We start from the raw sequence: 115,343 nt of genomic DNA, 5'->3' as shown, positions 1-115,343 counted from the left end.
CCCATGTGCAGCAGGTCCTCGATCCGGGCCTCACCGAAGGCGGTTCCGGCGAGTTCCGGGACGTGCGCGGACGTCCGGGCCGAGCGGTCCAGGAGCCCGTCGTGCGCCGGCACCGCCGCCAGGAGGCCGACGTAGGACTTGGCCGCCGAGGCGTTGAAGTGCGGGGTGTGGGGTTCGGTGCCGTGCGGATACGCCTCGTGGACGACGGTGCCGCGGTGCAGCACGAGGAACGCGTCCGTGTGGGCCGCCGGAAACAGCCCCGGCAGGGTGAGCATGGTGCCGCCGAGGTCGAGGGCGCCCAGGTCGGCGGGCTGTCCGGACAGGGACCGGGAGGGGCCGGGCCCGCGCCACACGCGGCGGCTCGGGGCCGGTTCGCGGCCGGCGGAGACGAAGCGGCGGATCCAGTCGGGATCGGTGCAGCCGCGGGTCCACGGGAGGTCGCTCAGCCGGGCTTCCGTGTCGGTCATCTCGACTCCGCCAGGAAGAGCTCGTGAACGGTGACGACGTCAACGTACGACCTGTTCGTCATCCGGAGCAGAGGGCGCCCCGCCTTCTCCCGTCCGCGCTGCGGACGCGCCCGCCCCGCGTCCTCTCCCCCTCTCCCCGAGCCGCAGGAGCACCCATGGCCGAACCGTCCCCGTCCGCGCCGCCCCGGGAGACCTCCGCGGCGTCACCACGCCCCGAGGGGCCCGGCGGGCGGCACGCGTGACTGATCGCCGCGATGACCGTGACGTCCGCTCGACCGGCGTCCCGCAGGGGGCGGCGGCGCCGGCCATGACCGCACCGCCGTTCGTCGAGGCGCGGAGCGCCCACCTGGTGCTGCTCGCCGTGGCCTTCGGCGGCCACGCCATCGCCTTCCCCCTGCACCGCATGACCGCGTCGGCCGTCCTCCCGCCGCTCCGGCGGGGCGCGGTGTTCGGCATCGTCGCGGCGGCGGGCGCCGGGTACAGCCGGGCCTACCTGCTGTCCGGTGGCGTGATGCTGGTGTACGGGCTGATCGCGTCGCCGGCGATCCGGCCGGGAAGGGACGCGCGGCGGCTGGGACCGGACACGGGGCGGCCGCACCGGGGCCCGCGGGAGCCGGGTCCCGGCCCTCAGGCCGACGGTTCGAAACCGCTCGCCCAGTAACGTCCCCGCATCGCCAGGTCCAGCAGCATGCGCACGACCTCCTCCGCCGGCAGGGACGGGGCGTCCTGCTCCACCCACCACCGCAGCACGGCGACCTGCTCCCCCACCCACACCCGGGCCAGCAGCTCGGGGTCGATGCGCGGCTGGACGGCGTTGCGCTCCGCGCGGGCCCGGAACTCCTCGGCCGTGGCCCGCGCACAGGCGTCCACGAACATCTGCAGCGGCTTGCCGTCACCCTCCCCCCGCAGCACGATCCGGTACAGGTCGCGCTCCTCGCGCGCGTGCCGCAGCATCTCCAGCACCGGCTTGCCGGTGAAACCGACCGCGCTGTCGGCGACGGCCGGCGCCAGCCGTTCGCCGAGCGCTGCCAGCAGGTCGTCGGTCACCCGGGCGAACAGATGCTCCTTGTCCCGGAAGTGGGCGTAGAAGGTCGCCCGGGCGACGTCCGCCCGCTCGGTGATGTCCTCCACGGTCAGGGCGGTGAAGCCGCGCTCCAGGACCAGTTCGACCAGGGCCGCCCCCAGGGCGCGCCGCGACCGTCTCGTCCGTCTGTCCTCGGCCATCGGCCCCTCCTCGATCGACCCGCCCGTGCGCGCCCCAGTGTAGGAGAGACCTTGACACCTTCCCAGTTACTGAACAGCATGTACGAAATCGATCTACCTGTCTGGCCTCCTTCGGCCCACCCCTGCCCTGTCGTCAGCCCCCGAGATGAGGTCTTCGATGAACCTCGGTGTCTACCTGTCCCGCAGCGCCCGCCACTGGCCCGACGCCCCGGCGCTCGTGTGCGGGGACCGCTCCTGGACCTTCGCCGAACTGGACCGCGCGACCGACCGCCTGGCCTCCGCCCTGACCGCCCGCGGCCTGCGCCCCGGTGACGCCGTGGCCTCGCTCGCCTGGAACCGCGGCGAGCTGGTGGAGGTGGAGTTCGCCCTGTACAAGGCAGGGCTGACACGGGCCCCGATCAACGCGCGGCTCGGACGCGGCGAGATCGAGCACATCCTGCGCTACGCCCCCGTCCGCGCCCTGGTGTTCGACGCGGCCCACCGCGAGGACGCCCTCGCCGCGATCGCCTCCGCCGGCACCGACTGCCTGCCCGTCCCGCTGGACGCGCGACAGGAGGACGGCGTCGCGTACGACACCCTGCTGGCCGAGGGCGCGGAGGCCCCGTTCCGCGTCGAGGTCGACGAGTCGCAGCCCTGCGTCCTGAACTTCACCTCCGGCTCCACCGGCGCGCTGAAGGCGGCCGTGCAGACGGTCGGCAACCGCCTCGCCAACATGCGCAAGCTCCTGATGGCCGACGAGTCCCGCCCCCGCCCCGGCACCCGCTACCTCGCCGTCGGCCCCATCACCCACGCCACCGGGATGGGCCTGCTGGCCGGGGTGTTCGGCGGCTCCACGACGTACGTCCTGCCGGCCTGGAGCCCCGAGGGTTTCCTGGAGACGGTCGAGAAGGAGCGCATCACGGCCACCTTCCTGGTGCCCGCCATGGTGAACATGCTCCTCGCCCACCCCGGCGCCGAGCGCCACGACCTCTCGTCCCTGACGAGCGTCCGCGTCGGCGGCGCGCCCATCTCACCGCAACGGCTGCGCGACGCCGTGGAGTTCTTCGGCCCGGTCGTCGCCCAGGGCTACGGCCTCGGCGAGACCACCAGCGTGGTCGCGGCCCTGAGCAGCGAGGAGATCGCCCGCGCGGTGAAGGAGGACCCCGAGCTGCTCCAGTCGTGCGGACGGGCCGCGTACGACACGGAGATACGCGTCGTCGACGAGGCGGGCCGGGAGCTGGGGCCCCGCGAGGTCGGTGAGGTCGTCGTGCGCGGCCCCGACTGCGTGCGCGAGTACTGGAAGGAGCCCGGTCTGTCCGCGGAGACGTTCCGCGACGGCTGGGTGCACACCGGGGACCTCGCCTGGATGCGGGAGGACGGCTACCTGTTCCTCGTCGACCGCAAGAAGGACATGATCATCTCGGGCGGCTTCAACATCTACTGCACCGAGGTCGAGGCCGCTCTCTACGAGCACCCCGCCGTCCAGGAGGCGTGCGTCGTCGGCGTGCCCGACGAGCAGTGGGGCGAGGCGGTGAAGGCGGTCGTCGTACGGCACCCGGACGCGACCGTCACCGCCGAGGACCTGATCGCCTTCTGCGCCGACCGCCTCGACCGCTTCAAGAAGCCCCGCTCCGTCGACTTCGTGACCGGGCTGCCCCACAACCGCAACGGCAAGCTCGACCGCAAGGCCGTGCGCGAGCCGTTCTGGGCGCACACCGCCCGCCGCGTCAACTGACCTCTCGCCCCACGGAGTCACCGGTGACCTTCTCCCTGCGCCCCACCTACGCCGATCCGCGCACCGCCGAACTCGTCGACCGCCTGCGCGCCTACCTCGACGGCGAACTCGCCGACCACGAACGCGAACACGGCATCACCCCCGCCACCCGCCTCACCCGCGCCGACCTCGAACCGGTCTGGCGCCGCAGTCGCGAACTCGGCTTCTACGGCGTCCACCTGCCCGAGGAGTACGGCGGCCAGAACCTCACGTACTCCCAACTGGCCGCCCTGAAGGAGGAGGTCGGCGCGAGCGGCCGCGTCCTCGCGCACAGCGTGCTCGGCGACATGGGCGGCCCGCTGCGCGCCGGTGACATCCTCGGGCACGCCACCGAGCACCAGTTGGACACGTACCTCTTGCCGCTGGTCCGCGGCGAGCGGGCCTGCTGCTTCTCCCTCACCGAGACCGACGCGGGCTCCGACGTGCGCTCCATGCGCACGGTCGCCGTGCGTGACGGCGACGGCTACCGGCTGACCGGGCACAAGGTCTTCTCCTCCGCCGGACCCTTCGCCGACTTCGCGATCGTCGTGGCGCGCATGGCCGGCACCGGCGAACAGGAGGGCGACAAACCGCGGTTCTCCGCCTTCCTGGTGGACCTGGACAGCCCCGGTTGCCGAGTCGAGGACGGCGCGACGCCGATGTCCGGCGAGCACATCGAGAGCGACATCGTCCTGGACGACTGCCACGTCCCCGCCGCCAACCTCCTGGGCCAGGAGGGCGAGGGCATGCGCATCGCGCTCGGCCGGGTCACCACCAACCGCCTGCTGCACTGCCCGACCGTGCTGGGCGCCACCCGCCGCGCCGTCCAGCTGACCCTGGACCGCACCCGCGCCCGCCAGGTCGCCGGCCGGCCCCTGCTCATGCTCCAGGCCATCCAGCACAAGGTCGCCGACATGGCCACCGAACTCTACGCCGCACGCTCCATGACGTACGCCGCCCTGGCAGCCCTGGACGAGGGGCGCGAGGTCCACGCCGAGGCGTTCATGTGCAAGCTCTTCGTCGCCGAGTCCGCCTTCCGCATCCTCGACGAGGCCGTACAGATCCACGGGAAGGAGGGGCTGACCCAGGGCAACGAGATCGAGTACCTGTTCCGCAAGATCCGTATGTTCCGCATCCTCACCGGCACGTCCGAGATCCAGCGCAACGGCATCGCCAAGCTTCTGGCCTTCCACCACTGACGCCGACCGCCCGGAGCAGGCCACGCCCACCGGGCCCGCCGCGCTCCGCTCGGACCGTCGTGCCGGGGCGGAGGCGGTCGCGTACGCCGCAGTCGGTGACGAGGAGCGCTACGGCCTCCGTGCCCGTCCGGGCCGGGAGCCGGCCGAGTCGGCAGAGTGCGGTGGGCGTCGGTCGCCCCACTCCCGGGACGCCCTCTCCGCACCGAGCGGACTCGCCGCCCCGCCTCGCGGAGGCATACGCATCGATCCGCCGAGCGAACGGATCCCGGAGGAACGGGATCAGTCCGCCCGGCGGAACGCGTGGAGCCGGCGCCGCTTTCGGAACCTCGTCCCGTCCCCCACCGCACGACGTCGAGCGTCAGGAAACGGGGAACCAGGTCGAGAGGCGCTTGGCGATGACCGGTACGTCGACGTCGTCCTGTGCGACGTCCTCGACGAACGGGCCGGCGACGGAGACGGGCGGCGGGACGGTACCGGCGCTCACGCCGTTGAACCGCAGGAAGACGCGCATGGCGAGCCAGGCGGTGCGCTTATTGCCGTCGATCAGCGCGTGGTTGCGGGCGACGGAGTGCAGTAGTGCCGCAGCCTTCTCGTGCAGCGTGGGATACAACTCGGCCCCGAACACGTTGGTCCGGGGTCGCTCGATCGCCGACACGAGGAGGCCCATGTCGCGCACGCTGTGTTCGGTGCCGTTGACTGTGCGGGCGATGGCCAGGATCTCGTCGATCTGGAGGTAGCGCACGCCGGTCACTTCAGGTAGTCCAGGATCTCCGCATCGCTGTCCATCAGCTCGGCCAGGACGTCATCGACCTTCAGCTCGGCCCGGTCCTGTGCGTCACGGATGGCCTCGATGGCAAGTTCCTGCTTGCTTCGCCCCTCCCGACGAGCCCGCTCGGTGAGCTTCGCGTCAAGGTCGTCGGGGAGCCGGAGTGTCATCGCCATGCAGGCATGATACCGGGCTGGTATCAAAACGGCGGAGCAAGAGCAGCCACTCGGCCTTGCACCGCCGCCGGGGAGGCGAAGCGGGACTCACGTACCGGAAGTCCCTGCCCGTGTCGATGAAACCGGTCCGCCCGGCCCGGGCCGGAGAGGCCCGGCAGGTCGGGATTCCCGCTCCGAGCGTCGTGCGAGCGTCGGGAATCCCCGGACGAGGCCTTGCCGGCGCCCTCCGATGCAGCGCCCCCGTGAATGCTCAGGGCAGAAGGGTCGTGGGGGACGCCGTCCGCTCGGATCGCCGTACGGAGAGGAAAGGCCGAGCGCTTCCCCCTGACCACACAACCGCAGGTCAGGAACCCTTCGCGGCCGGTTCGAGAATCGCCACGCACTCCACGTGGTGCGTCATCGGGAACAGGTCGAACACCCGCAGCGTCCGCACCCGGTACCCCCCGTCCCGGAAGTACCCCAGGTCCCGGGCCAGGGCGGCCGGGTCGCAGGCCACGTACGCGATCCTCCGGGCGCCCAGCGACGACAGGTGCTCCACCGTCCTGCGTCCCGCGCCCGCGCGCGGCGGGTCCAGGACGATCAGGTCGACCTCGGTGATCCCGGTGCGCGGCAGGACCGCCTCGACCTTGCCCTGCTCGATCCGCACGCGGTCGAAGCCGGCGAGGTTGTGCCGGGCGTCCTCGACGGCGCGCTTGCCGGACTCGATGCCGAGGACCGCGCCCTCGTCGCCGAGGCGGTCGGCGAGGGCGCCCGCGAAGAGGCCGACGCCGCAGTACAGGTCGAGGGCCGTCTCGCCCTTGCGGGGCAGCAGGCCCTGCATGACCGCCGTGACCAGCGTGTCGGCGGCCTTCGTGTGGACCTGCCAGAAGCCGCCGCTGCCGACCCGGTAGGTCCGGCCGTCGGCGCGCTCGCGGACGAAGGGGCGGCCGTGGACGCGGTGGACGCCGCCGTCCTTCTCGCCGACCCGCATGACGGAGACCGGGCGGTCCAGTTCGACGATGGGCAGCCGTGCGCCCGGCTTCGGGGTCAGGATGACCTGCCGGTCCTGGGAGCCGCTGGCCGCGATCGCCTCGACGGTCTCCATGCCCGTCCAGTCGCGCCGCTCGATGCCCAGCTCGCTGACGCCCTCGGCGGCGATCAGGCAGTGGTCGATCGGCTGCACCTCGTGCGAGCGGTGCTTGCGCAGGCCCGCGCGGCCCTCGTCGTCCACGGCGTACTGCACGCGCGTGCGCCAGGACGGGACCTGCCCGGCGGGCACCTTGTCGCCCTCGGCCGGCATCACCGTGCCGTCCCAGCCGGCCTCCTCCGGGGTGAGGCCCGCCAGGCGCCTCAGCTGCTCGGCGACGACCTCGCCCTTCAGCCGGCGCTGGGCGCCCGGCTTGGCGTGCTGCCAGTCGCAGCCGCCGCAGCGGCCCGGGCCGGCGAAGGGGCAGGGCGCCTCGATGCGGTCCTTGGAGGCGTCCAGGATCTCGACGGCGTCGGCGCGCAGGAAACGCGCGCCCTCCTCGCCCTCCGTCACCCGGGCCACGACCCGCTCACCGGGCAGCGCGTGCCGGACGAACAGCACCTGGCCCTCGGACGTACGGGCGATGCAGTGGCCGCCGTGGGCGACGGGGCCGATCTCGACCTCGTACTCCTCTCCCACCAGGGACACCGCGGCCGGTTCCGCCTGCGACTTGTTCGGTTCTGCCTGCATGGCGGGGTGACTCCAGAGAACGGGACGAGGGACGGACGCCGCGAGAAGAACGGCGAAGGACAACAGCCGACCAGTCTACGTGGACGGCGAGGAGTCCTTCGACCGGTCGTGGTGCGCCGGACCGCGCCGGACCGCGCCGGGCGCGTTCCAGTCCTGCCGCCTGCGGGCCCGCCGCTTGGCCGCCTCGGAGGACTCCAGCTGGTACGGGACGGAGGTGACCATGACCCCGGGGGTGAACAGGAGCCGGCCCTTGAGGCGCAGCGCGCTCTGGTTGTGCAGCAGGTGCTCGTACCAGTGGCCGACCACGTACTCGGGGATGATCACGGAGACCGCGTCGCGCGGCGACTCCTTGCGCAGGCCCTTGACGTACTCGATGACCGGCCGGGTGATCTCGCGGTACGGCGAGTCCAGCACCTTCAGCGGTACGTCGATGCCGCGCCGCTCCCACTCCTCGCGCAGCGCCTTGGTCTCCGCCGGGTCGACGTTGACGCTCAGCGCCTCCAGGGAGTCCGAGCGCAGCAGCTTGGCGTAGGCGAGGGCGCGCAGGGTGGGGCGGTGGATCTTGGAGATCAGGACGACGGAGTGGACGCGGGAGGGCCGGACCAGGTCGTCGCTCGGGGGCTCCTCGGTCTCCGGGGCGGCGATCTCCTCGGCGACGCGGTCGTAGTGCTTGCGGATCGCCGTCATCGTCGCGAAGAAGATGCACATGCCGAGCAGGGCGACCCACGCGCCGTGCGTGAACTTCGTGGCGAGGACGACGACCAGCACCAGTCCGGTGAAGAAGGCGCCGAAGGTGTTGATCGCGCGCGAGCGGATCATGTGGCGCCGCTTGGCCTGTTCCCGTTCCGTGGCCAGGTGGCGGTTCCAGTGGCGGACCATGCCGATCTGGCTGAGCGTGAAGGACACGAACACGCCGACGATGTAGAGCTGGATCAGCCGGGTGGAGTCGGCGCCGTAGATGACGACGAGGAGCATGGCCGCGCCGGCCAGGAGCACGATGCCGTTGGAGAAGGCCAGCCGGTCGCCGCGGGTGTGGAGCTGGCGCGGCAGGTAGCGGTCCTGGGCGAGGATCGAGCCGAGCAGCGGGAAGCCGTTGTAGGCGGTGTTCGCGGCGAGGAAGAGGACCAGCGCGGTGGCGGCGGCCAGCACGACGAACAGGAAGCTGCCCTCGCCGAACACGGCCTCGGCGACCTGGGAGATCACCGGGTGCTGGACGTAGTCCGCGCCGACGGCGACGCCGTTGTGGAACAGGTCGGAGGCCGGGTTCTCCGCCATCCGGACGTGGGTCGTGGCGGCCAGCGCGATGATGCCGCAGAACATGGTGACGGCGAGCAGGCCCATCATCGAGAGCGTGGTGGCCGCGTTCTTCGACTTGGGCTTGCGGAAGGCCGGGACGCCGTTGGAGATGGCCTCGACGCCGGTGAGCGCGGCACAGCCGGAGGAGAAGGCCCGCAGGAGCAGGAAGACCAGCGCGAAGCCGGCCAGGCCCTGGTGCTCCGGTTTGATCTCGTAGTCCGCCGTGGGCGCCCGCATGCTGTCCCCGAGCACCAGCCCCCGGAACGCACCCCACGCGATCATGATGAAGACGCCGCCGACGAAGACGTACGTCGGGATCGCGAACAGCTTGCCCGACTCCTTGACCCCGCGCAGGTTCATCAGCGTCAGCAGCACGATCACGGCGACCGCGCAGAACACCTTGTGCTCGACGACGAACGGGATCGCGGAGCCGAGGTTCTCGATCCCGGAGGAGATCGACACGGCGACGGTCAGGACGTAGTCGACCAGCAGCGCGCTCGCCACCGTCAGGCCGGCCTTCGGCCCGAGGTTGGTGGTCGCCACCTCGTAGTCGCCGCCGCCGCTCGGGTAGGCGTGCACGTTCTGCCGGTAGGAGGCGACCACGGTGAACATCAGCACGACGACCGCGACGGCGATCCAGGGGCTGAAGTGGTACGCCGACACGCCCGCGATGGACAGGACCAGCAGCACCTCGCCGGGGGCGTAGGCCACGGAGGACAGCGGGTCGGAGGCGAAGACGGGAAGGGCGATGCGCTTCGGCAGGAGTGTTTCCCCCAGCCGGTCACTGCGCAGTGCGCGCCCGATGAGAATCCGCTTGGGCACGTCGGTCAGTTTGGACACAACAGAGGATCGTAAGCGCTCGAACGGGTGCCCGCCCACCCGCCACCCCCGGTCCGTCCGCCGTCTGCTCTACGGGTGAATTCGAGGGGTGCCGCGGCTGCGGATTCCGCAGGTTGCGGGACCGGCGTGCCTATATGACAAACACCGCGCGATTCCCGGCCGTTGTCCTCCCTGGAGGTTCCATGCATCTGACCGCAGAGCTCGTCGGCGCCGCCGTCGCGCTCGTCGGCCTCGGAATCCTGACCCTCGCCAGCATCCGCAGCATCGGCCGCCGGGGGTCGTCCGCCGGGGGATGACGCGGCTCGTGCGCCCTTCGCGGGCTTGCCGATACGTTGGGCGGGGGCGGGGGCCACGGCTCCGCGGGCCCCTAGGGGCGTCACCGTCGGCGGCCACCGGCATGATGTTCCCCTGCGGCCCGCACACTGGCCGCGACATGTCGCCAGGCGAGCCGAAAGAGAGACATGAGCACGACATCCACTAAGGTGGCAGTGCCCGCAGGAAGCGCGGTGTGACGCCATGCATATTGTCATCATGGGCTGCGGGCGCGTGGGTTCCGCTCTCGCCCAGACCCTGGAGCAGCAGGGGCACACGGTCGCCGTGATCGACCAGGACCCCACCGCCTTCCGCCGTCTGGGCTCCTCGTTCGGCGGCCGCAGGGTCACCGGCGTCGGCTTCGACCAGGACACCCTGCGCGAGGCGGGCATCGAGGAGGCCGGCGCCTTCGCCGCCGTCTCCAGCGGTGACAACTCGAACATCATCGCCGCCCGCGTGGCCCGCGAGATGTTCGGCGTGGAGAACGTCGCCGCCCGCATCTACGACCCCCGCCGCGCCGAGGTCTACCAGCGCCTCGGCATCCCCACCGTCGCCACCGTCCGCTGGACGGCCGACCAGATGCTGCGCCGGCTGCTCCCCTCGGGCGCCGAGCCGCTGTGGCGCGACCCCACCGGGGGCGTCCAGCTCGCCGAGGTGCACACCTCCGCGTCCTGGGTCGGTCACAAGATCAGCCGGCTCCAGGAGGAGACCGGTGTGCGGGTGGCGTTCGTCACCCGGCTCGGGGAGGCGATCCTGCCCTCCTCGCAGACCGTGCTGCAGGAGGGCGACCTGGTGCACGTGATGATGCGCACCGACGAGGTCGACAAGGTCGAAGCGGCGTTCGCCGGAGGTCCCGAAGAGGAGGGCGGTCACTGATGAGGGTCGCCATTGCCGGAGCCGGCGCGGTCGGCCGTTCGATCGCGGGCGAGCTGCTGGAGAACGGTCACGAGATCCTGCTCATCGACAAGGCGCCGACCGCGATCTCGGTCGAGCGCGTGCCGATGGCGGAGTGGCTGCTCGCCGACGCGTGCGAGATCACGTCCCTGGACGAGGCGGCGCTCCAGCGCTGCAACGTCGTCATCGCCGCGACCGGCGACGACAAGGTCAACCTGGTCGTCTCCCTGCTGGCCAAGACGGAGTACGGCGTGCCGCGCGTCGTGGCCCGGGTGAACAACCCGAAGAACGAGTGGCTCTTCAACGAGTCCTGGGGCGTGGACGTCGCCGTCTCCACCCCGCGTCTGATGTCGGCCCTGGTCGAGGAGGCGGTGAGCGTCGGCGACCTGGTCCGGCTGCTGCGCTTCAGCCACGGCGACGCCAACCTCGTGGAGCTGACGCTGCCGGAGGAGTCCGCCCTGGCCGGCACCCAGGTCGGGGACGTCCAGTGGCCCGAGGACACCTCGCTGGTCACGATCATCCGCGGCACCCGGGTGCTGACGCCGTCCCAGGAGGACTCGCTGGAAGCGGGTGACGAACTGTTGTTCGTGGCGGCGCAGGCCCGCGAGGAGCAGCTGGAGGACCTGCTGTCGGCGCGGCGGAGCGACGCCCGGAGCTGACGGCTGTGACGCGGTACGACGGTGGGGGCGCCCGGAGAGATCCGGGCGCCCCCACCGTCGTACGCCGTCACGCCTTGCGGTGCCTGCCGCCGCGCGGGTCCGCGGTGCCGCTCTCGCCGTCCGCGGAGTGCGGCAGGGAACCGGAGTCGGCGGCCTCGCCGGCGAGCCCGGCCGCGGGCCCGCGCTCCCCCTGGCCCGGCGCCTCGTGCCCGGCCCTCTCCTTCTCGGCCCGCTCCGCCGCCTCCATCTCCGCGAACACGTCGATGGGGGCCGGCGCCTTCGCCAGGAAGACCCAGGTCAGCCAGACGGCGAGCAGGAAGGGCGGGATCTTCAGGATGACCAGGACCCAGCCGAGCTGCTCGGTGTCCGCCCACCAGTACAGCGGGAAGAGGATCGCGCACTTGGCGAGCAGGATCAGGCCCCAGGCGTAGCTCGCCTTCGCGTACGCCTTCTTGCGGCCCGGGTTGCGGGTGCGCCAGGAGAGGTTCTCCTTGAAGACCGGGCCGAGGATCAGACCGATCAGGGGCACTCCGGCCAGCGTCGTGATGATGTACGCCAGGGCCAGGCCCAGCGTGTAGAGCATGCCGGGCAGATAGAAGTTCTTGGCGTTGTCGGTCATCATCGCGAAGACCACGCCGAAGGCGACCCCGAAGACGCCGCTGAAGGCGTGCTTGACGGTGTCCTTCATCACCAGCCGGACCACGACCAGGACCAGCGACACGGCCAGCGCCGCGATCGCCGACAGGTGGAGGTCGTTGTTGATCGTGAAGATGGTGACGAACAGGAGCCCCGGCAGCACCGTCTCGACCATGCCCCGCACACCGCCGAACGCCTCGAACAGCGCGGCCTCCGTCACCGCTCGGGCGTCGTGCGCCTCCGTGTCTTCGGTCGGCTTGTCGAGCGACGTCACCGGCTACTCCCGTCCGAGGGGTCTCAGTTCGTATTTCGGGTTGAAGAGCACCCGGCGGCCCCGGCTCATGGAGATCCGGCCCGATGCGATGAGCTTGCGCCCCGGCTCTATGCCCACGATGGAGCGTCTGCCCAGCCACACGACGTCCAGGGCGGCGGAGCCGTCGAAGAGCTCGGCCTCCAGGGCCGGAACGCCCGCACGCGGACGCAGGGTGACCGTGCGCAAGGTACCAGTAACCGTGACGATCTGCCGGTCCTGACAGTCCCCGATGCGCGTGCAGCCGGCGGTGTCGGCGTCCTCCCGGAGCTCCTCCGACTCCAGGTCCTCCTGCGAGGAGGAGAGCCGGTCGAACATGCGCCGGAAGCGGCCCACCGGCTTGTCGGAACGAGGAGCAGCACTCATACCTGAAGCGTACCGGGGCACGACGACAGCCATGCACCCCCTCGGGACCCGCCCTGGAACAAGCTCCTCCGGTTCACTTCTCGAAGCGGCGCCCCCGCCTCCGGTCCGCCGCGCGGCCGCGCGGTGCGGTCCGCCGCCCGGGACGGGCTCGGCCGGCGGACGGCGTCCGTCCTCGCAGCGGCGGCGCCGTCGTACGCGGCGTCACCGCTCGACGATCTCCCCGTCCCGCAGCTCCAGCACCCGGTCGGCGAGGTCGAGCAGCGTGGCGTCGTGGGTGGCGACCAGGGCGGTGACCCGTTCGCTGTGGACGACGGCCCGCAGCAGCTCCATCACGGCGTGTCCGGTCTCGGCGTCCAGCTGGCCGGTGGGCTCGTCGGCGATCAGCAGCGCGGGGTCGTTGGCCAGGGCGCGGGCGATGGCGACCCGCTGCTGCTGGCCGCCGGACATCTCGCCGGGCCGCTGGGCGGCGTGGTCGGCGAGGCCGACCAGGGAGAGCAGCAGCCCGACGCGCTCGTCGCGCTCGCGCGGCGCGGTCCGGCGCAGCCGCATCGGCACGCCCACGTTCTCGGCCGCGGTGAGGATCGGGATGAGCCCGAAGGACTGGAAGACGAAGCCGACGCGGTCGCGGCGCAGTGCCAGCAGCCCGTCCTCGTCCAGCTCCGCGAGGTCGCGGCCGTCGACCGTGACGCGCCCGGCGTCCGGTGTGTCGAGGCCGCCGACGATGTTGAGCAGCGTGGTCTTGCCGGAGCCGGACCGTCCCTCGAGGGCGACCAGCTCGCCGCGCGGCACCTCGAAGGAGACGCCGCGCAGGGCGTGGACGGCGGCGGTGCCGTGGCCGTACGACTTGTGCACGTCCTCGACGCGCACCATGGTCTCGGTGACCACCTGGTTCATGTGTCCTCCCCCGCCGGAACCGGGCGCCAGTATCGCCAGCGGACGCCCGGCGTTCAAGCGGTCCGGCCACGCGGCCCCGGACACGGCGAAGGGCCGCGTCCCGTGCGGGGCGCGGCCCTCGTCGTGCGTGTACGGAAAACCGTGTCGTGCGTGTACGGAAAAACGTACGGGGTCTTTACCGGACCTCGGTGATCTCCGGTCCGCGCTGGAGCTGGCCCATGCCGCCGGAGAAGCGGGAGCCCTCCTCCTGCTGGACGCCCTCGGGGACCATCTGCGCGTCGTTCGGCAGCTTGAGGACGATCGGGTCGCGGGGGGCCATCGGACCGTCGCCGCGGACCACGACCGTGTCCCGGAAGATCTGCTCCAGCAGACCGGCGGCCTGCGGCTGCACCGCGCCCTGGCCGGAGATCACTCCGCGCAGGAACCAGCGGGGGCCGTCCACACCGACGAACCGCACGACCTGGAAGCCGCTCGTGCCGTCGGGCAGCTGCACCGGCACCTGGGCCCGCAGCTCCCAGCCCAGCGGGCCCTCGACCTCGTCGACGATGCCACCCTGCTGGGTGATGCCCGAGCCGATCTCCTCGCGCACCTCGCCCCAGATGCCCTCGCGCTTGGGCGCGGCGAAGGCCTGGAGCTGGATGGCGCTGTCGCGCAGCACGACCGTGGCGGCGACGATCGCGTCCCCCGCGACCTCGACGCGCAGTTCCATGCCGTCGACGCCGGGCACGAACAGGCCGCCCAGGTCCACCCGGCCCTCGCCCGGGTCGCTGACCTCGGTGCTGTCCCAGGGCCCGTCGGGCCGCGGTTCGGGTTCGAGCCGCACGCGCTCGCGCCCTTCGTCCGCCTCGGTGTCGACGCTGTCGACGACCTGCTCGGCCTCGCCGGCCGCGTCCTCGGCGGCATCCCTCTTCTTGCGACGTCCGAACACGTCACTGTCCTTCCCGGTCGGATACGACCGAAGCGTATCGATTCCCACCCGTCGGGCCACCCTCGGCGACCTGACCGCTTGTGCCGCTCGCACGGTCCGTCCCGGCGTGACCGCCGGTGGACCCGAAGCCCCCTTCGGCCCGCGCCGATCCCGGAAGTTCCGCGACCGGACGGAAGCGGACCCTCTCGACCTGCTGGACGACCAGTTGGGCGATCCGGTCGAAGCGCTCGAACCGTACGCTCTCGCGCGGGTCGAGGTTCACCACGATCACCTTGATCTCCCCACGGTACCCGGCATCGATCGTCCCCGGGGCATTCACGAGGGCGACACCGAAGCGGGCGGCCAGACCGGAACGCGGGTGCACGAAGGCCGCGTACCCCTCGGGGAGCGCCACAGACACGCCGGTGGGCAGAACGGCCCGTTCCCCGGGGGCCAGTTCGCAGTCCACGGTGGTGCGCAGGTCGGCTCCGGCGTCGCCGGGCTGCGCGTAGGCGGGGAGCGGCACGTCCGGGTCGACGCGGCGGACGAGGACGTCCAGGGGCTCGCGGCTCACGGGTTCACCTCGAAGGCGCGGGCGCGGCGGAGCTGGTCCGGGTCGTCCATGGCGGCGCGGATCTCCTCCTCGCGGCCGTTGTTCACGAAGTGGTCGATCTTGACTTCGATGAACACCGCGTCGGCGCGGACGGCGACGGGGCCGTCCGGGCCGCCGATCCGGCCGGTGGCGGTGGAGTAGATCTTCCGGCCGGCCGTCGCGGTCGCCTCGGCCTCCAGGTACAGCGTCGTTCCCACGGGCACCGGCCGCAGGAAGTCGGTCTCCAGCCGGCCGGTCACCGCGATGGTCCGCAGCAGCCAGTTCAGGGAGCCGAGGGTCTCGTCCAGGGCCGTGGCCAGCACGCCGCCGTGCGCCAGGCCGGGGGCGCCCTGGTGGGCGGGCTGGACGGTGAACTCGGCGGTGATCGCCACGCCTTCGCCGGCCCGCGCCTGCAGGTGCAGTCCGTGCGGCTGGTCGCCGCCGCAGCCGAAGCACTGGCCGTAGTGCGCGCCGAGCAGTTCGCCGGGGGCGGGCGCGTCGGGGTGCCGTACGGGTCTCACGGCGTCGGCGGGGGGCTGAAGAGCCGGGGAAGTACCACTCACAGGCGCAGACCTTACCCGCGCGTCGGCCGATCACCGATACCGTGCCAAGCTTGCTTCATGCAGCTCTCCGCCACCCCGTACGAAGAACGTCTCACCGCGCCCCGCTCCTGGTGGCTGATCTCCTTCCTGGTGGGCCTCTCGTTCGCCCTGATCCTGCTGCCCCTGGGCACGCTGCCGATGCTGGGCGGCCTGGCGGGCGGCACGGCCGCGGCGGCGGTGGTGACGAGTTCGTACGGCGCGGTCCGCATCCGGGTCGTGGGTGACTCGCTGGTCGCGGGCGAGGCGAAGGTGCCGCTGACGGCCCTGGGCGAGGCGGAGGTCCTCGACGCGGAGGAGGCGCGTGCCTGGCGCACCCACAAGGCCGACACCCGCGCCTTCATGCTGCTGCGCGCCTACGTTCCGACGGCCGTGCGCGTCGAGGTCACGGACCCCGAGGACCCGACCCCCTACCTGTACCTGTCGACCCGCGAGCCGGAGCGGCTGGTCGAGGCGCTGCGGGCGGCGAAGGCGGCCGCGTAGCGCACGCGCGGGGTCAGTGCCCGCGCCCGAGGTCCCTTCCGAGGGCGTCCATGTCGAGGGCGTCCTCGGGGCTCTCCAGAGCGGGAAGCTCCTCGAGGGCGTCCCAGGGCACCTGTCGTCTGCGCAGGTCCGCGCGGATGCGGTCGGCCAGCTTCCGGGTGTCGCGCCGGTTCATGAGAGCGCCCACGGCCGCGCCCACCATGAACGGCATCAGGTTCGGCAGGTTGCGCACCGTGCGCTTCATGACCTGCTGGCGCAGCTGGCGCTTCATCTGGCTGTTCATCGCCGTGCCGAAGGACGCCGGCTTGGTCACCTCGACGCCGCGCTCGTCCGACCAGGAGTTCAGGTACGCGGTGCTGCGCTGCATCAGGGTGCCGGGCGGGCGCACGCCGTAGACCTCGTGGAGTTCGGCGATCAGCTTGAGCTCGATCGCCGCCACGCCGGTGACCTCGGCGGCCAGCTCGGTGGGCATCGCGGGCGGTACGGGGAGCATCGCCGCCGCGCCGATCCCGGCGCCGACGGTCGCGGTGCTCCGGGTGGCGCCGGCCACGAGACGGTCGGCGAGTTCCTCGGGGCCGAGCCCGGGGAACTGCCCGCGCAGCGTCGCCAGGTCCCGTACGGGGACGCGCGGGGCCAGATCGACGACGCGGTCGGCGAGGTGTGCCAGGGCGGCCCTGGCACGGTCGCCGCCCTTGCGGACGCCCTGCCCCGTCCTGTCCCGGAACGCCGCTGCCCGGCGCCGGGCAGCGGGCGCCGGTGTCCGGACGGTCGCCGGGAGGTCGTCCCGGCCGTTCCCCGCTTCGAGCGAGGCCGTCCCCGAATCGGTCGGGCCCCGCTCGTCGTCACGCGCGCGCTGTGGGCCGTCGGACGGCCCTTGGTCCGCTCCTCGCGCGGAGAAGCGGCGCTTCCAGGGAGGGGTCGAGCCGGTCACGGCCGACCCCGCCTCAGTCGCAGTCGCGGCAGATCGGCTGGCCGTTCTTCTCCCGGGCCAGCTGGCTGCGGTGGTGCACCAGGAAGCAGCTCATGCAGGTGAACTCGTCCTGCTGCTTCGGCAGCACACGGACGGCCAGTTCCTCGTTGGAAAGGTCGGCGCCGGGAAGTTCGAGGCCCTCTGCGGCCTCGAACTCGTCGACGTCGACGGCCGAGGCGGACTTGTCGTTCCGCCGGGCCTTCAGCTCTTCAAGGCTGTCCGAGTCGACGTCGTCGTCGGTCTTGCGTGGAGTGTCGTAATCGGTGGCCATGGTCGCTCTCCCCCTCTGGGTGTCTGCGGGTGTCTCCAGCGCACGTAACGCGTGAGAGGCCGGACTTGTGCCCGACCCGAGGCGGAGATTTTGCCTCACATCAAGGTCTGTTACTCAATCGACACCCAACCGGACTCCTCAAGAGTGATCGGCGTGGATGGCGATGGGGACCGTACACGGTCCGAATGCCGCACTTCAAAGGCGTCTCACCGTGTACTTCCCGTGATCAGGACCCCTGAAAACCAGGATTTTCCCGGCCTTCGGACAGGGTGCATGATCACGGAGAGTGGGGAGCGGGAAAGCCGCCGCTGTGATCGATCACACACGCGAACCTCTGGACGGCGACCTGGAAATTCCGCTCAAAGCGAACATCCCCGGGCCCCGGCGAGATGTCGGGGTCATGATCTCAGACCGGGAGCGTGACACGCATCACGAGCCCCCCGCCCTCGCGCGGCTGCGCGTAGATGTGCCCGCCGTGCGCCCGGGCCACCGACCGCACGATGGACAGGCCGAGGCCGACCCCCTTGTCGCTGCCCGTGCGCTCGGTGCGCAGCCGCCGGAACGGCTCGAAGAGGTTGTCGATCTCGTACGCCGGCACGACCGGGCCCGTGTTGGTGACGACCAGGACCGCCTGGCCGTTCTCGACCGCCGTGGTGACCTCCACCCAGCCCTGTTCGGCCACGTTGTAGCGCACGGCGTTCTGCACCAGGTTCAGCGCGATCCGCTCCAGCAGCACGCCGTTGCCCCGGACCACCGCGGGCTCGCGGTCGCCCGTGATGCGCACGCCCTTGGCCTCCGCCTCGGCGTGCACCTGGTCGATGGCCTGGCCGGCGACCTCGGCGAGGTCCACGGGCCCCCGCTCGACGATCTGGTTGTCGCTGCGGGCCAGCAGCAGCAGGCCCTCGACGAGCTGCTCGCTGCGCTCGTTGGTGGCCAGGAGCGTCTTGCCGAGCTGCTGGAGCTCCACCGGGGCGTCCGGATCGGACAGGTGCACTTCCAGGAGGGTGCGGTTGATCGCGAGCGGTGTGCGCAGCTCGTGCGAGGCGTTGCCGACGAAACGCTGCTGGGCCGTGAAGGCCCGCTGCAATCGCTCCAGCATGTCGTCGAAGGTGTCGGCCAGCTCCTTGAGCTCGTCGTCCGGGCCGTCCAGCTCGATGCGCCGGGACAGGTCCGAACCGGCCACGGCGCGCGCGGTGCGGGTGATCCGGCCCAGCGGCGACAGGACGCGGCCGGCCATCGCGTAGCCGAAGGCGAAGGCGATCACGGCGAGGCCGAGCAGGGCCAGCAGCGAGCGGCTGAGCAGGTTGTCCAGGGCGACCTGGCGCTGGTGGTCGACGCACTCGCTGATCGCCGCGTTGAACGTGGACAGCGAGAGGTTGCTCGCGTTGTTCACGACCGGGCACTTGTCGCTGGCGACCCTGATGTCGGTGCCGCCGACGATCTTGAAAAGCGGTTCGTTGCCCGTGTTCAGCGCCTGCGCCGCCAGCAGGTAGATGATCGACAGCAGCAGGATGCCCGCGATCAGGAACATGCCGCCGTACAGCAGCGTGAGCCTTATCCGGATGGTGGGGCGCAGCCACGGCAGGGGGGCCGCCGGACGGGGGTCCCAGGTGGGCTTCGGGGGTGCCCCGGGGGGTGCGGGTGTCGTCGTCACGGCCGATCAGATCCGGTAGCCGGAGCCGGGCACGGTGACGATGACGGGCGGCTCGCCCAGCTTGCGGCGCAGGGTCATCACGGTCACGCGCACGACGTTGGTGAACGGGTCGGTGTTCTCGTCCCACGCCTTCTCCAGCAACTGCTCCGCGGAGACGACCGCGCCCTCGCTGCGCATGAGCACCTCCAGCACGGCGAACTCCTTGGGGGCGAGCTGGACCTCCTTGCCGTCGCGGAAGACCTCGCGGCGGTTGGGGTCGAGCTTGATCCCGGCGCGCTCCAGGACGGGCGGCAGGGGCACGCTGGTGCGCCGGCCCAGCGCGCGCACGCGCGCGATGAGCTCGCTGAAGGCGAAGGGCTTGGGCAGGTAGTCGTCGGCGCCGATCTCCAGGCCCTCGACCCGGTCGCTGACGTCGCCGGAGGCCGTGAGCATCAGCACGCGGGTGGGCATGCCGAGTTCGACGATCTTGCGGCAGACGTCGTCGCCGTGCACGAGGGGGAGGTCGCGGTCGAGGACGACCACGTCGTAGTCGTTGACGCCGATGCGCTCCAGGGCGGCCGCACCGTCGTACACGACGTCGACGGCCATGGCCTCCCGGCGCAGTCCGGTGGCCACCGCATCGGCGAGCAGCTGCTCGTCCTCGACGACGAGTACGCGCACGTCGCTTGTCCTTCCTGTGTCCACCCGCGTGACGCCGCTCGGACGCACGGGGGCAGGGGGTCTCGTGGGTGTGTTGGCCTCCATCCTGCCCTTTTCGGTCATAAGTCGGCTGTAAGACGGGGGCCGGCGAGGGGCGGACGGAAGCGGCCGGCGGAACACGGCCGGGCGGAGGACGGACGTCCGGAAAAGACCGTCCACCGGGATCGCCTACCCGGGAATGCGAGATTTTCTCGTGCCGTTGAGGTTTCCGCGGGAGGGAGCAGGGGGAGGACGGCTTTACACCCCGCGATCACGCTCTGTCTGTACCGCGCGCCACGCGGTGCTCCGTGGTCCGCTTCCGCAGAGCGGGCGTGGGTGTCCGGCACCGTCGCCGCCCGGCAGGGCAGCGCTGGGCACTCCACCGGAGACGTGATCGTCCCTTCCGAACCGGCACACCCCCGTGCCACCGACCCACGACCCAGGACGAGGGGGCGCAGCATGGACGCTTTCACCGCAGGACTTCTGCAGCGCATAAAGACGACCGAGTCCGACCTGTCCCGGGCCCGCGACGAGGGCGACGAGTTCCTCGTCGAGGTCGAGCTGGGCGAACTCGACGACCTGCGCCGTCTCGCCGCCGAGCACGGTGTGGAGGTCGAAGCGACCGGCGTCTGACCGGCCCGTGAGCGACGGGGCCCCGGCGGGATCCAGCGCCGGGGCCCCGTCGTGTCGTGCCGTGGGGACGTGGGAGCGGTGTCAGGCGCCGAAGTCCACCAGGAGCCGCTGGAGGGGCTGGAAGACCTCGGGGGTGGCCGCGATCGTCAGGTCGCGTGACGGGCGCTCCCCGGGGCGTCCACCGGTCACCGCGCCCGCCTCCCGGGCGATCAGGTCGCCCGCGGCGAGGTCCCAGGGGTGCAGTCCGCGTTCGTAGTAGCCGTCGAGGCGGCCCGCGGCCACGTCGCACAGGTCGATCGCGGCCGAACCGCCGCGCCGGACGTCCCGCACGAGCGGGATCAGCCGCCGCGCGACCTCGGCCTGCTCGGCGCGGACCTCGGCGACGTAGTTGAAGCCGGTGGAGACGAGCGCCCGGTCCAGGGGCGCCGCCGGCCGGCAGGCGAGCCGCCGTTCGCCGCCCCATGCTCCCGTCGCCCAGGCCCCGCCGCCCCGGACGGCCCAGTACGTCTCGCCCCGCATCGGGGCCACGACCACCCCGGCGACCCGCTCGCCGTCCTGCTCGGCGGCGATGGAGACCGCCCAGGTGGGCAGGCCGTAGAGGTAGTTGACCGTGCCGTCGAGCGGGTCGATCACCCAGCGGACGCCGCTGGTGCCCTCGACGGCGGCGCCCTCCTCGCCGAGGAAGCCGTCGTCCGGCCGGCGGTCGGAGATCAGGCCGGTGATCAGCTTCTCGGCGGCGATGTCCATCTCGGTCACCACGTCGATCGGGCTCGACTTGGTGGCCGCGACCCCGAGGTCGGCCGGGCGGCCGTCGCGCAGCAGTTCGCCCGCCCGGTGGGCCGCCTCCTGGGCGATCGTCAGCAACTCCGTGTGCAGGGGGTCGGTCGTCACGTCGGTCACGGGGCTCCTCAGGCGTAGGGGCTGTCGGCGCCGGCGGCGGCGGGACGGGGGGTGCGGGCGGGGCAGCAGCCGACGGGGCACAGGTTGTGGCTCGCGCCGAGCGCGCCCAGGGCGCACGGCGCGACCTCCTGGCCGCGCTCGACGGCGGCCCGCTCCAGGACGAGGTCGCGGACCGCGGCGGCGAACCGCGGGTCGGCGCCGACGGTGGCCGAACGGCGCACCGGCAGCCCCAGCTCCCCGGCCTTCGCCGTGGCCTCCGTGTCGAGGTCGTAGAGGACCTCCATGTGGTCGGAGACGAAGCCGATGGGTGCCATCACCACGGCGGGGACGCCGGCCGCGTGGCGCTCCTCCAGGTGGTCGCAGATGTCGGGCTCCAGCCACGGGATGTGCGGGGCGCCGGAGCGCGACTGGTACACGAGCTGCCAGGGGTGGTCGACGCCGGTGCGCTCCCGGACGGCGTCGGCGATCAGCCGCGCCACGTCCAGGTGCTGGCGGACGTAGGCACCGCCGTCGCCGTGCTCCTCGACGGGGCCGGAGGCGTCGGACGCGGCGGTGGGGATCGAGTGGGTCGAGAAGGCGATGTGCGCGCCGTCCCGGACCTCCTCGGGGAGGTCGGCGAGGGACCGGACGACACCGTCGACCATGGGCTCGACGAAGCCGGGGTGGTTGAAGTAGTGCCGCAGCTTGTCGATCCTCGGCAGTTCGAGGCCCTCGGCCTCCAGGGCGGCGAGCGCGTCCGCGAGGTTCTCCCGGTACTGGCGGCAGCCCGAGTACGAGGCGTAGGCGCTGGTGGCGAGGACGAGGATGCGGCGGCGGCCGTCGCGGACCATCTCGCGCAGGGTGTCCGTCAGGTACGGCGCCCAGTTGCGGTTGCCCCAGTAGACCGGCAGGTCCAGGCCGTGCTCGGCGAAGTCCTCGCGCAGGGCGTCCAGCAGGGCGCGGTTCTGGTCGTTGATGGGACTGACCCCGCCGAAGAGGAAGTAGTGCTGACCGACTTCCTTGAGGCGTTCCTTGGGGATACCGCGCCCGCGCGTCACGTTCTCCAGGAACGGGACCACGTCGTCCGGGCCCTCCGGGCCGCCGAACGAGAGCAGGAGCAGGGCGTCGTAGGGGCTGGCATCGAGCACGTCAGGCATGTCCCGATCCTGCCACCCGGCACTGACACAGGGCGTCGGCGGGTGGCCGCGGCGCGTCCGCGGGGTACTTTCCAAGCGCCCCGGCGCGTAAGCTGTATCGACTGCGATCGCACCTTACTGAGCCGTTATCGGAGACCTCGTTGCCCAGCCCCTACCGCGCCCTGTTCGCCGCCCCCGGCAGCAAGGGCTTCTCCTTCGCGGGCTTCCTCGGCCGGATGCCGTTGTCGATGATGGGCATCGGCGTGGTGACGATGGTCTCGCAGCTCACCGGCCGGTACGGACTGGCCGGCGCGCTGTCGGCCACCATCGCGCTCGCCGCCGCCGTGGCCGGACCCCAGGTCTCGCGGCTGGTGGACCGGTACGGCCAGCGGCGCGTGCTGCGTCCGGCCACGCTGGTGTCGCTCACCGCGGCGGCCGTGCTGCTGCCGGCCGCCCACTACGGGTGGCCGGACTGGGTGCTGTTCGCGGCCTGCGTGGGCATCGGCTGCGTGCCGAGCCTCGGCGCGATGGTCCGGGCCCGCTGGGCGGCCGTCTACCGAGGCACTCCGCAGCTGCACACCGCGTACTCCTTCGAGTCCGTGGTGGACGAGGTCTGCTTCATCTTCGGGCCGATCATCTCCATCGGCCTGTCCACGGCGTGGTTCCCGGAGGCCGGCCCGCTGCTGGCCGCCTGCTTCCTGGCGGCCGGTGTCTTCTGGCTGACCGCCCAGCGCGCCACCGAGCCCGTGCCGCACCCGCGCGACCACAAGGGCGGCGGCACCGCGCTGAGCTCCCGGGGGCTGCAGGTCCTGGTCGCCACGTTCGCGGCCACGGGGACGATCTTCGGGGCCGTCGACGTGGTCACCGTGGCCTTCGCCGAGGAGGAGGGGCACAAGGCCGCCGCCAGCCTCGTGCTGGCCCTGTACGCGGCGGGCTCCTGCACGGCGGCCATGGTCTTCGGTCTGCTGCGCTTCGCCGGGCCGCCCGAGCGGCGCTGGCTGCTGGGCGTCTGTGCGATGGCCGTGAGTATGATCCCCCTCCTACTGGTCGGAAACCTGCCGTTTCTGGCCGCGGCACTGTTCGTTGCGGGTCTGTCCATCGCTCCGACGATGATCACGACGATGTCCCTCATCGAAGAGCACGTACCACGCGCACAGCTCACCGAGGGCATGACCTGGGTGAGCACCGGGCTCGCGGTCGGGGTGGCGCTCGGTTCGTCCGTGGGCGGCTGGGTGATCGACGCGGCCGGGGCGCGTGCGGGGTACGGGGTTCCGGCGGTCGCCGGGGCCGTCGCGGTCGCGGTCGGTTTCCTCGGGTACCGCCGGCTCAAGCGGCCGGCTCCGCGTCGGGGAGGGACCGTTGAGCAGCACACGCACGGCGAGCGGGAAGACGAGCGGGAAGAACCGCACGTGGCGTAACTGGGGCGGCAACGTCTCGGCGCGTCCGGCGCGGGAGGTCGCCCCCGCGTCCGTCGACGAACTGGCCCAGGTCCTGCGCAGGGCCGCCGAGGACGGGCTGCGGGTCAAGGCCGTCGGCACCGGGCATTCCTTCACGTCCATAGCCGCGACGGACGGGGTGCTGATCCGTCCTCACCTGCTGACCGGCATCCGCCGCATCGACCGTGACGCCATGACGGTCACGGTGGAGGCCGGCACCCCGCTCAAGAGGCTCAACGTGGCCCTCGCGCGCGAGGGACTGTCGCTCACGAACATGGGCGACATCATGGAGCAGACGGTCTCCGGGGCCACCAGCACCGGCACCCACGGCACGGGCCGCGACTCGGCCTCGATCGCCGCCCAGATCAAGGGCCTGGAACTGGTCACGGCCGACGGCTCGGTGCTCACGTGCTCCGAGAAGGAGAACCCCGAGGTCTTCGCCGCCGCCCGGATCGGCCTCGGCGCCCTCGGCGTCGTCACCGCGATCACCTTCGCCGTGGAACCGGTCTTCCTGCTCACGGCCCGCGAGGAACCGATGCCGTTCGAGCGCGTCCTCGCCGACTTCGACGAACTGTGGGCCGAGAACGAACACTTCGAGTTCTACTGGTTCCCGCACACCGACAGCACCAACACCAAGCGCAACAACCGCAGCGCGGGCCCGGCGCGACCGGTGGGGCGCCTGAAGGGCTGGCTGGACGACGAGTTCCTCTCCAACGGCGTCTTCCAGGCGGCCAACTGGGCCGGCCGCGCGGCGCCCGCCACCGTCCCGGCGATCGCGCGGATCTCCAGCAGGGCGCTGTCCGCGCGGACGTACACCGACATCCCCTACCGGGTCTTCACCTCCCCGCGCCGGGTGCGGTTCGTGGAGATGGAGTACGCCGTTCCGCGCGAGGCCGTGGTCGAGACGCTGCGCGAGCTGAAGGCGATGGTGGACCGGTCGGGGCTGAGGATCAGTTTCCCGGTCGAGGTGCGGACGGCCCCGGCCGACGACATCACGCTGTCCACCGCCTCGGGCCGCGACAGCGCGTACATCGCCGTCCACATGTTCCGGGGCACGCCCTACCGGTCCTACTTCACCGCCGCCGAGCGCATCTTCACCGCGCACGAGGGGCGCCCGCACTGGGGCAAGGTGCACACGCGGGACGCCGAGTACTTCGCCGGGGTGTACCCGCGCTTCGGCGAGTTCACGGCGCTGCGGGACCGTCTTGACCCTGATCGCCGGTTCCAGAACGACTACCTGCGCCGGGTTCTGGGGTCGTAGCCGAGGCGTCGGGGGCCGGGCTCGCGCCCTCGCCGGGCTCGTCGCTCCCGGTGGCGCTCGGCGTGGGCGCCGGGCCGGTCCCGGTGCCGCCGTCCTCCGGGGAGGTGCCGTCCGGCGAGGTACCGCCCCCGGAGCCGCTCGGGGTTCCGGACGGAGTCGCCGCCGGCGCCTCGCCGCCGGTGCCGGGGTCCTCCGGATCCTCCGGATCCGCCGGGTCCGCCGAGCCCGTCGGGGCCGGGGAGTCCTCGGAACCGCCGGTACCGCCCGGCTTCCCCGGATCCGGCGCGGAGTCGCCGTGCCCGGAGAGGGCGCTGCCGACGGTCGTGCTGTGCCCGCCGCTCAGGTTGCGGCCGGAGACGGCTTCGTAGACGGTGATCCCGCCCATGGTGACGCCGAAGACGAGGGCCGCCGCGAGCAGGGGCCGCTTCCAGCTCCTGACCCGTGCGCGGTAGACGGTGCCCTCGGTGAACTCGCCGGGAGCGGGCGCCGTCCGCCCGCCGGAGCGTCCGGCACCCGCCGCGGCACCGGCCACGGCGGCGCGCCTGGTCCTCAACTGTTCCGCGGTGTGCTTGAAGAAGTGCTGGAACACCGGGCCGCCGCAGGTGGCGACGACGCTGATCAGGCCGGCGCCGAGGATCGTGCCGTAGACGCCGAAGGAGGAGGCGAGCTTGGCGGCGACCACCGCCGCCAGGGCGCTGCCCGCGACCTGGGGCACGCTCAAGTCGATCCGCTTGGATTCCACCTCCGTACGCATGTCCGCCTCACCGACGACATCGGGCTTTTCACGCATCCCCGGACCTTGCCTGTCTTTCCCGTACGTGATCGATCAACTGCACGAGAAGGGGACGTACGGCCGAAACCATTGGTTCCGTTTCTGGCGATTCCGTGAAGTACGCCACGCGCCGGGTCGCGGAAACCGCGACGGGGGCGGCCGAGTACCACCTCGCGCTCGAAGTCGGGCGGCGCGCCGATCCACGCAGGTGGTCCGAATGGAGTACTGTTGCGAGCCCTGGGTCCGGACTCCCGACAGGGGGTCCGGGGCCTCGAAGGACCGCCGGGAGGGGGCTAGTTGCACTGGGTGACGCGGTTGGTCACTTAGCGTTGCGAAAAGGTAACCGTGCCATAACGGCGATCCAGGGCCCGCGCCCGACACGCCGGGCAACTCGGCAAGGTTGTGGCAGGCTGCACCCGGGCAGGCCACACTCGACAGAGCGGAAGCAGCGACGCACGTGACGTCGGCAGGCACCACCCGGGAGGTCCCCATGCCCGAACTGCGTGTCGTGGCCGTCTCGAATGACGGCACACGGCTGGTGCTGAAGGCTGCGGACAGCACGGAGTACACGCTTCCGATCGACGAGCGGCTCCGGGCCGCCGTACGCGGTGACCGTCCCCGCCTCGGCCAGATCGAGATCGAGGTGGAGAGCCATCTCCGCCCCCGCGACATCCAGGCACGTATACGAGCCGGTGCGACCGCCGAAGAAGTCGCCCAGATGGCCGGCATCCCCGTCGACCGCGTACGCCGCTTCGAGGGCCCCGTCCTCGCCGAGCGCGCCTTCATGGCGGAGCGGGCCCGCAAGACCCCCGTCCGCCGCCCCGGCGAGAACTCCGGGCCGCCCCTCGGCGAGGCCGTCCAGGAACGGCTGCTGCTGCGCGGCGCCGAGAAGGACACCGTGCAGTGGGACTCCTGGCGCCGCGACGACGGCACCTGGGAGGTCCTGCTGGTCTACCTGGTCGCGGGCGAGCCGCACTCGGCGAGCTGGACGTACGACCCGCCCCGGCGGCTCGTCCAGGCCGTCGACGACGAGGCGCGCGCGCTGATCGGCGAGACCGACGACCTCGCGGCGAACGAGCCCAGCTTCCCCTTCGTCCCGCGCATCGCGCGGCTACCGCGCGACCGGCCGCTGGACCGCACGCTCGACCGGGAGCACCGGGAGCGGCCGAGCCTGCCCGCGCAGCCGTCCGAACCGGCCGAGGAGACCGCGGCCACCGCCTCGGGCGAACGCGAGCGGGACTCGCTGACCAGTCTGCTGGAGGCGGTGCCGAGCTTCCGGGGCGATCTGGTGGTCCCCGAGCGCGCGCCGGAACCGGTGGAGGAGCCCGCCGAGGAACCCGGGGTGGAGGAGCCCCCCGCCCCGGCCGCGTCGGCCGGAGCCGCCTACGCCGACGTGCTCATGCCGCGCTCCGTGGGCAGCCACCGCGACCGCCTCACCGGCTCCACCGACCGCCAAGCCGAGGCCGACGGCGTCCGTCCGGGGCGCCGCGCGGCGGTGCCGAGCTGGGACGAGATCGTGTTCGGGACACGGCGCAAGAAGCAGGAGTAGGCGGGCTCTCCCCCGCACGTGTCCGGGCCGCACCCCGCAGGGTGCGGCCCGAACGCGTTTGCCGGGCCGCCGGGGTCCGTGGGCTGCCGGGGTCCGTGGGCTGCCGGGGGCGTGTGGCCTACCGGGGTCCCGTGGTCCGCCGGGGCCTCACGACCCACCGGGGTCCCGTGGCCCACCGAGGTGCCGTGGCCCATCGGCGCCCGTGGCCTACTGGGGATCCGGTCCCACGGCCACCGGCCGCTCCGGGTCCGACGACCACTCCGACCACGACCCCACGTACAGCGCCGCCGGGATGCCGGCCACCGCCAGCGCCAGCACCTCGTGGGCCGCGGAGACGCCCGAGCCGCAGTAGACGCCCACCTCGCCGCCGTCGGCCGCACCCAGGGTCTTGAAGCGGGCGCGGAGTTCCCCGGCCGGCCGGAACCGGCCGTCCTCCAGCACGTTGTCCGTCGTCGGCGCCGACACCGCGCCCGGGATGTGACCGCCGACCGGGTCGATCGGCTCGACCTCGCCCCGGTACCGCTCCCCCGCCCGGGCGTCGAGCAGCACCCCGGACCGGGCCAGCGCGGCGGCCCCGTCCGCTTCCAGCAGTCCCACCGCGCCCGGCGCCGGCGTGAAGTCGCCCTCGTCGGGCGCCGGGACGTCCACGGACAACGGCCCCCGCCAGGCGCGCAGTCCGCCGTCGAGGACCCGCACGTCCGGGTGGCCCGCCCAGCGCAGCAGCCACCAGGCGCGGGCCGCCGCCCATCCCTGGCCGCCGTCGTACACGACGACCGGCCGCCTGGACGACACGCCCGCCCGGCGCATCGCGGCGCCGAACTCCGCCACGTCCGGCAGCGGATGTCGGCCGTGCTCGCCGGGCGCGGAGGCGAGTTCGCGGTCCAGGTCGACGAAGACGGCGCCGGGGATGTGCCCGGCCGCGTACTCGGCCCGGCCGTCGAAGGGCGGCGCACCGGCCGCCTTCGCGGTGCTCAGCTGCCAGCGGACGTCGAGCAGGACGGGCGGGTGCGCGCCCGCCAGCTCGTCCGTGAGTTCGGATGCGGAGATGATGGCGTTCATGGCCCCATCCTGGCGTACCGAGTGGCCGCCGCGACGATGTCGGGCTACTCTGCCCGCCGGACGGCACCGGTCACCAGGCGTACGGAATCGGGCACAGACTGTACTGTCCGGGTCGCCGGGCGGCCTCCGGGGCACATCCGGGGCACGCGGCACCGGGCCCGGGGCGGCATCGGCACGAGGGCCGCGCGAGGGCCGACAGAGCGCAAGCGGACGCACGGCCCGCGCAGGGCCGGGGAGAGAGTGACGATGACCGATGCACGGGGACCGGCCGGCCGCGGCGGCGAGGCGCACGCCCGGCACACGCCCGGCACACCCTGCTGGGTGAGCCTGATGGTGCACGGCCCGGACGCGACCCAGGAGTTCTACGGAGCGCTGTTCGGCTGGGAGTTCCGGCCCGGACCGCAGCAGCTCGGCCCCTATGCGCGGGCCCTGCTCGACGGGCGGGAGGTGGCGGGCATCGGCCGGCTGCCCCCGGACCGCCAACTGCCCATCGCCTGGACGCCGTACCTCGCCTCCGACGACGTGAACCGGACGGCCGAAACGGTACGCCTGTGCGGCGGCACGGTCGGCGTGGGCCCGCTGGACGCGGCGGAGGCCGGGCGCATGGCCATCGGCTCCGACCCGGCGGGTGCCGTCTTCGGCGTCTGGCAGGCCGCGGCGCACCTCGGCACGGCCGTCACCGGCGTGCCCGGCGCGCCCGCGTGGAACGAGCTCACGACCTACGACGCGGCGGGCGTCGCCAAGTTCTACGAGACGGTGTTCGGCTTCGAACCGGAGCCGGCGGCCGGCGCGGACCGCGACCGCGTGACCCTCCGCCTCGACGGCCGTCCCGTCGCCGGCATCCACGGCATCGGCGACGCCCTGCCCCGCGAACGGGGGCCGCACTGGACGACGTACTTCGAGGTGGCCGACATCGAACGGTCCCTGGAACGGCTGACCGGTCTGGGCGGGCACGTCCTGGAGCCGGCCCGGGACACGCCACGCGGCCGCGTGGCGCTGGTGGCGGATCCGGAGGGGGCGCGGTTCGCGCTGGTGCGGAGCGGGGGTGACGGGCGGGTTCCCGGGCGGCCGGGCACCGGCCTCGGCGGCCCTACGCGGTGACGCGCACCGTCTCCACCCACGCCGGGGGCTGCGGCGCGCCGGCGCCGATCAGGGCCGCGATCAGGCGGCAGGACGGGGTCTCGGCGGGCCAGGGGGTGTAGCCGTCGGTGAGGACGACGACGACGGACGGGCGGTCGCGGGACGCGAGCGCGGCGTCGATGCCGACGCGCATGTCGGTGCCGCCACCGCCGCCGAGGGCGACCTGCTCGGCGGAGGTCACCCGGGAGACGGCGTGCACGTCGGCGTCGCAGGCGAGGACGGTGACGCGGTTGCCGCGCACGCCGACCTCGCGCAGCACACCCGTGATCTCCCCCAGGGCCGCCGCGAGTTCCGCGTCGCCCATCGAACCCGAGGTGTCGACGACGACGGCCACGCGGGGCAGCGGACGGCGCAGGCTCGGCAGGACGACGCCGCGCAGCGCCGGGGTGCGGCGCGAGGGGCGGCGGTAGGTGTAGTCGACGGCCCCGCCGGCCCACGCGGCGGCCTCCCGGACGGCGCCGGTCAGGGCCTGCCGCCAGTCCACCGTGGGTTCCAGGACCTCCTCGGCCCACCGCTGCCAGCCCGCGGGCAGGGTGCCGCGGGCGCGCTGGTGGGCGCGCATCGCCTCGGCGGTGTGCCGGCGCAGCGCCCGGGCCTCGGCCTCCCCGAGCGGGGCGGGGCCGGTGGTTCCCGGGAGCTCCCAGGGCGCCGGGCTGCCGTGGGCTCCCGAGCCGCAGTCGTGCTCCCGTACGTGCGGGGGGAGTTGATCCAGGTACGCCTCGAACAGACGCCCGTCGGGCAGGCCGTACAGGTGCGGCTCGACGCGTCCTGCGGGCAGGCGCAGGCCGTCGGCGAGGAGGTCGTCGTTGATCTCGCAGTCCTGGGCGACGTTGACGCGGTACCGGTCGCGCTGCTCTGCGGCGGGGAGGCGGCCGGCGCGGCCGTGGTGGTCGCGCAGCAGGTGCGCCGCCTCGTGCACCCAGACGCCCGCGAGTTCCTCCACGGGGGTCGCGGCGACGAAGGCGGGCGACACGTAGCAGCGCCAGTGCCGGTCCACCCCCATCGTCGGCACGTCGGGGCAGGGCACGACGGTCAGGGCGTACAGGGCCGACGCCAGATAGGGGCGGTCGTGCGCCGCCCGGTAGCGGGCGGCGAGGAGTTTGGTCGTGTCCAGCTTCCCCGGGGGCGCCGTCATGGCCACGGACCTCACCGGCCGCCGGGCAGGGCCCCGGACATCTGCAACAGCTCCAGGAACGCGTCGATGCCGGGCGGCACGGGCCAGTCCGGTCGGCGCATCGCGGCCAGGTCGGTGGCGGCCCGGGCGGCCACGTCGGGCACGCCCGCGTCCACGGCCTTGGCCAGGACCGTCCAGCCGGCCTCCCAGCGGGGCCGGGTGGGCTCGCTCTGGACGGCGGCCACCACCGCGATCAGGAAGGCCAGTTGCCGGTCACCGCGCTTCGGCAGGGCGAACGCGTCGGGGTCGGCGAGGACCCGCTCGGGGTCCGGCAGGTCGAGGTGCTCCAGGTACGACAGCAGTTCGATGCCCGCGCCGTCCCCGACGGCACCGGTGAGTGCGGCGGCCAGCGCCTCGCGGCCGGCGCCGGTCGCGTAGCCCGTCGCGAGCAGCCGCAGGGCCATCTCCCAGGTGCGCGGCGACGGCCACGACCGGCCCCGGCTCTCGGCGTCGGCGGGTATGTGGTGGACCAGGCCCGGGCGGGCGGTGAGGAAACCGGAGACGGCGCCGCGGGCCCGCGCGACGGCGCCGGGCACCTTCGCCGGGTCGACCAGCGGGACGGCCACCTCCGGCCAGGTGCCGGCCATGCCGCGGGCGACCGTGGCGGGGTCGTGGGTCCAGTGGAGGTGGACGAAGCGGTTGGCGAGCGGCGGGCTGAGGTGCCAGCCGTCGGCGGCGCTGGAGGGCGGGTTGGCGGCGGCGACGATGCGTACGGCGTCGGGCAGGACGAGGCTGCCGACCCGGCGTTCGAGGACGACCCGCAGCAGCGCCGCCTGCACGGCCGGCGGTGCGGAGGACAGTTCGTCGAAGAAGAGCAGGCCCTGGCCGGCGTGCCGGAGCCGGACCGCCCAGTCGGGCGGGGCCATCGGCACCCCGGTCGTCGCCGGGTCGTCGCCGACGATCGGCAGTCCGGCGAAGTCCGACGGTTCGTGCACGCTGGCGATGACCGTCTCCAGCGGGAGGCCGAGTCCGGCGGCGAGCTGCTCCAGGGCTGCGGACTTGCCGATGCCCGGTTCGCCCCACAGGAGGACGGGCTGGTTGGCCGTCACGGCCAGGGCCAGCGCCTCCAGTTGGTGGTTGGCGGCGGGTTCGGTGCGCCGGGTGCGCAGCCGGGCGACGAGGTCGTCCGCGGCGGCCAGCGGGGCCGGCGCGGTGCGGGAGGCGGAGGCGGGGCGGGAGCCGGGTGCGGTGCTCAACTGTCCTCGTCCTCGTCGTCGTGTTCCTCGTTGGCGTCCGTCATCTCGTCCCACCAGTCGGCGCCGATGCCCGGATGCTCCTCCCGCACCCGCTGCCGCAGGAAGGCCAGGTCGGCACGCCCGTACCGGCGGATGATCTGGGCCAGCGAGTAATCGATGTCGTCGACCACGTCGATGCGCGCGCCGGCGGCGAGGAACGCCTCGACCAGGGCCCGGGAACCGCCGTCGTTGACCGCCACGAACAGCGGCGTGCGGCCCCGGCTGTCGCGGGCCTCGAGGTCGAGTCCCGCCTCGAGCAGCCGGGGCAGGAGAAGCCGGTGGTCGACCAGGTGGAGCACGTGCAGCAGGGACCGCCGGGCGGTGTCGCGCACCCGGGGGTCCACGCCCGCGTCGAGGAGTTCGAGCACGCCGTGGGTGTCGCCGTGCTGGGCGCGCAGGAACAGGTCGCGCATCTGGGCGCGCAGGGCCTTCGGCAGCCGGCCGTCCCCCGACGCCCACGTCTGCTGGACGGCGAAGCACCCGGCGACGGCGCCGCCGAACGCGCGCAGGGCCCGCTCGCGCTGCTGCTCCTCGTCGCTGTGCGGCATGCGGAGCAGCCCGTTGCCCGGGCGGAAGCCCACCTCGTGCCACTCGCCGCGGCAGCGGACCCGGACGGGCGCGGGGGCACCGGGACCCGGGGGGCCGACGGTCCCCTCGGGGACCCGGAGGGCGGGGAACAGCGCCTTTCGGACCAGTGGATGCAGGTGCTCCGGCTCGACTCCGCCGACGCGCATCAGGTCGAGGTCGGGGAGCCGGCGCCAGAGCGCCTGGGCGAGGAAGGGCACGCCCTCGGCGTCCTTGCGGTCGACGACGCGGAGCCGTAGCCCCGCGCCGGAGCCGGCCGGTTCCAGCAGGACGTTCACCCGCCAGTCACCGGCGATGAGGAAGCGGTCCCCGACGCCCTCGCCCGTCAGCCGGCGGACCTCCGGTTCCAGACGGGTGTGGTCGAGCGCGAGCTTGCCGAGGAAGGTCTCCGGGTCGGCCTGGTATCGCGCACGGACCCCTGACGGCGTCAGGTCGGCCTCGGTGCCGGCCGCTGCGAAGGCCTCCCGGACCGCGCCCCGCTGATGCAGCAGGGTGGCCCACTCCGCCCGTGCCGCCGCGTCACCGGGACCGGGATCCGCCGTGGGCAGTTCCTCCGTTCCGCGCGGCCTGGCGTCGGGGTGGAAGAACGGCGGCCGGTCGGTGCCGCCGTACCGCTCACGCAGTTCCGCGGTGCGCCGTGCGTCCCACAGGTGCCGGGCGTACCGCCAGTCGTCGGTCCGCGGGCCGAAGACGCCGGCGGCCTTCTCGTCCCGGACCGTGCCGAAGCGCAGGGTGACGCGCTGCGGGCCCTCCCGCATCGGCGGCGTGGTGACGTGGAGGTACGGCGTGGCCCGGGGGCCTTCGGCCGCCCGCACCGGCCGGTAGCGGGCGAGGACCACGGTGCGGCCGGTGTCGAGGGTGGTCCATCCGCCCAGTATCCGGGGCAGGTGCCAGCGCAGCAGGTCGGGGACCAGGTGGCGCAGGTCGTCCTCCAGCGCCTCGGCCACCTCGCGACCACAGTGCTCGGCGACCTCCGGCAGGTCGACGGCGACGTCCACACCGGCCGCCGCGCAGGCTCCGCGCCAGTCGCCGGCGGAGCGGCGTTCGGCCGCGCGCTCGATCATCGTCCGGGGCACCGCGTAGCGGCGGATCCGCCGCCAGCTCGACGCCTCCTCCGGTGGGAAGCACGGGAGGGGAGGGCGTGCGCTCACCGGTAGACACTTCCTATCGCGCTCAGATCGGGGTGGGCCCCGCAGGCGGGTCGCAGGCGCTGGTTCAGGGACCGCTTCACCTTGCGGGGCAGTCCCGGGCCCAGACCGACGTACTCCAGCGGCGAGCCGTCCGGCACGGCGGCCAGCAGGGACTTCGCGCCCCGCCCGGTGAGCCCGGTGTGGCGCAGTTCCAGCCGGCGCAGCGGGCTGCCGCGCAGGGCGGCGGCCAGGGCGCGGGCGCCGTCGTCGCCGGTGGCGTTGGCGGGGGCGCCGAGGCTGCGCTCCGACGGCGGCCGGCCCAGGTCGAGCGCCTCGATGCCGTCCAGGGCCCCGGCGAGGGCGCGCGCTCCGGCGGGGCCGATCCCGTTGCCGCCCAGCCCGAGGCGCACCGGCCGTCCGGAGCCGGCGGCGGCTGCCGCGAGGACGGCGGCGCCCTCGTCCCCGAGGTGGTTGGCGGGCAGGTACAGCTCGCGCACGCCCGCGTCCCGGATCAGCGCCGCCAGCAGCCCGGCGGCGTCGGCGGTGAGGCCGTTCCCGCCGAGGAAGAGGCGTTCCACCGGGCGCGGGCGGCCGGTGAGGGCGTCGAGCAGCGCACGCAGTCCCGTGGTGGTGAGGCCGGTGTTGACCAGGTCGAGGGTGCGGACCGTGGTGTTGCGGCGGAGCATCGCGGCGAGGGCGAGGGCGCCGTCGTCTCCCGCCGGGTTGCGCTTGAGCCACAGGGCGCGCACGGTCGCGTCCGCCGACAGCGCGTCGGCGAGCGCGGCGACGCCCTCGGGGCCGATGCGGTTGCAGCCGAGGTAGAGCGTGCGCAGGCCGTGGCCGTCGCCGAGCGCCCGGGCGACGGTCGACGCCCCTTCGTCGCCGATGGCGTTGGTGCCGAGCAGGATGTGCCGGGCGTGCGGCGAGGCGGCGGCGACGGGCATCAGGCGGGCGGCGCCGGCCGCTCCGAGTCCCTGCTTGCACAGGTCGACGCGGCCGTCGACGCGCAGGGTGCCGAGCGGGAAGGTCTCGTCGCCCTCCACCGCTCGCGCCGACCCCAGCCGGGCCAGGAGCGGTTCCAGGCCGGCGGGGTCACCGATCGGGATGTCCGGGTGCTCGATCGCCGGGCAGCGCACGGGTGTCGGCTGCGTCATCACCACTCCACCGGTCCGTCGCCGGTGCCCGGTGCGCCGAGGGCGGCATCGCCCCCCGCCCGCCCGGGACGGACCGACGCCAATCGACTTCCTCCACGACAAGGGTGGCAAGGCCGGCCGGATTCGAACCGACGTCCTCCAGCTTGATGCGTGGGCGCGACGACCTCTGCGCTACGGCCTTGCCGGGGAGATCATATCCTCGTCCGCTCCGCCGGTGATCGTTTGTTCGACGGGTGGTTCAGCGGCCGCGCCGGTGCAGCGTCAGGTCGGCGACCACGGGGCGGTGGTCCGACGCGTCGGCCGCCACCGTCCCGGCGCCGGTCACGGTGATGCCGGGCGAGACGGTGATCAGGTCGATGCGCTTGACCGGGGCGGTCGCCGGGTACGTCCCGCCCCCGTCGGGAGCGGCGTCCCGCACCTCCTGCCACAGCGGGGCCAGTTCCGGAGCCGTCGGCTCGGCGTTGAAGTCGCCGACGAGGATCTTCGGTCCGCGGTCGGCGGCCAGCACCTCCAGCATGTCGTCCACCTGGGCCGCGCGGACCGAGGGGTCGGCCCGGTGGTCGAGGTGCGTGACGTAGACGTGCGCGTGCGCCCCCTTCACGTTGACCGTCACCTCGGCGAAGCCGGGCGCGGGGGCCGGCACCGGTTCGGAGGTCTGGGTGGAGAGGCGGGTGATCTCGTGGTTCTCCGCGGCGAGGATCGGGTGCCGGCTCAGCACGGCGACGCCGTAGCGGCGACGCTCCGCACCCGGGGTGGCCGGGTCCAGGTCGTAGATCGGCGCGAAGTACGCCCGCATGCCCAGCTTCCCGGCCAGCGCGCGGGCCTCGTCGACGAAGTCGCTGCGCGCGCCCCAGTGCACGTCGACCTCCTGGAGGCCGATCACGTCGGCCCGCAGGTCGCGCAGGGCCTCGGCGGTGCGGTCGAGGTCGAAGACCTGGTCGGCGCCGGCTCCGGCGTGGATGTTGTAGGTGGCCACCCGCAGGGGCACCCCCGGGGCCCGGGTCCCGGGAGCGCCCCCGTCCAGGGCGGACGCCGGCGCCGCCGCGGCGAGGAGGGCGGCGGTGAGCAGGACGGCGGCGGCGCGGTGGGCGCGGGCGGGACGTCGGGAACGGGGCTTCATGCCTTCTCCGATCACGTGGAAGCGGGACGGGAACAGTCACGCGCACCATCTGACGGGTCGTCAACCCCACTGCGGACGTGCCCCTTCGGACCGGGGCGGCGGGCCGCACGTCCAACGCCACCGCCGCCGCGCGGGCCGACGCCGCCGTCGTACGGCGGCGGTGGCGGTGGCGTCGGCGGTGGCGGTGGCGGTGGCGTCGGCGGTGTGTCGGCACGGCACGTCCACGCCGGACGCGCCGGACGCCCCGGGCAGGCTCAGGCGTCGGGCGGCGGCAGGGCCCGGAGCAGGGCTTCGAGCGCTGCCCGGTAGGCGTGTTCCGCCGGCGTGGCGTATCCGACGACCAGACCGTCGCCGGCCGGCACGGCGGCCCGCGGATGGCGGAACCCGGCGAGGCCGTCCAGCGCGACGCCTTGCCAGGAGGCGGCCTTGACCGCGGACGCCTCCGTGCCGGGCGGCAGCCGGAGGACCGCGTGCAGGCCCGCCGCGATGCCGGTGACCGTGATGTGCGGGGCCCGTTCGGCGAGGGCGGTGACGAGCAGGTCGCGGCGACGCCGGTAACGCTGCCGCATGCGGCGGATGTGACGGTCGTACTGTCCGGAGTCGATGAGGTCGGCGAGCGTCAGCTGGTCGAGGACGCTCGCCCACGCCTCCCGCTCGCCCTTGGCGGCGAGCACGCCGTCGACGAGGTGCTCGGGCAGGACCATCCAGCCGATCCGCACGGCGGGTGACAGGCTCTTGCTGACCGAGCCGAGGTGGACGACCCGTTCGGGATCCAGGCCCTGCAGGGCGCCGACGGGCTCGCGGTCGTAGCGGAACTCCCCGTCGTAGTCGTCCTCGAGGACCAGGCCGCCGCTGGTGCGGGCCCAGTCGACGACCGCGGCGCGCCGGGCCGGGTGCAGCGGACCGCCCGTCGGGAACTGGTGCGCGGGCGTGAGCAGCACGCCGCGCACCCGTGGTCCCGCGGCCAGCTCGTCGACCCGGGCCCCTCCGGCGTCCAGGCCCAGCGGCACCGTGCGCACGCCCGAGCCCTCCAGGATCTCGCGGTGGAAACCGAGCCCGTACGACTCCACGGCGAAGGGGCCGCGCAGCACCCCGCCGCCCGCGCCGCGCGAGCCCGCGAACAGCAGCCGCAGCGCGTGGGCGAAGCCGGAGCACACCACGATCCGCTCCGGGTCGGCGCGCACCCCGCGGGCCCGTGCCAGATAGCCGGCGAGCGCGCGGCGCAGCTCGACGCGGCCGCGCGGATCGCCGGGCCCGAAGGCCTCGTCGGGTGCGGCGCCCAGCGCCCGTCGGGCAGCGGCGAGCCAGGCCGTGCGGGGGAAGGAGGCGGCCTCCGGGGTGCCCTGGCGCAGGTTGTGCGCGGGGGCGGCGGGCCGTTCGGGGGCGGGCTTCGGTCTCCGGGGGCGCGCGGGCGGCGCCGCGCGTTCCGCCACCCGGGTCCTGGAGCCCTGGCGTGCGGTCAGCCAGCCCTCGGCGACCAGTTCGGCGTAGGCGTCGGCGACGGTGTTGCGGGCCAGGCCCAGGTCGGCGGCGAGCGAGCGGTAGGGCGGCAGCCGGGTGCCCGGCGCGAGCCGTCCCTCGCGCACGGCGTCCCGCAGGGCGCGGATGAGCACCGCGCGGCGGCTGCCCGGACCGGACAGGTCCAGGTGCAGGTCGCTGCCGATGCGCTCCGCCGAATTGACCCATGATTCCGACATGGGAATGCACCTTAATGGAGGTCTTTCCCGACCGTAGATTCATGGTCATGACGAACAGCACGCACGCCCCGACCGCCGCCCCCGTGACCGCCGACGGCCCCGTCCCGCGCATCGACTTCGCCAAGGCCGCCCCCCGGGCGTTCAAGGCCCTCATCGGCTTCGACGCCGCCGCCCGCGAGGGCATCGACCCGGCCCTGGTCGAGCTGATCCAGATCCGCGCCTCGCTCCTCAACGGCTGTGCCTACTGCCTCCACATGCACACCTCCGACGCCCGCAGGGCCGGCGAGGACGAGGCCCGGCTGCACATGATCGGCGTGTGGCGCGAGGCCCGGAGCTTCTTCACGGAGAAGGAGCAGGCCGCCCTCGCCCTGACCGAGGCCGTCACGCTCGTCTCCCGCGGGGGCGTTCCCGACGACGTCTACGCGCAGGCGGCCCGTCACTTCGACGAGACGGAACTGGCCCGCGTACTCGCCCTGATCTTCACCATCAACACCTGGAACCGCATCGCCCTGAGCACCGGCAAGGTCGCGGGCGAGGACGAGCGGACGGCCCGCTGATGGCCACCGCGGGCGTCGCCGGCCGGGAGCGGGGCATCGCCTCCGGCATGGCGTCCACGGCCCAGCAGGTCGGCGGCGCGGTGGGGCTGGCGGTCCTGGTCGGCCTCGCCGGCCTCGGTGAGCACACCTCGGCGGCCGCCGCGGTGGACGGCATGCGCACCGCCCTCTTCACGGCGGCGGCGGGCATCGCCCTGACGGCGTCGGTGGCCCTCGGCTTCCCCCGCAGGACCACCCGCTGACCCGTGGCCGCCCGCCCGCCGCACCGCCTCACCGCCCGGCCCGGGTCGTCGTGCTCACCGCCCGACCCGGGCCGGGCGGTGAGGTGGTGGGGGGGACCGTACGGCGCTCCCCCCGCCGGGGTGCCGGACCGTTCAGGCCGAGCCGACCGGCAGCACGTCCGGCGACAGGGCCGCCGCGCGGGCCGTCGCCGCCGTCATGCGGCGCCGGTGGTGGCGCCGGCACAGGACCTCGTAACCGACCTCGTCCAGGGACTGGGTGACGTCGCCGACGACCACCTGGGCGCCCTCGACGACCATGACGCCGCCTATGGTCCGGGCGTTGTGCGTGGCGCGGGCGCCGCACCAGCACAGGGCCTCGACCTGGAGCACCTCGACGCGGTCGGCGAGTTCCACCAGCCGCTGCGAGCCGGGGAACAGCTTGGAGCGGAAGTCGGTGGTGATGCCGAAGGCGTACACGTCGAGTTCGAGGTCGTCCACCACGCGCGCGAGCTGGTCGATCTGCTCCGGCGCCAGGAACTGCGCCTCGTCCGCGATCACGTAGTCCGCGCGGCCGCCCTGGGAGAGGTGGTCGACGACGTGCGCGTACAGGTCGTGTCCGTCCTCGACCTCCACCGCGTCCGTGACCAGGCCGAGCCGGGAGGAGAGCTTGCCCTCGCCCGCGCGGTCGTCGCGCGTGAAGATGATGCCCGCCAGACCGCGGGCCGAGCGGTTGTGCTCGATCTGGAGAGCCAGTGTCGACTTCCCGCAGTCCATCGTTCCGGAGAAGAACACCAGCTCGGGCATGAGGGGTTGAGCACCTTTCGGCGAGGGGCGGCGGTGGGGTCAGGAACGTGCTTCGAGCAGGGGGACGAGCTGCTCGGCGGGGGTCATCGAGCCGTGGTTGCCGACCATCGACGACTCCCTCGGCTCCCGCTCGGAGGCGATGAGCAGGACGTCGTCGCGCGCGGCGGCGACCACGTCGCCGATGCGGCCGTACACCCGGTCGTCGACGCGGGGGCCGAACCAGCCGGCCTCGACCGCCTCGTCGCGCGAGGCGACCCAGAACTGCTCGCCGAGCACCTCGCGCCAGCAGGTCAGCACGTCGTCGTGGGCGCCGGGGACGGCGTACACGTGCCGGGCCCGGCCCTCCCCGCCGAGGAGGGCGACGCCCGCCTTCAGCTCCCAGTCCTCGTCGACGTCGATGCGGTGGTCCTCGTCGAAGGGCACGTCGATCATGCCGTGGTCGGCGGTGACGTAGAGGGCGCTGCGCGGCGGCAGCTGCTCGGCCAGGCGCTGGGCCAGCCGGTCGACGTGCATCAGCTGGCCGCGCCAGGTGTCGGAGTCCACGCCGTAGCGGTGTCCGGCGCCGTCGACCTCGGCGTAGTACGTGTAGACGAGGGCGCGGTCGGCGGCGGCCAGTTGCTCGGCCGCGAGGTCCATGCGGTCCTCCCCGGACAGCCGGCCGTGGAAGGTGCCGCCGCTGAGGGCGATCTTGGTCAGCGGGGTGTTCGCGAAGGTCGGCGAGGAGACCTGGGCGGCGTGCACGCCGGCCTGCTGGGCGAGGCCGAAGACGGTGGGGTACGGCTGCCAGGCGTCCGGTGGGGTCCACGGCTGCCAGCGCAGCTGGTTCATCAGCTCGCCGGTGTCCGGATTGCGCACGGTGTAGCCGGGCAGACCGTGGGCGCCCGGCGGCAGGCCGGTGCCGACGGAGGCGAGGGAGGTGGCGGTGGTCGCCGGGTAGCCGGCGGTGATCGGACGTCCGGTGCCGCCGCGCGAGCTGCCGAGCAGGGAGTTCAGGAAGGGGGCTTCGTCCGGGTGGGCCCGCAGCTGCTCCCAGCCGAGGCCGTCGATCAGGAACACGCAGTTCCGGTCGGCGGGGGTCAGTTCCGTGATGGCCGCGGTCATGCCGGGGACGCCGAGGCCGGCGGCCAGCGTGGGCAGCAGGTCGGCGAGGGAGCCCGTGCCGTACTCGGGCACGGGGGCGGAGTCGACGGGGAGCGGTTCCGGGTGGGTGTCCCAGGTGGTGTGCTGCGCCATCAGCGGGGGGAGTCCGCGGTCGCCTCGGAGAGGGCCTGCGCGAAGGCGAGCGCCTGGCGCACCGTCTCCGGGCCGTCCCCGGCCTCGCTGACGCGCAGGCTCAGGTCGTCGGCCGTCGAGCTGCCGGTGTAACCGTGGTCGGCCTCGCAGTTCGGGTCGCCGCAGGCGGCCGGCTCCAGGTCGAGGCGGGAGACGGCGCCCCAGCCGATGGTGAGCACGATCTCGCGGGGCAGGGTGCCCGGCTTGTACTTCTCCGGGTTGGCGACCACGCGGCTGACGACGATGGACGAGATCCGGCCGAGCTTGACGGACTCCGTGGACGTCGTGGCGTAGGGCGTCGGGGAGGTGTCGTCGGCGGCCTGTTCGTCGGTGTGGCTGACGATGAAGCGGTTGCCGGTGAGCACCAGCACGGTCACGTGCCGGCGCACCTCGTTCTGGTCGAACGTGGTCTCCTGGTGGACCAGGTACGACCGGATGGGCTCGCCGCCCACGGCGGCCTCCACCGCCTCGGCCACGAGGGCCGGGTAGTAGCCGCTGCGTTCGATCGCCGCTCGCAGCCCCTGGGTCGTCGTACTGGTCTTGGCCATGCCGTCCATCCTACGGGGGCCCGCTGACTGCGCGGGACGCCCGTGCGGTCCCCGTGCGCTGCCCGCGGGGCCCCCGGTCGGTCCCGGTGCGGCCGCGCGCGGCCGGTGCGCCGGAAGCCTCCGCGGACCCGGGGCCGTCCCCGTGCGGCCGCGCGCGGTCAGTACGCCGGGAGCATCCGCGGGCCGAGGTCGTCCCGGGCGGGCGGGGGCGCGAGGCGGACGGAGGCGCCGAGGACGCTCAGCCCGCGCGGGGCGACGACGACCGGCTCCAGGGTGACCGCGACGACCTCCGGGTGGTCGTCGACCAGCCGGGAGACGCGCAGCAGCAGTTCCTCCAGGGCGGCCGCGTCGACCGGGGCCGAGCCGCGCCAGCCGAAGAGGAGGGGCGCGGTGCGGATCGAGCGGATCAGGGAGCCGGCCTCCCGGTCGGTGACCGGGATCAGCCGGTGCGCCGTGTCGCCGAGGAGCTGGGTGGCCGCCCCGGCGAGCCCGAAGGAGAGGACCGCGCCGGCCGCCGGGTCGATGACCGCCCGGACGACCGTGTCGACGCCGCGCGGCGCCATGCCCTGCACGACCGGCCGCAGTTCCTCGGGCTTCCCGAAGAGCTCGGTCAGCTCGGCGTAGGCCCGGCGCAGTTGTTCCTCGTCCGCGAGGTCGAGGCGTACGCCGCCCAGGTCGGCGCGGTGGCGCAGGTGCGGGGCGGTGGCCTTGAGGGCGACGGGGTAACCGAGCGTGCCGGCGGCGGCGACGGCGTCGTCGGGGGTGGGGGCGGGCAGGGCGCGGTGGACGTGGATGCCGTACCTGCCGAGCAGCTCGCAGGTGTCGTGGGCGCCGAGCGCGAGGCCCTGTCCGCGCGCGAGGTGGCCGGCGATCAGCTCGGCGGCGCCCTTCTCGTCGATGTCGTCGTACTCCGGGACCTTGCCGGGGTCGGCCGCGTCGCGTCGCCACTGCGCGTAGGCGACGGCCTGGGCGAGAGCGCGGACGGCGCGCTCGGCGGCGGGATAGGCGGGTATGAGGCGGGCCCCTTCCGGAGCCTCGACGGCCTCGGCGGTCTCGGCGGTCCCGACGGGTGGCTCCGGCGCGGGGGCGCCGTCCGGGGCGCCCGGTGTCCCCGGGGGCGGGGGTCCCGGGGCGGCCTGCGGAGCGGTGCTCGCCGCGGCGGACAGGGCCTGGGCGAGACCGCCCAGCTCCACGTGCACCACCAGGACGGGCTTGTCGGGCACCGCGGCCGCCGCCGAGCGCAGCGCCTCGGCCAGCGCCGCGTCCCCGGCCGCCCCCTCCCCCACCGTCGGGATGGCGGTCACCACCACCGCGTCGCAGGTGTCGTCGGCCAGCGCCCGGGACAGGGCCGCGTGGAAGTCCTGCGCGGAGGCCGCCGTCGTCAGGTCCAGCGGAGGGTGCGGCCGCAGGCCCTCCGACAGGCACGCGTCATAGGTGAGCAGCCCCAGGGACTCCGAGTTCCCGAGGATCGCCACCCGTGGGCCGGCGGGCAGCGGCTGGCGCGCGAGCAGCAGCCCGGCGTCGACCAGGTCGGTGATCGTGTCGACGCGGATCACCCCGGCCTGCCGCAGCAGCGCGGAGACCGTCGCGTGCGGCAGCCGCGTCGCCCGTACGGCGTGGCCCTGCGGCGCGACGCCGCCGTGCCGGGCGCCCTGCACCACGACCAGCGGCTTGGACGCCGCCGTGCGCCGGGCCAGGCGGGTGAACTTGCGGGGGTTGCCGATGGACTCCAGGTACATCAGCGCGACGTCGGTCTCGGGGTCGTCGTACCAGTACTGGAGGACGTCGTTGCCGGAGACGTCGGCCCGGTTGCCGGAGGAGACGAAGGTGGACACGCCGGTCACGCCGGTGACCCCGCCGCCGCGCCGGTGCAGCCGGGAGAGCAGGGCGATGCCGATGGCGCCGGACTGGGCGAACAGGCCGATCCGGCCGGGGCGCGGCATCTCGGGGGCGAGGGAGGCGTTGAGGCGGATCGCCGGGGAGGTGTTGATGATCCCGAAGGCGTTGGGGCCGATGATCCGCATGCCGTACGTGCGCGCCTGGCGCACGAGGGTCCGCTGGCGTTCGCGCCCCTCGGGGCCGCTGTCGGCGTACCCGGCGGAGATCACGACGAGGCCCTGCACGCCGTGTTCGCCGCACTCGGCGACGACCTCGGGCACGTGCTCGGCGGGCACGGTGACGACGGCGAGGTCGACGGGGCCGTCGATGTCGCGCACCGAGCGGCGGGCGGGCACCCCGTCGATGTCCTTCAGGTCCTCGGGGAAGGCCTTGTTCACGGCGTGGAGGCGGCCGGTGTAGCCCGCGTCCCGGATGTTGCCGAGGATGCTGCGGCCGACGCCGCCGGGGGCGCGGCCGGTGCCGATGACGGCGACGGAGCCGGGCTGGAGCAGGCGCTGCACCGAGCGGGCTTCCGCGCGCTGTTCGCGCGCGTACTGCACGGCGAGCGAGCGGTCGGTGGGTTCCAGGTCGAACTCCAGGCGGACCACGCCGTCCTCGAAGCTCCGCTTCTGGGTGTACCCGGCGTCCATGAACACCTTGATCATCTTGGTGTTCGCGGGCAGCACCTCGGCGGCGAAGCGGCGGATGCCGCGCTCCCGGGCGACGGCGGCGATGTGCTCCAGGAGCGCGGAGGCGACGCCCCGGCCCTGGTGGGCGTCCTGGACGAGGAAGGCGACCTCGGCCTCGTCGGCCGGGGCGGAGGCGGGTGTTCCGCCGGCGCCGATCCGGTCGTAGCGTACGGTGGCGATGAACTCGCCGCCGACGGTGGCCGCGAGTCCCACCCGGTCCACGAAGTCGTGGTGCGTGAAGCGGTGGACGTCCTTGGCGGACAGGCGAGGGTACGGCGCGAAGAAGCGGTAGTACTTCGACTCGTCGGAGACCTGCTCGTAGAAGCTGACCAGGCGCTCGGCGTCATCAACGGTGATGGGGCGGACGCGCGCGGTGCCGCCGTCGCGCAGCACCACGTCGGCCTCCCAGTGGGCGGGGTACTCGTGCCGGTCCGGCGAGGTCTGCATGGGCCCCAGAGTACGGCTCGCGCACGACAACGGCGCGGGGCAGTCTGTGGAGGACGGAAGGTCGGGCCGAGGCCGCGGTCCGACGGCCGACCGGGCGGCGCGCAGCCGTCCGGCCATGCTTCATGATGTGGGAAACTGGTCTAGACAACCTGAACACCTGAAGGGCAGCAACACATGGCTGAGCGCCGCGTCAACGTCGGCTGGGCCGAGGGCCTCCACGCCCGCCCCGCCTCCATCTTCGTCCGAGCCGCCACGGCCACAGGCGTCCCGGTGACGATCGCCAAGGCCGACGGCGACCCCGTCAACGCGGCCTCCATGCTGGCCGTCCTGGGCCTGGGCGCCCAGGGCGGTGAGGAGATCGTCCTCGCCTCCGACGCCGAGGGCGCGGACGCGGCCCTGGACCGGCTGGCGAAGCTGGTCGCCGAGGGGCTCGAGGAGCTTCCCGAGACCGTCTGATGTGACGGCATGCCGAAAAGGCCCGCCCGGATCACCGGGCGGGCCTTTTCCCTGCCCCTTTTCCGGGCAGGGAGAAACGGCCCCCTGAATTGCCTCTCTTTTTGTGTACGGCACCCGTGTTAATTCCGCAGGCTCGTCATGTTCACGGGACGTTGCGCGTTCCTCACGCCGCCCGGGCGGTCGCCGGAGGCGAAACGCAGCCGGTGCGCCGCGGCCGACCGCTCGGCGTGCAGCGCCATGAGCGTCCGCGCGCGGTCGCCGTCGCCCCGCGCCACCGCGTCGACGACCGCGCCGTACCCGGCCCAGCGCTCCACCGCACCGGGCGGCGTGTCCACGACGTACATCCACGCGATCTTGCGGCGCAGCTGGGTCAGCATCGCCGTGAGGGAGGGGCTGCCGGCGGCCTGCGCGAGGGTGTCGTGGAACCAGCCGTCCAGCGCGCGCAGGTCCTCGACGTGGCCCTGCCGGGAGCGTTCCCGGCCCAGCCCGACCAGGCCGCGCAGCACCTTGAGGTGGGCCTCGGTGCGGCGCCGGGCCGCGCGGGAGGCGCCGAGGGGCTCCAGGAGCGTGCGGGTCTCCAGCAGGTCGGCGGCCTCCTGTGCGGTGGGCTCCGCGACGCACGCGCCCGCGTGCCGCCGGGTCACCACGAAGCCCTCGGCCTCCAGGGTGCGCAGCGCCTCGCGGACGGGGACGCGGGAGACGCCGTGGCGGCGGGCGAGCAGTTCCTCGGTGAGCCGGCTGCCGCGTCCGTGGACACCGGCGACGATGTCGTCCCGGATCGCCGTGCACACCGAGTGCGCCGGAATACGCATGCCCGACCTCCGCATTGATCCCCGTGAAACGCCGGCGATGGACGCCTTTTCCGTGACTCTAGGCCAATGCGCCGCGCTTTCGGACGGGCCGCGGAAATTCAGGGATGTCTTTCGGACATCCACGGGCCGGAAACGGAGCCGGAAAAATACCGGAGGCAGGGCGGGAAGACCGGAAGGCCCCGGCTCGGGAGCCGGGGCCTTCGGGATGTCGTACCGTCCGTCGTCAGACGTTCACGCCGTGGGAGCGGAGGTAGGCCACGGGGTCCATGTCCGAGCCGTACTCCGGGCTCGTGCGGGCCTCGAAGTGCAGGTGCGGGCCGGTGACGTTGCCGGTGGCGCCGGAGAGGCCGATCTGCTGGCCGGCGTCGACCGACTGGCCGACCGAGACGCCGATGGAGGACAGGTGGCCGTACTGGGTGTACGTGCCGTCGTGCATCCTGATCACGACCTGGTTGCCGTACGCGCCGCCCCAGCCGGCCTCGACGACGGTGCCGACGCCGACCGCGTGCACCGAGGTGCCGGTGGAGGCGTGGAAGTCGATGCCGGTGTGACTGCCGGAGGACCACAGGGAGCTGCCGGCCCGGTAGGCCGTGGACACGTAGGAGCCGGTGATCGGCGCGACGAAGGTGTTGAGGCGCTCGCGCTCCGCCTCGCGCGCGGCGCGCTCCTTGGCCTCGCGTGCCTCCTCGGCCGCCTCGGCGGCCCGCTCGCGCGCGGCCTCCATCGCCGCCTCGCGGGCGGCGGCGTCCAGGGCTGCCTGCTTCTGCGCGGCGGCCTGGGCGTCGATCTCCTCGGCGATGGAGTCGCCGATGGTGACGACCGGGGTCAGCCCGGTCTGCTCGGGCTCGGGCTCCGCGGCGAGGGCCGGGGCCGCGAGGGAGCCGACGACGCCGGTGGTGGCGAGGGCCGCGACGCCCGCCGCGCGAACGGTGGTGCGGTGCATGCGGCCGGGGCGGCGGTGCTTCCCGGTGGCGCGCGTGAACGCCATGTAGAGGCTGGTCCTTTCCTTCCCTCTCGCCTACCGGGTTAGCTGACGGGTTCGGAGCAGGAAGGTCTCCTACGGACCCCCTCGCCGAAGCGCGGGCGTCCGATTCACCCCAGGGACTGCGATGGGTCCCCGGCTCCCCTGGCTCGCGCCGTACGGGGACTCGGCGATGACTGTCCGGTGCCGCGGGTGCGGCGCACTGCCTGACGAACAGCCCGGACGACGCTAAACGCGGTTGTCTTCAATCCTCAAACGCAACAGGGATTTTGTAGCGCACGCCACAGGGCAGACGGGCAGCCTCTCCCCCAATTCGGACAAAAGACGGCCCCGGTGACGCTCGGGTCGCCGGGGCCGTCGCGCGCGCGTGCCGCTACTCGGCGGCCACCACGGTGACTTCGCCGATGCCGAGGGCCTCGACGGGCTCCTTGATCTGCGCCGCATCGCCGACGAGGACCGTCACCAGGCGGTCCACCGGGAAGGCGCTGACGACCGCGGCGGTGGCCTCCACGGTGCCCGTGGCGGCGAGTTGACGGTACAGCGTGGCCTGGTAGTCGTCGGGCAGGTACTGCTCGACCTGGTCGGCCAGCGTGCTCGCGACGGCCGCCGCCGTCTCGTACTTCAGCGGCGCCACGCCCACCAGGTTCTGCACGGCGACGTCGCGTTCGGCGTCGGTGAGCCCGCCCTCGGCGAGGGTGCGCAGCACCGTCCACAGGTCCTGCAGCGCCGGACCGGTGTTGGGCGTGTCGACGGAGCCGCTGATGGCGAGCATCGAGGCGCCCGTGCCGTCGGGCGCGGAACGCAGGACCTGCCCGAAGGCCCGGACGCCGTAGGTGTAGCCCTTCTCCTCGCGCAGGACGCGGTCCAGGCGCGAGGTGAGGGTGCCGCCCAGGCAGTAAGTGCCGAGGACCTGCGCGGGCCACACGCGGTCGTGCCGGTCGGGCCCGGTGCGGCCGATCAGCAGCTGCGTCTGGACGGCGCCGGGGCGGTCCACGATGACGACCCGTCCGGTGTCGTCGGCGGTCACCGGCGGCACGGGACGCGGCTCGGCGGCGGAACCGGTCCACGCGCCGAGGGTGTCGCCGAGCAGCGCGTCGAGGTCGACGTCGGTGAGGTCGCCGACGATCACCGCGGTGGCCGTGGCGGGGCGGACGTGCTTCTCGTAGAAGGCGCGGACGGCCGCCGCGTCGATGTTCGCGACCGTCTCCTCGGTGCCCTGACGCGGGCGCGACATGCGCGAGTCGGCCGGGAACAGCTCCTTGGACAGCTCCTTGGCGGCGCGCCGGGAGGGGTTGGCGAGTTCGTGCGGGATCTCGTCGAGCCGGTTGCGCACCAGCCGCTCGACCTCGCTGTCGGCGAACGCGGGCGCCCTGAGCGCGTCGGCGACCAGGCCCAGGGCCTTGGCGAGGCGCGAGACGGGCACCTCCAGGCTCAGCCGGACGCCGGGGTGGTCCGCGTGCGCGTCGAGGGTGGCGCCGCAGCGCTCCAGCTCGGCGGCGAACTCCTCGGCGGAGTGCTTGTCGGTGCCCTCGGAGAACGCGCGCGCCATGATCGTGGCGACACCGTCCAGGCCGGCGGGCTCCGCGTCCAGCGGGGCGTTCAGCGACACCTCGACGGCGACGACCTGCTGGCCGGGACGGTGGCAGCGCAGCACGGTGAGGCCGTTGTCGAGGCTGCCGCGCTCGGGGGCCGGGAACGCCCACGGCCTGGACTCGCCGGCCTCGGGCCGGGGGTGGAATTCCATGGTGGCGAGCTCGGTCACTTGGCCGCCTCCTCGTTCTCGTCGGTGGCGTCGTTCTCGTCGGCGGGGGCGGTCGGCTCGTAGACGAGCACCGCGCGGTTGTCGGGGCGCAGGCGGGCCTTGGCGACCTCCTGGACCTCCTCGGCCGTCACCTCGAGCACCCGCTGCACGGCGGTGAGGGCGAGCTGCGGGTCGCCGAACAGGACGGCGTAGCGGCACAGTTCGTCGGCGCGGCCGGCGACCGTGCCGAGCCGGTCGAGCCACTCGCGCTCCAGCTGGGCCTGGGCGCGCTCCATCTCCTCGGCCGTGGGGCCCTCCTCGGCGAACCGGGCGAGCTCCTCGTCGATGGCCGTCTCGATGACGGGCACCTCCACGTCACCGGACGTCTTCACGTCCAGCCAGCCCAGGGAGGGCGCCCCGGCGAGCCGCAGCAGACCGAAGCCGGCGGCCACGGCCGTGCGGTCGCGCCGCACGAGCCGGTTGTACAGGCGGGACGACTCGCCGCCGCCCAGGACGGTCAGGGCCAGGTCGGCCGCGTCGCACGCGCGCGTGCCGTCCTCCGGCAGACGGTAGGCCGCCATCAGGGCGCGCGCCGGGACCTCCTCCTCGACGACCTCGCGCAGCTGCTCGCCCATGACGTCGGGCAGCGAGCCGTCGCGGGGGGCGGGCTTGCCGTCGTGCGACGGGATGGAGCCGAAGTACTTCTCGATCCAGGCGAGCGTCTGCTCGGGGTCGATGTCGCCGACGACGGACAGCACCGCGTTGTTCGGCGCGTAGTAGGTGCGGAAGAACGCGCGCGCGTCCTCCAGCGTCGCCGCGTCCAGGTCCGCCATCGAGCCGATCGGCGTGTGGTGGTACGGGTGGCCCTCCGGGTACGCGAGAGCGGTGAGCTTCTCGAACGCCGTGCCGTAGGGCACGTTGTCGTAGCGCTGGCGGCGCTCGTTCTTGACGACGTCCCGCTGGTTCTCCATGGACTCCTCGTCCAGGGCGGCGAGCAGGGAGCCCATGCGGTCGGCCTCCAGCCAGAGGGCGAGCTCCAGCTGGTGGGCCGGCATGGTCTCGAAGTAGTTGGTGCGCTCGAAGCTGGTGGTGCCGTTGAGCGAGCCGCCGGCGCCCTGCACCAGCTCGAAGTGGCCGTTGCCCTTGACCTGGGCGGAGCCCTGGAACATCAGGTGCTCGAAGAGGTGAGCCAGACCGGTACGCCCCTTGACCTCGTGGCGCGAGCCGACGTCGTACCAGAGGCACACCGCCGCGACCGGGGTCAGGTGGTCCTCGGAGAGCACCACGCGCAGGCCGTTGGCCAGGCGGTGCTCGGTCGCTGTCAGGCCGCCGGAGCCTGCCTGGGCTGTGGCCGTGTGACCCATGGGCATGTACGTCCCTTCGATCGCGGAAATCCGGATGGAAACATCGGGCGGAACCGCGGAATTCCGCCGGTCCTGCCACTGTATGCAAGCGCGCGGGCCGCCGGTGGAGTTCCCGGACCTCGTACGCCGAGAGCGAGATCGCGCCGACGGCCGCCGGGGACGGGGGCACGGGGCGAGGGCGTACCCTGCGGGCAGCGCCGGGCCGGGCAGCCCGTGACGGGTCCTGGTCGGTCGCTGTCAGTGCCGCGGTCCACAATGGACCCCGTCAGATCACCGTTCACGCTTCAGCAAGGAGCCGGCAGCGATGGCCCGCCGTAGTACGAAGACCCCGCCGCCCGACGACTCGTACGAGGAGAAGATCCTCGACATCGACGTCGTCGACGAGATGCAGGGCTCCTTCCTCGAGTACGCGTACTCGGTCATCTACTCCCGTGCGCTCCCCGACGCCCGCGACGGCCTCAAGCCGGTGCACCGCCGCATCGTGTACCAGATGGCCGAGATGGGCCTGCGGCCCGAGCGCGGCTACGTGAAGTGCGCCCGTGTCGTCGGCGAGGTCATGGGCAAGCTGCACCCGCACGGCGACGCGTCGATCTACGACGCCCTGGTGCGGATGGCCCAGCCCTTCTCCATGCGCGTGCCCCTGGTGGACGGCCACGGCAACTTCGGCTCGCTGGGCAACGACGACCCGCCGGCCGCCATGCGGTACACCGAGTGCCGGATGGCCGAGGCCGCCGGCCTGATGACGGAGTCGATCGACGAGGACACCGTCGACTTCGCCCCCAACTACGACGGCCAGGAGCAGGAGCCGGTGGCCCTGCCCGCCGCCTTCCCGAACCTGCTGGTCAACGGCGCCTCCGGCATCGCGGTCGGCATGGCCACGAACATGCCGCCGCACAACCTGCGCGAGGTGATCGCGGCCGCCCGGCACCTGATCCGGTACCCGAACGCCGACCTCGACGCCCTGATGAAGCACGTGCCGGGCCCCGACCTGCCCACCGGCGGCCGGATCGTCGGCCTGCCCGGCATCCGGGACGCCTACGAGACGGGCCGCGGCACGTTCAAGATCCGTGCGACGGTGTCCGTGGAGACCGTGACGGCCCGCCGCAAGGGCCTCGTCGTCACCGAGCTGCCCTTCGCGGTCGGCCCCGAGAAGGTCATCGCGAAGATCAAGGACCTGGTCGGCTCGAAGAAGCTCCAGGGCATCGCGGACGTCAAGGACCTCACCGACCGCGAGCACGGGCTGCGCCTGGTCATCGAGATCAAGAACGGCTTCGTGCCCGAGGCCGTCCTGGAGCAGCTGTACAAGCTGACGCCGATGGAGGAGTCCTTCGGCATCAACAACGTCGCCCTGGTCGACGGCCAGCCCCTCACCCTGGGCCTCAAGGAGCTGCTGGAGGTCTACCTCGACCACCGCTTCGACGTCGTACGGCGGCGCAGCGAGTTCCGGCGCACCAAGCGCCGCGACCGCCTCCACCTGGTCGAGGGCCTGCTCACCGCGCTGATCGACATCGACGAGGTCATCCGCCTCATCCGCTCCAGCGAGAACTCGGCGCAGGCCAAGCAGCGCCTGATGGACCGCTTCTCGCTGAGCGACGTCCAGACCCAGTACATCCTGGACACGCCGCTGCGCCGGCTGACCAAGTACGACCGCGTCGAGCTCGAGGCGGAGAGGGACCGGCTCGACGCGGAGATCGAGGAGCTGACGCGGATCCTCGAGTCCGACGCCGAGCTGCGCAAGCTGGTCTCCGCCGAACTGGCGGCCGTGGCCAAGAAGTTCGGCACCGACCGGCGCACGCTCCTGCTGGAGTCGGCCGGCACCCCGGTGGCCGCCGTCCCGCTCCAGGTGGCGGACGACCCGTGCCGGGTGCTGCTGTCCTCGACGGGCCTGCTGGCCCGCACCGCGAACGACGAGCCCCTCGTCACGGACGCCCGCGCCAAGCGCGTCAAGCACGACCTGATCGTGTCCTCGGTGCCCGCCACGGCCCGCGGCGAGATCGGCGTGGTGACGTCCGGCGGGCGGCTGCTGCGGGTGAACGTGGTCGACCTGCCCCAGCTCCCGGAACCGCAGCCCGCGCCGAACCTGTCGGGCGGCGCGCCGCTGGCGGAGTTCGTGTCCCTGGAGGACGACGAGACGGTCGTCTGCCTGACCACGCTGGACGAGTCCTCGCCGGGTCTGGCCCTCGGCACGGAGCAGGGCGTCGTCAAGCGCGTGGTGCCCGACTACCCGTCCAACAAGGACGAGCTGGAGGTCATCACGCTCAAGGAGGGGGACCGGATCGTCGGCGCGGCCGAGCTGCGCACCGGCGAGGAGGACCTGGTCTTCATCACGGACGACGCACAGCTGCTGCGCTACCAGGCCTCACAGGTCCGTCCCCAGGGCCGTCCGGCGGGCGGTGTGGCGGGCATCAAGCTCGCCGAGGGCGCCAAGGTCATCTCCTTCACGGCGGTGGACCCGGCGGCGGACGCGGTCGTCTTCACGGTCGCGGGTTCGCGCGGCACGCTGGACGACTCCGTCCAGACCACGGCCAAGCTGACCCCGTTCGACCAGTACCCGCGCAAGGGCCGCGCCACGGGCGGCGTGCGCTGCCAGCGGTTCCTGAAGGGCGAGGACTGCCTGGCCCTGGCCTGGGCGGGCCCGGCCCCGGCACGGGCCTCGCAGAAGAACGGCACCCCAGCCCAGCTTCCGGACATCGACCCGCGCCGCGACGGCTCGGGCGTGTCGCTGCCGAAGACGGTGGCGGTGGTGGCGGGTCCCGCCTAGGACCTGCCGCCCGGGCCGGACCGGCGGCGACGGAGCATCCGGCACACCGCCGCGGAACCGTGTGCCGGGTCCGCGACCGGCTCCGTCGCGGCAGCCGAGGCGGTCGTCCGCAGGCCTTCGGCAGACGGACCGGCAAGCGGCGCGACGCGTCGAGCGGCGCGTCAGCCGCCTCGGACAGCGGCGGGGCGCCGTTCCCCGCCACGGCAGGGCCGCCGGGTCCCGCCGACCGCCGTCACGTCCTCGTGCCGCTCCTGATGCGGCCGTGACCGTCCGACCACGGCTCCTGGCCGGCGGGTGACGCCTTCGGCCCCGGCGTCCCCCCGAAGGGGAGCGCCGGGGCCGAAGGGCTGTGCGGGGAGGCGGGCGTCAGCCGTCGTACGACAGTCCGTGCCCGGCGCGGAAGAGGACCTTGGCCGGGTCGTCGGCCCGCTGGACGGGAACGGGCAGCTTGCCGCGCGGCTCGACCCGGCCGGCGATCACCCGGGCGGCGGCGCGCAGTTCGACCTCGGTCCAGCAGTAGGAGACCAGTGAGGCCGGGACGTCGCCGAGGTGGGCGATGTCGTAGGGGTTGCGCACCGCGAGGTGGACGACGGGGACGCCCGTCGCGAGCAGCCGGGACACCAGGGTGCGCTGGGCGCTGGTGGCGCCGACGTTGTCGGTGGTGACCACCACCGCGTCCCGCCCCCGCGTGGCGGCCACGGCCTCGTCGATCTTCGCCGCGTCGGGCGTCCGGCCGGTGGCGAGGTGGGTGGTGCTGTAGCCCAGTTCCCCGAAGGCCTTGGCCAGCTCGGGCACCGTGGTGCGGGTGTCGTCGGTCGGGAAGGCCGGGCTGGCGCCGACCACGAGCAGCTTCTTCTGCCTGCGGCGCAGCGGGAGCGTCTCGTGCTCGTTGACGAGCAGGGTGGTGGTGCGTTCGGCGATCCGGTCGGCGGCGATCCGGTGCCCGCGGGCGCCGACGACCCGGTCGACCTCCTTCGGGGAGACGTAGGGGCTGCCGCTGAGCAGGCCGACCTTGTCCTTGACCCGCAGGATGCGCAGGACCGACTCGTCGAGCCGCTTCTCGGTGATCTCTCCGCTGCGGACGGCGGCCAGGACGCCGTTGTAGGCGACGTCGATGTCCGGCGGGAACAGCAGCTGGTCGACGCCGGCCTTGAGAGCGAGGACGGGCACGCGGTCGTCGCCGTACTTGGTGCGCACGCCGCGCATGTTGAGGGCGTCGGTGACGATCACGCCGTCGAAGCCGAGTTCGTCGCGCAGCACGCCCTGGAGGATCCTGGGAGACAGAGTGGCCGGTTCGTTGCTGGGGTCGAGCGCGGGGACCTGGAGGTGCGCGGTCATGATCGAGTCGACGCCGGCGGCGATGGCGGCCCTGAAGGGCGGGGCGTCGATGCGCTCCCACTCCTCGCGGGTGTGGGTGATCACGGGCAGTCCGGTGTGGCTGTCCTCCCCGGTGTCCCCGTGGCCCGGGAAGTGCTTGGCGCAGGCCACGACGCCGGCCTGCTGGTAGCCCGTCACCTGGGCCGCCACCATGCGGCCGACCTCACGGGGGTCGGCGCCGAAGGAGCGGACGTTGATGATGGGGTTGGCCGGGTTGACGTTGACGTCGGCGACCGGGGCGAAGTTCTGGTGGATGCCCAGGGCGGCGAGTTCGGTGCCCGATATCCGTCCGGCGGTGCGGGCGTCGGAGAGCGAGCGCCCCGCGCCGAGTGCCATCGCGCCCGGCAGCTGGGTGGCGCCGCTGCCGATGCGGACGTTGGCCCCGTGCTCCTGGTCGATGGAGATCAGGGAGGGGACGGGGGTGGGCAGGGCGAGCGAGGCCCGCTGCACACCGTTCGTCAGGTCCGCCACCTGACGGGGGTCCTGGATGTTGTTCGCCCAGCCCGAGAAGTAGATGACACCGCCGATGTGGTACTTGGCGATGAGCTCGGCCACGGTGCGGACGCCGAGTTCCCTCAGGTTGCGGTCCTGGTCGAACTGGCTGGGAGAGGTCGCCGACGTGCCGTAGAAGTACGGCACGAACAGCTGGCCGATCTTCGCCTCGACGCTCATCCTGGAGATGATCTTCTTGAGGCGGCTGTCACGCCTGTGCGCGACCGCGGGGGTGGCCGTCACGCCCACGACGCCCGTCGCGCTCGCGGCGACCGCGGTCACGGAGGCGAGAACGGTTCGTCTGGACAGGCTCCGGTCCTGCATGCGGGCATGCTCCTTCCAGCCTTGTACGCCAAGGGAGTTGAAGGAAGTGGAAGTGCTCCGGACAGCGGGAAACGTAGCCCGCAGGTCACGGGCGGAGCAAGAGGTCTAGACAAAATAGGTCTAGACTAATGAGGGGGTTCCCCTGTCATATGCGCGGACATTCCGAACTCCTTCCCGGGGTCGAGAAGGACCCGCTCCAGGGCCACCGGAGCCCGTCGGCGGCCGGTCCCGACGCAGAACCCACGGCTCCGGCCCGCCGCGGCGCCGTCCCTTCGTCTCCCCCGAGGACCACCGCCGTCCCCCGTGCGCGACCCGGCCCGCGCCATCGACGCGTTCCGGATCGGACGTCCCGCGGTTCCGCCCCGGAAGCACCGGCCGGTGCGCGTTCGCCTGTGCGCGGCAGACCCTGGGGCTCTCGTCGGCAAGTCGGCCCCTCCCGAACGGCGCGGGCCGCACCGGACCGGCTTCGGTCACCGAAGCCTCGCCCGGTCACGGGCCGGACACGTCCCGGAAGGCAGGCGGCGGTTCCTCGCCGTCCGGCTCCGCCGGGTCGTCGGCCTCCGGGTCCGGCACGTAGCGCAGGACGCCCCACATGCCGTGCTCGTCGGCGTGCGGGGTGTCGCTGCGGCACGCGTCGAGTTCCTTGCCGAGCACGGCCGCGTCGATGCCGGTGCCGATCAGGACGAGCTGGGTGAGGCGGGTGTCGGCGGGTCCCCAGGGCTGCGGGTGGAAGCGCAGGAAACGCCCGACGGCGTGGACGGCGTACCGGTTGCGCGTGTCGTGCGGCCCGAAGTCCACGTAGCCCTTGATCCGGTACAGCCCCTCGGGCCGGCTGTCCAGGAACCGCATCAGCCGGCGCGGGTCGAGGGGCACGTCGGAGACGAAGGACACGCTGTCGTAGGCGGCGTGCAGGTGGCCGGGGTGCGCGTCGCCCGGTGAGTGGTCGTGCAGGTCGTCGAAGGACAGCTGCCCGATGCGTTCCTCGCCGGGCCGGCAGTCGAAGAGGAACTCCGGGTCGATGCGCCCGTGGACCGCGGGGAGCACGGCCGCGCGGTCGGTGAGGGAGCGGACGAGGGTGAGGACGCGCTCGGCGTCCGGGGCCCGGTCGGTCTTGTTGACCACCACGAGGTCGGCCAGCGCCAGGTGCCGGTCGATCTCGGGGTGCCTGGCCCGCGTGGCGTCGAACTCGGCGGCGTCGACGACCTCGACGAGGCCGCCGTACACGGTCTCCCGCTGTTCGCTGGCGAGCAGCATGCGCACGAGCTCCTGCGGCTCGGCGAGACCGCTGGCCTCGATGACGATGACGTCGATCCCGGCGTCGGGCCGGGCCAGCCGCTCCAGGTACTCGTCGAGTTCACCGGCGTCGACGGCGCAGCACAGGCACCCGTTGCCGAGCGAGACGGTGGAGTCGCCGAGGGCGCCGGCCACGGCCATCGCGTCGATCTCGATGGAGCCGAAGTCGTTGACGACGGCGCCGATCCGGCTGCCTCCGCTGCGGTGCAGGAGGTGATTGAGCAGGGTGGTCTTTCCGGAGCCGAGGAATCCGGCGAGTACGACGACCGGGATCTGCCGGGAAGCCGAGTGCTGCCCCACCATGCGTCCTCTCTCTCACCTGCGCGTACGCCGGCCCGCGGCAGGGCGCGTCCGCGGGAACGGAACTGCCCGCCCAGGATACGAGCAGGTGAGGCCGCCCAGAAACGGACGATCGTCTTCCCCTGGCCCGCCCTTCTCAGGCCACCGCGGGCACCCCGGCCGGCGCCGGAGGCCCCACGTACCGCGCCGCCGGCCGGATGATCTTCGAGTCCTCCGCCTGCTCCAGGATGTTCGCGCTCCAGCCCACCACCCGCGCCGCCGCGAACGTCGGCGTGAACATCTCGCGCGGCAGCCCGCACAGCTCCATGACCACGCCCGCGTAGAACTCGACGTTCGTGTGCAGTTCCCGCCCGGGCTTCAGTTCCGCGAGGATCGCCTCCACCTGCCGCTCCACCTCGACCGCGAACTCCACGCGCGGGCCCCCGAACCCCCGCGCCACCTCGCGGAGCAGCCGGGAGCGGGGATCCTCCGTGCGGTAGACCGCGTGGCCGAAGCCCATGATGCGGTCACCGGCGAGCACCCGCTCACGGATCCAGGGGTCGATGCGATCGGGCGTGCCGATCGCGTCCAGGGTGTCCAGCGCCCGGCTCGGCGCCCCGCCGTGCAACGGTCCGGACAGTGCCGCCACCGCGCCGGCGAGGCAGGCCGCCACGTCCGCGCCCGTCGAGGCGATGACCCGCGCGGTGAAAGTCGACGCGTTGAAGCCGTGGTCGACGGTGGAGATCAAGTACTGCTCGACCGCCCGCGTGCGCCGCTCGTCCGGCTCCGTGCCGGTCACCATGTACAGGTAGTTCGCCGCGTACGGAAGGTCCTCGCGCGGCTCCACGGGGTCGAGCCCCCGCCCGAGCCGGTACAACGCGGTGAGCAGCGTCGGTACGGCCGCGGCGGCCACGAGGGTGTCCTGTCGGCGCCGGTCGGCGTCCAGGTCGTACACCGGCCCGAACCCCTCGGCCGCGCCCAGCAGCGACAGTGCCGTGCGCATCCCGGCCAGTGGTCCGGAGCGTTTGCCGGCCGCGGCGATGGCGGGCAGCGCGCTCCTGACCTCGTCGGGCAGCCGCCGCAGCGCCGCGGTCTCGGCGGCGAAGGCGGCGCCGCGCCGGGCGTCCGGCAGTTCGCCGTGGACCAGGAGGTGCCAGACGTCCTCGAAGCCGCGGGTCCGCGCCAGTTCGACGGCCGAGTACTGACGGTAGTGGTAGAAGCCCTCGCGCCCCCTGACGTCGCCGACCTCGGTATCGGTGACCACGACACCCGCGAGTCCTCGCGGAACACTGACAGACATGATTGCCTCCCTGAGATCAATGTAACTGTCTATAGTTGACTAACAATCTGTCAATATTGATTGAATCAATGTATTGGCAGGAGCCGACCGGAGGATCGATACGGTGACCCCCATGCGCGATCAGGAACCCGGCCGTCCCACCGGCGCCGAGCGGCGTCTGACCACCCGGGAGGCCGCCGAGCTGCTGGGCGTGAAGCCCGAGACCGTGTACGCGTACGTCAGCCGCGGCCAGCTCGGCAGCCGGCGCACGCCCGGCGGCCGGGGCAGCACCTTCGACGCCGAGGAGGTGCAGGCGCTCGCCCGCCGCGGCCGGCGCGAGAGCGGCCCGCCCCAGCCGTCCGGTCAGGAACTGGCCGTCCGGACCCGCATCACGCTCATCGAGGAGGACCGGTACTACTACCGGGGCGTCGACGCGGTGGACCTCGCCCTGCGCCACAGCTACGAGGAGGTCGCCGAGTGGCTGTGGACGGGGCGGCTGCGTCCCGGCACCTCCTTCACCGCCCCGGAGGAGTCGGTGGCGGTCGCCCGCCGGGCCGTCGACGCCCTGCCGGAACACGCCGGCCCCGCCGACCGGCTGCGCGTCGCGGCCATCGCCGCCGCGGCGGCGGACCCGCTGCGCTTCGACCTGTCCGAGGACGCCGTGCTGGGCACCGCCCGCGTCCTCATCCCCACCCTGGTCGCCGCGCTGCCGCCCGTGCTGCACGAGCACGCCGGCCGGGGCCCGCTCGCCCACCGCCTGTGGACGCGGCTCAGCGGGCGTGCCGCCGACGAGGCGTCGCTGCGCGTCCTCGACACCGCGCTCTCCCTGCTCGTCGACCACGACCTGGCCGCCTCCACGCTCGCGGTGCGGGTCGCCGCGTCGGCGCGGGCGCACGCGTACGCGGCCGTGTCCGCCGGGCTCGGCGTGATCGAGGGCCCGTTGCACGGAGCGGCCGGCGGGCTCGCCCACCGGATGCTGCTGGAGGTGCTCGACCAGGGCAGCGCGGCTCCGGTGGTCGCGGAGGAGTTGCGGGCCGGCCGCCGGATCCCGGGGCTGGGCCACCGCCTCTACCCCGGCGAGGACCCTCGCGCGCGTGCCCTGTTCACCCTCCTGGAGGAGATTCCCGGGGCCGCGCCCGTCCTCGCGGCGGCCCGCGACGTCGTGGCCGTCACCGCCCGCCACACCCCCCTGCACGCCAACGTCGACCTGGCGCTCGCCGTGTTCACCGTCTCGTCCGGCATGCCCGTCACCGCCAGCGAGACGATCTTCGCGGTGGCCCGTACGGCGGGCTGGATCGCGCACGCGCTGGAGGAGTACGGGGAGCGTCCGCTGCGCATGCGGCCGAGCGGGCTGTACACGGGTCCGAGGCCGCCGCAGCCCCTGCCGGAGTAGCTCTCGAGCGCGGCTGGAAGCCACCGCGCCGCAACTCAGGTTAGGCTCACCTCTGTGAGTACGTGCTCAACCGTCTCCCGCGACCTCGACGAGCCCGTTTCGGGGACGGCACCCGTCGCGAGGACCTGGCTGCTGCTCGAACAGCCCGGCCCCTGGGGCGCCAAGGCGCTCACTTCGAGCCACCTGGATCCCGCGCTGGGCCGCGCCCTGGAAGCGGCCGCCAAGGGGACGGGCGTACGCGTCGCGCTCATCCGCCGCCCCGGCCGCCACGCGGACCGCCACACCCCCGAGGCCCGGCGGGTGTACGCCGCGCACACCACGCCGGGGAACGCGTGGCTGCACGGCGCCACGCTCACGGACCCCCGCCGGCTGCTCGACCTCGACTTCGCCGCGCTCGGCAGGGGCGAGAGCGGCTCCCTCGGCGCGGTGCTCTCCGGCGCTCCCCACACCGGCGATCCGCTCGTCCTCGTCTGCACCAACGGTAAGCGCGACCGCTGCTGCGCGCTCCTCGGCCGTCCCCTGGCGGCCGAGCTCGCCGCCTCCGGGGCCGAGGGCGTCTGGGAGGTCACCCATCTCGGGGGGCACCGTTTCTCCCCGACGATGCTCGTCCTGCCGTACGGATACGCGTACGGCAGGGTCCGGGCCGACGACGTCAGGGACATCCTGCACGGCGTCCGGGACGGTCGGATCGTGGTGGACAACTGCCGCGGGAACTCCGCGTGGGAGCGGCCCGGCCAGGCGGCCGAGCTGGCCGTGCGCTCGGCGCTGGGCGAGGACGCCGCGCAGGTGCTGAGCGTCGTCCGCACCGACGGCCGCGCCCCGCGCTGGGAGGTGACCGTGGCCCACGCCGACGGGCGGCACTGGCGGGTCGGCGTCGCCCAGGGCACGTCGCTGCCGGTCCGCCCGGAGAGCTGCGGGACGTCGGTCCTCGGCTCGCCGGCCCGGATGGAGGTCACGGCGGTCCGTGAGCTGACGGTGACGGCACTGGCGAGCTGAGACCGGCCGGGCACCGGAACCGTCCGGCCGTGCGCTCGCCCACGAGCCCCGTGGGGCGCCGCGCGCGAGATCCGCACCACACCCCGCCACGGCATGTCGTGGCCCCCACGTACCGTCATGGGTATGAGCTCCACTCCCCCCGTTCGCCGCCTGCGCCTCGGCCTGCCGCGGCGGGTGTTCTCCCAGGTGCTGCTGATGCAGGTGGCGATCGCCGCGGGAGTCGCGGTACTCGCGACCGGGCTGTTCCTGGCACCGCTCGGCGACCAGCTGGACGACCAGGCGATGCGCCGGGCCCTCGCGATCGCGCAGACCACCGCGCAGCAGCCGCAGATCGTCCGGGACCTGCGCGGCACCCCTCCGACGCCGGACGGCCCGGTGCAGCGGGAGGCGGAGCGGATCCGCGAGGCGACCAGCGCGGAGTACGTCGTCGTGATGGACCGGCAGGGAGTGCGCTGGTCGCACACCGACCCGGCGCGGATCGGCTCGGTCGTGTCCACCGATCCCGGGCAGGCCCTGGCCGGCCGTGAGGTCATGGAGATCGACGACGGCACCCTGGGCCGTTCCGCGCGCGGCAAGGTCCCCCTGCGCGACGGCGAGGGCCACGTCGTCGGGGCGGTCTCGGTGGGCATCGCGTACGACAGTGTCCGGGCCCGGCTGCTCCACGCCATTCCCGGGCTGCTCGCCTACGCCGGAGGCGCCCTGGCCGTCGGCGCGCTGGCGGCCTGGCTCATCGCACGCCGGGTCCAGCGGCAGACCCGGGACCTGGCCTTCTCGGACATCGCGGGGCTGCTCGCGGAGCGCGAGGCCATGCTGCACGGCATCCGGGAGGGCGTCGTCGCCCTGGACCGCGGCGGCCGGGTCCGGCTCCTCAACGACGAGGCGCAGCGCCTGCTGGGCATCGGCCCGGAGGCCGTCGGCCGCTCCCCCGACGAGGCGCTCGGCGCGGGCCGTACCGCCGACGTCCTGGCCGGGCGGGTGACCGGCACCGACCTGCTGACCGTGCGCGGCCAGCGGGTGCTGGTCGCCAACCGGATGCCCACCGACGACGGCGGCGCCGTCGCCACCCTGCGCGACCGCACCGAGCTGGAGCAGCTCGGCCGGGAGCTGGACTCGACGCGAGGCCTGATCGACGCCCTGCGCGCACAGGACCACGAGCACGCCAACCGCATGCACACGCTGCTGGGACTGCTCGAGCTGGAGATGTACGACGACGCCGTGGAGTTCGTCGGCGAGGTGGTCGGCGACCACCGGGCCACCGCGGAGCAGATCACCGAGCGGATCCGGGACCCGCTGCTCGCCGCCCTGCTGGTCGGCAAGGCGACCGTCGCGGCCGAGCGGCAGGTCGCCCTGCGGGTGTCGGACCGGACGTGCCTGCCGGACCGCCTGGTCGACCCGAGGGGACTCGTCACGGTCGTCGGCAACCTGGTCGACAACGCGCTGGACGCCGTCGCGGGCGCACCGCACGCGCGCGTGGAGGTCGAACTGCGCGCGGAGGGCCGCGCCGTGACGCTCACGGTGCGCGACACGGGGCCGGGAGTCCCCCCGGAACACCGCGAGCTGGTGTTCACGGAGGGGTGGTCCACCAAGGAACCGCCGGCGCACCGCCGGCGCGGCATCGGGCTGTCCCTGGTGCGCAGGCTCGCGCAGCGGCAGGGAGGCGACGCCGTCGTCCGCACGGCGCACGGCGGCGGCGCGGAGTTCGTCGTCGTCCTGCCCGAGGCACTGACCGAGGCGGACCCGCATCCCGCGCCCGCCGCCCCTGCGCGTCCCGGGCCCGGCAGCACCGTCCCCGTGAACACCGCCACCGAGGAAGAGTCCCGATGATCGAGGTCCTGGTCGTGGACGACGACACGCGGGTCGCGCGGGTCAACGCCGCCTACGTCGAGAAGGTGCCGGGCTTCCACGTGGCCGGCGAGGCGCACAGCGCGACGGAGGCGCTGCGCCGCGTGGAGACCCTGCCCCGCCTGGACCTGATCCTGCTGGACCACTACCTGCCCGACCGGACCGGTCTGGAGGTCGTCCGGGAGATGCGGCGACGCGGCCACCAGACCGACGTGATCATGGTGACGGCGGCGCGGGACGTGTCGACCGTCCAGGCGGCGATGCGCCAGGGCGCCCTGCAGTACCTCGTCAAGCCGTTCGCCTTCGCGGGCCTGCGCGCCAAGCTGGAGGCCTACGCGGAGCTGCGCCGCACCCTCGACGGCGGAGGCGAGGCGGAGCAGGCGGAGGTGGACCGCATCTTCGGCGCCCTGTCCGCGCCGTCGGAGCCGGGACTGCCCAAGGGACACTCCCCCACCACCGCCGAGCTGGTGCGCCGGTGCCTGATGGACGCCGACGGGCCGCTGTCCGCCCAGGAGATCGCCGAGCGGACCGGGGTGAGCCGCCAGACCGCCCAGCGCTATCTGAAGCTCCTGGAGCGCACGGGGCGGGCCAGGCTGACCCTCAAGTACGGCGACGCCGGCCGTCCGGAACACCGTTACCAGTGGGCCACCCGCGCCTGAGGGCGCCGGGCGCCGCCCGGGTGGGGCGAAGGTGGCCGTCTCCGGCTCACACGGCGCCCGCCCCCGTCAGCGACCGGACTTCCGTCTCGGCGTACCTGGCCTCGTCGGGGGCCTCCGTCGAGGTGACCGTGCCGAGCCAGCCCGCGACGAAGCCCAGCGGGATCGAGACGAGGCCGGGGTTCTGCAGGGGGAAGTACTGGAAGTCGGCGTCCGGGAACAGCGACTGCGCGCCGCCCGACACCACGGGCGAGAGCAGCACGAGCACCACGGCCGGGATCAGCCCGCCGTAGACCGCCCACACGGCGCCGCGTGTGGTGAAGCGGTGCCAGAACAGTGAGTAGAGCAGCACCGGCAGATTGGCGGACGCGGCGACGGCGAAGGCCAGTCCCACCAGGAAGGCGACGTTGAGGTCGCGGGCGAGCAGACCGAGGGCGATCGCGACGGCGCCGATGCCGACGGCGGCGACGCGCGCCACCGCGACCTCGCTGCGCGGCCCGGCGTCACGGCGCCGCAAGGACGCGTAGAGGTCGTGCGCCACGGATGCCGAGGAGGCCAGGGTGATGCCGGCGACCACCGCGAGGATGGTGGCGAAGGCGACGGCGGCGACGACCGCGAACAGGACCGTGCCACCGGTGGAGTCCGCCCCGCCGCCGAGGTCGAGCGCCAGCAGCGGTACCGCGGTGTTGCCCGCCGCGTTCGACGCTCGTACGGCGTCCGGCCCGACGACGGCGGCGGCACCGAAACCGAGCACGATCGTCATCAGGTAGAAGCCGCCGATGAGACCGATCGACCAGACCACCGACCGCCGCGCCGCGCGGGCGGTGGGCACGGTGTAGAAGCGGGACAGGATGTGCGGCAGTCCGGCCGTGCCCAGGACCAGGGCGAGTCCGAGACTGATGAAGTCGAGGCTGGAGGTCCAGTCACCGCCGTACGCCAGTCCGGGTGCCAGGAACGCCTCGCCGTGACCGCTGCGCTCGGCCGCCGTGCGCAGCAGCCGGTCGGCGTCACCGTGGAAACGCACCAGGACGAGTGCGGTCAGTGCCATGGTGCCGCCGAGCAGCAGAACGGCCTTCACGATCTGGATCCAGGTGGTGGCCCGCATCCCGCCCAACGACACGTAGATCACCATCAGCGCGCCGACGCCGATGACGGTCCAGGTCCGCGCCGCGTCACCCGTGCCCCCGAGCAGCAGTGCGACCAGGCTGCCCGCGCCCACCATCTGCGCCACCAGGTAGAGGACGGACACGGTGACCGATGAGGTGCCCGCCGCGATCCGCACCGGCCGTTCCCTCATGCGCGCGGCCACGACGTCCGCGAGGGTGAACCTGCCGCAGTTGCGGACGAGTTCGGCGACCAGGAACAGCACGACGAGCCAGGCGACCAGGAAGCCCACCGAGTAGAGCATGCCGTCGTAGCCGTAGAGCGCGATGAGGCCGGAGATGCCCAGGAAGGAGGCGGCGGACATGTAGTCGCCCGCGATGGCGAAGCCGTTCTCCATCGGGGAGAAGAGGCGGCCCCCCGCGTAGAACTCCTCCGCCGATCCGTGCCGGTGGCGGCTCACCCACGTCGTGATCCCCAGGGTGACGGCGACGAAGGTGCTGAACAGCAGCAGGGCCAGCGTCTGGTGGTCACCCGTCATGAGGCACCGCCTCGGACGCCGCGGGTCAGTTCCTGGGTGTCCCAGCGCAGTTCGAGCGCGGCACGGTCCCTGCGCAGCCGGGCGTGCCGGGCGTACGCCCAGGTGAGCAGGAAGGTCGTGAGGAACTGTCCGAGCCCCGCCAGCATCGCCACGTTCACGGCCCCGGCCACCGGACGGGCCATCAGTCCGGGCGCCGCCGTGGCGGTCACCACGTAGGCGACGTACCACGCGAAGAAGGCGGCGACCGCCGGCACCACGAACCTCCGGTACCGGCTGCGGACCTCCTGGAAGGCCTCGCTGCGCTGCACCTCCAGGTACACGTCGGCCGTGTCCCGAGGGGCCTTCCCCGCCGCACCCGGGCGCATCGGGGGCACCGCCGCCACGGGAGCTCCCGCGCCCGCCGGCTCGCCCCAGCCGGAGGCGAGGGCGTCGTACCAGGGGTCGTCGTACCTCGGGCTCGCGGATACCTCGGCACCGGCCCGGTCCCGGCCCTCGCGGTGGTCGACCGCGACGTCGGGGCCGTCCCCGGCGTCGCGGGGGCGATCATTGCTTGACTGCATGCCCAAGGATGGACAGAACGGGAAGATCCCCGACTCTTCTTCCTCATCCACTTCACCCCATCAGGTGACCCGCACCGCTGGTGGTCACACGGGCCCGGGCCCGGGGGACGGCTAGGCGTCGATGCGCGACCGGTCCAGCGTCGCCGCCGAGTTGGAGATGAACTCCTTGCGGGGGGCGACGTCGTTGCCCATCAGCAGATCGAAGACCTGCTCGGCGGATTCCAGATCGGTCAGGTTGATCCGGCGCAGGGTACGGCGGCGCGGGTCCATGGTGGTCTCGGCCAGCTGGTCGGCGTCCATCTCGCCGAGGCCCTTGTACCGCTGGATGGAGTCCTTGTACCGGATGCCCTTGGTCTGGAACTCCATGAGCTTGTCGCGCAGCTCGCGGTCCGAGTACGTGTAGACGTACTTGTCCTGGCCCTTCTTCGGCTGGCTGAGCTCGATGCGGTGCAGGGGCGGCACCGCGGCGAAGACCCGGCCGGCCTCGACCATGGGCCGCATGTAGCGGTGGAACAGGGTCAGGAGCAGCGTCCGGATGTGGGAGCCGTCCACATCCGCGTCGGTCATCATGATGATCTTGCCGTAGCGGGCCGTGTCGAGGTCGAAGGTGCGGCCCGACCCGGCTCCTATGACCTGGATGATCGCGCCGCACTCGGCGTTCTTCAGCATGTCCGTCACGGACGACTTCTGGACGTTGAGGATCTTGCCGCGGATCGGCAGCAGGGCCTGGAACTCGGAGTTCCGGGCGAGCTTCGCCGTGCCCAGCGCGGAGTCGCCCTCGACGATGAACAGCTCGCTGCGGTCGACGTCGTCGCTGCGGCAGTCGGCGAGCTTCGCGGGCAGCGAGGAGGACTCCAGGGCCGTCTTGCGGCGCTGTGCGTCCTTGTGCTGGCGGGCGGCGATGCGCGTACGCGCGGCGGCGACGGCCTTCTCCATGACCACGCGGGCCTGCTGGGCCGCGTCTCGCTTGGTCGAGGTCAGGAACGCCTTGAGTTCCTTGCTGATCACGTTGTTCACGATGCGGCGGGCCGCCGAGGTGCCGAGGACCTCCTTGGTCTGCCCCTCGAACTGCGGCTCGGCGAGGCGGACCGTCACGACCGCAGTGAGGCCCTCCAGGGCGTCGTCCTTGACGATGTCGTCCTCGGCGACGCGCAGCAGTTTCTTGGCCCGCAGCACCTCGTTCATCGTCTTGGCGACCGCCTGCTCGAAGCCGGCGACGTGGGTGCCGCCCTTGGGCGTGGCGATGATGTTGACGAACGACTTGACCGTGGTGTCGTACCCGGTGCCCCAGCGCATCGCGACGTCGACCCCGAGCTCGCGGGTGACCTCGGTGGGCGTCATCTGCCCGTACTCGTCGAGGACCGGAACGGTCTCCTTGAAGGTGCCCTGTCCACTGAAGCGGAGGACGTCGCAGACGGGCCTGTCGCCGGCCAGGAACTCGCAGAACTCGCTGATGCCGCCGTCGAAGCGGAAGGATTCCTCGCCCTTGCTGCCGCCGTCGCCGAGACCGAACTCGTCACGGACGACGATGGTCAGTCCGGGCACCAGGAACGCGGTCTGACGGGCGCGCTGGTGCAGCGTCTCCAGGGAGAGCTTGGCGTCCTTCAGGAAGATCTGCCGGTCGGCCCAGTACCGCACGCGCGTGCCGGTGCGGCTCTTGGGGATCTTCTTGGCCTTGCGCAGTCCGCTCCCGGCCTCGAACCCGGCGTCCGGGCCCGCGCCCGCGAACGCGCCCGGGACCCCGCGCCGGAAGCTGATGGCGTGGGTGTTCCCGCCGCGGTCCACCTCGATGTCGAGCCGGGCGGACAGGGCGTTCACCACGGACGCGCCGACGCCGTGCAGGCCGCCCGAGGCGGCGTACGAGCCGCCTCCGAACTTGCCGCCGGCGTGCAGCTTGGTCATGACGACCTCGACACCGGACAGACCGGTCTTGGGCTCGACGTCGACCGGGATGCCCCGGCCGTTGTCCCGGACCTCCACCGACGCGTCGTCGTGGAGGATCACCTCGATGTGGTCGCAGTAACCTCCGAGAGCCTCGTCGACGGAGTTGTCGATGATCTCCCACAGGCAGTGCATCAGGCCACGGCTGTCGGTCGATCCGATGTACATGCCCGGACGCTTGCGCACGGCCTCGAGCCCCTCGAGGACGAGCAGGTGCCGCGCGGTGTAGTTGGATCCGTCCCGGTCTGCTCCTGCCAGCAGCGCAGTGGACGGCACGGACGTCTCGGCGGTCACGCGGTTCGCTCCTCGCTGAATTTCAGATGGGGCCCCGCTGGGTAAGGGCGCGGCTCGGTTCACCGGTCAGAGGGTACCGATGCCTGGTGGAGCCGGTGTAACGCCACCCTCGCGGAAGACTCACCCTAGTCCACGGTCGTATACTTGTTCGATACCTCGATGGAGTGAAGTACACATCACGTTCCCTTCGAGGCATGAACCATTTAGGCTCCGGGCACGTCCTCTTGAACAAACCGGCAACCCAGCCGGCGGGACCGATCCACTGACCGACTGTGCGAACCCGTACGACACAGAGACACGCAATACGGCACATTCGCCGCCAACCGGCAACAGCCGGCCACTCGGAAGAAATTTTTTCGAGGAAAAGCCACGAGCGGGAACGTTTTGGGGCTGGTTGGATGTTGACCCTGGTACGACAGCTCGTCGAGCTAGAGAAGAGGCGACGTGACTACTGTTCTGACTTCCGCGAGCCCGCTGACGGCCGCCGATCGCTGCGACCGCTGCGGCGCCCAGGCATACCTGCGCGTCGTTCTGCTGAGCGGCGGAGAGCTGCTCTTCTGCGCCCACCACGGTCGCAAGTTCGAGCCGGAACTCAAGAAGATCGCCGCTGAGATACAGGACGAGACGGAGCGGCTGACGGCCGTTCCCGAGTCTTCCCCCGAGGAAGACCGCTGACGCTGCGCGCCCAACGACGAGCGACTCGGCACAGGCCGAACGGACGGGCGGCCGCCTCCGGCACGGAGGCGGCCGCCCGTGTTCGTGTCCGGTGAGCCCTTCGGAGCGCGTCAGGCGCCCTGGCCCCGGTGGGGGGTCCTGTCCCAGCCCAGCACCCGCAGAGCGGCGGAGATGCGCGTGTACACCCCGGGGTTGCCGGGACGCCCGCACCCTTTCCCCCAGGACACGAGTCCGATGAGTCTCCCCCGGGCGACCAGCGGTCCCCCGCTGTCCCCCTGGCACGCGTCGCGACCGCCGGCTTCCACTCCGGCGCACAGCATGCTGCTGGGCAGGTACCTTCCGTCACCACCCCCCGGGTACGCCCGTGCGCAGAGGGTGTCGGACAGTACGCGCACGCGTGACGCCCGCAGGCTGTTGGCGTAGTCCCCCGCGCCCGAGGTGTCCCCCCACCCGTAGACCAGCGCTCCGGTCTCCGGTCCGTAAGCGGGGTCCCCGTCGGCCGCCATGCCTATGACCGAGCCGGCGGGAAGGGCCCGGGAGAGGGTGAGGACGGCGAAGTCGCCGGCGTTGCTGATCTCGTCGTGCGCCGGGTTCACCCAGACGTCGCGCACGGGGATCTCGTCCCCCTCGTCCGAGAGCAGGTCCGTGCGCCCCGCGATGACCTTCAGGTCACGCACTCGTTCGGGCGGGGATCCCAGGACCTCCTCACCCAGGCAGTGGGCCGCCGTGAGCACGGTGGCCGGGCCGACGGCGACTCCTCCGCAGAACTGACCCGCCCGTGTACCCCCGAACCGGTCACGACTGGACAGGGCCACGGTCCACGGACTGTCGGACACGTCGACCGGAAAGCCTCCGACGACGATGCTGTCGGTGGAGGCGGAAGCAGGGGCGGAGGCGGATGCGGGGGCGGCGGACGCCAGCGGTATCGCGGTCGCCACGGCCGCCAGGACGAGCGGCCGGGTCATTGCCCGGACGAAGGGGCGACGCATGCGGACTCCTCACTGAGGGTGTTCAGGGAACACCCAGAGTGATCCACTCCGTCGCGCCTCGCACCCGCTGGTCAGCACGAAGGCCCGGTCCCCACCGGGGGACCGGGCCTTGCCGGACGTACGCCCGCCTCGGCGGGACGTGCGGCCGCTGCCTAGTCGAGGTAGTCGCGCAGCACCTGGGAGCGCGACGGGTGACGCAGCTTCGACATGGTCTTCGACTCGATCTGGCGGATGCGCTCGCGCGTGACGCCGTACACCTTGCCGATCTCGTCGAGGGTCTTCGGCTGACCGTCGGTGAGACCGAACCGCATGGAGACGACACCCGCCTCACGCTCGGACAGGGTGTCCAGGACGGAGTGCAGCTGCTCCTGGAGGAGCGTGAAGCTGACGGCGTCGGCCGGGACGACGGCCTCGGAGTCCTCGATGAGGTCACCGAACTCGCTGTCGCCGTCCTCGCCCAGCGGGGTGTGCAGGGAGATGGGCTCGCGGCCGTACTTCTGGACCTCGATGACCTTCTCCGGGGTCATGTCGAGTTCCTTGGCCAGTTCCTCCGGGGTGGGCTCGCGGCCCAGGTCCTGGAGCATCTGGCGCTGCACACGCGCGAGCTTGTTGATGACCTCGACCATGTGCACCGGGATACGGATGGTGCGGGCCTGGTCGGCCATCGCGCGGGTGATCGCCTGCCGGATCCACCAGGTGGCGTACGTGGAGAACTTGTAGCCCTTGGTGTAGTCGAACTTCTCGACCGCGCGGATCAGACCGAGGTTGCCCTCCTGGATCAGGTCCAGGAAGAGCATGCCGCGGCCGGTGTAGCGCTTGGCCAGGGAGACCACCAGGCGGAGGTTGGCCTCCAGGAGGTGGTTCTTGGCGCGGCGGCCGTCCTCGGCGATGATCTCCAGCTCACGCTTGAGCTTGGGCGCGAGCTTGTCGGAGTTCGCCAGCTTGTCCTCGGCGAAGAGACCCGCCTCGATGCGCTTGGCGAGTTCGACCTCCTGCTCGGCGTTGAGCAGGGGGACCTTGCCGATCTGCTTGAGGTAGTCCTTGACCGGGTCGGCCGTGGCGCCGGCCGCGGCGACCTGCTGGGCCGGAGCGTCGTCCTCGTCCTCGTCGGACAGCACGAAGCCCGCGTTCTCGGTGCCCTCGGGCTCGTCGGTCGCGCCCTTCGGCTCCTCGATCACCTCGTCCTCGAGGAGATCGCCGTCGTCCTTCTTGGCGGTCGTCTTCTTGGCCGCCGTCTTCTTGGTGGTCGCCTTCTTCGTCGCCGCCTTCTTGGCGGTCGCCTTCTTGGCCGCCGCCTTCTTGGCCGGCGTCTCCTCCTCGACCGCGGCGTCGGCGGCGGGCGCCGCCGAAGTGGCGGGGGCGGCGACCTTCCGGCTGGTCACCGTCTTCGCCGCGACCGTCTTGGTGGCGGTGCGCTTGGCGGGGCTCTTCGCTGCGACGCTCTTTCGGGTGCGCTTGGGCTCTGCGGCACTGACCATCAGCGTCACACCCTCTTCCTCGAGGATCTGATTGAGGCTGCGCAGTACGTTCTTCCACTGAGTGGCCGGAATCTGGTCAGCTTCGAAGGCCCGACGCACGTCATCGCCGGCGATCTGCCCCTCAGCCTTTCCCCGCTCGATGAGCGCCATGACAGAGACGGACTCGGCGATCTCCGGCGGGAGCGTACGGGATGTGCTGGCCGACACGAACAACCTCTCGGAACGTTGGAAAACGGCTTCCGGCCCTGTCCACGGCGGACAGGAGCCGACCGCCGGCTTGGGGATGGGCCGACGGCGCGGGCGGGGGCCGGGGAGATGCACAGCGCCGTGAACGGCGTCCGTATTCCCTCCGCGGCTGTCACCTCTTAGGTCATCGCGTTGTCCCCACGAGCGTTACGCCCAATCCGCGTGGCCCGAGTCACACCCCGTAAGCATTCAAAACCTGTCAATCAGATACAAAGGAGGTCACCAAACGCTCCCGTCCGACCGCGCATGGGGTCGACCACGCATGGGACCCGAGCGTTTCGTCACATCGTCGGAACGGAACACCGTCGGACCTCGCGGGGACCCGAAGATCCCGCGAGGTCCGCGGCGGCGGCGAACCGGCCGGCCGCACCGGAGGAGGGGGCCGGTGCGGCCGGCACGCGCCGTGCCGGCGGAGCGCGGTCAGTGCTCGCGCGGGGCGGGCACCACGCGGTCCACCTCGGGGTGGACGGTCAGGAGCTGGCGCATGGCCGACTCGGCCGCCGCGCCGTCCCCGGCCGCCAGGGCCTCGACGATGCGGCCGTGCTGCGCCAGCGAGGCGTCGTTCGGCCGGTCGCAGCCCGTGACCGGCCCGCCGGAGACGTGGAGGGCGGCGGACACGATCCCCGAGAGGTGGCCCAGCATGCGATTGCCGGCGACCTGGATGAGCAGCGTGTGGAACTCGGCATCGGCACGCGAGAAGGTGAGCGCGTCGCCCTGCCCCATGGCGTGTCCCATGATCCCGACCATGTCGCCCAGCCGCTGCTGGACGTCCTCGCGTCCGTGCCCGGCGGCCAGGCGTGCGGCGAGCGGCTCGATGGTCCAGCGCAGTTCGCTGAGCTCGCGGCGCTGGTCGTCGCGCTGCGGCCCGAAGGCACGCCATTCGATGATGTCGGGGTCGAGGAGGTTCCAGTCGCTGACGGGGCGTACCCGCGTGCCGACGTTGGGACGGGCACTGACCAGGCCCTTGGCCTCCAGGACACGGAGCGATTCACGGACGACGGTACGGGAAACCTCGAAACGCTGGCCGATCTCCTCGGGCACCAGGGGGCGGTCGGCCCCCAGATCGCCCGAAACGATCATCTGGCCGAGCTGCTGGACGAGTTGCCCGTGCAGTCCGCGTCCGCGGCTGCCCGCGGCGCGCCGGCCCACACGTCCCAGCTCGGGCTCCACGCCTTCCCAGGCGGGGACCCCCACACGGTCGGCGGCGGGCGTCTCGGCGAAGGGATAGCGGTCGAGTTCGCCCGGGTTCGTGAGGCCGGAGTCGGCGGAGCGGGCGGCGGTCATCATGGTGTGCGCAAGGGTAGTCACGCATCTTTTGTCGGCCGCGTCCCCAACTCCCTTGAGGGCTTTGGTGAAAAGCACACGAAAGGGTGATCGCTCACACCGTCGCAATTGACGCCTTATCGGAAAGAAATGGGCTTTCCCCGGGGAGTTGCGCACACGGTCGAACCGGAAGGGAACGGACGGCTGTCATCGGGTCCTGCCGCGCAGGGTCAGGAACAGATACGCGCAGAGCAGAGCCGTGAGCGACAACGTCATTGCGCTGCCCACGGGTTGGGCGAGCACCCGCAGGGCTTCGCCGAGGTAGCGCTGCCCGCCGAAGGGCCACTGCGTCAGGAGCACCTCGCGCAGCCTCATCGGGAAGCCGACGGCGGTCCGCACGGACGGGCCCTGCCAGACCTTTTGTACGAGGGGTACGACGAGGACGGGAACGGCGACCACCGCGGCGAGCCCGGCCGTCGTGGACCGGAAGATCCCCGCGGCCAGCACACCGGCCCAGGCGCATCCGACGCAGAGCCCGAGCCAACCGGCGCACAGTACGGGCCAGCCGGCGGGAGCCCGTGAGAGCTCCGGTCCGTAGAACAGGTGGAGCACCTCGGCGTCGCAGCCCACCGTGAGGGCGGCCAGCACGATCGCCGTGGCCGCGGAGACGACGAGTTTGGCGGCCAGCAGCCCCAGCCGGCGGGGCACGGTGCCGCGGTCCGCCGCCAGGGCGGGGTGACGGAACTCGTCGCCGAAGGCCAGCGCACCGAGCAGTCCCGCGCCGAGCGCGGTGGGCGGCAGCGGCAGCTCCCGCGGCCACGCGGCCAGCAGGCGTGGCTGCGGGGTGTGCCCGACGCGGGCGAGGACCACGGCGATGACGGCGGACACGAGCAGGACGACCGTCCCGGTGAAGAAGCCGGTGCCGATGCCGGTCGCACGGCGCAGCTCGTACCTGAGCGGGCGGAGGGGGCTCGGGGCGGAGCGGACGGAGATGGGGGGCGGGAGGGGGGACGGGGGCCGGCCGGAAGCCGCTGCGACGGGGGCGAGCGCGGCACGCGTTCGCGGTGCCGGTGCCCCCAGGGGGGCGGGAGCCGTGTGCACGGGTGCGGGGCGGGAGGCGTCCGGCGCCGGGGTGGTCTCCCCGGCCTCCGGTTCGGCTTCGTTCCCGGCCCGGGGAGCGTCGTCCGGCACGGACACCTCGGGAGCCGAAGGGCCCGCTTGGACGCCGGGGGACGGCGCCTCGTCGCGTGCGGGCCCGGGCTCGCCGGCGCGACGGGACGGTTCGGTGGCGGCGGATCTGGGTGCGGCGGCCCGCGGAGCGCCGGCGGGGCTGGGAATCCGGTACGGGCCGGCCGTCCCTGGCGCGTCGGCGGGCACATGCCGTGGGTCGGCGGGTGAGGGGCAGGCGTCCAGGGTGGTGGGGTGGATGCCCGGGGTGGAGGGGACGGCGTCGGCGGCCGAGGGGTTCGTCCCGGTGGCCGACGGATCGGCGCGGGTGACGCCGGGGCCCGTGCCGGTGGCCGACCGACCGGCGTCGGTGGTCCCGAGGCCCGTGCCCGTGCCGGTGCCGGTGCCGGTGGCCGGAGAACCGGTGCCCGCGGCCGAAGGGTCCGATCCGGTCGTCCGGCGGGAGCCCGGGGACGGGCTGCCCTCGACGGCCCGATGCCACCGGACCGGATGCACCCGTCCCGCGGGCGACGCGTCCGCTCCCGGCCCCATGTCACCTACCTCGTCGGCCAGTTGGTGCACGAGGATGCCGTGCCGGAAGGCGGTCTCGCCGATGTCGGCGCACGTACTGCCGTACACGGCGAGACGATTGCCGCTCTCCTGCACGACCTCGACGGAACGACGGCCCGTGCGGGCCTCCTTGACCAGGAGGGCGGCGAGACGGGCCGCGTGCGGGCTGCGCACGGCGACGCGGGGGCGCAGGCGGGTCCGGGAGAAGTCCGCGGCCTCCTGGTCGGCGACGACCCTGCCCTTTTCCAGCGTGACGACGCGGTCGGCGGTGCGCGCCGCCTCCTTGGGGTCGGAGGTGCTGAACAGGACGGTGCCGCCCTGCGCCGTGTGGGCGCGCAGGGCGCCGTGCAGCCAGCGGGCCTCGCCTGGGGAGAGCGCGCCGGCCGGATCGTCGAGCACCAGGGTGTGCGGATCGGCCAGCAGCGCGCAGGCCAGGCCGAGGCGCCGGTCCGCACCGCGCGCCAGGGTGCCGAGGCGTTCGTCGCGCAGACTCACGAGGCCCACCGACTCCAGGACTTCGTCACCGCGCCGGACGGGGACACCGGCAGCCGCGCACAGCATCCGCAGATGACCGCGGACGGTGCGGGACGGGTGGCCCGGCACATCGCCCAGCAGCACGCCGACTTCGCGCGAGGGGTGGGCGATGCGGTGCAGGGGGCGGCCCCTGAAGTAGGTGGTGCCACGGCCGCGTTGGAGTTCGAGCATGAGTCTGAGCACCGTCGTCTTGCCCGCGCCCGGGGCTCCGAGCAGTGCGGTGACGCGGCCCGCGCACGCCTCGAAGGAGACGTCGTCGACAGCGGGGGGATGCTCCTTGCGGGGGGTGCTGGTCAATCCGAAGGCCTGGATCACCCGCAGCAAGATAGCGCGCCATGCTCTTCTTTTCGGGCACCGCGCGCATTTTCGTACATAAGTGGTCGATCATGCCGGTCCGTCGTTCGCCCTTTGCTCCGGGGCCCGTCCCGAGCTCCGGCGTCACGCCTCGGGGCGCAGCATCGGGGGGTTGAGGAGCGTCGCGCCGCCGGCTCGGAAGAGCTGGGCCGGACGGCCGCCCTGGCGGGTGGTCGTACCGCCGGTGGGCACGAGGAAGCCCGGGGTGCCCGTCACCTTGCGGTGGAAGTTGCGCGGGTCGAGGGCCACGCTCCACACCGCCTCGTAGACGCGGCGCAGCTCGCCGACGGTGAACTCGGGCGGGCAGAACGCGGTGGCCAGCGACGAGTACTCGATCTTGGAGCGGGCCCGTTCCACCCCGTCCGCCAGGATCTGGGCGTGGTCGAAGGCGAGGGGCGCCACGGGCTCGCCGTCTTGACCGTGGCCGCCCTGCTCCAGCAGTTCCTCGACCGGTGCCCAGCGCGCGTCGCCGGCGTCGCCGCCCGCCCGGGGTGCGGGCAGGTCGGGGGCGAGCGCGAGATGCGCGACGCTGACCACGCGCATCCGGGGATCGCGCTTCGGATCGCCGTACGTCGCCAGCTGCTCCAGATGGGCTCCGTTGTCCTGGACGGGCGCGGCGGGGTCGTGGACGCGCAGCCCCGTCTCCTCGGCCAGTTCCCGTGCCGCCGCCTGCGCCAGGTCCTCGTCGGCCCGCACGAAACCGCCGGGCAGGGCCCAGCAACCCCGGAACGGCGGCTCGCCCCGGCGCACCGCCAGCGCGCACAGGGAGTGGCGGCGCACGGTCAGCACGACCAGGTCCACGGTGACGGCGAAGGGCGGAAAGGCTGACGGGTCGTAGGGCATGCCGCGATCATAGTCGTCTGCCTGACGATAAACACTCCCTTCGATGGCCGTCCACTCCGGTGCGGCGCCCCTCCCCCGTCTGCGGCCCGATTCCGCACGGGTCGCGTCGTACCAGGTCAAGCCGTTGACCGCGGTCCGTCGGCCACCTCTTCGCGCATGACCGGGACAGCCGCCCCCTCCAGGGTGCGGGGCCCGGCACCGGGACGGATGCCCGGCGCACCGGGCCGTCGGCCGCCCGCGGCCCTGCGGCGACGGACGCCGTTCGGTCTCGCCGTCTACTCACCCCCGGTTCCGGGCCCACCCGCACCCGTGTCCGCCGGGCAGGTCCCCCGCCCGTCCGTGGTCTCCCTGTCCGAGGCCCGGGGGCGCGTACGGCTCGGCCGCGTCCCGCCGGGGCGGGCGTCGCCCACCGGATTCCCGGGGCGCACCACGGCCGCCCCCGGCTCACGGCCCTGAGCCCTCACCCGGCGGCGGACGGTGCCGCCGGCCGCGGCATCCGAACGCGTCCGGCGGCGACGGGCGGGGCGCGTCCCCGGTGCCGTCGGGGCCTCGGCCGTCGCACGACGCGCCGGCCCGTCGGCTCGCTCCTCCCGCTCCCCGTCGTCCGGCCCGCCGCCGGCGCGCTCGGCACGCAGGCAGCGCCGGACCGACTCGGGGTCGAGGCCCTCGTTGCAGGCCTGGTGCAGGAGCCGGGCGAAGAGGTAGTCCGGGTCCGCGCCGAGCGCCATGGCCAGGGCTTCTCGGGCCTCCAGTTCGTCGCCGGTGGACCAGGCGACCCATCCGGCGAGGGTGAGGGGCGCGGCGGCGTGTTCGCCGTACGGCCCGACGCAGCGGCGGGCCAGTGCTCGCCACAGGCGCAGCGCGGGGCCCGCCTCGTCGCCCTCCATCCACGCGGCCGCGCGGTCGCGGGTCGTACGGTCCTGGAGGCCGAGGATCAACGCCGCGGCCTCGTCGTGGCCGAGCAGGCGGTCGTCCCGCAGGTCCTCCGCGGACACGCCGGAGACCGGCGGGGCGGCGGCCAGGCGGCGCATGACCCGTTCGGCCAGGGCGAGCGTCTCTTCGGCCACGTCCGCGCACCGGGCGTCGTCGAGAAGCCGGGAGACGACCGTCATGCCGGCGGAATCCAGGGCGGCCTCCTGTTCGCGTGCCGCGGAGTTCTCCCACGGGAGCAGCCTGGCCCGCAGCTCGCGCAACGAGCCGCGTACCTGGATCCCGGCATAGGTGGCCGCCGCGGCCAGCACGGACGTGCCCGCCAGTCCCATGGGGACGCCCTCGGACGAGCAGCAGGTCTCGTCGTCGCAGCAGTACGACCAGAAGCGCCCGTCCGAGATGCACAGTGCCTCGACCACCGGTACGTCGAGGGCACCGCACTCGACGCGCAGTTTCTGGGCCAGTGGCCGCAGGCGCTCCATCACCTGCCGGCCGGATTCGCCCCGGGACGGTTCCTGGCAGAGGTAGGCGACCATCTGCTCGGGCCGGGCGCCACGGCGCTCGCTGCCGGTCACCAGGCCGTGGACCAGCTGCCCGGCCGCGCTCGTCCAGTCCTCCTCGTTCGCGGGGATGCCGAGGCGGGCCCGGCCGCCGAACCGGCCCCGCCCGTCCCTGTCGCGCAGGGCCACCAGGACGATGCTGTCCTCGGGGCGGTACCCGAGCAGGTAGGGCAGTGCGTCCGCCAGTTCGGCCGGGGTGCGCAGGGTCACCTGGGGCTCGTCGACGGGGCTGTCGTACGAGGTCCGTGCCGTCCGGTCCAGCCGGTTGGGTCCGGTGATGCCGCCGTTCTCCGCGGATCCGGTCGTTTCGCTGTGGTTCGTCATGGCCCGACGATCTCGCGGATCGTGATGTTCCGCTTCGGTCTGTGGATAACCTCGATCAGGGACACGTCACTCCAGTCCGCCGTCCTCCCCGTCCCTCCCGCCCGTCGCACCGGCTGTCAGTCCCGTCCTGTTGTATGGAACGCATGGAGCACACGAACAACGCGGACCTCCGGACAGCGGCCGACACCGTCCTCGCCCGCCTCGTCGGGGACCCCTCCGGCACCGCCCGCCTGCGGGAGGACCAGTGGCTGGCGATCGAGGCGCTGGTCGCGGACCGGCGCCGGGCCCTGGTCGTCCAGCGCACGGGATGGGGCAAGTCCGCGGTCTACTTCGTGGCCACCGCGCTGCTGCGGGACCGGGGCAGCGGTCCCACCGTGATCGTCTCCCCGCTGCTCGCCCTGATGCGCAACCAGGTCGAGGCCGCGGCCCGGGCCGGTATCCGCGCCCGAACCATCAACTCCTCCAACACCGAGGAGTGGGGCGCCGTCCAGGACGAGATCGCCGCGGGTGAGGTGGACGTCCTGCTGGTGAGCCCCGAGCGGCTCAACAATCCCGACTTCCGCGACCAGGTGCTGCCCGAACTCGCCGCCGCCACCGGACTGCTCGTGGTGGACGAGGCGCACTGCATCTCCGACTGGGGCCACGACTTCCGCCCGGACTACCGGCGGCTGCGCACGATGCTCACCGACCTCCCACCGGGTGTGCCGGTCCTCGCGACGACCGCCACCGCCAACGCGCGCGTGACCGCCGACGTCGCGGAGCAGCTGGGCACCGGGGGCACGTCGGACGCGCTGGTGCTGCGCGGACCGCTGGACCGGGAGAGCCTCAGCCTGAACGTGCTGCGGCTGTCCGACGCCGCGCACCGGATGGCCTGGCTCGCCGACCACCTCCACGAGCTGCCCGGCTCCGGGATCGTCTACACCCTCACGGTGGCCGCCGCCGAAGAGGTCACCGCCTTCCTCCGGCAGCGCGGCCACGCCGTCGCCTCCTACACGGGGAAGACGGAGAACGCCGACCGGCAGCAGGCCGAGGACGACCTGCTCGCCAACCGGGTCAAGGCCCTGGTCGCCACCTCGGCGCTGGGCATGGGGTTCGACAAGCCGGACCTCGGTTTCGTGGTGCACCTCGGCTCGCCCTCCTCCCCCATCGCGTACTACCAGCAGGTGGGTCGCGCCGGACGTGGTGTCGATCACGCCGAGGTGCTCCTCCTGCCGGGCAAGGAGGACGAGGCGATCTGGGAGTACTTCGCCTCGCTGGCCTTCCCGTCCGAGGAGCTGGTGCGCCGCACCCTCGACGTCCTCGCGCGCGCCGAGCGGCCCCTGTCGCTGCCGGCCCTGGAACCCCTGGTGGAGCTGCGCCGCTCCCGTCTGGAGACCATGCTCAAGGTCCTCGACGTCGACGGCGCGGTGAAGCGGGTCAAGGGCGGCTGGATCGCGACCGGCCGGCCGTGGACGTACGACGCCGAGCGCTACGACTGGGTCGCACGGCAGCGCAGGGCCGAGCAGCAGGCGATGCGCGACTACGCGTCGACGACGGAGTGCCGGATGGAGTTCCTGCAGCGCCAGTTGGACGACGAGGGCGCCAAGCCCTGCGGCCACTGCGACAACTGCGCGGGCCCGCGCTTCACGGCGGACACCTCCCCCGCCGCCCTGGACGCCGCGCGGGCCGATCTGGGCCGGGCCGGCGTCGAGGTGGAGCCGCGCCGCATGTGGCCGACCGGTCTCCCGGCGATCGGCGTCGAACTGAAGGGGCGCATCCCCGCCGGCGAGCAGGCGGCGACGGGGCGGGCGCTGGGGCGTCTCTCCGACATCGGCTGGGGCAACCGGCTGCGCCCGATGCTGGCGGCGCACGCTCCCGACGGCCCGGTGCCGGACGATGTCGCGAGGGCCGTCGTGACGGTGCTGGCCGACTGGGCGAAAGGGCCGGGCGGCTGGGCCTCCGGCGCGGCCGACGCCCCGCCGCGTCCCGTCGGCGTGGTGACGGTCGCCTCGCGCTCGCACCCGCGGCTGATCCACTCGCTCGGCGCGCGCATCGCCGAGGTGGGCCGGTTGCCGCTGCTCGGATCGGTCGAGCACACGGGGGAAGCGCAGCCGGTGTCCCGCAGCAACAGCGCGCAGCGCCTCAAGGCGCTCGACGGGACGCTCACGGTGCCGCCCGCCCTGGCCGGCGCGCTCAGCGGTCAGGAGGGTCCGGTCCTCCTCGTGGACGACTACACGGAGACCGGCTGGACCCTCGCGGTCGCCGCCCGGCTGCTCCGTCGCGCGGGCGCCCCGGGGGTGTTGCCACTGGTCCTGGCCGTGCAGGGCTGACCGCCCGCCGGTGCGCGCACGGCCGGGCCGGACCGCCCGCCGTCACTCGGGGCGGTGCGCCCCATGCGTCGCCGGGCGTCTCTGCGGGTAGGGATATAGGACGCGCATCATCCGATAACGGTCGACGGCTCCAATTGCTCGTTGCCGCATCCCAGTTCGACAGGAAGAATTGAAGTCCGCTCCCCGCACGGCTCGTCCGTGTCCCGGCAGGGCTTCACTGCGGTGCGCGCTCCCCCGAATCCGACCCCGCCCGCAGTGTGGGCGCGTAGCCGAAGGGAGGAACGTGACCTTCGGATTCGCCTCGTCCTCGGCGGCGTCTTTGTCGCCGCCCACCGCCTCCGCCACCCGCCTGCTCGAACCCGCGGAGTGGGCCTCGGCCGGAATCCCACTGCTGCGCGATCCGCGGGAGGTCGTCAGCGGACTGCACTCACGGCACCGTCCCGAGCCGGCGACCGCGATCGTGGCCGTGCTCGATCCGGACGAACGGCTGTGCGCGAGCGCGTCGTTCACCGCCCGCCGCGCACCGGCGGACGGATGGATGTTCCGCAACGCGCTGCTCGCCCAGCTCCGCCGGGTCATTCCGCACGATCTGCGGCGCCGCACTCCGGTGCGCACCGCCGTACTGCTCTACTGCCGTGAGGGCGACGCGCGCTGGACGGAGGAGGACGGCGCGTGGATGTGGGGGCTGCGCGACGCCTGCACGCTGCACGGACTGCGCTGCGGGGCGTACATCACGCTGACCCGTGACGGATGGCAGGTCCTCGGCGAGGGCCGCGGCGGCCGCCGGCCCAGCGCGGTGTCGGCGCCGGAGCCGTTCGCCACGTCGGAGGCACCGCTGCCGCCGCCGCGTACCGGCGGCGTCGCCTCGGACGTACTGCGCCGCGCGGCGGCCCGCTGAACGACGGACGACCCGGTGCGCCGCTTCCGCGCACCCCGGGAGCCAGGTCCGACGAGCCATCCGGCACCGCCCGTACCCCCCTCGCCGTCCCGGACGGTGACCGGCCGGCCGCACCACGGCGGGGACCGGCCCGCGCCACGCGCGAGCGGCGGTGCGCCCCGGCTGACGTCGGCCGCCGGAAGACGCCGACGCCGTCACCGGGAGCGTGCCGACGAGGCGGTCGCCGGAGCCGTGCCAGGCCTCCGTGGTCCGGAGCCCCGGGCCCGGCACCCGTGACGCGAACGGCTCAGGCGCTCGCGCCCAGCACCGAGTTGATCCGCTGCGGGTCACCGCAGACGATCAGCAGGGCGCCCGCCCGCGAGTGCGCCGCCGAAAGGGCGGTGACGGCAGCGGCTTCGGGACCGCCGTTGAGCGCGACGACGACCACGGGACGCGCCGCGGCACGCTCGGCGACGGCGGCGTCCGCGTAGAAGACGTCGTCGCCCGCGTCGTGCTGCGCCCAGTAGGCCGCGTCGCCGAAGGACAGTTCGTGGGCGGCCCACGGGTGCGGTTCGCCGGTGGTGACCACCAGCACGTCACCAGGGGTTCGGCCCGAGTCCAGCAGCAGGTCCACGGCTTCCTCGGCCGCGTCGAGCGCGCCCTCGGGAGAAGCGGGGATCAGCTGGATCTGCGGGCCGGCCGGGGCGGCGGGAGTCGCCGGACCCGACGGTCCGGGCTTGGCCGGGGCCGCGTCGCGCGAGGTGCGCTGCGCCGGCGGCGTCGGCCGCAGAGGGCCGGGGCGACCGGGGCGCGGCGGAGCCGCGGGACGGGGGCCGGGTACGGGGCGGGGGGTCGGCGCGGTGCGGCCGCTGGCCGGAGTGGCGCGGGGACCCTGGGCCTTCTCGTGAATCTGAGGCTCCTCGGGAATGAGAGGCATGAGCTGATTTTTATCAAACATTGGTGCGGCTCGCGTCGGCGGGTGGCGCATGCCTGCGAGCGGAACCGTCAGAAATCGAAGCCGAGCTGACCCTCGATCTCCGGAACGTTTCCATCCACCCAGCCGCGGACCTTCTTGAGATGCCGCCACTGGGGCAACGCATCAAGATACGCCCACGACAACCTGTGGTACGGGGTGGGGCCCCGCTCCGCCAGTGCGGCCTTGTGCACGGGCGACGGATACCCGGCGTTGTCCGCGAAACCGAAGTCTGCATGGTCGATGCCCAGTTCGGCCATCATTTTGTCGCGCTGGACCTTGGCGAGCACCGAAGCCGCCGCGACCGCCACGCACGACCGGTCACCCTTGATGACCGTACGGACCCGCCAGGGCGCCCCGAGGTAGTCGTGCTTGCCGTCGAGGATGACGGCGTCGGGACGGACCGGCAGGGCTTCCAGGGCGCGTACCGCGGCCAGTCGCAGCGCCGCGGTCATCCCCCGTGCGTCGATCTCCTCCGGAGAGGCGTGCCCCAGGGCGTAGGAGGTCACCCAGTCCCGCAGTTCCGCGGCGAGTTCGGCCCGCCGTTTGACGGTGAGCAGCTTGGAGTCGGTGAGGCCCACCGGGGGCCGCCGCAGTCCGGTGACCGCCGCGCAGACGGTGACCGGGCCGGCCCATGCACCGCGCCCCACCTCGTCGACACCGGCAACGATCTTGGCTCCGGTCGTGGCGCGAAGAGAGCGCTCGACGGTGTGAGTGGGTGGTTCGTACGGCATGACGCCCATAGCCTACGCCGCCCCGGACCGCCCTCGACACCCCACCTCCCCGAGCGGCGCCGGACCCCTCGAAGCCAGGGTTCAGGCGCCTTCGGGCCGCAGCAGCGGGACCATCAGTCGGTCGATCATCTCCTCGACCTCCTGATCCGTCCATTGACTACCGCAAATCTTTGCTCGATACATCATCATCGCCGGAACGGCGTCGAAGACGTAGTCGTCGGCCGCCCCTTCACGAACCTCCCCGCGCTCAATTCCCCGGGTGATGACCTCACGAAGCATCTTGATGGTCGGTTCGACGACCCCTTCGAAGATCACCGCATGGAACCGCTCCGCCTGCGCGGCGTCGCACTCGTGAATGACCGCCCGCAAGGCGAAGCCGGGACGCGAGAACATCGCGTCGCGAGCCCGCCGGCACAGCGCCAGGAGGTCGTCGCGCACGCTCCCGAGGTCGGGCACGGTGTCGAAGCTCGGCAGCCCGGACCGCAGGGCGTCCGCGACGAGCTCCTCCTTGGACGGCCAGCGACGGTAGACCGCCGCCTTGCCCGTCTGGGCACCGGCGGCCACGCCCTCCATGGTCAGGCCGTTCCAGCCGACGGTGCCGAGCTGCTCCAGCGCGGCGTCGAGGATCGCACGCTCGAGGACCGCACCGCGCCGGCGGGAGGGCGTCCGGGCGGAGGCGGCCCAGGGCGAAGAAACCATTCGGGGATCTCCAGGAAGCGATGAGCGGTTTTCGGGGACGGAGACGCGACGCGCGCCCACAACGGGGGACGGAGCACGCGACGACGGTGCGAGTGAACGCTTGCGTTCACTGTCGGGGAGTCACTACCGTTGACGCAACAGTGAACGCGAGCGTTCACTAAGTCATTCGTGGGGGACACATCGTGACGACCTCTTCCTTGATCAAAGACCAGAAGCCGGGAACCGCCCGCCGGGGCGGACACCCCGGCATCGCACTGGCGGTCATCGCGGCCTGCCAACTCATGGTGGTACTCGACGCGACGATTGTGAACATCGCGCTCCCGCACATTCAAGAGGCACTCGCGTTCAGCACCACCGACCTCACGTGGGTCGTCAGTGCCTACACGCTCACCTTCGGCGGTCTGCTGCTGCTCGGTGGCCGGGCCGGTGACATCCTCGGCCGGCGCCGCGTCTTCGTGACCGGCATCCTGCTGTTCACCTTCGCCTCGCTGCTCGGCGGCTTCGCCCAGGAACCCTGGCAGCTGCTGGCGGCACGCGTCCTGCAGGGAGCGGGAGGCGCGATCGCGTCGCCCACGTCGCTGGCGCTCATCACGACCACCTTTCCGGAAGGACCGGAGCGGAACCGGGCCTTCGGCGTCTTCGCGGCCGTCTCCGCGGGCGGCGGCGCCATCGGCCTGCTCGCGGGCGGCATGCTCACCGAGTGGCTCGACTGGCGCTGGGTGCTCTTCGTCAACGTGCCGATCGGCGTCCTGATCGCCGTGCTGACGCCGCTCTACATCAGCGAGTCCGAGCGGCACTCCGGACGCTTCGACATCGCCGGTGCGGTGACCTCGACAGCGGGCATGGCGTCCCTCGTCTACGGCTTCATACGGGCCGCGGACGAGGGCTGGCGGGACACCCTCACCATCGGTTCCTTCGCGGCGGCGGCGGTGCTGCTGCTGGCCTTCACGCTCATCGAGTCGCGGGCCAAGGAGCCGATCACCCCGCTGAGGATGTTCGCCGACCGCAACCGCTCCGGCAGCTACGTGATCATGCTGTGCCTGGCCGCGGCGATGTTCGGCATGTTCTTCTACATCGTGCTGTTCGTCCAGAACGTGCTGGGCTACACCCCGATCCAGGCCGGCCTCGCCTTCCTGCCGGTCACGGTCGTGATCGCGATCGGTGCGGGTCTGTCGCAGCGCTTCCTGCCCGTGTTCGGCCCGAAGCCGTTCATGCTCGTGGGCTCGGCGCTCGCGGCGCTCGGACTGGGCTGGCAGGCCCTCATCAGCTCGGACAGCTCCTACGTGGGCGGCGTGCTCGGCCCGATGCTGGTCTTCGGCTTCGGCATGGGCCTGAACTTCGTGACGCTGACGCTCACCGCGGTCTCGGGAGTCGCCCAGCACGAAGCCGGCGCGGCGTCCGGGCTGCTCAACGCGATGCAGCAGGTGGGCGGATCGATCGGTCTGGCCATCCTGACGACCGTGTTCGGCACGGCGAGCAAGGACGAGGCGGCCAAGGTGCTGCCGGACTTCCTCGCCAACGGCTCGGCCGAGCAGAAGGCGGAGTTCGCCAGGACCCACCAGCTGCCCGCTCCCTGGGGGCACGAGGTGCTGGCCGAGGGGATCTCGGCGGCCTTCGTCCCCGCCGCCGCCATGGCCGTCCTCGCCCTGGCCACGGCGTGGCTGGTGATCCGGGTCCGCAAGAGCGACCTGGAGGCCCTCTCCGGCACGGCCGGGCCCGGGATGGGCTGAGGGCGCTCCCGGACCGGCCCGGGCGGACGGGCGCCGAGTGCAATCCGGCGGCCACCGCCTCCCCGGCCCGGGAGGCGGTGGCCGGCGAGTCACCCGGCCGGCGAGTCACCCGGCCGGCGCGTCCGCGCCGGCCGTCCAGCTCGGCAGCGCCTCGGTGCGGGCCACCCACTCGGCCGGCGGCGCGCCCGCCCGACCGGCGGCGACCACCCCGCCCACGATCGCGCAGGTCGTGTCCACGTCCCCGCCGACCTGGGCGGTCGTCCAGAAGGCGTGCTCGTAGTCGCCGAGGGCCCGCGCGGCGGACCAGAGCGCGAAGGGGACCGTGTCGTGGGCGGTCGTACGCCTGCCGCAGCCCAGTACGGCGGCGACGGTGGTCGCGTCGCCGTAGTCGAGCATGTCCCGGGCGCGGCGCAGCCCGGCGGCGACGGCGCTCTTCGGTACCAGCGCGATCACCCCGTCGAGGAGCGCGTGCGCCTCGGGCGGGCCGCCGGCCGACGCGGCCAGCGCGGCGGCGGCGGCGACGGCCATGGCGCCGACCACCGCCTCGCGGTGCTGGTGCGTGGGGTAGGCCGAGATCTCGGCCTGGTGCGTCGCCTGCTCCGGGTCGTCCGCGTACCAGGCGCCCAGGGGGGCGATGCGCATCGCGGCACCGTTGCCCCAGGACCCCTGGCCGTTGAAGAGCGCGGCGGCGAGCTCGCGCCAGTCACCGCCCTCCCGGACCAGCCGCAGCAGCCGGTTGACCGCCGGTCCGTAGCCGCGGTCGAAGTCGTGGTGCTCGGCGAAGGAGCGTGCCAGGGCGTCCTGGTCGATGCGGTGGTGGGCGGCCAGGACGGCGACCACGGAGGCGGCCATCTCGGTGTCGTCGGTCCACTGCCAGGTCCCCGGCGGCAGCTCGCGGCGCCCCAGCAGCGGATAGTGCGCGGGCACGAAGAACTGTGAGCCCAGCGCGTCCCCCACCGACAGTCCGCGCAGGCTGGCCAGCGCCCGGTCCAGGCGCTCGTCGGAAGAGGAATGAGCGGTCATCGCCCTGTCACCCTATCCCGTGATCCCGTACGGTTCCGGCTCCCGCCACCGCTCGAAGGGCCGGTCGAGCGTGTACTTGCCGTCCTCGCCCAGCACGAGCATCCGGACCTCCCCGTTCCCGGGGTTCGACAGCGACTCGAACTCCGCGACCGTCCAGTGGAACCACCGCATGCAGAACAGGCGCATCGCCAGTCCGTGGGTGACGATGAGGACGTTCGGCGGGTGGTCGGGGTCCTCGAAACTGCGGAACAGGCTCTCCAGGAAGCCGCCGACCCGGTCGTAGACGTCGGCGCCGGACTCGCCCTGCGCGAAGCGGTAGAAGAAGTGCCCGTAGGCGTCGCGGTAGGCCTTCTGCAGGCGCACGTCCTCGCGGTCCTGCCAGTTCCCCCAGTCCTGCTCGCGCAGCCGGGGCTCCTCCCGTATCCGTATGAGCCGGGGGTCGAGGTGGAAGGCGCGCAGCGTCTCGTGCGTGCGACGGTACGGGGAGACGTACACGCTGACGCGCTCGCGGCCGAACACCTCGCGCAGCCTCTTGCCCGTCTCCTCGGCCTCCGCCCAGCCCCGCTCGGTCAGGGCGAGCGCGTGGTCGGGTTCCCGCTCGTAGACGGAGTCGTCGTGGTTGCCGACCGACTCGCCGTGCCGGACGAGAACGATGCGCCGTGGTCGTGCCATGCCAGAACCCTAGATCGTGGAACGGGGAACCGAGGACTCCCGCCTGCCCCGTACGGCACAGGTCACACGGTCCAGGAGGGTTCCAGCTGCACGATGTCCCCCGTGAGGGCCGCGATGTCGGCCTCGGTCTGGGCGCGCAGGGCGAGCCGCTCCACCCTCTCGGTGCGGTACTTGCCGTGCTCGGCGGCCGACCTCCACATCGACAGCACCAGGTACTCGTTGCCGGGCGCCTCGCCGAACAGCCCGCGGATCATGCCGGGCGAGCCGGCCATCGCGGGGTTCCAGACCTTCTCCTGCATCAGCACGTAGTGCTCGGCCCGGTCCTCGTGGACGCGGCAGAGCGCCACCCGCAGCAGGTCGGCGTCCGTGAAACGGGGTTCGAACCCGGTCTTCACGTCGAACCGGTGGTCGAAGAGCCTGACCTGGGCGTCCTTGAAGGTGCCCGCCTGGGCCGAGGCGAGCCGGTCGTGCGAGCGCGCCATGAAGGAGTCGTAGAAGGCCCTGCTCTCCCAGAAGGCGAAGACGTGCGCCACGTCCGGCCGCCCCCTGCTCCAGCCACCCCCCTGCCCCCGAAAACCCGGCTCCCCCGGAAGCCCCGCCCACTTCCGCTGCCCCCGCTCGAAACCGCGGCGGTCGACCACGGTGCAGCGAATCCACTTGACCAGCACCGCGCCATGGTAAGGCCAGGGGGCGTGGTGCCGGTCGCTCTCCGGCGGACCGCTCTCCCGCTGCCGTGTCCGGGCGCATGGCAGGATGGACAACCGGCCGACACCGCTCGGCAGTTGGGGCGGCGGCACAAGGCAGTACCGGGGAAGGGGAAGTCTGTGAACGGCCTCAGCAAGGGGATCCGCAAGGTCGAGGTCGCGCTGCGTTGGGACCCGAGTCCGGCGGGACAGCCACCCGCCGACCTGGACGTCGTCGCCGGAACCTATCCGGCGGACGATCCGTACGGCACTCCCTCCTACGTGGTGCACTTCGACAGCCGCTCTCCCGACGGCACGATCTATCTGAACCGGGACAGCGAGGACGGCAAGGGCTTCGGCTACGACGAGGTCATGACGCTGGAGCTGGAACGGCTCGACGCCCGGTACGCGCGCGTGGTCGTCGGAGTCGTGATCCAGCAGCGCTCCGGGCAGCGGACCTTCGGCGGCGTGGCCAACCCGGGCCTGCGCATCCGGGAGGGCTACACCGTGCTGGCCGAGGACGGCTTCGACGGTGTTCCGGCGGCGACGGCGGCGACGGTCGCGGAGTTCGTCCGGGACGGGACGGGGGCGTGGGAGTTCCGCGCCGGTGTCCACGGCTTCGAGGGCGACCCGGCGACGTTCACCGACGTCATGGGCGCGGCCCGCAGGCCCTGACCCGGTGGAACGGGTGAGGGGCGCCGGCCTTGGCCGGCGCCCCTCACTCATGGGGTCCTACCGATCAGCTGCAGCCGCTGGTCGAGCCGCAGCCCTCGCAGATGTAGCAGGAACCGGCCCGCTGCATCTTCGTGCCGCAGGAGAAGCACAGCGGGGCGTCGGCCTGGATGCCCAGCTGCATCTCCACCAGCTCGGCGCTGGTGTGCGCCTCCTTCGGAGCGGGCTTGGCCACCTCCGCCTCGGCCTTCGGCGTGGCGACCGCCTTCAGCTCCTGGGCGCGCGGCGCCGACTGGGCCAGGCCCTCGACGTCGACCTCGTCGTCGGACGGCTCGTACGAGCCGGTCTCCAGGTGCCGCTGGCGCTCCTCGGCCGAGTGGATGCCGAGGGCGGAGCGGGTCTCGAAGGGCAGGAAGTCCAGCGCCAGGCGGCGGAAGATGTAGTCGACGATCGACTGCGCCATCCGCACGTCAGGGTCGTCCGTCATGCCGGCCGGCTCGAAGCGCATGTTGGTGAACTTCGAGACGTACGTCTCCAGCGGCACGCCGTACTGGAGGCCGACGGAGACCGCGATGGAGAAGGCGTCCATCATGCCCGCGAGGGTGGAGCCCTGCTTGGACATCTTCAGGAAGACCTCGCCGAGACCGTCGTCCGGGTAGGAGTTGGCGGTCATGTAGCCCTCGGCGCCACCGACCGTGAACGAGGTGGTGATGCCGGGACGTCCCTTCGGGAGGCGCTTGCGGACCGGGCGGTACTCGACCACCTTCTCGACCGCGGCGCGGATCGTCTCCTCGGCCTTCTCGGTGACCTCGGCCTTCTCCGTGTCCGTGGCCGACTTGGTCTTCGCGGAGAGCGGCTGGCCGACCTTGCAGTTGTCCCGGTAGATCGCGAGCGCCTTGACGCCGAGCTTCCAGGCCTCGTAGTAGATCTCCTCGACCTCCTCGACGGTCGCCGTCTCCGGCATGTTGACCGTCTTGGAGATGGCGCCGGAGATCCAGGGCTGGATCGCGGCCATCATGCGGACGTGGCCCATCGGGGAGATGGCGCGCTCGCCCATGGCGCAGTCGAACACCTCGTAGTGCTCGGGCTTGAGGCCGGGGGCGTCGATCACGTTGCCGTGCTCGGCGATGTGGGCGACGATCGCCTCGATCTGCTCCTCCTGGTAGCCCAGGCGGCGCAGGGCCTGCGGGACGGTGCCGTTGACGATCTGCATCGAGCCGCCGCCGACGAGCTTCTTGAACTTGACCAGGGCGAGGTCGGGCTCGACACCGGTGGTGTCGCAGGACATGGCCAGACCGATGGTGCCGGTCGGGGCGAGCACGGACGCCTGCGAGTTACGGAAACCGTTCTTCTCGCCGAGGCGCAGCACGTCCTGCCAGGCCTCGGTGGCGGCGGCCCACACCGGGGTGTCCAGGTCGTCCATGCGCACGGCGGTGCCGTTGGCGTCGGAGTGCTGCTTCATGACGCGCTGGTGGGCGTCCGCGTTGCGGGCGTAGCCGTCGTACGGGCCGACGACCGCGGCGAGCTCGGCGGAGCGGCGGTAGGCCGTGCCCGTCATCAGGGAGGTGATGGCGCCGGCGAGGGCGCGGCCGCCGTCGGAGTCGTAGGCGTGGCCGGTGGCCATCAGCAGGGCGCCGAGGTTGGCGTAGCCGATGCCGAGCTGGCGGAAGGCGCGGGTGTTCTCGCCGATCTTCTGGGTCGGGAAGTCCGCGAAGCAGATCGAGATGTCCATCGCGGTGATGACCAGCTCGACGACCTTCTGGAAGCGCTCGGTCTCGAAGGACTGGTTGCCCTTGCCGTCGTCCTTCAGGAACTTCATCAGGTTCAGCGAGGCCAGGTTGCAGGACGTGTTGTCCAGGTGCATGTACTCGCTGCAGGGGTTCGAGCCGTTGATCCGGCCGGACTCCGGGCAGGTGTGCCAGTGGTTGATCGTGTCGTCGTACTGGATGCCCGGGTCGGCGCAGGCCCAGGCGGCCTCGGCCATCTTGCGGAAGAGGGACTTGGCCTCGATCTCCTCGATGACCTCGCCGGTCATGCGGGCCCGCAGACCGAACTTGCCGCCCTGCTCGACGGCCTTCATGAACTCGTCGTTCACGCGGACCGAGTTGTTGGCGTTCTGGTACTGGACGGACGTGATGTCGTCGCCGCCCAGGTCCATGTCGAAGCCCGCGTCGCGCAGGGCGCGGATTTTCTCCTCCTCCTTGACCTTGGTCTCGATGAAGTCCTCCACGTCGGGGTGGTCGACGTCGAGGATGACCATCTTGGCGGCGCGGCGGGTGGCACCGCCGGACTTGATGGTGCCGGCGGAGGCGTCGGCGCCGCGCATGAAGGAGACCGGGCCGGAGGCGTTGCCGCCGGAGGAGAGCAGCTCCTTGGAGGAGCGGATCCGGGAGAGGTTCAGGCCGGCGCCGGAACCGCCCTTGAAGATCATGCCCTCTTCCTTGTACCAGTCGAGGATCGACTCCATGGAGTCGTCGACGGACAGGATGAAGCAGGCGGAGACCTGCTGCGGCTGGGGCGTGCCCACGTTGAACCACACGGGGCTGTTGAAGCTGAAGATCTGGTGCAGGAGGGCGTAGGCCAGCTCGTGCTCGAAGATCTCGGCGTCGGCGGGCGAGGCGAAGTACTTGTGGTCCTCACCGGCCTTCCGGTACGTCTTCACGATGCGGTCGATGAGCTGCTTCAGGCTCACCTCGCGCTGCGGGGTGCCGACGGCACCGCGGAAGTACTTGCTGGTGACGATGTTGACCGCGTTCACCGACCAGAAGTCGGGGAACTCGACGCCGCGCTGCTCGAAGTTGACCGAGCCGTCGCGCCAGTTGGTCATGACGACGTCACGACGCTCCCAGGCCACCTCGTCGTAGGGGTGGACCCCGGGAGTGGTGTGGACGCGTTCGACGTGAAGCCCCTTGCCCGCCTTGGTGCCCTTGGCGCGGGAGCTCCGTGCCGGACCGCTCGCCGTCTCTGTCATGCCGCCTCCCATGTACGGGCGAAAACGCCCTGAAGTGCCCCGATTGTTCCCGTGGCACGGTGTTCTGTCTGGTGTCGCGGGCCCCTCTGACTCCGCCCGCGACAGGTCTTTCTCACTCGCCGCCGCCCGCCGGACCCGGTTGCTGCGCCCGGGTCCGGCCGCCGGTCAGTCGGCGGCGCCTGCGGGTTCGGGGACCTGTGCCGCCCCCGTGGGCCCGCGGTCGTCTTCCTGGCCCCCCGCGCCGGCCTCGTCGCCGCCCTCGCCGGGGTGCCCCGTCGCCTCCCTCAGCTCCGCGATCGCGGCCTCGAAGTCATCGAGCGAGTCGAACGCCCGGTAGACCGAGGCGAACCGCAGATAGGCGACGAGGTCGAGTTCCTGCAACGGGCCGAGTATGGCCAGCCCCACGTCGTGGGTGGTCAGCTCGGCACTCCCGGTGGCCCGCACCGCCTCCTCGACCCGCTGGCCGAGCAGGGCGAGCGCGTCTTCGGTGACGGGCCGGCCCTGGCAGGCCTTGCGCACACCGTTGATGATCTTGATGCGGCTGAACGGCTCGGTGACCCCGGACCGCTTCACCACCATCAGCGAGCACGTCTCCACGGTCGTGAAACGACGGGAGCAGTCGGGGCACTGGCGGCGCCTGCGGATCGACGTGCCGTCGTCGGTCGTACGGCTGTCGACCACGCGGCTGTCGGGGTGCCTGCAGAAGGGGCAGTGCATGAATTCCCAACCCTCCTCACAGCAGACCAAATAACCCCAGGAGGCCCTTCAGGCCCCTCGAAGCAGCCCCAAGCATAGGCGATCACAACGGGCCCGAAGACCAGGGGCACCACAACTTGTGGGCTGCTCTCGTAATCCAACCACTACATGTGGTGCTTGACGCATACATTCACGCCTCGCACGCGTGTCGCCCCCGTGCACACGGGGGCCGCGGGCCCTTCCGCGGCACGGGGAGGCGCGCCGGGCGCGTCCGCACCGCCCCGGCGCATGCGGAGATACGGTGGGCGCCGCGGGGAGGGGCCGTGGGACTACCGCGCAGATGGGCGTCGGCCCCCCGCCGGACGGGATGCCCGATGACAGACTGGGGCGACGCTCGAGGAGGTCGCCACCCGGCGGCGAGGGTACAGCAACGGGCCCTTCCGCCCGCCGGGCGCCGTGATGGCTATACACCCAGACCTCTTTTCCGGACGGGCGATTCGCGTTTTTTCACTCGAACGTGTGTTTGGCGCAACCTTTCGAAAGCCACTACCGTTGTGCAGCAGGGAGACCATCGAGAGGGGCCGACGTGACCACCACCGCCGACAGTGCCACCATCACTGCCCAGGACCGCCCCCAGGGCCGACCTGAGCCGGTACACGCGATGAGCGACGCCATGAATCCCGAGGGGCCCAAGCGCTCCCTGCCCGGCCGGCCTCCCGGCATCCGGGCGGACAGCTCGGGACTCACCGACCGCCAACGCCGTGTGATCGAGGTCATCAGGGACTCCGTGCAGCGGCGGGGCTACCCGCCGTCGATGCGGGAGATCGGCCAGGCCGTCGGCCTCTCCAGCACCTCCTCCGTCGCGCACCAGCTGATGGCACTGGAGCGCAAGGGCTTCCTGCGCCGCGACCCGCACCGCCCGCGCGCCTACGAGGTGCGCGGCTCCGACCAGGCCGCCAGCGTGCAGCCCACGGACACCGCCGGCAAGCCCGCCGCTTCGTACGTCCCGCTCGTCGGGCGCATCGCCGCCGGTGGTCCGATCCTCGCCGAGGAGTCCGTGGAGGACGTCTTCCCCCTGCCCCGGCAGCTGGTCGGTGACGGCGAGCTCTTCGTCCTCAAGGTCGTCGGCGACTCGATGATCGAGGCCGCCATCTGCGACGGCGACTGGGTCACGGTCCGCCGCCAGCCGGTCGCCGAGAACGGCGACATCGTGGCCGCGATGCTCGACGGCGAGGCCACCGTCAAGCGCTTCAAGCGCGAGGACGGGCACGTCTGGCTCCTCCCGCACAACTCGGCGTACGAGCCCATCCCCGGAGACGACGCGACCATCCTCGGCAAGGTGGTGGCCGTACTGCGCCGCGTCTGAGTGCCACACCGGACGGATCCCGCACGACAGCGACCCGCCGGTCCCGACCGGGCCCCGGAACCTCTGCGCCGGTTCCGGGGCCCCGCGCTGTCCGGGCCTCCTCAGTCGTCCTCGCCGTCTCCTCGGCCGTCTTCCGTCTGCCGCGCCGCCGCGTCGATCGCAGCCAGCGACTTGCGCACCTGGTTACGGTCCGTGGTGAACCAGAAGTCGGGCAGTGACGCCTTCAGATAGCTCCCGTACCGGGCCGTGGCCAGCCGCTGGTCCAGGACCGCGACCACGCCGCGATCGCCCGACGCGCGGACGAGGCGTCCGGCGCCCTGCGCCATGAGCAGCGCGGCGTGCGTGGCCGCGACCGCCATGAAGCCGTTGCCTCCGGCCTCCTCGACCGCCTTCTGGCGGGCGCTCATCAGAGGGTCGTCGGGGCGCGGGAACGGGATCTTGTCCATGACGACCAGCTGGCAACTGGGGCCGGGGACGTCGACGCCCTGCCACAGGGACAGCGTGCCGAACAGACAGGTCTTCGGATCGGCGGCGAAGTTCTTGATCAGCTCACCGAGCGTCTCCTCGCCCTGGAGGAGGATCGGGTACTCGGGGATACGGGAACGCAGCTCTTCGGCGGCCAGCTGGGCCGCCCGCATCGAGGAGAACAGGCCCAGCGTGCGGCCGCCGGCCGCCTGGATCAGCTCCGTGAACTCGTCGAGCATGTCGCCGCGGTCGCCGTCCCGCGCGGGCCGTGCCAGGTGCTTGGCGACGTACAGGATGCCCTGCTTGCGGTAGTCGAAGGGCGAGCCGACGTCGACGCCCTTCCACTGGGGGACGTCGTCGCCCTCCGTGCCCTCGGGGGCCAGACCGAGCGAGGCGCCGACACCGTTGAAGTCGCCGCCCAGCTTCAGCGTCGCCGAGGTCAGCACGACGGAGCGGTCGGTGAAGAGCTTCTCGCGCAGCAGGCCCGAGACGGACATGGGTGCGACGCGCAGGGACGCGCCGAAGCGGTCATGGCGCTCGTACCAGACGACGTCCCACTCGGAGCCGTTCGTGATCCGCTCCGCCACGTCGTGGACGGACTCCACCGAGGCCAGTGCCTGCTTGCGGACCGCGTCCTCGTCCTGCACGGACTTGTCCCGCGTGGCGCCGATCGCGGAGATGACCGTGCGGCAGGCGTCGCGCAGCGCCATCAGGGCGTAGCCGAGGTCCTCCGGGATCTCCTCCAGCCGGCCCGGCAGGGCCAGCTCCATCAGCCGCTCGAAGCCCTCGGCGGCCGTCTGGAGCTGGTCGGCGGCCTTCTCGTCGACGAGCTTCGCGGCCCGCCGCACCGCCCGGTTGACCTGGCCGGGGGTGAGCTCGCCGGTGGCCACGCCGGTGACCCGGGACACCAGCTCGTGCGCCTCGTCGACGATCAGCACCTCGTGCTGCGGCAGTACCGGCGCGCCCTCGATGGCGTCGATCGCGAGCAGTGCGTGGTTGGTGACGACGACCTGCGCGAGCTTGGCCTGCTCCCGGGCCATCTCCGCGAAGCACTCCGCGCCGTAGGCGCACTTCGAGGCGCCCAGGCACTCCCGCGAGGACACCGACACCTGCGACCAGGCGCGGTCGGAGACGCCGGGCGTGAGGTCGTCGCGGTCGCCGGTCTCCGTCTCGTCCGCCCAGTCCCGCATCCGCAGCAGGTCCTGGCCCAGCTTGCTGGTGGGCGCGGCGGCCTCGAACTGGTCGAACAGGCCCTCCTCCTCGTCCTGCGGAACGCCCTCGTGGAGGCGGTGCAGGCACAGGTAGTTCGACCGGCCCTTGAGCATCGCGAACTCCGGCCGGCGGCGCAGCTGGGGGTGCAGGGCGTCGACCGTGCGCGGCAGGTCCCGCTCCACGAGCTGGCGCTGCAGGGCCAGCGTCGCGGTGGCCACGACGACGCGCTCCCCGTGCGCCAGCGCGGGCACCAGGTAGCCGAGCGACTTGCCGGTGCCGGTGCCGGCCTGGACCAGCAGATGGGAGCCGTCGTCGATCGCTTCCGCGACGGCTTCGGCCATGGCCACCTGGCCGGGACGCTCCGTGCCGCCGACGGCGGCGACGGCGGCGTGCAGGAGTTCGGGGAGTGAGGGCTTCGTCATAGCGCGACCACCCTACGGCCCGGGACCGACAAACGGGTGACGGCGGCGCGCGGCGGGGACGGAAGTGACCGGGGTGACGCCCGAGCGCGCTCCGGTGTTCTGCGTGGACGAGGAGTCGCAGATCCAGGCTCGGGACCGTTCCCAGTCGGTGGTCCCCGGCGTCCCGCAGCGGATCACTCACGACGGGGCGCCTTCTGGATCAGGCCGACTCCAGGCAACGGTGCCTTGCAGACCGGCCCGAGCGGGGTCCGGTGCGTGCGGATGCAATGCGGAGGAGGACGCCGGGGCGGAGCCGGTCCGGCTGCGGAGCGTTCCTCTCGTGCGTCCTTCATTCACTGGGCGACGTAGGCGTGCCTGCTCGTCTGTCGAGGAGGGCGCGGATGCCGGGAAGGGGGACGTCCCCGTCCCCTCGGTGCGGTCGAGTGCAACGAGGGAACGGGGACGTGTCGTCCATCCGAGTGATACTCAGACGATCCAGTGGTCACCGGAACCGCATTCGGCGATTTCCAGCCGGGCGTCGTTGCCCGCGGCCGCGCCGCCGGTCGGGCGCAGGCACAGGTCGTTGCTGACGGCGTTCCGGATCCAGTTCGTCCCGTCCCCGCGGGGGTCGAGCCACCAGAGCTGGTTGTCACCGGTCGCGGCGCAGTGGAATTCGCCGACCTTCGTACCCGCCGACCTCGCCTTGTAGTAACCCAGGTCCAGGCAGAGTCCGTCCTTGCTGTTGCGGATCAGGAAGAGCGGGGCGTTCTGGGGCCCGCCGTTGCTGCTCACGATGTCCAGGCTCCACAGCTGGTTGTCAGCGGCCGTGTTGTTGCACGGGAACTGGTTGACGGGCTCGTTGATCTTGCCCGCGCCGTAACCCCCGATGTCCACGCACTGGCCGGTCGCCGCGTTCTTGATCACGGTGTTCTGCACTCCGGAACGGCTGTTGGCCCAGCGGCGGAGCTTCTCGGCTGGGGTCAACTCCACGGCCGCGGCCTTCTTCTTGGTCGCGGAGGCGCTCGGTGACGGCGCGGGCGTCTCCTTGCGGACCACGGGAACGGGCGGCGGCTGCTCCTTCTCCTTCTCCTCCTTCTCCTCCTTCTCCTCCTCCTTTTCCTCCTTCTTCTCCTCCTTCTTGCTCGGCTTGACGGAGGGCGTCGGTGACTTGCTCGTGTAGGTCTCCGGAGCAGTGGAGCGTTCGGTGTCCAGGACCGTCCCGGCGGCGTTCTCCGTCCGGGACCGCTCGGGCTTGCGCTCGTCCTGCCCCGCCACGAGGAACGGGACCGCGATGAGTATCGCGCCGACGATCGCCGCCGCCGCCAGCATCGGCTTCTTGGGGCGGCTGCCGGGCGGTTCGTCGCCCGGGTGGCCACTCGCCCCCGCGCCACCGCTGCCGGCCACTGACGCGGCCGTCACGGCGTCCGGGGACGCGCCCGTGGTGCTGACGGTCGCCGACCCTGCGGCCGGGGCGGAAGAACCGGCGGACGGTGTCGACGCGGAGGCCACCGAAGCGACCGCGCCCGTCGCGGAGCCCGAAGACGACCGGGTGGCGCCGGAGTCGTGCGTGGATACGCCTGGTTCAGACGTTTCCCCGGCGGACGGCCCCGGGGCGCCGATGCCTCTCGCGGTGGCGGTGGCCGCGGTGGCACCCGTCCGCTCCGTCGTCCTCTTCCGGGCTCCGTCGTTCTCCGGTTCGCCGGTGCCGGGGTCCTGGTTCGCCGGGTCGTCGTCCGCCCGGTTCCCCGCGCGGGCAGTCGCGTCCGGTCCGGCCGCGGTGGACGGCGTGCTCGTGCGGCCCGGCCGTCCGCCGCCCGGAGCGAGAGCGCCACCGGGGTCGCCGGTCACCCCGCGCATCGTCACCGCCCGGCGGACCGACACTGGTGTGCTCCCGGCTCTCCCGGGGTCTCCCGCGCCGGCGGACGTCCCCGACGGCGGCGGTACACGATGGGAAGGATCATGCTCACGCGCCATGCAATTTCCTTACTCATGTCTGGGTTCGGTGTCGTGTCACGGCCCGGCACCCACGGCACCCGCGCAGCGCTCCGGCCAATGGCCGGTACCCGCAGGTGTCGCCGAGCGCCCGCGCACGGCGTCATCCAGCCGGGCGAGTACGGCTCGGTCCCCATCGGGATCGGGCCTGGTCGCCGCAGCGGGACCGGTCAGTTCACGCAGATAGAGCTGTACGCCCTGGCCGTCGCGACGGACGTCCAGTACCCGGAAAAGGGTCCCCGGGGCGAAGACCACCTCGTCCGGCCCCCGGCCGTGGTCGGACAGCTGCCGTACACGACGGCCCGCCACCGACCAGATGACGTAACTCCCGCCCGGCATGGCCGCCGTGCTGGTGGGGTCGAACGGGGTGGTACTCAGGAGGGCCGCGTCGCGCAGCAGTGTGCCGGGGCGGGGAAGAGCGGAGACACCTCGGCCCTCGGCGTAAGGATCACTGCCCGTGCCGCGCAGCACCGCGCCCCGGTAGGACGGGAGCCGGTTCAGAGCCGAGGCCACACAGGCACCGTACGGCAGCATGCCCGGTTCGTACTCGCGCAGAGCCCGCGTCAACGCGCCGTGACTCAGGGGGCCTTTGGAAACATGCAGGTACATCCGCAGCGCGATCAGATCGGCGCGCGCCGCCTCCTGCTCCTTGCCGCGCAACGCGGGCATGCGGGCCAGGGAGCGGGCGACGGCCGCACCGTGCCGGTCCCACATCCCCTCCGCGAGCGTACGGAAGGCGGTGCGTTCCGCTTCGGAGCTGCGGTGGCCGGGGTCGAACGGCACGGGCGGAAGCGGGGTCGGCTGGAGGTGAACCTCATCGGCCTCGGCTTCCGCTTCCTCCGCGGCGCCCGGGGTCCCGGGGACGCCCGGAGTGCCGGGTATGTCCGTCACCTGCGGAGGAACAGGAGTGGTCACGGCACCGGAATCCCCCGCTCGGCCGGATTCGTCCGGTCCGCGGGCAGCGCCCATCGCCGTTCCCGTTCCGCCCTGTTCCGCCGGGGCGTCCGGCTTCTCGGGCGCCACGTCCCTGGAGACCGTGGCCCCCGGCGAGGTGGGGGGCGTGGCGGGCGCCGGGTCGGCCGGTGTCCCGGATTGCGCGCGCATCGGTGTCGGCGGGGGCACGACGTCGGTCCGGTCAGAGGCATCCGGTTCGTCCCGGAGCGAGTCCCCTGCGGGTTCCGCGGCCGGTCCCCCCTCGGCCGCCCGTGCTCCCTCGACCGGGGGCGCACCCTCGGCGGCCGGGCCTGCGCCGTCCTCCGAGACGGGGGTGTCCTCGGACGGGGTCCCTCGTGACAGGGCATCTTCCGCCGGGCTGCCCTCGGCCGACGTTCCTTCCGCCGGGCCGCGGTCGGCTCGAGTACCTTCCGCCGGGCTGATCACGGCCGGGCCGTCACTCCCACCGAGGCCACCGGCCGGGGAGTCGCCGCCCCGGGAACCGCCGGCCGGAAAGCCGTCGGCCGGGGAGTCGCCGGGCGCGTCGGACCCGTCGTTCCGCACCGGGCCGTCAGGCTGCGCCGGAACACCGGTCACCGCCGGACCGTCGTCCGTCCCGGCGGCCTCGCCCCGCACAGGCCCGTCCGTCGCGGCGGGACCGGCGGCCGCGACGGGCGCACCCCGCCGCCCGGATGCACCGGATCGGCCCGGCGCACCACCGGATCGGCCCGGCTCCGCGGCGGGGGACCGGAGCGCCCGAGGGGCGCCGGATCCCTCAGCCGTGACCGTGCCGGGGGCACGGCCGGGCGCCCCTGCGTTCGGCGGCTCGTTCACGCCCGCGATCGCGCCGGCCATCGCTTCCCGGAGCTGGCGGGCGCGTTCGGCCCGTGCGGCCCGTCCAGCGCCTTCCGCCGGCAGGCCGGGTCCGATTCCGGCAGTATGTCCCTGCTGTGACGGCGGCAACGGCCGTGACGGCAGGCTCGGACGCACCGACGGCACGGGCTGCTCGGCCTGTTGCGGTCGCAGCGGTCCCCCCTGCGGTTGCGCGGGCCCGCTCCGGGTGCCCCGGCCCGGCTCCGGTCGGCCTGCCGGCGCGGCGGCACCGGCCGGGCCGGTCCCCGTCACAGCGGGCCGCATCGGCGCGGGCGGGACCGATGCCGCCGTCCGGGTGGGCAGCGCCTGGCCCCGGGCCGTGGGCCTCGACCGAGTCGGGGCGGGAGCGGCGTAGCGCAGGGTGCGCAGCCCGTGCTGTGCCGCCAGCCGGCGCAAGCCGCGCCCGCCGTCATGGGGCACGCCGTGCACATGGAGCGTCGCGCGCTCGCGCAGGGCCGGTGCCAGGGCTCCCAGCAGGCGCGACAGCGCAGGCGACAGCGATGCGTCCATGGACTCGCCCGGCATGCCCAGCTCGATCACGGGGCCGCCGGCGTCCACCTGACGCGCCGTGGGGGACATGGAAGGTCCGCCACTGCGGCCGACCCAGAGGCCCGCCCTGGTGACAGTGACCTGCCAAGCGTCCGTCAGGCCGGTCACGCCCGCCTCCGGACGCGCGGGCCCCGGCAGCGGGGGGCTCCAGCGCAGCAACAGGGGGGGCCGGGCACGGCCTTCCCCGTCCGGTGGCCGGCACAGGACGGCGTCCACGAACGGCAACCACGTCGGCGTACCGTCCGGCGCGGCGAGGACCGACCGTACGGAGTACGAACCCAGCGGACGGGCCGCCGCGACGAGCGGCAGCCCGGTCATCACCTCCACGTCGGTCTCCAGCCGGTCGCACACCGACTGCGCCAGCCCCAGCACGTCACGCCGCCCGCCGGGCGCGAGCCGCACGCCGGACCTGGCCTCCTCGGGCAGAGCCGCCAGCACCTCGGCGACCTCCTCGGCCGATACGTCCTCGCCGTAGGGCACACCGACCACCACGGCCGGGCGCCGGGGGTCGACCGGGACGGCGTGGTACAGGTCGCCGGGCTGGGTCGCCGGGGCCCCGACGGGGCGTACCAGCAGTCCGGCGGGGATGTGCTCCACCACGCTGCCGCCCGCCGTACCCGAGGGCACGCCGCGCAGCGCGGACTGCCAGGAGGGCTCCGGGCTGCGCGGGCCCAGTGGTTCGGGCTCGGCGCCCGGGGCGAACCGCCACCAGCCGCCCTCCGCCGGTCTTCCGCCTGCGGAGGGGACGGGCGGGACGAAGAGCGAGCCGCCGGGTACGACGAGCGGCACCCCGTCCGGGGCCTTGACCTCGACCCCCCAGGCGTCGGCGATCCGGCGCGCGGTGCCGGGCCGGTCCTTGGCGTCCTGCCCGGCACCGGCCATGACGAGCCGTACGGTGTCGGCGCCGGACTCGCTCAGCGAGTCCAGCAGCTCGCTCAGTCTCGGCCAGAAGGCGGCGGAGTCCATGCCTTCGGCACCCGCGATGACGGTCACGGTCCCGTCGTCCGTGCGCGCGGCGCGTGCCAGGTCGGCGACGTCGGCGGGGGTGAGCGTGTCGTCCGACGGCGTCCGGAGCAGCAGCAGGCCGTCGTGGTCCTCGACCAGAAGTCCTTCCGCTGCCGTGCCGTCCGGCCCGTCGTCGGCGGGCCGGACGGTGGCAGGCCGGCGCCCGGCCGGGGCCGAGGACCGGCCGCCACGGCGCCGCGCGAAGGGACCACCCCGGCGTATCACTCGCGGGGCCCCCTTCCGGCTGCGGCCTCCGCCGCTTCGGGGGCGTCGGGCGCGCCGGCCCGGCCGGAGCCGTCTTCCGCGCCGGCCGGGGCGGTGTCCGCACCCGTACCCGTGGCCGCTCCGGAAGCGGCGGCCGCCGCGTCGGCCGGTTCTCCCACGCGTACGGCGTGGATGCGCGCGGTGCTCACCGCCCCCGGCGCGTCCTCGCTCACCGGGCGGCTCTCGCCGCGCTCCTGGGCCGCGATCTCCTCGGCCAGCGCCTCGGTCTCCATGACCAACCCGGCCGGTCCGGTCGGGTTCACGTAGAGGGAGTGCCCCTGGGGCAGTCCCGCCACCACGTCCGCCACCGGGACCAGCCGCGCGGCGAACGCGTCGACGACGCGGTGGTACGCGGGGCTGGTGAAGACGGGGACGACCGGTTCGTCCTGGGCCGACCGCAGGGCGGCCGGCTCGCCGTCGGGCCCGACGAGCACCGCGACCCGAGCGGCGGCCAGCGTGCGAAGAACCTCTCCGGCGGGACCGTAGCCGGTGACGGCACGCTGGATCGCGGATTCGACGGGATCGGTGGCCCTGGGCCAGCCGAGCGCCTCCGGGGAGGGGCGGTACCGCTCGTTGTCCTCCCAGGCCACGATCGTGCCCGTGGCATCCGTACGCCACCGGCCGGGGACCGCCCAGTCCGGTGGCGTGCCCGCGCCCTTCCACGCCGGGTCGGGAACGCTCAGCCAGCGGTCCGGCAGGCCGCGGGCCGCCTCCACCACTTCGGGAGGCGGTTCGGGCAGCGTCCCGGCCCTGTCGTCGTCCGTGGCCGGCCGCCCGACGGTGGCGGCTTCGGCACCTACGGTCCCGATCCGCCCGTGCGCCGGTATCGCCCCGGGGTCCTCGGCTTCGGGGGAAACCCCGGGCCGGGGCGTGGGAGGCGTCTGTGGGACGGACCTGTCGTCGTGCTCACTCACCGGCGGGCACTCCAGAAACAGAAGACACGCTCCATCCTTTCGAACTCTCCCTCATCAGTTGACAGTCCGGTGGTGCGGACCTCTGAGACGGGGTTCCCTTCCATGCGGTGCCGGGTGCGGAACATGACGCCGTGCGACACGGCGGCCGTGGTCCGGCCCGGGGACCGCTTCGCCCCCGGGAACCACCGCCCCCGCGAGACCGTCACCCGCCGCGGCCGGGGGCCGCGTGGGACGACGGCTCGAAGATACGTTCAAGCGTCAACGGTACAGGTAAGAAGGCGGGTTGGTCGGCCATGCGGAGTCCTCGGTTCCCACACGTCCGCCGGACGCCTGCCGTACGCCGGCCGTGCCTCCGCCCGATTCCTGCCGTACGCCCTCAGTGGCGTCCGTGGCCCGGTGCGGGCCACCCGAACAACCCGCGCGTCAGTCCCCGTCCTCAGCCCCGCGTCCGGGCCGGTCCCGCCCCTGCGCGGTGTCCGCGTCGGTACCGGAAACCTCCTCCGGTCCGTCCACCTGCGGCAGTCGGCCCGCGGTCATGAAGTCGGGCCGGACGTCCCCGGGTCCGGTGTCCCGCTGATCCACGCCCGCCCCGGGAGCGCCGTCGGCCGGTGTGGGCCCGGGCGGCCACGCGTCGGAGTCGTCCAGAGCCGCGAACCTCTCCAGTTCGGCCATGGCCGCGCGCAGCGCGCCCGGCGTCACGAGCTGCCCCACCGGGGCGGAGGAGCTGAGGAAGAGCACCTCCTTGCCTTCCGGCAGCCGGTCCAGCAGATCGGGAACGAACATCACCTCGTGCGGGGGCAGTTTGTCCTGCTCCAGCTCCGGTGACGTCGAGAAGACGGGTACGGCCTCCGTACCGTCCTCCGCGTCGGTCACCGCCAGGCCGCCCTGACCGTCGACGCAGACCGCCACCTCGGCGTCGGCGAGCATCAGGGCGAACAGGTCCTCCGAGGCGTACCCGGTGGCGACCAGCTGCACGGCGGCGTCCACAGGGCCGACCGGCGGGGCCCAGCCGTGGGCGTCGGGTGAGGGCCGGTACTCGTCGTTCGGCTCCCACTCGACGATCTCCCCGTTCCCGTCGCTGCGCCAGCGTCCGAGACTCGCCCAGGAGGGCGGGGGCTCGCCCTCGTCACCGCTCCAGTGCCGGTCGATGACGGACAGCCAGTGGTTGGGGGCCACCTTGGCTGCCCTGACGTACTCCTCGGGCGGTTCACGGTACCCGGGTCGGCCCTTCAGCACAGCGGACGGGCCGCCCTGTGCGGCGGAAGGACCGGGGGCCTCGCCGGCGGGCCTGTCCGCGGCGACCGCCTCGGCGGGGTTCTCGGGCTCGGGTTCCGGAGTACCGGAAGGGCTCGTCATACGGGGCAACTCCATCGATGGGCGGTCGTGCGACGTGCGGTGTCGGGTGTGCGGTGTCGGGTGGTGCGACGTGCAATCACGCGCCGGGGCCGGCGACCGGCTCCGGACCGGCCTCGCCCCCGGCCCGGGCCGGGGTGACCGGGTGCTTCGGCAGGTCCGCGCCTCCGGCCGTCGAGGAGCGCGCGGAGGCCGACTGCTCTGCGGACTCCTCCGCCTCGCCGGTCCGAGCCGTGTCCCGGGCCGCCTCTTCGAGCGCCTGACGCAGGGCATCGGTCTCCACGGCCATGCCGACCGGCCCCGACGGGTTGAGGTAGAGCACATGGCCTTCCGGTATCCGGTCCACCAGCTCGCGCACCGGCGCCAGTTCGTAGCCGAAGCGCCCGGCCGCATGCAGGTACGTGGGCGAGGTGAAGACGGGCACGACCGCCGCTCCGTCGGGCGAGGTGGCCGACACGGGGACACCACCGGGGCCGAGCAGGACGGCGACCTCCGCCACGGCCAGTGTCCGCGGGACCGCCTCGCCCGGGCCGTAACCGGTGGCGGCGAGCTGGACCGCCTCGTCCACCGCGTCGGTCGGCGCGGACCAGCCGAGCGCCTGGGGCGAGGGGCGGTACTCCTCGTTGGGGCGCCACTCCTCGATGTCACCGTCCTGACCGGACCTCCACCGGCCCACCACCGCCCAGTCGGGCGGTTCGCCCTCCCCCGCCCAAGCGGGGTCGACCATGCCCAGCCAGTGGTCGGGAGCGAGCCGGGCGGCCTCCTCGATCTCCTCGGGGACCGGCGGCGCGGTGTCGTCGGCGGCTGCGGCCCCGGCGGTGTCGTCGTTCATGGGCTCCTCACTGGGATGTCATGCGCGGTCGTCGTTCAGTATGCGGTGGAGCCTGTCGGCCAGGGAGCCGGCCGGGGTCAGGTTCCGGGCCCGGAACCAGGCGTCGACCAGGCGCTCCAGCCGGTCGGCGGTCAGGACACCCCCGTCCGGGCCGGGAAGGGCGTGGGGAGCCAGGGCCGACAGGACGGCCAGGACGTCGTCCAGGACGTCCTGGCGGTCCGCCGACCACTCGGCCACCGCCGGATCCGCCGGATCCGCCGGCCCCTCGTCGGCCGGCAGGCCCGCCGCGTCCAGCGCGTGCTCGTCGGGGAACCTGCCGCCGACGGCCACGTGTTCACGCAGCTCCGCCTCGGTCAAGGGGGCGAGACGGCGGTAACGGCCCCAGTTGTCCACGTAGTCGAGGTCGGCCGGCTCCGCTGCGCCGCTCTCCCTCAGGCGGTCGAGGACCAGTTGGGTGCCCCGCATGATCTCGTCCAGGGTGTGGTGCCTCCCCTGCAGCATCTCGGCCAGCAGCGCGATCCGCACCAGGCCCAGGTCGACGTCCAGGCCCCATGCGTCGCGCATCTTCACCGCCTGCGCCATCAGCCGGTGGGCCGAGCCGGAGGTGCCGGCCCGGACCAGGGCCCCCCTCGGCTCCGCCTCGGACTGGGGAGCACTGCTCATGGCGATGTCGTAGCGGTTCATCCCCGGCACCCACGGGATGTCCCCGTCCGGCATCAGGGCCCGCTCGCCCCCGCTCAGCGGGGGCGACAGGTCCTCCGGGCGCAACGGTATGCGCAGCGCACGCTCGGCGCGGGCCAGCCGCTCCTGCTCCTCGGGCGTTCGGTCCGGCCGTCCGCTCAGCTCCCGGTAGGCGGTCATCGTCTCAGCCGGCGGCCGGGAGGACCGGTACTCCTCGGTGATCACCTCGGGGTTCGGGTCGGGGCTGCCGAGCAGGTCGGAGATCAGACCGCCGTGCCCGTCCGGTGACTGGGAGCCGATCCACAGCATGGCCATGCGTTCGCGCAGGTTGCCCGAGTCCGCCACGGCCTGGAGCCGGTCCCGGGAGGTGCCCACCGCGCCGTCGACGGTGGCATCGTCCGAGCCGAGTTCCGTCCAGCGGCCCGCTGCCACGGCCCGGGTCCAGAGTTCCGCGGTCATCACGCCGAGCTGGTTGTTCGCCGCTTCGTTACCGCCGAGGTACCGGCCCAGCCGCTCCTCGAAGCGTGCCGCCTCCGCCATGTAACGGATGCGGGCCAGGACCCACTCGGGTGCCTGCCGGGCCGCCGCCGGGCGCAGCACGGACACCGGCGCCGAGGACAGGGCGTCCACGACCCGGTTCAGCCGTGCCCCGCTTTCGACGGAGGTGTCGCCCGGCCCGTCGGCGAGTCCGGCAAGATGGCGGACCCCGTCATGGACCAGCAGGGCGGGGGGTGCGGCGCCGGTGCGGTCGCCGTGGAGGGTGACCTCGCCGTCGGGACCGGCCACGGCCACGATCACCCCGAGCCCGCGTGCCGCCGCGGCCGCGAGCGGCCCCACCGGCAGGGCCGCGCCTTCGGCGCCGTAGGAGGAGTCGGTGAGCAGTACCCGAAGACGCCGGGCGGGGCTCAGTTCGACCCGTGAGGCCGGCAGTTTGTCGCCCAGGAGCATGCCCTCCGTGCGCCGGGAGACGTCGAGGGGTGCCCCGACCTCGTCCAGGAGGCTCAACGGAAGATTCCGGCTCTCGTCGAGCGGGGGCACCTCCGCCTCGGACACGTCGTCGTCGGTGAGGACGCCGTCCAGCCAGGCGCGGAGGTCGTCGGCCGTGTCGACGCCCGCCCGCTGGAGCGCGTCGGCCGCGGCGTAGCGGAGGGCGAACAGCAGGGTGGCCAGGGTCCGGTCGCCCTCTCCCGGTGACTCGTGGAGGGCGAAGACGGTGCCGTCGAGTTCGGCGGCGTACGGGCCGGTGCGCCGGTAGCCGTCCGGGGGCGCCGGGGCGGCGGCCTCCGGGGCGGTGGCCTCGTCGCCGGTCTCCGGCGTGGGGCCCTCGTCGCCGGTCTCCGGCGTGGGGCCCTCGTCGCCGGTCTCCGGCGTGGGGTCCTCGTCGCCGGTCTCCGGCGTGGGGTCCTCGTCTCCGGTGAGCTCCACGATCCGCGGCGCCGGCCAGTCCTCTGCGTTGTGGAGGACCGGGGGCGGGTAGGCGGACATCTCCTGGAACTCGTACTCGGCGAAACGCCTGCCCGTCACGTTGTCCGTCTCGATGTCGCGGCTGAGGATGCGCATCGCCGTGCCCGGTGGGTAGAGCACCTCCTCCTCGCCGATCCATGCGGAGAACGGTGCCACCTGGCGAGCGGTGGAGTGCGCCACGTACCCCCGCATCGCGTGCCGGTCCTGGGCGTCGCCCATCTCCCCGAGGTCGCCCTGTGTGTACCCTCCCGCCGTGCCCCAGTCCTCGGTGGTGCTGCGGAACCGCGGGATGTACAGCGTGGCCGGGGTGAGGAGTGGCCCCTCCTGCGCGGTCGCGTCCAGGTGTCCCGGGAGCCAGCCGCCCCAGTAGACCGGGCCGTTCACCGGCGGAAGGATCTCCAGCGCCTCGACCGCCATGTCGACGTGCATGGCCATGTCGTCGTACAGCCGGTCGGCGATCCGGTCCACCCGGCGGCGGACGGCTCTGGTCTCCACCCGGGTCTCCTCGTCGGTCGCCTCCGCGTCCAGGTCGCGCAGATCGGATATCGCGTCGCTCAGGCCGTCGTGCGAGTCCAGCAGTTCCGGCAGGCCCTGGCCGGCTTCCACGACGTCTTCACGCACGTACTGCCAGACCCGCTCCCTGAACATCCAGCGGCCGGCGGCGCCGAAGCGGCTCGCGGTGACATAGGTCTTGAAGAGCTCGTGGTCCTGGCTGGTGTACAGGAACAGCGCGGTCAGGTGGCCGGGAGCCAGGGCACGCAGGGACGCCCGGCCCCGCTCACCGAACCGCTCGAGCCACCGGGTGGCCGCCTCGACCCGTTCCACCAGTTCCTGAGCCACGGGCGCCCCGGTCTGCGCCGCGCTCAGAGCCTCGGCGATGTGCCCGGGAACGACGACGTCGTAGCGGGAGACGAAGCGCGTCCTGCTGTCGTAGACGTGGTGGTGCGGCAGGACCGGGCCGATGCCGAAGACCTGCCCGGCCACCCGGTGCAGCCGGGCGCCGTCATGGGTGAGCGCGATCCGTTCCGCCTCGATGCCCACGCCGGCCATGTGGGAGGCACGCAGCACCTCGTGCAGGGACTGGGTGTCGGTCAGGATCGACCAGGCCAGCAGTGCCTTGCGGAAAGCCATGAGCTCCGGTCCGCTCGCTCCGATCGTCCGGTAGGCGTCCAGCAGCCACAGGGCCGGGCCGACCACTCCGCCCACGTACCGGAATCCGCGTGGGTCGTGCGCGGTCCGGTACGCCCCCTGCCGGGGTCCCCGCGGCCGAGTGAGCCGCGGTGGCCGGAGCCGGCCGGGCAGGGTGCGCTGCAGGGTGACGGGCCCCGCGTCGCCGTACACCGCGTTACTGAACGCCTGGATCAGGTGGGGTACGGACGGTCCGGCCTGCAGGAACCGCTGGACCGCGTCCGGTGCCGCGAGCCACTGCCCGGCCTCCGGCCCCTGGAAGAAGGCACTGTCCGCGGCGAGCGCGCCGTGCCGCTGCGCCAGGAAGTGGTGGAGCCGGCTGAGGGCACGCGCGGCACCCTGGACGGCCTCGGGATCTCCGGTCAGCTTCTGCGCCAGCGTCCACTCGAACTGGAAGCTGAGGTTGCGCCACGCCCGGTCCCGGTAGAGACCGGCGAAACGTACGGCCTCAACGGCTCCGGGGACCCGCCATCCCGGAACGGACCAGGGCGGGTCGGCCGGCGTGCCGGCGGGGGCCTCGGCCTCCCCCGGCCCGGGTCGGCCGAGGTCCCCGCCGGCCCGGGAAGCCGGGGTGACGCGCAGCATGGCCGTGGGACTGCCGTCGGCGGCCTCCAGGAGGTGGATCTCGGCCGTCGGCCGCCCGTCCTCGTCCTGACCAGGGGTGATCGCCGTGCGGCCGGTGTTGACGAACACGTCCAGGCCGGTGAGGTCGGCGATGCCCCGGGCCCGCCGCACGGCGCGCTGCAGGCTGTCGCCCCGGGCTGCGGTGCCGGTGGGCACGCCGGTGCCGGTGGCGACGTCGCACGCGAGAACGGTGATGGTGGTGAAGCCCGCCGCGGCGAGGTCCTGACCGAGCAGACGCCCCACCATGGTGCTGTCGGCACCGACCCGCTGGTCGTTCCCCCCGGCGACGGCATAGCCGTCCGCCCCGCCGTGGGAGGTCCAGAAGAAGGTGCCGGACTCCGTCGTGGCGGGCAGCGGGCGCCGTTCGGCCACGCGTTCCTGGGCGGGGCCGCGGCTCCACCGGGTGTAGTGGGTGGCCTCGGGCAGGCGACCGTAGAAGGGCTCGCGCAGCGCCCAGTCCCGACGGGTGAAGGAGGCCTTGCCGACCGTCCTGCCGTTCGCGCGGATCTCCTGGACGACGATCCCTTCCGGGGAGGGCGCGGTCCCGTGCCCCTCCCACGGGGCGTTCCAGTAATCACGGTGCGGATAGGCGCCTGCCGGTGAGCCGTCGTCGCCGAGGCCGGAGCGTGCGTCGGGGCCGGCGTGGCCGTCGGTGTCCGACAGACCGGCGTCGGACGTGTCGGAGTCGGTCTGGGGGCCCAGGTCGAACAGGTCGTCCGCCGAGTCCTCGAACACGGCCGGGGTGAAGGGAAGCGGGCCGGCCGGCCACGTCTCGGGGAGGCCGTCGGGCAGCGGGATCGCCTCGTCGACCACCTCGTGCAGCATCGGGGGCCGCCCACGGGTCTCCAGGAGCCGTCGGTCGACGACGTCGAACTCCATGCCCGGCGGGTACAGCGCCTCCCCTTCCGAGAGGTGCTTGAGGAAGGGGGTGCCGTCGCGCGCCGTCGAGTTCCTGACCTGGACCAGCTTGCGGTGCGAACCGGTGGGGACCGCCCTGTCGCCGAGGGCGAACTCGATCGCCTCCGTGGTCTTCAGCGAGGTGCTGCGGAAGTACGGCACGCGGATGGCCCGGGCGCCGTACACGGGGCCGTTCAGGGCGGGCCGGTCGATGGGGCCGGGAGCTCCCCGCTCGCCCCACCACGCGGTCGCCTCGACGGACGGCAGGATCTCGAGCGCCTCGACGGCCATGTCGATGTGCAGTCTCAGCTCGCGGTGGAGCCGGTCGGCCATCGTGTCCGCGCGGCGCCGCAGCCGGCCCAGCTCCGGGCTCGGTGCGTCGAGATCGGGCAATTCGGTCAGTTCCTCGTACAGGTCGGCGAACTCGGGTTGGCCGACCAGGGTGAGCGGCGCCATGTCCAGCTCCTCCTCGCGGGCCGACTCCAGGAGGTAACGCCAGCTGTGGAAGCGCACCAGGTGACGGCTCAGACCCTGCCCCAGCCGCTCGCCGTTGAGCAGCGCCTTCATCAGCCGGTAGTCGTAGGAGCTGTAGAGGTACAGGGCCGTGATGTGGCCCGGGGTGAGCCGCCTGAGCGCCTCGGCGCCCCGGTCGCCGTACCGCTCCAGCCATTCGGCCATGACCTGGAGCCGGGGGGCCGGGCGGCGCGGCAGTGCGCCGGCCAGCGCGGCGTCGGCCATGGTGACGAGGGCGTCCGGCACGTCCATCGTCCCGGTGAGCTCGAACGGGAAGCTCATGCGCTCCTGGTAGAGGGCCTGGTGCGGCGGGGTCAGGGCCGCGAGCTCCCTGCCGTCCTCCTCGCGCGGCAGCAGTCCGTCCGCCGTGAACCGGCGCACCGTCCAGGTGTGCAGCGCGGCACCGTCCCGGGTGGCTGCGGCGCGTTCGTCGGCGGCGCCCATGCCGATCAGGTGGGAGGCGCGCAGCACTTCGTGCAGCGACTGCAGGTCGTAGGGGATCGTCCAGGCGGCCACGGCGGCGCGGAACACCGGCAGTTCGGTGGACGGCAGGCCGAGCGCGGCGAACATCCGCAGCAGGCGCAGCGCGGGACCGCGTTCGCCGTCCACCCGGCGGAAGCCGCGGCTGTCGTGCACAGCGCGGTAGGCACTGTCCGCCACGAGCCGCGCGCCGTCCGGGGAAAGGGCCTCCTCGACCCGGCGGGGCAGCCCGGGACCGGCGTACGCGGCGTACACGAGGGCCCTCATCAGCCCGTCCAGGGCATCCGGCCCCGGCTGCTCGTCGAGCAGACCCTCCAGTTCGGCGACCGGGTCCTCGGGCGTCGCGTCCGGGGCGAAGAACGCGCGCGCCGCCGCCCGGTCGCCGTTGCGCTCGGCAAGCCGCTCGTACACCCCGCGCACCGCCAGCCCCGCCGTCTCGGCGAGTTCGGGGACGTCGCTCAGCGCCTCGGCGAGGGAGTCCTCCCAGTCGACGCTCGCCTGCCGCCACGCGCGCTCCTGGTAGAAGCCCGTGAACCGCGGCGTGCCCGGGGCCCCGGCGGGCCGCCAGGCCGACACCGACCAGGGCGCTCCCCCGGCGGCGTCGGCGGCGACGAGCTGCTCCGGCGTGGCGTCCCGCACGCTGCCCGTGACGTTGGACAGGCCGGGGGCCGGGTAGCCGAAGGGGGCGCGCCTGCCGGTTCCGGCGCCCGGGGCGGGCACGCGGGGGCCCGTCCAGCCGTCCGGGTACTCCGTCACCCAGTACGTGGCCCGCCCCTCGGCGTCCTCCAGCAGGTGCGGCAGCCCGTCGGAGACCGCCACGCGCCCCACCGGGAGATGGGCCGGCAGTCCGGCACCGCCGGCGATCCTCCTGGCGCGCGCCCGGGCCTCGGCCTCGCTCTGCGGTACGTCACCGGGACCGCACGCGAGCACCGTCACGCTGCGGAAGCCGCGGTCCCGCGCCGAGCGCAGCAGCCGGCCCGTGTACGCCCCGTCGTCCCGCCGCACGCCACCGTCCCCGGTGACCAGCGCCAGCCCGTCGCGGCCGCTGTGCGAGGCGAAGAAGAACGTCCCCTCGGCCGTGCCACCGCCCGGCAGCGCCCGCTCCACCGCGGCCGGCCGGCCGGCGGCGTCCCGCTCCCACGACACGAAGCCCCGCGCGCGGTCCAGCCTGCCGTACTGCTCCTGCCGCTCCGCCCAGTCGGTGTCGTCGAACGAGGACACACCGATCAGCTTGCCGTCCTGCCCGTGCACGGGCCGCATCAGCGGCGCGGGCCGGGTCCCGGCGTCGGCTGTGGCGGCCGGGGGACGGAACCCGAAGAGGTCTTCGGGCGTACCGGGTTCCGTGATCCGGCCGGTGTCGGCGGGCGCCTGCCGAGGGACCGTCACCTCTTCGGCGCGGATGAACTCGTACGGTTCCGTGCGCGCGTCGCCGGGGACGACGGTCCGGGTGGTGATGTCCACGGAGGCGCCCGGCGGGTACAGGACCTCCGTCTCCAGCGGCAGGGCGGCGAACGGGCTGATCTCCCGCGCCGTGGAGCGGGACACGTGCACCAGCCCGCGATGCGCGTCACCGGGGACGCCCTTGCTGCGGTGCATGAAGCCGAGTGCTTCCTCCTTGCTCCGCGCCGTGCTGCGGAAGACGGGCATCGTGATCCGGTCCCTGCCGTAGACCGGACCGTCCGCCGGGGGTGCGCCCAGCGCCCCGGGCACCCCGCGGTCGCCCCACCAGACGTCGCCGTTCAGCGGGGGCAGGATCTCCAGCGCCTCGATCGTCATGTCGACGTGCAGGGGCAGTTCCTCGTACACCGCGTCCGCCATCGCGTCCAGATGACGCCTCAGACGCGCCACCTCGGGGGTCGATGCGTCGAGGTCGTCCACGTCCCCCATCGCGTCGAACAGCGTGGCGAAGCCCTCCTGGCCGCGGAGCGTCGTGGGAAGGAGGTCGGCGGCGCCGACCTCGGCCATCTTCCGGGTCATGCTCCAGGTGGTGAGCCGCACCAGGCGACGTCCGAGCCCCGCGCCGAAACGCTCGCCGTTGAGGAACGCCTTCATCAGCCGGTAGTCCGCGCCGCTGTAGAGGTGCACGGCCGTCAGATGCGCAGGGTGCAGCCGTACCAGGGCCTCCCTGCCCGCGTCGCCGTAACGGCTCAGCCAGTCCCGGAGCGCCCGGCCGCGGTGCGTGTCGGGCAACGGGTCCCCGGCGAGCGCGGCGTCGAGCAGGTCCACGAGGCCGCCGGGGAGGTCCAGTCTGCTGCGTGTGATGTCCCGGCCGAACGTCATCCGCTCGGCATACAGCGCGCGGTGCGGCGGGACGAACGGTCCGTCCCGGTCGGTCCGGGTGGGTCCGGCCGCCCCGACCGAGTCCGCCACCCACGTGTGGAGCCCGGCCCCGTCGCGCAGGGCGAGTTCGCGTTCCCCGGCGGTTCCCAGGCCGACCCGGTGGGAGGCGCGCAGGATCTCGTGGAGCGACTGGAGGTCGGCCGGGACCGCCCAGGCGATGAGGGCGTCGCGCAGCGCGAGCAGCCGGCCCGGCGTCGCGCCGAGCGCGGCGTAGGTCCGCAGGAGCCGGAGTGCGGGGCCGTGTTCGCCGCCCACCCGGCGCATCCCCCGGCTGTCGTGCACCTCGCGGTAGGCACTGCCCGGCGCGTACCGCGCGCGGCGGCCGGCCGGCCGGGACAGGGCCTCGGCCGTCTCGCGGGGCAGCCCGGTTCCCGCGTAGGAGGCGTACGTGAGCGCGGCCATCAGCGCGTCGAGGGCGAACGGCCCCGGGGGCAGCGCCGTCAGCCGGTCCAGCTCCGCGCCCGCGTCCGCGGGAAGCGCGTCCGGGGCGAAGAAGGCCCGCCGCGCGGCGTCCTCGCCGTGGCGCGCGGCGAGTTCTGCGCGCATACGGGACACCGCGTCGCGCACGGAGTCGACGAGCCCGCCGGTCCGGCCCAGGTGCTCGGCGTACGCGAACTCCAGGGCCGCGCTGCGGCGTCGCCACTCACGGTCCCGGTACATGCCGGCGAACCTCACCGTGCCGGGCGACCCGGCGGGACGCCAGGACGGGACCGCCCAGCCCGGCCCGTCACCGGAGGCGTTCCGCAGGCCGGTGGTGCCTTCGTCCGGGGTGCTTCCCGGGCCGGCCGGGGACACGGGGGTGGCGTTGATCCGGGCGGCGGACGGATAGGCGGGACCGGGCCGCCCGCCCGGTTCACCGGTGCCGGGACCCGCGAAGTGGAACGTCCCGACGCCCGAGTCCTGCGGGGCCGACGGTGTCGGCCAGAGGGGGGCGGCTGCCGGGGCCGTGGTGACGCCGGCCGGGGACCAGGGAAGTACGGGCCTGGCCTTCCAGACGGTCTTGGTCCACTGGCCCAGCTTCTTCTCGCGCAGGGCGGTGACGGCCAGCGGGCCGAACAGGTCGTCCTCGACGAGGTCGAGGGGGCCGGTGTAGCCCCACGCGTTCCGGCCGGTGCGGTCGGAGAACGCCTGCAGCCGCTTCGCCCCTCCGGCCGCGAACTCGGGCATCGGGAACAGGACGGGGACGTCCACGGGCGCTTCGGTCACCAGCGGGGCGAGGTCCAGAAGGGCCCAGAGTTCCGCGTCGGGTATGCGCAGCGGGGAGTGGCCGGGCAGGTGCACGACGACCGTGCCCCCGTCGGTCCCGGTCCAGATCACCCTGGTCCGGCCGGGTGGCTCCGTGGACTTCCACTGTGCCGGGTGAGGAACGGTGAGGATGTCTCCGTTGCTCTTCAGCCGCGCGTACCAGCGGTCCACGTCCACGCCGTTGGGGGCCGGACGGCCGCTCCAGTTGTAGCCGGTCGGTTCCGTGCCGTCGGTGAGGACCTGTGCGAAGGCTCCCAGTTCACCGAGGTGGTAGGCGGCCAGCAGATACGGGTCGGCGATGTCCAGGCCGCGCGCGTGGGCCCGGGTGGCCAGGAGTGTCAGCTCCATGATCCGGTCGTCGGTCCAGGGGTCGGTGTCCGCCATGTGGAGGACACCGCGGCCCAGGCTCTCCTGGTCCACCGGTGACATCCGGAACAGGATCCGGTCGGCCGCGGCCACCGTCGCCCAGAAGGCCCGTGCGGTCTCCTTCGGACTCGCCGGCACGGAGTCGGGCAGGTCCAGCGCGCTCCGGACGACGGTCATGCCGTCGGCGCCCGACAGCTCCTCGACGGCGTAGGTCAGCGCGGTGTCCGGAACCATCTCGCCGAGCCGGGCGCCCGGCCGCTGGGCCACCAGGTCCCGGGCTGCGTCCAGAACCGCCACGTAAGCGGCCTGGTCCGGGGTGTCCCCGCCGACCCGCCGCGCGAGGAAACTCCACAGGTCCAGCCGGAACGGCGTGAGCGAGCGCAGGCCGGGGTCGTTGGCGCGCAGGGTCTCCAGCGCGCCGATGCCCTTCAGCACCCGCTCGTACCGGCCCGCCGGGACTCCGCGGTCGTCCTCGACGACCTGGCCGAACGCCTCGCGCAGCGCACGGACCAGCAGCAGTGTGGTCGCCCGGACCTCCGGCGGTACGGCGCCGGGGGCCGTGTGCAGGCCGGCGTCCCGCGCCAGTTGGTCCAGCTGGCTGTCCAGGGGCTCCGGCCGGACGCGCTCCGTGCGCCCGATCACGCCGCCGGGGGTGTCCTCGATCAGGAACGTACCGCTGTCCATGCCCTTGGTCATGGACGTCCCGTCGACCTCCATCCGGCTGACGTTGGCCGTGTGCTGCGCGAGCGACACCTCTTCCAGGGGGTCTTCCACGCGGGGGACCGCGCGGCCCTCCTGCAGGTGGCCGCGCGGGTCGCCCGCCGACCCGGAGTAGCAGACCTCCAGCCCCAACCGGTAGCCGGGTGGCAGCTCGCGGACCTCTCGCAGCCCGCCGATGTACCGCCCGCCGGCGGCCGCGTCCAACCGCACGTCCGTACCGTCGCGCAGGACGAGCGCCAGGACGCCCGGGAGGCCGTGCGCGTAGAAGAGGTAGACCCCGCGGTCGGGGACGAACGACTCGGTGGTGACCGGCCGGTCGCCCTCGCCGGTGGCCACGTAGTGCATCAGTCGCCGGTTGTCGAAGTAGGACCGCAGCAGCGCCTCGCGCCTGGCCATGGTGTCCTGCATGGACATGCTGCCGAACCGCTCGCGGCGGTCGAACACCAGGGGCCGGACGGCCACGTCGCTGTCGCGGAACCTCCTGCCCTCTTCCGAGACCCACTCCCGGTCCTCGAACGGCGCAGGCGCCGCGGGCGGGTCGAACGGCACCCAGTCGCCGTGCCAGTCCCCGGGGTCCCGGACCGTCATCGTCGGCACGTGGGCGCGCAGGCCGGAGTCGTACCGAAGCCGCCCGTCACCGCTCGGCGCCCACACCCGCCGCCCCAGCCTGACGGCGACCGCGCGCATCAGGTCCAGGTACTGGGAACCCGCGTACGGGATCGCCAGCACGACCGGCACGTGTCCCGGCAGTCGCGCCAGTTCCGGATCGCCGGCCAGCAGCGCCGCGAACGCCTCCTGGTCCGCCGGGTCCTCGTCGAAGGTCAGGTCCCCGACCACGTAGGCTTCGCCGCCCCAGGGCGCGGGCAGGTCCGGTTCCCACACCTCCGGCGCGAACCCGCCGCCCGTGACCACCCGCACCCGGTCGACCCGTACCTCGTCGATCCGCTCCCCCGACAGGTCGCGTCCGCGCACCGCGCCGGAGCCGTCCCGCAACACGGTGTCCGGGTCCTGCAACGGGTCCGCTGTCCACGTGGTGGGAAGTGTCGTGGTCGTCGGTCCGAAGAAGACCGGCCTGCCCCGGGTGGTGGCGGCGGTGCCCGGCTTCCGGGTGGCGGCGGTCCAGCGGCCCGGGGCGCCGGTGGCCGGATCGGGCAGGGCGAGGATGTGGAGCGGGACGCCGGGGACGGTTTCGGTGAGCAGCATGGGTGCGCTGTAACCGTAGGCGGGGCGTCCGGTTTTCTGCGAGAACGTCTGCACCAGCTGCGGGCTCAGGGCTCCGGGGCCGGTGGTCAGGAACAGCACCGGAATGCCCAGAGCGGCGGTACGCGTCGCCGGGCTCATGTCCAGCAGGGCCAGGAACTCGCGTTCGGGGACGGGGACGGGTGTGCGGCCCGGGAGGTGGAGGACGAGGGTGCCTGCCTGGTCGACCTCGATCAGGGTCAGCATGGGCATGAGTTTGCCCGGGCCGGTCCAGTCCGGCTCGACGGAGCTCAGGGCGGCCCCGTCGGGCCCGGAGGTCATCCGGCGCACGGTGCTCCAGTCGACCCCGGCGGGCGCGGGGGTCCCCGACCAGTTCACGCCCTGGATGCTGGGTCCCTGCCGCAGCACGGTGGCCGGACCGAAGGCACCGGCTTCCTTCAGGTGGTAGGCGGCCAGCAGGTCGTGGTCGGTGACGTCCACGCCCTCGGCGATGGCCTTGGCGACGACCGCCCACAGGGCTTCCTGCTGTGACCGGTCCCAGGTCGTGGTGCTGTCGAGGTGGAGGACCTTGCGGCCCATCGCCTCACGGCCGGCGGGTGTCATCAGGGCGAAGACCTGGGCGGCCCGGGCCGTGGCCCACAGCGTGGACGCCACGTGCCGGGGGGTGACCGCCGCCGAGGCGGAGAGCGACTGCACGTGCCGGATCGCCCGCTCGCGCTTGTCCGCCAGCTGTCGGAGGGTGATCTGGACTGCCGGTGACGGCACGACGTCCGTGAGGCGGGCGGTGGGGTCGGCCGCCACCCGGGCCGCGGCGAAGTCCAGGAACGTCGCAAAGCCCCGGAGATCGGGTGCCTTCCCGGTGTGTTCCTGCACGTAGAAGTTCAGCAGGTCCATGCGGAAGGGGGTGAACGGGCTGAGTCCCGGGTCGTTGGCCCGCATCCGTTCCAGCGCGCCGATGCCCTTCAGCACGCGCTCGTAGCGGCCGCCCGGCACGCCGCGGTCGTCCTCGATCTCGT

At 73.2% G+C, this 115,343-nt stretch carries 86 protein-coding genes, 1 pseudogene and 1 riboswitch (1 of these 88 running past the window's edge); of the genes and pseudogenes, 25 read left to right on the top strand and 62 right to left on the bottom strand.

The features are described 5' to 3' along the window. Positions 1 to 467, bottom strand: partial view of a serine hydrolase domain-containing protein gene (locus ACZ4V6_RS30000; RefSeq protein WP_467833544.1) — the 5' end (the start) only. 718 nt of this gene lie to the left of the window's left edge; only the first 467 of its 1,185 coding nucleotides appear in the window; the start codon lies at positions 465 to 467; the stop codon falls past the left edge of the window. A gap of 307 nt (positions 468 to 774) precedes the next feature. On the opposite strand from ACZ4V6_RS30000, the gene ACZ4V6_RS29995 reads away from it, so the two are divergent. Further along, entirely contained in the window at positions 775 to 1,128 is a 354-nt protein-coding gene (locus ACZ4V6_RS29995) for a hypothetical protein (RefSeq protein ID WP_467833543.1), read from the top strand. Here ACZ4V6_RS29995 and ACZ4V6_RS29990 read toward each other — a convergent pair. Next, the gene (locus tag ACZ4V6_RS29990; RefSeq protein WP_467833541.1) at positions 1,095 to 1,691 is read right to left on the bottom strand and encodes a TetR/AcrR family transcriptional regulator; all 597 of its coding nucleotides are present in this window, start codon (positions 1,689 to 1,691) and stop codon (positions 1,095 to 1,097) included. The genes ACZ4V6_RS29995 and ACZ4V6_RS29990 overlap by 34 nt on opposite strands. A 157-nt stretch (positions 1,692 to 1,848) precedes the next feature. Here ACZ4V6_RS29990 and ACZ4V6_RS29985 point away from each other — a divergent pair, with 157 nt between their 5' ends. Both ACZ4V6_RS29985 and ACZ4V6_RS29980 read left to right on the top strand, forming a co-directional pair. Next, positions 1,849 to 3,405, top strand: coding sequence for a class I adenylate-forming enzyme family protein (locus ACZ4V6_RS29985; RefSeq protein WP_467833539.1), 1,557 nt, complete (start codon positions 1,849 to 1,851; stop codon positions 3,403 to 3,405). 23 nt (positions 3,406 to 3,428) lie between these two features. Then, positions 3,429 to 4,622 (top strand): acyl-CoA dehydrogenase family protein, encoded by a 1,194-nt coding sequence (locus tag ACZ4V6_RS29980; RefSeq protein WP_467833538.1) that lies wholly within the window; start codon positions 3,429 to 3,431, stop codon positions 4,620 to 4,622. A 358-nt stretch (positions 4,623 to 4,980) separates the two neighbouring features. On the opposite strand, the gene ACZ4V6_RS29975 is transcribed toward ACZ4V6_RS29980, so the two are convergent. The 4 genes from ACZ4V6_RS29975 to ACZ4V6_RS29960 all read right to left on the bottom strand — a co-directional run bounded on the left by ACZ4V6_RS29975 (position 4,981) and on the right by ACZ4V6_RS29960 (position 9,396). Further along, positions 4,981 to 5,373 (bottom strand): type II toxin-antitoxin system death-on-curing family toxin, encoded by a 393-nt coding sequence (locus ACZ4V6_RS29975; RefSeq protein ID WP_467833536.1) that lies wholly within the window; start codon positions 5,371 to 5,373, stop codon positions 4,981 to 4,983. Beyond that, a complete protein-coding gene (locus ACZ4V6_RS29970) occupies positions 5,370 to 5,564 on the bottom strand; it encodes a ribbon-helix-helix protein, CopG family (protein ID WP_007445201.1) in 195 nt (64 codons plus the stop codon). The genes ACZ4V6_RS29975 and ACZ4V6_RS29970 overlap by 4 nt, the downstream gene beginning before the upstream one ends. Before the next feature lie 343 nt (positions 5,565 to 5,907). Then, positions 5,908 to 7,260: a class I SAM-dependent RNA methyltransferase gene (locus tag ACZ4V6_RS29965; protein ID WP_467833535.1), complete on the bottom strand. Its 1,353-nt coding sequence runs from the start codon at positions 7,258 to 7,260 to the stop codon at positions 5,908 to 5,910. Between the two features lie 75 nt (positions 7,261 to 7,335). Next, positions 7,336 to 9,396 carry an APC family permease gene (locus tag ACZ4V6_RS29960; protein ID WP_467833533.1) on the bottom strand — a complete coding sequence of 687 codons (2,061 nt, stop codon included), beginning with the start codon at positions 9,394 to 9,396 and terminating at the stop codon, positions 7,336 to 7,338. Positions 9,397 to 9,912: 516 nt separating this feature from the next. Here ACZ4V6_RS29960 and ACZ4V6_RS29955 point away from each other — a divergent pair. Both ACZ4V6_RS29955 and ACZ4V6_RS29950 read left to right on the top strand, forming a co-directional pair. Then, on the top strand, positions 9,913 to 10,584 hold the full coding sequence (locus ACZ4V6_RS29955) for a potassium channel family protein (protein ID WP_467833532.1): 672 nt from the start codon (positions 9,913 to 9,915) through the stop codon (positions 10,582 to 10,584). After that, the gene (locus ACZ4V6_RS29950; protein WP_467833530.1) at positions 10,584 to 11,261 is read left to right on the top strand and encodes a potassium channel family protein; all 678 of its coding nucleotides are present in this window, start codon (positions 10,584 to 10,586) and stop codon (positions 11,259 to 11,261) included. Before ACZ4V6_RS29955 ends, ACZ4V6_RS29950 begins: the two co-directional genes overlap by 1 nt. Positions 11,262 to 11,328: 67 nt before the next feature. Here the strand turns inward: ACZ4V6_RS29950 and ACZ4V6_RS29945 are convergent, their stop codons facing one another. The 6 genes from ACZ4V6_RS29945 to ACZ4V6_RS29920 form a co-directional block, all read right to left on the bottom strand. Next, positions 11,329 to 12,171, bottom strand: coding sequence for a DUF3159 domain-containing protein (locus tag ACZ4V6_RS29945; protein ID WP_467833528.1), 843 nt, complete (start codon positions 12,169 to 12,171; stop codon positions 11,329 to 11,331). 3 nt (positions 12,172 to 12,174) lie between these two features. Continuing rightward, positions 12,175 to 12,573: an OB-fold nucleic acid binding domain-containing protein gene (locus tag ACZ4V6_RS29940; RefSeq protein WP_362490820.1), complete on the bottom strand. Its 399-nt coding sequence runs from the start codon at positions 12,571 to 12,573 to the stop codon at positions 12,175 to 12,177. Positions 12,574 to 12,774: 201 nt separating this feature from the next. Next, entirely contained in the window at positions 12,775 to 13,467 is a 693-nt protein-coding gene (locus ACZ4V6_RS29935) for an ABC transporter ATP-binding protein (RefSeq protein WP_467833526.1), read from the bottom strand. Between the two features lie 175 nt (positions 13,468 to 13,642). Continuing rightward, the gene (locus tag ACZ4V6_RS29930; RefSeq protein WP_403522113.1) at positions 13,643 to 14,395 is read right to left on the bottom strand and encodes a DUF3710 domain-containing protein; all 753 of its coding nucleotides are present in this window, start codon (positions 14,393 to 14,395) and stop codon (positions 13,643 to 13,645) included. A 1-nt stretch (position 14,396) separates the two neighbouring features. Further along, positions 14,397 to 14,948 (bottom strand): dUTP diphosphatase, encoded by a 552-nt coding sequence (gene dut / locus ACZ4V6_RS29925; protein ID WP_467833524.1) that lies wholly within the window; start codon positions 14,946 to 14,948, stop codon positions 14,397 to 14,399. Further along, complete coding sequence (locus ACZ4V6_RS29920) at positions 14,945 to 15,529, bottom strand: PaaI family thioesterase (protein ID WP_467833523.1); 585 nt, start codon at positions 15,527 to 15,529, stop codon at positions 14,945 to 14,947. The genes dut and ACZ4V6_RS29920 overlap by 4 nt, the downstream gene beginning before the upstream one ends. A gap of 57 nt (positions 15,530 to 15,586) precedes the next feature. Here ACZ4V6_RS29920 and ACZ4V6_RS29915 point away from each other — a divergent pair, with 57 nt between their 5' ends. After that, positions 15,587 to 16,048: a DUF3093 domain-containing protein gene (locus tag ACZ4V6_RS29915; protein WP_467833521.1), complete on the top strand. Its 462-nt coding sequence runs from the start codon at positions 15,587 to 15,589 to the stop codon at positions 16,046 to 16,048. Between the two features lie 13 nt (positions 16,049 to 16,061). Here ACZ4V6_RS29915 and ACZ4V6_RS29910 read toward each other — a convergent pair whose 3' ends face one another. The 4 genes from ACZ4V6_RS29910 to ACZ4V6_RS29895 all read right to left on the bottom strand — a co-directional run bounded on the left by ACZ4V6_RS29910 (position 16,062) and on the right by ACZ4V6_RS29895 (position 19,603). Beyond that, the gene (locus ACZ4V6_RS29910; protein WP_467833520.1) at positions 16,062 to 16,979 is read right to left on the bottom strand and encodes a hypothetical protein; all 918 of its coding nucleotides are present in this window, start codon (positions 16,977 to 16,979) and stop codon (positions 16,062 to 16,064) included. 13 nt (positions 16,980 to 16,992) lie between these two features. Continuing rightward, positions 16,993 to 17,289 carry a DUF4193 domain-containing protein gene (locus tag ACZ4V6_RS29905; protein WP_003993510.1) on the bottom strand — a complete coding sequence of 99 codons (297 nt, stop codon included), beginning with the start codon at positions 17,287 to 17,289 and terminating at the stop codon, positions 16,993 to 16,995. 406 nt (positions 17,290 to 17,695) lie between these two features. Beyond that, positions 17,696 to 18,943: a sensor histidine kinase gene (locus ACZ4V6_RS29900; protein ID WP_467833519.1), complete on the bottom strand. Its 1,248-nt coding sequence runs from the start codon at positions 18,941 to 18,943 to the stop codon at positions 17,696 to 17,698. Between the two features lie 6 nt (positions 18,944 to 18,949). Further along, a complete protein-coding gene (locus ACZ4V6_RS29895; RefSeq protein ID WP_003993508.1) occupies positions 18,950 to 19,603 on the bottom strand; it encodes a response regulator transcription factor in 654 nt (217 codons plus the stop codon). Between the two features lie 477 nt (positions 19,604 to 20,080). Here ACZ4V6_RS29895 and ACZ4V6_RS29890 point away from each other — a divergent pair, with 477 nt between their 5' ends. Next, a complete protein-coding gene (locus ACZ4V6_RS29890) occupies positions 20,081 to 20,254 on the top strand; it encodes a hypothetical protein (RefSeq protein ID WP_467833517.1) in 174 nt (57 codons plus the stop codon). Between the two features lie 81 nt (positions 20,255 to 20,335). Here the strand turns inward: ACZ4V6_RS29890 and ACZ4V6_RS29885 are convergent, their stop codons facing one another. Next, the gene (locus ACZ4V6_RS29885; RefSeq protein ID WP_467833516.1) at positions 20,336 to 21,154 is read right to left on the bottom strand and encodes an inositol monophosphatase family protein; all 819 of its coding nucleotides are present in this window, start codon (positions 21,152 to 21,154) and stop codon (positions 20,336 to 20,338) included. An 8-nt stretch (positions 21,155 to 21,162) separates the two neighbouring features. Next, positions 21,163 to 22,290: a ferrochelatase gene (locus tag ACZ4V6_RS29880; protein ID WP_467833514.1), complete on the bottom strand. Its 1,128-nt coding sequence runs from the start codon at positions 22,288 to 22,290 to the stop codon at positions 21,163 to 21,165. Between the two features lie 140 nt (positions 22,291 to 22,430). Here ACZ4V6_RS29880 and ACZ4V6_RS29875 point away from each other — a divergent pair, with 140 nt between their 5' ends. Beyond that, on the top strand, positions 22,431 to 23,687 hold the full coding sequence (locus ACZ4V6_RS29875) for an MFS transporter (protein WP_467833512.1): 1,257 nt from the start codon (positions 22,431 to 22,433) through the stop codon (positions 23,685 to 23,687). Further along, a complete protein-coding gene (locus tag ACZ4V6_RS29870; RefSeq protein ID WP_467833511.1) occupies positions 23,629 to 24,966 on the top strand; it encodes a D-arabinono-1,4-lactone oxidase in 1,338 nt (445 codons plus the stop codon). The genes ACZ4V6_RS29875 and ACZ4V6_RS29870 overlap by 59 nt, the downstream gene beginning before the upstream one ends. Here the strand turns inward: ACZ4V6_RS29870 and ACZ4V6_RS29865 are convergent. After that, positions 24,890 to 25,756, bottom strand: coding sequence for a hypothetical protein (locus tag ACZ4V6_RS29865; RefSeq protein WP_467833509.1), 867 nt, complete (start codon positions 25,754 to 25,756; stop codon positions 24,890 to 24,892). The genes ACZ4V6_RS29870 and ACZ4V6_RS29865 overlap by 77 nt on opposite strands. A gap of 472 nt (positions 25,757 to 26,228) precedes the next feature. Here ACZ4V6_RS29865 and sepH point away from each other — a divergent pair, with 472 nt between their 5' ends. Beyond that, positions 26,229 to 27,287 (top strand): septation protein SepH, encoded by a 1,059-nt coding sequence (gene sepH, locus ACZ4V6_RS29860; protein WP_467833507.1) that lies wholly within the window; start codon positions 26,229 to 26,231, stop codon positions 27,285 to 27,287. 207 nt (positions 27,288 to 27,494) lie between these two features. Here sepH and ACZ4V6_RS29855 read toward each other — a convergent pair whose 3' ends face one another. Beyond that, entirely contained in the window at positions 27,495 to 28,346 is an 852-nt protein-coding gene (locus ACZ4V6_RS29855; RefSeq protein ID WP_467833506.1) for a sulfurtransferase, read from the bottom strand. A 246-nt stretch (positions 28,347 to 28,592) separates the two neighbouring features. Here ACZ4V6_RS29855 and ACZ4V6_RS29850 point away from each other — a divergent pair, with 246 nt between their 5' ends. Continuing rightward, on the top strand, positions 28,593 to 29,447 hold the full coding sequence (locus tag ACZ4V6_RS29850; protein WP_467833504.1) for a VOC family protein: 855 nt from the start codon (positions 28,593 to 28,595) through the stop codon (positions 29,445 to 29,447). Here ACZ4V6_RS29850 and ACZ4V6_RS29845 read toward each other — a convergent pair. From ACZ4V6_RS29845 to pdxR, 7 genes and pseudogenes are all read right to left on the bottom strand, one after another. After that, a complete protein-coding gene (locus ACZ4V6_RS29845; protein ID WP_467833502.1) occupies positions 29,437 to 30,621 on the bottom strand; it encodes a vWA domain-containing protein in 1,185 nt (394 codons plus the stop codon). The genes ACZ4V6_RS29850 and ACZ4V6_RS29845 overlap by 11 nt on opposite strands. An 11-nt stretch (positions 30,622 to 30,632) precedes the next feature. Beyond that, the gene (locus ACZ4V6_RS29840) at positions 30,633 to 31,856 is read right to left on the bottom strand and encodes a sigma 54-interacting transcriptional regulator (RefSeq protein ID WP_467833500.1); all 1,224 of its coding nucleotides are present in this window, start codon (positions 31,854 to 31,856) and stop codon (positions 30,633 to 30,635) included. Next, the gene (locus tag ACZ4V6_RS29835; protein ID WP_467833499.1) at positions 31,853 to 33,631 is read right to left on the bottom strand and encodes an ankyrin repeat domain-containing protein; all 1,779 of its coding nucleotides are present in this window, start codon (positions 33,629 to 33,631) and stop codon (positions 31,853 to 31,855) included. The genes ACZ4V6_RS29840 and ACZ4V6_RS29835 overlap by 4 nt, the downstream gene beginning before the upstream one ends. Next, positions 33,628 to 34,764: a leucine-rich repeat domain-containing protein gene (locus ACZ4V6_RS29830; protein WP_467833498.1), complete on the bottom strand. Its 1,137-nt coding sequence runs from the start codon at positions 34,762 to 34,764 to the stop codon at positions 33,628 to 33,630. Before ACZ4V6_RS29830 ends, ACZ4V6_RS29835 begins: the two co-directional genes overlap by 4 nt. Positions 34,765 to 34,869: 105 nt before the next feature. Further along, a pseudogene (locus ACZ4V6_RS29825) lies at positions 34,870 to 34,945 on the bottom strand. A 57-nt stretch (positions 34,946 to 35,002) separates the two neighbouring features. Continuing rightward, positions 35,003 to 35,884 (bottom strand): endonuclease/exonuclease/phosphatase family protein, encoded by an 882-nt coding sequence (locus ACZ4V6_RS29820; RefSeq protein ID WP_467833496.1) that lies wholly within the window; start codon positions 35,882 to 35,884, stop codon positions 35,003 to 35,005. Between the two features lie 254 nt (positions 35,885 to 36,138). Next, positions 36,139 to 37,581 carry a MocR-like pyridoxine biosynthesis transcription factor PdxR gene (gene pdxR, locus ACZ4V6_RS29815; RefSeq protein ID WP_467833495.1) on the bottom strand — a complete coding sequence of 481 codons (1,443 nt, stop codon included), beginning with the start codon at positions 37,579 to 37,581 and terminating at the stop codon, positions 36,139 to 36,141. Between the two features lie 41 nt (positions 37,582 to 37,622). On the opposite strand from pdxR, the gene ACZ4V6_RS29810 reads away from it, so the two are divergent. After that, positions 37,623 to 38,138: a carboxymuconolactone decarboxylase family protein gene (locus ACZ4V6_RS29810; RefSeq protein ID WP_467833493.1), complete on the top strand. Its 516-nt coding sequence runs from the start codon at positions 37,623 to 37,625 to the stop codon at positions 38,136 to 38,138. Next, a complete protein-coding gene (locus tag ACZ4V6_RS29805; protein WP_467833491.1) occupies positions 38,138 to 38,377 on the top strand; it encodes a hypothetical protein in 240 nt (79 codons plus the stop codon). The genes ACZ4V6_RS29810 and ACZ4V6_RS29805 overlap by 1 nt, the downstream gene beginning before the upstream one ends. 132 nt (positions 38,378 to 38,509) lie before the next feature. Here the strand turns inward: ACZ4V6_RS29805 and ACZ4V6_RS29800 are convergent, their stop codons facing one another. The 4 genes from ACZ4V6_RS29800 to ACZ4V6_RS29785 form a co-directional block, all read right to left on the bottom strand. Then, positions 38,510 to 39,160, bottom strand: a complete 651-nt coding sequence (locus ACZ4V6_RS29800; RefSeq protein ID WP_467833490.1) for a thymidine kinase — start codon at positions 39,158 to 39,160, stop codon at positions 38,510 to 38,512. A 39-nt stretch (positions 39,161 to 39,199) separates the two neighbouring features. Beyond that, positions 39,200 to 40,393: an alkaline phosphatase family protein gene (locus ACZ4V6_RS29795; RefSeq protein WP_467833489.1), complete on the bottom strand. Its 1,194-nt coding sequence runs from the start codon at positions 40,391 to 40,393 to the stop codon at positions 39,200 to 39,202. Continuing rightward, positions 40,393 to 40,980: a DUF5998 family protein gene (locus ACZ4V6_RS29790; protein WP_239763714.1), complete on the bottom strand. Its 588-nt coding sequence runs from the start codon at positions 40,978 to 40,980 to the stop codon at positions 40,393 to 40,395. The genes ACZ4V6_RS29795 and ACZ4V6_RS29790 overlap by 1 nt, the downstream gene beginning before the upstream one ends. Positions 40,981 to 41,138: 158 nt before the next feature. Next, entirely contained in the window at positions 41,139 to 43,994 is a 2,856-nt protein-coding gene (locus ACZ4V6_RS29785) for a bifunctional acetate--CoA ligase family protein/GNAT family N-acetyltransferase (RefSeq protein ID WP_467833487.1), read from the bottom strand. 174 nt (positions 43,995 to 44,168) lie between these two features. On the opposite strand from ACZ4V6_RS29785, the gene ACZ4V6_RS29780 reads away from it, so the two are divergent. Continuing rightward, complete coding sequence (locus ACZ4V6_RS29780) at positions 44,169 to 44,450, top strand: HPr family phosphocarrier protein (protein ID WP_358784544.1); 282 nt, start codon at positions 44,169 to 44,171, stop codon at positions 44,448 to 44,450. A 119-nt stretch (positions 44,451 to 44,569) separates the two neighbouring features. Here the strand turns inward: ACZ4V6_RS29780 and ACZ4V6_RS29775 are convergent, their stop codons facing one another. From ACZ4V6_RS29775 to ACZ4V6_RS29760, 4 genes are all read right to left on the bottom strand, one after another. Then, positions 44,570 to 45,262: a GntR family transcriptional regulator gene (locus ACZ4V6_RS29775; RefSeq protein ID WP_467833485.1), complete on the bottom strand. Its 693-nt coding sequence runs from the start codon at positions 45,260 to 45,262 to the stop codon at positions 44,570 to 44,572. Positions 45,263 to 45,485: 223 nt separating this feature from the next. Next, positions 45,486 to 46,250: a M23 family metallopeptidase gene (locus ACZ4V6_RS29770; RefSeq protein ID WP_467833483.1), complete on the bottom strand. Its 765-nt coding sequence runs from the start codon at positions 46,248 to 46,250 to the stop codon at positions 45,486 to 45,488. Between the two features lie 12 nt (positions 46,251 to 46,262). Continuing rightward, positions 46,263 to 46,426, bottom strand: a riboswitch (cyclic di-AMP (ydaO/yuaA leader). Between the two features lie 191 nt (positions 46,427 to 46,617). Further along, positions 46,618 to 48,006, bottom strand: coding sequence for a M16 family metallopeptidase (locus ACZ4V6_RS29765; protein ID WP_467833482.1), 1,389 nt, complete (start codon positions 48,004 to 48,006; stop codon positions 46,618 to 46,620). Further along, the gene (locus tag ACZ4V6_RS29760; protein WP_403522048.1) at positions 48,003 to 49,355 is read right to left on the bottom strand and encodes a M16 family metallopeptidase; all 1,353 of its coding nucleotides are present in this window, start codon (positions 49,353 to 49,355) and stop codon (positions 48,003 to 48,005) included. Before ACZ4V6_RS29760 ends, ACZ4V6_RS29765 begins: the two co-directional genes overlap by 4 nt. A 298-nt stretch (positions 49,356 to 49,653) precedes the next feature. On the opposite strand from ACZ4V6_RS29760, the gene ACZ4V6_RS29755 reads away from it, so the two are divergent. Then, a complete protein-coding gene (locus ACZ4V6_RS29755; RefSeq protein WP_467833480.1) occupies positions 49,654 to 52,110 on the top strand; it encodes a DNA gyrase/topoisomerase IV subunit A in 2,457 nt (818 codons plus the stop codon). 366 nt (positions 52,111 to 52,476) lie between these two features. Here the strand turns inward: ACZ4V6_RS29755 and ACZ4V6_RS29750 are convergent, their stop codons facing one another. The 3 genes from ACZ4V6_RS29750 to ACZ4V6_RS29740 form a co-directional block, all read right to left on the bottom strand. Beyond that, entirely contained in the window at positions 52,477 to 54,303 is a 1,827-nt protein-coding gene (locus tag ACZ4V6_RS29750) for a glycoside hydrolase family 3 protein (RefSeq protein WP_467833478.1), read from the bottom strand. A gap of 489 nt (positions 54,304 to 54,792) precedes the next feature. Then, the gene (locus tag ACZ4V6_RS29745; RefSeq protein WP_467833476.1) at positions 54,793 to 55,899 is read right to left on the bottom strand and encodes a CobW family GTP-binding protein; all 1,107 of its coding nucleotides are present in this window, start codon (positions 55,897 to 55,899) and stop codon (positions 54,793 to 54,795) included. A gap of 133 nt (positions 55,900 to 56,032) precedes the next feature. Further along, the gene (locus ACZ4V6_RS29740; protein WP_467833474.1) at positions 56,033 to 57,175 is read right to left on the bottom strand and encodes a citrate synthase/methylcitrate synthase; all 1,143 of its coding nucleotides are present in this window, start codon (positions 57,173 to 57,175) and stop codon (positions 56,033 to 56,035) included. Between the two features lie 112 nt (positions 57,176 to 57,287). Here ACZ4V6_RS29740 and ACZ4V6_RS29735 point away from each other — a divergent pair, with 112 nt between their 5' ends. The 4 genes from ACZ4V6_RS29735 (at position 57,288) to ACZ4V6_RS29720 (ending at position 62,044) form a co-directional block, all read left to right on the top strand. After that, positions 57,288 to 58,547: a citrate/2-methylcitrate synthase gene (locus tag ACZ4V6_RS29735; RefSeq protein WP_467833473.1), complete on the top strand. Its 1,260-nt coding sequence runs from the start codon at positions 57,288 to 57,290 to the stop codon at positions 58,545 to 58,547. Between the two features lie 54 nt (positions 58,548 to 58,601). Further along, positions 58,602 to 59,543 (top strand): sucrase ferredoxin, encoded by a 942-nt coding sequence (locus ACZ4V6_RS29730; RefSeq protein WP_467833471.1) that lies wholly within the window; start codon positions 58,602 to 58,604, stop codon positions 59,541 to 59,543. Between the two features lie 123 nt (positions 59,544 to 59,666). Continuing rightward, positions 59,667 to 61,367, top strand: coding sequence for a sensor histidine kinase (locus ACZ4V6_RS29725; RefSeq protein WP_467833469.1), 1,701 nt, complete (start codon positions 59,667 to 59,669; stop codon positions 61,365 to 61,367). Then, entirely contained in the window at positions 61,364 to 62,044 is a 681-nt protein-coding gene (locus ACZ4V6_RS29720; RefSeq protein ID WP_467833467.1) for a response regulator, read from the top strand. The genes ACZ4V6_RS29725 and ACZ4V6_RS29720 overlap by 4 nt, the downstream gene beginning before the upstream one ends. Before the next feature lie 46 nt (positions 62,045 to 62,090). Here ACZ4V6_RS29720 and ACZ4V6_RS29715 read toward each other — a convergent pair whose 3' ends face one another. From ACZ4V6_RS29715 to ACZ4V6_RS29705, 3 genes are all read right to left on the bottom strand, one after another. After that, a complete protein-coding gene (locus ACZ4V6_RS29715) occupies positions 62,091 to 63,683 on the bottom strand; it encodes a solute symporter family protein (protein WP_467833465.1) in 1,593 nt (530 codons plus the stop codon). After that, a complete protein-coding gene (locus ACZ4V6_RS29710; protein ID WP_467833463.1) occupies positions 63,680 to 64,243 on the bottom strand; it encodes a DUF485 domain-containing protein in 564 nt (187 codons plus the stop codon). The genes ACZ4V6_RS29715 and ACZ4V6_RS29710 overlap by 4 nt, the downstream gene beginning before the upstream one ends. 111 nt (positions 64,244 to 64,354) lie before the next feature. Continuing rightward, a complete protein-coding gene (locus ACZ4V6_RS29705) occupies positions 64,355 to 66,478 on the bottom strand; it encodes a DNA gyrase/topoisomerase IV subunit B (protein WP_467833461.1) in 2,124 nt (707 codons plus the stop codon). A 444-nt stretch (positions 66,479 to 66,922) separates the two neighbouring features. On the opposite strand from ACZ4V6_RS29705, the gene ACZ4V6_RS29700 reads away from it, so the two are divergent. Then, positions 66,923 to 67,153, top strand: a complete 231-nt coding sequence (locus ACZ4V6_RS29700; RefSeq protein WP_189231826.1) for a DUF7455 domain-containing protein — start codon at positions 66,923 to 66,925, stop codon at positions 67,151 to 67,153. A 110-nt stretch (positions 67,154 to 67,263) separates the two neighbouring features. On the opposite strand, the gene ACZ4V6_RS29695 is transcribed toward ACZ4V6_RS29700, so the two are convergent. The 6 genes from ACZ4V6_RS29695 to ACZ4V6_RS29670 all read right to left on the bottom strand — a co-directional run bounded on the left by ACZ4V6_RS29695 (position 67,264) and on the right by ACZ4V6_RS29670 (position 76,411). Further along, positions 67,264 to 68,142: a serine protease gene (locus tag ACZ4V6_RS29695; RefSeq protein ID WP_467833459.1), complete on the bottom strand. Its 879-nt coding sequence runs from the start codon at positions 68,140 to 68,142 to the stop codon at positions 67,264 to 67,266. 152 nt (positions 68,143 to 68,294) lie between these two features. Continuing rightward, positions 68,295 to 69,827: an RNA polymerase sigma factor gene (locus ACZ4V6_RS29690; RefSeq protein WP_467833458.1), complete on the bottom strand. Its 1,533-nt coding sequence runs from the start codon at positions 69,825 to 69,827 to the stop codon at positions 68,295 to 68,297. Positions 69,828 to 70,286: 459 nt separating this feature from the next. Further along, the gene (locus ACZ4V6_RS29685) at positions 70,287 to 71,174 is read right to left on the bottom strand and encodes a FadR/GntR family transcriptional regulator (protein WP_467833456.1); all 888 of its coding nucleotides are present in this window, start codon (positions 71,172 to 71,174) and stop codon (positions 70,287 to 70,289) included. 162 nt (positions 71,175 to 71,336) lie between these two features. Next, a complete protein-coding gene (locus ACZ4V6_RS29680; protein ID WP_467833454.1) occupies positions 71,337 to 73,715 on the bottom strand; it encodes an ABC transporter ATP-binding protein in 2,379 nt (792 codons plus the stop codon). 123 nt (positions 73,716 to 73,838) lie between these two features. Then, on the bottom strand, positions 73,839 to 74,597 hold the full coding sequence (locus ACZ4V6_RS29675; RefSeq protein ID WP_467833452.1) for an NUDIX hydrolase: 759 nt from the start codon (positions 74,595 to 74,597) through the stop codon (positions 73,839 to 73,841). 275 nt (positions 74,598 to 74,872) lie between these two features. Continuing rightward, on the bottom strand, positions 74,873 to 76,411 hold the full coding sequence (locus ACZ4V6_RS29670; protein WP_467833450.1) for a DUF4192 domain-containing protein: 1,539 nt from the start codon (positions 76,409 to 76,411) through the stop codon (positions 74,873 to 74,875). A gap of 143 nt (positions 76,412 to 76,554) precedes the next feature. On the opposite strand from ACZ4V6_RS29670, the gene ACZ4V6_RS29665 reads away from it, so the two are divergent. After that, positions 76,555 to 78,720 (top strand): RecQ family ATP-dependent DNA helicase, encoded by a 2,166-nt coding sequence (locus ACZ4V6_RS29665; RefSeq protein WP_467833449.1) that lies wholly within the window; start codon positions 76,555 to 76,557, stop codon positions 78,718 to 78,720. A gap of 283 nt (positions 78,721 to 79,003) precedes the next feature. Next, a complete protein-coding gene (locus ACZ4V6_RS29660; protein WP_467833447.1) occupies positions 79,004 to 79,618 on the top strand; it encodes a hypothetical protein in 615 nt (204 codons plus the stop codon). A gap of 286 nt (positions 79,619 to 79,904) precedes the next feature. Here the strand turns inward: ACZ4V6_RS29660 and ACZ4V6_RS29655 are convergent, their stop codons facing one another. The 3 genes from ACZ4V6_RS29655 to ACZ4V6_RS29645 form a co-directional block, all read right to left on the bottom strand. Further along, entirely contained in the window at positions 79,905 to 80,534 is a 630-nt protein-coding gene (locus tag ACZ4V6_RS29655; RefSeq protein WP_467833446.1) for a hypothetical protein, read from the bottom strand. A 68-nt stretch (positions 80,535 to 80,602) separates the two neighbouring features. After that, positions 80,603 to 81,304 carry a ribonuclease HII gene (locus ACZ4V6_RS29650; protein WP_467833444.1) on the bottom strand — a complete coding sequence of 234 codons (702 nt, stop codon included), beginning with the start codon at positions 81,302 to 81,304 and terminating at the stop codon, positions 80,603 to 80,605. Positions 81,305 to 81,385: 81 nt separating this feature from the next. Further along, positions 81,386 to 82,003, bottom strand: coding sequence for a TetR/AcrR family transcriptional regulator (locus ACZ4V6_RS29645; RefSeq protein ID WP_467833555.1), 618 nt, complete (start codon positions 82,001 to 82,003; stop codon positions 81,386 to 81,388). 182 nt (positions 82,004 to 82,185) lie between these two features. Between ACZ4V6_RS29645 and ACZ4V6_RS29640 the strand changes: the two genes are divergently transcribed. Then, on the top strand, positions 82,186 to 83,733 hold the full coding sequence (locus ACZ4V6_RS29640) for an MFS transporter (RefSeq protein WP_467833442.1): 1,548 nt from the start codon (positions 82,186 to 82,188) through the stop codon (positions 83,731 to 83,733). A 105-nt stretch (positions 83,734 to 83,838) separates the two neighbouring features. Here ACZ4V6_RS29640 and ACZ4V6_RS29635 read toward each other — a convergent pair whose 3' ends face one another. The 3 genes from ACZ4V6_RS29635 to ACZ4V6_RS29625 all read right to left on the bottom strand — a co-directional run bounded on the left by ACZ4V6_RS29635 (position 83,839) and on the right by ACZ4V6_RS29625 (position 86,096). Continuing rightward, complete coding sequence (locus ACZ4V6_RS29635; RefSeq protein WP_467833440.1) at positions 83,839 to 84,756, bottom strand: ADP-ribosylglycohydrolase family protein; 918 nt, start codon at positions 84,754 to 84,756, stop codon at positions 83,839 to 83,841. A 12-nt stretch (positions 84,757 to 84,768) separates the two neighbouring features. Then, positions 84,769 to 85,428: a histidine phosphatase family protein gene (locus ACZ4V6_RS29630; protein ID WP_467833438.1), complete on the bottom strand. Its 660-nt coding sequence runs from the start codon at positions 85,426 to 85,428 to the stop codon at positions 84,769 to 84,771. Between the two features lie 62 nt (positions 85,429 to 85,490). Next, a complete protein-coding gene (locus ACZ4V6_RS29625; protein ID WP_467833436.1) occupies positions 85,491 to 86,096 on the bottom strand; it encodes a YdbC family protein in 606 nt (201 codons plus the stop codon). 156 nt (positions 86,097 to 86,252) lie between these two features. Between ACZ4V6_RS29625 and ACZ4V6_RS29620 the strand changes: the two genes are divergently transcribed. Next, a complete protein-coding gene (locus tag ACZ4V6_RS29620) occupies positions 86,253 to 86,786 on the top strand; it encodes a TerD family protein (protein WP_467833435.1) in 534 nt (177 codons plus the stop codon). 64 nt (positions 86,787 to 86,850) lie between these two features. Here the strand turns inward: ACZ4V6_RS29620 and ACZ4V6_RS29615 are convergent, their stop codons facing one another. Next, on the bottom strand, positions 86,851 to 89,754 hold the full coding sequence (locus ACZ4V6_RS29615; protein WP_467833433.1) for a vitamin B12-dependent ribonucleotide reductase: 2,904 nt from the start codon (positions 89,752 to 89,754) through the stop codon (positions 86,851 to 86,853). A 165-nt stretch (positions 89,755 to 89,919) separates the two neighbouring features. After that, entirely contained in the window at positions 89,920 to 90,471 is a 552-nt protein-coding gene (gene nrdR / locus ACZ4V6_RS29610; RefSeq protein WP_467833431.1) for a transcriptional regulator NrdR, read from the bottom strand. Positions 90,472 to 91,036: 565 nt separating this feature from the next. On the opposite strand from nrdR, the gene lexA reads away from it, so the two are divergent. Then, positions 91,037 to 91,816 (top strand): transcriptional repressor LexA, encoded by a 780-nt coding sequence (lexA, locus tag ACZ4V6_RS29605; RefSeq protein WP_467833429.1) that lies wholly within the window; start codon positions 91,037 to 91,039, stop codon positions 91,814 to 91,816. A gap of 101 nt (positions 91,817 to 91,917) precedes the next feature. On the opposite strand, the gene ACZ4V6_RS29600 is transcribed toward lexA, so the two are convergent. The 7 genes from ACZ4V6_RS29600 to ACZ4V6_RS29570 all read right to left on the bottom strand — a co-directional run bounded on the left by ACZ4V6_RS29600 (position 91,918) and on the right by ACZ4V6_RS29570 (position 115,320). Then, positions 91,918 to 93,915 (bottom strand): ATP-dependent DNA helicase, encoded by a 1,998-nt coding sequence (locus ACZ4V6_RS29600; protein WP_467833427.1) that lies wholly within the window; start codon positions 93,913 to 93,915, stop codon positions 91,918 to 91,920. A gap of 465 nt (positions 93,916 to 94,380) precedes the next feature. Then, a complete protein-coding gene (locus tag ACZ4V6_RS29595; RefSeq protein ID WP_467833425.1) occupies positions 94,381 to 95,313 on the bottom strand; it encodes an RICIN domain-containing protein in 933 nt (310 codons plus the stop codon). A gap of 591 nt (positions 95,314 to 95,904) precedes the next feature. Continuing rightward, positions 95,905 to 99,471, bottom strand: a complete 3,567-nt coding sequence (locus ACZ4V6_RS29590; RefSeq protein WP_467833424.1) for a DNA polymerase III subunit gamma/tau domain-containing protein — start codon at positions 99,469 to 99,471, stop codon at positions 95,905 to 95,907. Then, entirely contained in the window at positions 99,468 to 100,424 is a 957-nt protein-coding gene (locus ACZ4V6_RS29585; protein WP_467833422.1) for a type VII secretion system-associated protein, read from the bottom strand. Before ACZ4V6_RS29585 ends, ACZ4V6_RS29590 begins: the two co-directional genes overlap by 4 nt. 423 nt (positions 100,425 to 100,847) lie before the next feature. Then, positions 100,848 to 101,780 carry a type VII secretion system-associated protein gene (locus tag ACZ4V6_RS29580; protein WP_467833420.1) on the bottom strand — a complete coding sequence of 311 codons (933 nt, stop codon included), beginning with the start codon at positions 101,778 to 101,780 and terminating at the stop codon, positions 100,848 to 100,850. Positions 101,781 to 101,856: 76 nt separating this feature from the next. Next, complete coding sequence (locus ACZ4V6_RS29575; protein WP_467833418.1) at positions 101,857 to 102,609, bottom strand: type VII secretion system-associated protein; 753 nt, start codon at positions 102,607 to 102,609, stop codon at positions 101,857 to 101,859. Between the two features lie 18 nt (positions 102,610 to 102,627). Next, positions 102,628 to 115,320, bottom strand: a complete 12,693-nt coding sequence (locus ACZ4V6_RS29570) for a lonely Cys domain-containing protein (RefSeq protein ID WP_467833416.1) — start codon at positions 115,318 to 115,320, stop codon at positions 102,628 to 102,630. Between the last annotated feature and the right edge of the window lie 23 nt (positions 115,321 to 115,343).

It is taken from the genome of Streptomyces sp. NPDC029152, assembly GCF_055564355.1.
Note: the sequence above shows the minus strand (reverse complement) of the source record. Positions and strands in the feature narration are given on the sequence as shown.

Coding starts and splice junctions, on each gene's coding strand:
- ACZ4V6_RS29935 (WP_467833526.1), bottom strand. CDS start 13,467: ATGAACCAGGTGGTCACCGAGACCATGGTGCGCGTCGAGGACGTGCAC.
- ACZ4V6_RS29785 (WP_467833487.1), bottom strand. CDS start 43,994: ATGCAGACCTCGCCGGACCGGCACGAGTACCCCGCCCACTGGGAGGCC.
- ACZ4V6_RS29770 (WP_467833483.1), bottom strand. CDS start 46,250: ATGGCGTTCACGCGCGCCACCGGGAAGCACCGCCGCCCCGGCCGCATG.
- ACZ4V6_RS29670 (WP_467833450.1), bottom strand. CDS start 76,411: ATGACGAACCACAGCGAAACGACCGGATCCGCGGAGAACGGCGGCATC.
- ACZ4V6_RS29990 (WP_467833541.1), bottom strand. CDS start 1,691: ATGGCCGAGGACAGACGGACGAGACGGTCGCGGCGCGCCCTGGGGGCG.
- ACZ4V6_RS29655 (WP_467833446.1), bottom strand. CDS start 80,534: ATGCCTCTCATTCCCGAGGAGCCTCAGATTCACGAGAAGGCCCAGGGT.
- ACZ4V6_RS29790 (WP_239763714.1), bottom strand. CDS start 40,980: ATGGCCAAGACCAGTACGACGACCCAGGGGCTGCGAGCGGCGATCGAA.
- ACZ4V6_RS29810 (WP_467833493.1), top strand. CDS start 37,623: ATGGTCATGACGAACAGCACGCACGCCCCGACCGCCGCCCCCGTGACC.
- ACZ4V6_RS29645 (WP_467833555.1), bottom strand. CDS start 82,003: ATGGTTTCTTCGCCCTGGGCCGCCTCCGCCCGGACGCCCTCCCGCCGG.
- ACZ4V6_RS29780 (WP_358784544.1), top strand. CDS start 44,169: ATGGCTGAGCGCCGCGTCAACGTCGGCTGGGCCGAGGGCCTCCACGCC.
- ACZ4V6_RS29720 (WP_467833467.1), top strand. CDS start 61,364: ATGATCGAGGTCCTGGTCGTGGACGACGACACGCGGGTCGCGCGGGTC.
- ACZ4V6_RS29665 (WP_467833449.1), top strand. CDS start 76,555: ATGGAGCACACGAACAACGCGGACCTCCGGACAGCGGCCGACACCGTC.
- ACZ4V6_RS29880 (WP_467833514.1), bottom strand. CDS start 22,290: ATGCCTGACGTGCTCGATGCCAGCCCCTACGACGCCCTGCTCCTGCTC.
- ACZ4V6_RS29850 (WP_467833504.1), top strand. CDS start 28,593: ATGACCGATGCACGGGGACCGGCCGGCCGCGGCGGCGAGGCGCACGCC.
- ACZ4V6_RS29635 (WP_467833440.1), bottom strand. CDS start 84,756: ATGACCGCTCATTCCTCTTCCGACGAGCGCCTGGACCGGGCGCTGGCC.
- ACZ4V6_RS29580 (WP_467833420.1), bottom strand. CDS start 101,780: ATGACGAGCCCTTCCGGTACTCCGGAACCCGAGCCCGAGAACCCCGCC.
- ACZ4V6_RS29755 (WP_467833480.1), top strand. CDS start 49,654: ATGGCCCGCCGTAGTACGAAGACCCCGCCGCCCGACGACTCGTACGAG.
- ACZ4V6_RS29985 (WP_467833539.1), top strand. CDS start 1,849: ATGAACCTCGGTGTCTACCTGTCCCGCAGCGCCCGCCACTGGCCCGAC.
- ACZ4V6_RS29630 (WP_467833438.1), bottom strand. CDS start 85,428: ATGGCACGACCACGGCGCATCGTTCTCGTCCGGCACGGCGAGTCGGTC.
- ACZ4V6_RS29710 (WP_467833463.1), bottom strand. CDS start 64,243: ATGCAGTCAAGCAATGATCGCCCCCGCGACGCCGGGGACGGCCCCGAC.
- ACZ4V6_RS29725 (WP_467833469.1), top strand. CDS start 59,667: ATGAGCTCCACTCCCCCCGTTCGCCGCCTGCGCCTCGGCCTGCCGCGG.
- ACZ4V6_RS29715 (WP_467833465.1), bottom strand. CDS start 63,683: ATGACGGGTGACCACCAGACGCTGGCCCTGCTGCTGTTCAGCACCTTC.
- ACZ4V6_RS29795 (WP_467833489.1), bottom strand. CDS start 40,393: ATGGCGCAGCACACCACCTGGGACACCCACCCGGAACCGCTCCCCGTC.
- ACZ4V6_RS29890 (WP_467833517.1), top strand. CDS start 20,081: ATGGACGCTTTCACCGCAGGACTTCTGCAGCGCATAAAGACGACCGAG.
- ACZ4V6_RS29735 (WP_467833473.1), top strand. CDS start 57,288: ATGCGCGATCAGGAACCCGGCCGTCCCACCGGCGCCGAGCGGCGTCTG.
- ACZ4V6_RS29740 (WP_467833474.1), bottom strand. CDS start 57,175: ATGTCTGTCAGTGTTCCGCGAGGACTCGCGGGTGTCGTGGTCACCGAT.
- ACZ4V6_RS29915 (WP_467833521.1), top strand. CDS start 15,587: ATGCAGCTCTCCGCCACCCCGTACGAAGAACGTCTCACCGCGCCCCGC.
- ACZ4V6_RS29965 (WP_467833535.1), bottom strand. CDS start 7,260: ATGCAGGCAGAACCGAACAAGTCGCAGGCGGAACCGGCCGCGGTGTCC.
- ACZ4V6_RS29675 (WP_467833452.1), bottom strand. CDS start 74,597: ATGCCCTACGACCCGTCAGCCTTTCCGCCCTTCGCCGTCACCGTGGAC.
- ACZ4V6_RS29845 (WP_467833502.1), bottom strand. CDS start 30,621: ATGACGGCGCCCCCGGGGAAGCTGGACACGACCAAACTCCTCGCCGCC.
- ACZ4V6_RS29940 (WP_362490820.1), bottom strand. CDS start 12,573: ATGAGTGCTGCTCCTCGTTCCGACAAGCCGGTGGGCCGCTTCCGGCGC.
- ACZ4V6_RS29695 (WP_467833459.1), bottom strand. CDS start 68,142: ATGCGTCGCCCCTTCGTCCGGGCAATGACCCGGCCGCTCGTCCTGGCG.
- ACZ4V6_RS29955 (WP_467833532.1), top strand. CDS start 9,913: ATGCATATTGTCATCATGGGCTGCGGGCGCGTGGGTTCCGCTCTCGCC.
- sepH (WP_467833507.1), top strand. CDS start 26,229: ATGCCCGAACTGCGTGTCGTGGCCGTCTCGAATGACGGCACACGGCTG.
- ACZ4V6_RS29820 (WP_467833496.1), bottom strand. CDS start 35,884: ATGAAGCCCCGTTCCCGACGTCCCGCCCGCGCCCACCGCGCCGCCGCC.
- ACZ4V6_RS29760 (WP_403522048.1), bottom strand. CDS start 49,355: ATGCCCATGGGTCACACGGCCACAGCCCAGGCAGGCTCCGGCGGCCTG.
- ACZ4V6_RS29775 (WP_467833485.1), bottom strand. CDS start 45,262: ATGCGTATTCCGGCGCACTCGGTGTGCACGGCGATCCGGGACGACATC.
- ACZ4V6_RS29950 (WP_467833530.1), top strand. CDS start 10,584: ATGAGGGTCGCCATTGCCGGAGCCGGCGCGGTCGGCCGTTCGATCGCG.
- ACZ4V6_RS29600 (WP_467833427.1), bottom strand. CDS start 93,915: ATGACGAAGCCCTCACTCCCCGAACTCCTGCACGCCGCCGTCGCCGCC.
- ACZ4V6_RS29650 (WP_467833444.1), bottom strand. CDS start 81,304: ATGCCGTACGAACCACCCACTCACACCGTCGAGCGCTCTCTTCGCGCC.
- ACZ4V6_RS29800 (WP_467833490.1), bottom strand. CDS start 39,160: ATGCCCGAGCTGGTGTTCTTCTCCGGAACGATGGACTGCGGGAAGTCG.
- nrdR (WP_467833431.1), bottom strand. CDS start 90,471: ATGCACTGCCCCTTCTGCAGGCACCCCGACAGCCGCGTGGTCGACAGC.
- ACZ4V6_RS29615 (WP_467833433.1), bottom strand. CDS start 89,754: ATGACAGAGACGGCGAGCGGTCCGGCACGGAGCTCCCGCGCCAAGGGC.
- ACZ4V6_RS29855 (WP_467833506.1), bottom strand. CDS start 28,346: ATGAACGCCATCATCTCCGCATCCGAACTCACGGACGAGCTGGCGGGC.
- ACZ4V6_RS29970 (WP_007445201.1), bottom strand. CDS start 5,564: ATGGCGATGACACTCCGGCTCCCCGACGACCTTGACGCGAAGCTCACC.
- ACZ4V6_RS29830 (WP_467833498.1), bottom strand. CDS start 34,764: ATGACGCAGCCGACACCCGTGCGCTGCCCGGCGATCGAGCACCCGGAC.
- ACZ4V6_RS29865 (WP_467833509.1), bottom strand. CDS start 25,756: ATGCGTGAAAAGCCCGATGTCGTCGGTGAGGCGGACATGCGTACGGAG.
- ACZ4V6_RS29905 (WP_003993510.1), bottom strand. CDS start 17,289: ATGGCCACCGATTACGACACTCCACGCAAGACCGACGACGACGTCGAC.
- pdxR (WP_467833495.1), bottom strand. CDS start 37,581: ATGTCGGAATCATGGGTCAATTCGGCGGAGCGCATCGGCAGCGACCTG.
- ACZ4V6_RS29805 (WP_467833491.1), top strand. CDS start 38,138: ATGGCCACCGCGGGCGTCGCCGGCCGGGAGCGGGGCATCGCCTCCGGC.
- ACZ4V6_RS29750 (WP_467833478.1), bottom strand. CDS start 54,303: ATGCAGGACCGGAGCCTGTCCAGACGAACCGTTCTCGCCTCCGTGACC.
- ACZ4V6_RS29995 (WP_467833543.1), top strand. CDS start 775: ATGACCGCACCGCCGTTCGTCGAGGCGCGGAGCGCCCACCTGGTGCTG.
- ACZ4V6_RS29745 (WP_467833476.1), bottom strand. CDS start 55,899: ATGGTGGGGCAGCACTCGGCTTCCCGGCAGATCCCGGTCGTCGTACTC.
- ACZ4V6_RS29575 (WP_467833418.1), bottom strand. CDS start 102,609: ATGAACGACGACACCGCCGGGGCCGCAGCCGCCGACGACACCGCGCCG.